Genomic DNA, 115,343 nt, shown 5'->3' on the forward strand with positions numbered 1-115,343 from the left:
CAGGGGTAACTATCAAGCAGTCAATTAGCAATGTACACCCCTTTCACTACCTGGTAAATGCTACTCACAATCATGAAAAACTATCATCTCACTACTCAATACTGAGTACTCATGTCTAATAACAATTCTCTCTTCCAACCCGCGCTGGTGTCGGAGGCCGTAAAGCAGGCTTTCGTGAAGCTCGACCCGCGGGTGATGGTGCGCAACCCGGTGATGTTTACCGTAGAGCTGGGCACCGCCGTGATGCTGCTCGTGACGCTGGGCCTGCTCGTGCAGCCCGACCCGACCCAGGGCAGCTTCGGCTACAATTTCACCGTGTTTCTGGTGCTGCTGCTCACGCTGCTGTTCGCCAACTTCGCCGAGGCCATTGCCGAGGCGCGGGGCAAGGCCCAGGCCGGAAGCCTGCGCAAAACCCGCGAAGAAACCCCCGCCCGCCTCGTGGATGAGCGCGGCGCCGAAAGCGTGGTTTCCTCGTCGCAGCTGCGCAAGGGCCAGTTTTTCCTGGTCGAAGCCGGCGAAATCATCCCCACCGACGGCGAAATCGTGGAGGGCCTGGCCACCATCGACGAGTCGGCCATTACCGGCGAGTCGGCCCCGGTGATTCGGGAGGCCGGCGGCGACAAATCGAGCGTGACGGGCGGCACTAAGGTGCTTTCCGACCGCATTAAGGTGGTGGTGACCACCGAGCCGGGCGAGTCGTTTCTCGACAAGATGATTGCGCTGGTGGAAGGGGCCTCGCGGCAGAAAACGCCCAACGAAATTGCCCTCACCATTCTGCTGGCCGGCTTTACGCTGGTGTTTATCATCGTCTGCCTCACGCTGCAGCCCTTTGCGGCCTACGCCAACACGCCCATTGCCGTGGCCTCGTTCATTGCCCTGTTTGTGTGCCTGATTCCGACCACCATTGGCGGGCTGCTCTCGGCCATCGGTATTGCCGGCATGGACCGCGCGCTGCGGGCCAACGTCATCACCAAGAGCGGAAAAGCTGTAGAAACGGCCGGCGACATTGATGTGCTGCTGCTGGACAAAACCGGCACCATTACCATCGGCAACCGCAAAGCCACCCACTTCTGGCACGCCCCCGGCGTGGCCGCGCAGCACCTGGCGGTGATGTCGACTATTGCTTCGCTGACCGATGAAACACCCGAAGGCAAGAGCATTGTGGAGCTGGCCCAAACCCAGCAAGTTGATGCGCTGAAGCTGCAAAGCCACCTGAAGGGGGCCGAGCTAATTAAATTTACGGCCGAAACGCGCTCCTCCGGCATAACGCTGGCCGACGGTACCCGCATCCGCAAAGGGGCCGCCGACGCTATCCGGCAACTGACCGAGCGGGCTGGCAAGCTGTATCCGGCCGAAGTGGTGGAGCGGGTACAGCTGGTGGCCAGCAACGGCGGCACGCCGCTGGTTGTCAGCCAGAACGATGAAGTGCTGGGCGTGGTCGAGTTGCAGGACATCATCAAGCCCGGCATTCAGGAGCGGTTTGAGCGCCTGCGTCGCATGGGCATCAAAACGGTGATGGTGACCGGCGACAACCCGCTCACGGCCCGGTTCATTGCCTCAGCAGCCGGCGTCGACGACTTCATTGCCGAGGCCAAGCCCGAGGACAAGATGCAGTACATCCGGGCCGAGCAGCAGCAGGGCAAGCTGGTAGCCATGATGGGCGACGGCACCAACGACGCGCCCGCCCTGGCCCAGGCCGACGTGGGCGTGGCCATGAACAGCGGCACCCAAGCCGCCAAGGAAGCCGGCAACATGGTCGACCTCGACAACGACCCCACCAAACTCATCGAAGTGGTCGAAATCGGCAAGCAGCTGCTCATGACCCGCGGCACGCTCACCACTTTCAGCATCGCCAACGACGTGGCCAAGTACTTCGCCATCGTGCCGGCGCTGTTCATGGTAGGCATTCCGGCCCTGGGCGCGCTCAACGTGATGGGGCTGCACTCGCCCCAGTCGGCCATCCTGAGCGCCGTGATTTTCAACGCCCTGCTGATTCCGGCGCTGGTGCCGCTGGCGTTGCGCGGCGTGGCCTACCAACCGGTGGGGGCCTCGGCGCTGCTGCGTCGCAATCTGCTCATCTACGGCCTTGGCGGCGTGGTCGCGCCCTTCGTCGGCATCAAGCTGATTGACCTGGTAGTGGGGCTGTTTGTGTAGCCTTTTTCGAGCTGTTACCTGCCAGCTTGCTACTACGTCAGGCCAACAGCAGCAACCAAGCCGTTCCGACCAACCCAGCAGGTCATTCTGACCCGGTTGCGGCAGCCCAGACCAACCAACCGAACGGCCCGAACACAACTTTTTGGCTGGTTATGAGGATTTTGCTGCCAGCAGTGAGCCTCCACCAGCAAACCGGGCCGGAATTGGCAAATAGTTAACGCATCAGTCATTGAGCCACTCTGTGGCCTTAAGTCACTCCTTATTAGAAACCATGAAAAATAACTTTGCTTCCGCTTTTCGTCTGACGCTGGCCCTGCTGGTGCTGTGCTGCGGCGTGTACCCGGCCCTGGTGTGGGGCGCGGCCCTGCTGGCTCCCGGCCAGGGCCAGGGCGTGCAGGTGTCGCACAAGGGCCGCCTAGTCGGCTTCGAGAACGTGGGCCAGAAATTCGACTGGCCCGAGTACTTCAACTCCCGCCCCTCGGCCGTAGGCTACGCCGCCGACGGCTCGGGCGGCTCGAACAAAGGCCCCAGCAACCCCGAGTATCTGGCCGAGGTAAACACCCACGTGGCCGCCTTCCGGCAGCAAAACCCCAGCGTGAAGCCGGGCCAGGTGCCAGTGGAGATGGTCACGGCCAGCGGCTCGGGCCTCGACCCGCACCTCTCGCCCGCCGGGGCGTATGCCCAGGTGGAGCGCGTGGCCCGGCTGCGGGGCCTGCCCGCCGAACGGGTGAGGGCCTTGGTAGACGCCCGCGTGCAGCAGCCCATCTTCGTATTGCTCGGCCCTTCCAAGGTAAACGTGCTCCAGCTTAATCTGGCGCTGGATTCCCTCTCTGGAAGATAGCCCGTTGTAGAGACGGGCTTAGCTATCCTTCGGTTGTCCCTACCCACCATTTGCACCGGTTTAACCTTTCTGTTCAATGGCGGGCGGGGACAAGCCCCGCCCCTACAACGTGCTATTGTTGCAATTGGCCGCTGAACGCTCAACTTACCTCATCAATGAAAAAACTTCTTACGCTGAGCCTGGCCTTATTGGCCGCCGGCGGGGTTTCGGCCCAGACAACCACGACGACAGCCGCTACTGATGCGGTAGCGGCGCCCAATCCGCTCACCTTATATGGTTTCGTAGACGGCTATTACGGCTACGATTTCAAGCACAACGACACCCAAAGCCGCCCCGGCTTTCTTTACTCGCACAACCGCCAGAACGAGTTTACCATCAACCAGGGCGTAGTAGGCTTGCGCTACGATAACGGGCGGGTGCGCGGGGCCATCGGGCTGCACGCCGGCTCCTACGTATCGGCCAACTACGCGGCCGAGGACCAGGTATTCAAGCACATTTACGAAGGCTACGCCGGCTTCCGGCCGTTCGAAAAAGCCTGGCTCGATGTGGGTATTTTCGGCTCGCACATCGGGTTTGAATCGGCCCTGAGCAAGGACAACTGGACGTTGACCCGCTCGCTGATGGCCGAAAACTCGCCCTACTATGAGGCCGGCGCCCGCTTCACCTACGAGGTGGCCCCGCAGCTCACCCTGACTGCCCTGGCGCTCAACGGCTGGCAAAACCTGCGCGACAACAACCAGGGCAAGGCCCTGGGCACCCAGTTGCAGTGGCGTCCCACCGATAAGCTGCTCATCAATAGCAGTACATTTTATGGCAATGAGCAGCCCCAGGACTCGGTGCGCCGCCGCCGCTACTTCCACAATTTCTACGTGAGTTACGCCGCCACCGACCGCCTGAGCCTGGCAGTCGTGTTCGATGTGGGCAAGCAGGAGAATGAGCAACGCGGCACCAAAGCCGATACCTGGCACACAGGGGCCGCTTTCGTACGCTACAAACTCGCCGAAAAGTGGTCGGCCACGGCCCGCGCCGAGTACTACAGCGCCGACCGCGGCGTCATCATCCGCTCTTTCTCCCCGTTGCCTGCCGACGCCGACTTTCAGGTGAAGGCCGCTTCGCTCAACCTCGATTACGCTCCCACCGCCAACGTGGTGTTCCGGGTGGAGGGCCGGGTGATGGACGCCAAACGGCCCGTTTTCGAGCAGCGCAACAACCGCACCTCCGACAGCTACGGCAACCTGACGAGCAGCATCGCCCTTTCTTTCTGAGCTATTAGCTGATAGCTGTTAGCCGTTAGCTTTCGTTCAGGGAGCAGTTAGCCTACCAGGAAACGCTGATAGGTTATGTATCAGTCATTTGCCAGCATAGTATAGGAGGTTGGCTGAACATTCTATCGTCCCTAAAAAAGCTAACAGCCAATAGCTGTCAGCTAACAGCTTAAACCACATGGATGAGCGCGACGAATCGGCCGAGCGGTTTTTGCGGCTGGTGCAGCAGCGGCGGCGCGGGCGGCTGAAGGTGTACCTGGGGCTGGCCGCCGGGGTGGGCAAAACCTACCGGCTGCTGCAGGAAGCCCATGAGCTGCGCCGCCAGGGCGTGAACGTGGTACTGGGCTACGTGGAAACCCACGGCCGTCCCGAAACCGTGGCCCAGGTGCGCGACCTGCCCGAAGTGCCCCGCAAAACACTGTTCTACAAGGGCCGGGCGCTGGAAGAAATGGACCTCGACGCCATCATCCAGCGCCGGCCGGCCGTGGTGGTAGTCGATGAGCTGGCCCACTCCAACGTGCCCGGCTCCAAGAACGAGAAGCGCTGGCAGGACGTGGAAGACTTGCTGAGAGCGGGTATTTCGGTGCTCACGGCCCTCAACGTGCAGCACCTGGAAAGCCTGCACGACCAGGTCCTTAAGATAACCGGCACCGACGTAACCGAGCGCGTGCCCGACCAGGTGCTGCGCGACGCCGACGAGGTGGTGAACGTGGATTTAACCGTGGGTGAGCTGCGCGGCCGGCTGGAAGAAGGCAAAATCTACGACCCGGCCAAGGTGCCGGTGGCGCTCAACCACTTCTTCCGGGCCGATAACCTGCTGCAGCTGCGGCGGCTGGCGGTGCGCGAAGTGGCCCAGCTACTGGGCCAGCAAGTGGAAACCGAAGCCGGCGGGGCCGCCCCCGTGCCCGCCCCGCGCCGCAACGCCGACCGGCTGCTGGCCTGCATCAACACCAACGAGCCGGCCGCCCGCGAAATCATCCGCAAAGCCTCGCGCCTGGCCCAGCAGCTGGGCATGTCCACCTGGTACGTGCTCTATGTGCAAACCCGCCGCGAAGCCGCCGACCGCATCAACCTGGCCGCTCAGCGCCACTTATTGCGCAATTTGCAGCTGGCCACCGAGCTGGGTGGCCAGATTCTGCGCGTGAAAAGCGACGACGTGGTGACGGCCGTCATCACGGTGGCCCGCGAAAAAGAAGCCACGCTGCTGATGTGCGGTATCACGAGCGAAAAAACCGTCTGGCAGCGTCTGAGCCACCGCGGCATCACCCAGGACCTGATTCGCGCTGTGGCGCAGCTGGAGCAGGACGTGGATATGTTTCTGGTGACCTACTGAGGGTGAGAAGTGAGAAAAAAGAACGGTCATGCTGAGCGAAGCCGGAGGCGAAGTCGAAGCATCTCTACCGCTTCGTTGAGTTGGCAATCATACGACAAGTTTACTATTGCAGTAGAGATGCTTCGACAAGCTCAGCATGACACCGGCTTTATTTGTCCGCTACCCAAAACCAGCCAATACCCAAAGCCCCCAACACCCCGCCAACATGACCTTTAAAACCAAAATAACGCTGGGGTTTTTGGCGCTGCTGACGCTGCTGCTGGCGCTGGGCGGCTACGCTTTCTACACCGTGCGGCAACTCGACCAGAGTGCCAAAAGCATCCTGAAAGACAACTTCTACAGCGTACAGCTGGGCCAGCAGATGCTACGCGCCCTCGACGGGCTGGAGCAGCGCCCCGACGATGCCGCCGAGCTGGCCCGCTTCCGCGAAAGCCTCACCCGCGAGGCCGGCAACATCACGGAGACCGGCGAACAGGAAGTGGTGGACAGCCTAACGGCCAGTCTGGCCCGTTATGAGCGGCTGACCGATGCCGCCGGTGCGGGCGGGCGCGGGGCCGTAGTGCGCCAGTTGCGCGGGCAAACCCACCGCATGGTGCAAATCAACATGACCACCCTGCAGGCCAACAACGACCGGGCCACTGCCACCGCCACCCAGGCCGGCTACTACCTGCTGGGCGTTATCGGGCTGAGCGTGCTGACGGCCCTCACCTTTGTGGTGCGGGTGCCGGCCGCCGCCGTGGCCCCGCTGCAGCGGCTGGCCGTCAGCATTGAGCACGCCACAAATCAGGATTTTTCGGCTACCATTCCGGTAGAAAGTTCGGATGAGTTTGGGCAGGTAGCCCAGGCATTCAACCGGCTGCTGGGGCAGCTCAATGAGTACCGCAGCTCGACTATTGCCCAGCTGGTTACCGAGCGCAACCGGGCCGCCAGCATCGTCAACGGCCTCGATGAGGGCCTGCTGCTGCTCGACCAGCACCGCATTATTCTGCTGGCCAACCCCGTGGCCTGCGAGCTACTGGGTTTGCAGGCCAGCCAGCTGGTGGGCCGGCCCGCCGCCGAAGTGGCCCTGGAAAACGACCTGGTGCGCACTATGCTGCAGCCCCTGGAGCAGGCGGGCGGCAGCGGCGGCGAGCTGCCGCTGCTGCACATCACCCAACAGGGCGAGGAAGCCTACTTCCAGCTCGATGTGCAGGATTTGCTCTCCTTCAATGAGGCGCTGAACCAGAAGGAGTTTGCGGGCCAGATGCTGACGCTGCGCAACGTGTCGGACTTCAAGCGGCTCGATCAGGTGAAGTCGAATTTCCTGGCCACCGTGTCGCACGAGCTGAAAACGCCGCTTTCCAGCATGAACATCAACCTGCGGCTGTTGCAGGATGAGCGGCTGCCGGCCGAGGAGCGCCAGCGCATCACGGCCAGTATCCGGCAGGAAACCCAGCGCCTACAGCGCATGGTGGGCGAGCTGCTCGACGTGTCGCGCCTCGACGCGGGAGCGGGCATCCAACTCGACCTGCGGCCCACCAACCTGGCCGATGTGGTACGCTACGCCACGACTACCGTGCAGGCGCAGCTAACCGACAAGCGCATTGCGCTTGATGTGCAGCTGCCCTCCAACCTGCCCTTCGTTCGCGCCGATGTGGAGAAGACCACCTGGGTGCTCATCAACCTGCTGGCCAACGCCATCCGCTACTCGCCGCCGGGCGAAGCCATGACGGTACGGGCCGAAACGCTGGGCCAGAAGGTGCAGGTAAGCGTGCAGGACCACGGCCCGGGCATTGCCATCGAGCACCACGAGCGCATCTTCCAGCGCTTCGCCCAGCTGCCCGACCCCAGCGGCTACCGGGGCGGCTCGGGCCTGGGCCTGAGCATTGCCCGCGAGTTTATTGCCACCCAGGGAGGGCGGCTGTGGGTGGAAAGCGAGCTGGGCACGGGCAGCACGTTTCGCTTCACGCTGCCAGCCAGTAATTCGAGCCAGTAATTCGAGCCAGTAACTAAGGCTGCGTTAAGGCAGGGAGTAGTAGCGCGAACTTGGTAGTTCGCGCTACTACTCCCTGCGCCCTTCACCATGCTCACCGTGCCGTAAAACAGCGTGAATGGCGCGGGGACGCGAACTACCAAGTTCGCGCTACTACCCTGGCAGTACTTGAACGAAATCACTGCGTAACAGCAGTAGCCAAGGCTGCGTTTAGGCCAGGAAATTCATGTCGTTAGCTCGAATGGTCGGCTACGACTACCCACTTGCCAGCCATGCGGCGCATCACCAGCAGGAAATGCCCCTGCAGGTCGCCGGCTGCGGGGCGGGCCAGGTGCCAGCGGCCGATGACCTGGGCCGCGTCGGGGCTGAGGGGGCGGATTTGCAGGCGGCTGAAATCGAGCTGGCCCATGGCGGTTGGGTTGGGGTAGCTGCGGCGGTAGTTATCGAGCGTGGGCTGCCAGCCGTAGGTGAGGCCGCTTTTACCGATAAACACCAGCGAATCGTTCTGCCAGTAGCCCTGCATAAAGCCCGCTACATCGCCGCGGTTCCAGGCGGCGGTTTGGGTACTGAGCACCGCCAGAATATCGTGGCGGGCAGCGGCCTCAGTGGCCGGTGTAAGCGCCCCAGCCAGTCGGGGCGAGCAGGCCGGAAGTAGGGCCATCGGGGCCAGCAGCAGTGGGAGCAGAAGTCGTTTCATGTAACGAAGGAAAGCATTTGGCTAGAAAGCTGCCGGGCAGAGCGAAGCGGGGCCTCAGTCGGGACATGACAGCGTTGTATGGCCCTCATTCACTCATTCAACCTACTCGACCATCAGTTCCCGCACGTACTCGGTGCCCCGCAATGCGCGCATGCGGCGCAGCACCCGGCGCTGCTTGGAGCGGGCCACGGGCCCCGGGTTGCTGGCCCGGAAACGGAGCGGATTGGGCAGCACCCCGGCCAGCAGGGCGGCCTCGGCGGCACTCAGCCGGGCGGCTGGCTTGCCAAAGTAAGCCTGCGAGGCGGCTTCGGCCCCGAAAATACAGTCGCCCATTTCGGCTACGTTCAAATATATTTCCATGATGCGGCGCTTGTCCCAGAGCAGCTCGATGAGCAGGGTGAAGTAGGCCTCGGCGGCTTTGCGCACGTAGCTGCGCCCCTGCCACAGAAACACGTTTTTGGCTACCTGCTGGGTAATGGTGCTGCCACCGCGCAGCTGCTTGCTGCCACTCAGGTTCGATTTGGCGGCCTTCAACAGCGCGTCGCCATCGAAGCCGTGGTGCAGCAGAAACCGCTGGTCTTCGGCCGCCACCAGGGCCAGCGGCAACTCGGCCGACACCTCGCTGAGGCTTTTGAAGTCGTACTGAATGCGGCGGTCAGTTTCGCGGATACCGTGGTAGCCCAGGCCCACCGGCGCGTGGGCCCGCCGGTCGAGCATCAGCCAGGTGGCGGGCGGGCTTACCCAGCGGTAGAGCAGCACCCAAGCCACCGAGGTCAGAAAGGCCACGGCCAGCACCTGCAGGGCAATCCGGCCCGTCCGACGGGCAATCTGTTTAAAATCTCTCACGCACGCAACAGCTTGAAAAAGGCTTGCACTCCAACTCCGGAGTACGGGCAAAAATAGCGGCCGTTTGCGCCAACCCCATACTCTCTTCCCTCGAACCTATCAAAAAAGCGCCCACCGGGCCGGGAATATTTGGGGGCCCGCGTTGTTATTACGCCCAGAGGCCCGTAGCTTCCTGCCTCTGCCCTGCCTCTTCTCTCCGCTTGCTCTATGCGCCAACTCGCTCTGTTTCCGCTTAATCTGGTCGTGTTTCCCGGCGAAAAGCTCAACCTGCACATCTTCGAGCCGCGCTACCGCCAGCTGGTGCGCGACTGTCTGCTGGAGGGCATTACATTTGGCATCACGCCTTATCTGAACGGAGGCGTAAGCCGTCGCGGCACCGAGGTGCGCCTGCTGGATGTAGAAAAAAACTACCCCTCGGGCGAGCTCGATATCCGGACCAAAGCTATTGGGGTGTTTGAAATGGACGATTTTCAGCGCGAGCTGCCCGGCAAGCTGTATGCCGGCGCGACTGTGCGCAACCTGGCCGACGACCGGGAGGCCGACCCCGCCCTGCACGCCCGAACCCGCGTGCTGATTGAGCAGCTGTACAGCATTCTGGGCCTGCGCCGCCTCTTTCTCGATTTGCCCGACGGCTTCCGTGTGTACGATGTGGCCCACCAGCTGGGCATGAGCACCGAGCAGGAGTACGCGCTGCTGGAAGCCGACACCGAAGCCGAGCGGCAGCTACTGGCCCTGCGCCACCTCGAACGGATTCTGCCCGTGCTTCAGGAAACCGAGCGCCTCAAGGAGCGGGTGCGCCTTAACGGCCACTTCAAAAACCTCACTCCCCCTACTTTTTAAGGCTTGGTACGTAGTTGATAGCAGCAGCCACTGAAAGCGGCCCCGGCTCCCGGATGCGGCTCTGCCTTTCGGGCATAACCTGATGACTATCGACTACTTCTTTTACGCCTTACTTGCACTGGCCGGGTTGCTAGCCCTGTGGCTGGCCCGCCGCTACATGCAGGAGCGGAACTACCGCCGCCGCCCCTACGTGGCCCCCGCCGCCCACAACTGGGCCAGCCGGCCCCAGCCCAGCCGCCCGCCCTACCACCGGGTGGCCCTGCTCGGCGACGTTGGGGCCCTGGCCACCGATGGCTCCGACCCCGTGCTGCAGCTGCTCGAACAATGGCAGCAGGAGGCCGGCCCGAATGGCACGGTAGTGCTGCTCGGCGACAATATTTATCCGGTGGGCCTGCCAGCTCCCTTTGCCTCCGGCCGGGCGGCGGCCGAGGCCCGCTTCAATGCCCTGCTGGCGGCTTTGGGGCGCTTCGAGGGGCGGGTAGTACTGCTCAGCGGCAACCACGACTGGAACAAGGGCCGCTCCGATGGCTGGGAGTACCTGCGCCGCCAGGAAGCCTACGTGCGCGAGCATCTGCCCACGGCCCACTACCTGCCCGTTGATGGGGCTCCTGGCCCGGTGAGCCTGCAGCTGGCCGAGGGCCTGCTCCTAATTGTACTCAACACCCAATGGTGGGTGCAGAATGGCCCCCGGCCGGCGGCCGATGCCTGGCGGCCCTTTCGCCAGCTACGGGCGCTGCTGCAAGCCAACCAGCACCAGCAGGTGGTTGTGGCCGGGCATCATCCGCTGTACTCCAATGCGCTGCACGGGGGCAAATTTACGGCCAAGCAGCACGTATTCCCGCTTACTACGGTAAACAAGCGCGCGTATGTACCACTGCCGCTTATTGGCTCGCTGCTGCCGCTGTACCGCAAAACGGTGGGTGCGGCCGAAGACATGGCCCACCCCCGCTACCGCCGAATGCGCCGCCGGCTGCTGCGGGTGCTCCACGAGTTTCCCGGCGTTATTTATGCCGCCGGCCACGACCATAACCTGCAGTATTTCCAGCGGAGCGGGGGGCACTATCTGGTAAGCGGAGCCGGCAGCAAAACGGCCTTTGTGCAGGCTGGGGGCGAGGCTACGTTTGTGCACGAGCACCAGGGCTTTTTCGGACTGGATTTTTATGGCCCTCGCGAAACCTGGCTTCGCACCTACGAGCCCCCCACGGGTACGCCCGAGGTGTTCCGGCTGCAGCTCAGCCCCGGCTTGGGCACGCCCCCCGAACCAGCGGCCGGCACTACAGACGCGGCGGAGCTACCGCAGCCGTAGCGGGCGGCACCAGCACCCGCAGGCTGCGCGGCTGCAGGCTGATTTCGACCGGACAGGCGAGCATGTACGGCTCGCCATCCAGCTGTACCAGCACTTCGCTGGCCCCGGGCACCGTGATGCGGGCGCGGTGGCAACTGAGGCGGCGGGTATAGTCCGAGCTATCAAAGTCGCTGGTGTAGAGGCGGTACAGCAAACCAGGCAATGCCCTTCCGGGGAAGGGCGCAATCAGGCAGATTTCGAACTGGCCATCGTCCAGCTCCCGGTCGGGATTGATGACCACGTTGCTGCCGAAGGTGTTGGCGTTGGCAATCGTGAGCATGAAGGCCTCACCCTGCCAGTTTTCGTGCTCAGTTTCGATGTGGTAAGTACCGGGCTGGTAACTGCCATACTCCTGGGTGGCAATGCGCACGTAAGCGCCGGGGCCTCGCACGCCACCTTCTGCGAAGCGCTTTACTACGCGGGCATTGAAACCCATATCGGCCAGGTGAACCGTGAACCGCCCCCCTACCCGCAACGTATCCAGCTCCCGGACGTGGTGCTGCCAGGTAAGGGCCAGCGCGTCGGGCAGCGCGAGCGGAATGGCCAGGTCTTTGGCCAAGCCGTTGCCCGAGCCCAGCGGCAGAATTCCCAGCGGTACGGAACTGCCCGCCAGCGCCTCCGCCACCATGCTCACCGTGCCGTCGCCACCGGCCGCAAACACGGCGTCGGGCGGCGTCGGGGCAGCCAGCAGCTGGCGCAGGTACTCCAGGTCCTGCTTACCGGCCGTATCGAAAAACTCGGCCTGGCGGCCCCGCTCGGCGCAGTAGGCGGCAATGGTGTCGCGAAGCTGGCTTTTGTCGATGTCGCCCGATATGGGGTTGAGCACGAACAGCAGCCGTTGCAACGGGCCCGGATAGACAGTTTCCATAGCGTATAGGTAGCAGGGGCCGCTGGTAGAGCCCGGCGGCTGTTGGCTCAACACGACTATAGCCGGCTATACTGCCGGCTATAGTCGTGTACACAAAAAAAGAGCAGAACGCGCGCCGTACTTAGGGTTTAAGACCCGCCGGCAGCCCCTGCGGGAAATCGGCCTCAATATCGCGCTGAATTTCCTGGATGCGGTTGCCGGGGTTGGGGTGCGTGCTCAGGAATTCGGGCGGGTTGGCGCTGCCGTTGCCGCGGTCCAGCACTTCCATTACCTGCAGCATGGCGCGCGGGTCGTAGCCGGCGGCGGGCGTAAAATCTACGGCCAGCCGGTCGGCTTCCAGCTCATCTTCGCGGCCGTAGCGCATCGTCAGCAGCTTGCCCACCATGGCGGCAGCGGCGGCGCTGGCGGCCGTGCCGGGCCGCTCGGGGTCGTAGAGGCCAATGGCGGCGGCCCCGGTCAGGCCGTTGGTCAGCTTCGATTTGGCTACCTGCTCGGCCGAGTGCCGGGCCACTACATGCCCAATTTCGTGGGCCAGCACCCCGGCCACCTGGCCTTCGGTGGTCAGGTTTTTCAGCAGGCCAGCCGTGATAAAAATCTGGCCGCCGGGCAGGGCAAAGGCATTGATGGTCTTCTCGTCGGCCAGCAGATGAAACTTGAATTGATACGGCGTCTGGCTGGCTTTGGTACTTTGCACAAGCTTCTGCCCGATGCGCTCCACTGCGGCGCGGGCCTGTTGGTCGGGGTGCAGGCCGCCGTACTGGGCGGCCATTTCGGGAGCGGCCTGCAGGCCAAGGGCAATTTCCTGCTCGGCCGACATATCTACGTGTTGTACTTCGCCGGTCACCTCGTTTTTCTGGGTGTTGCAGTAGTACGGAATGAAAGCAAACGCGGCCATCAGCAGGGCCAGCAGGTATCGGATATTACCGCGCATAGCAGAAGGGGATGAATGGAAGAAAGGGAGGTTGTTGGCGTTTCGTAACGCGACCCCGCAAATAGGGTTGCACTGCCCGCTTAAACCTTACAGTACCTGGCTCACGTATCAGGCTCCATACCGACCTCTTTCCCGTTCGGCTTTCCCCTCTTTCACCCTTCTTCTCTCCGGTTATGAATCAGAAACGCACTTTTGGCAGCATTCTTACCATTCTGGGCATCGTTGGCATTATCTGGGCGGCACTGGCTTTCCTGCAGATTGGGGGCATGGGCCTGAGCAAGATGAATTCACTGGTGCCCTTTGTTGTAGGTCTTATTTTCTTCTTTGCTGGTATCAACCTAGTACGCACCACCAGCGACCGGGCCTAAGCAGCCGCACTTCTTCTACACCACAACGCCCGCCGCCGGTATGTACTGGCGGCGGGCGTTGTGGTATAGAAGAAGTGCGGCTGCTTTCGAAAGCTAGCCCGGCTGCGAAGCCAGGCGCTGCTGCCCGCGGGCAAAAGCCACCAGGGCGGCATCCAGTTCCAGCAGCGCCGAACGGTAGCTTACCTGCGCCGGCCCATGGATGTAGAGCACGGTCCCATTCTTTATAGTCCGGATAATGGCGGCCGACTCGGGGGCCGGCAGCGCCGGGCAGCCCTGGCTGCGCCCCAGGCGGCCGTGCCGGCTCACAAACGCCTTGCTCACGTAATCGGCTCCGTGCACGACAATGGCCCGGCTGTGGGCATTGGTGTTGTAGCCCGCATCAACGCCCCGCAGCCGCAACGACAGGCCGTGCTTGCCGTGGTAGGTGGGGCCGGTAACGTAGAAACCCAGGCTACTTTTTTCGGAGCCTTCTACGTTCGAGAAATAACGGGCGAATTCCTCCCCCGTGTTCTTGCCGTGGGCTACCAGCGTGTGGTGCAGCAGCCGGCCTGCGGCCACATCCACCACCCACAGCCGCTCGCGGTTGCTCGACTGGCTGAAATCGGCAATGGTGAGGGTGCGGGTACCGGGCTCAATTTGGCCCCGCTGCTGCAGGTTGTAGAAACCCAGCAGCGCCTGCCGGTACACGGGCAGCGGCAGCGCGGCGCCCGTAAGCCCCGCCCGGAGGTAGGTGCGGGCTACATGCTGCTCAAACGCCGCCAGGTAGCTTGTGCGCTCAGTTGGGGTAAGCAGCGCCAGTACCGGCACCCGAAGGCGCGAACCGGCGGGTATTGCTGTGGCTACTGCCTTGGCAGGCGCGGCCCCTGCCCCGACCAGGACTCGACCGGCGGGGGTGAAACTGCTGAATAAGGTCAGGATAACTCCGGCGGTCAGCGTCGGCAACTTCATCATGGGCCTGTAGTAAGCGTAGCGGGAAGCAGATAATTTGGCGGTACCTTGCGGGGGCCCTCAGTATGGGCCAAACCAAAATTAGCATTTTTTCCGCAGAACACCGATAACTGCCTGGCTTTCCTGCCCATGAACATTCCTGCTTTTCGCTTATCCTGGCTGCTGTTTCCGGCAGCGCTGTTCGCTCTTGCGGGCTGCGGCCACGCGCTGCCAAGCCTGCCCGGTTTCGATACGGCCGCTTGGCGGGCCGACCCTTATGGCTGCCGCGGACAGCGTGCTACGCTGGTACCAATTCTCGAAAAGCACCGCTCCGATTTGTTTGAGGCACGTATCAACGATATAACAGAACTTCTGGGCCATCCGGATGAGGAAGAGCTGGGTGAACAGAGCGACAAAATATACATCTATTATGTAGCCCCGGGCACGCAATGTGCCACTGGTAACCCACGGGCTACTGCCAACCGCGTAATGCTACGTAGCGGCGCTACCGGCACTGTTACGGAGGTTATACTGCCGGTGCGCCTGCAATAGCCAAACTGGACTATTCTGCTAAAGCGCCCCTGCCCTGCCGTTGTACCCGACCTTACTGGTCCTGGAGTTCTACCTCAGCACGCAGGCAGGCGGCCTTCAAACGCCACTATCAACCTACCCAAGTAACCCGGCCACTTACGCCCAACGCCATTCCGGCCGCTCCTGAACTGAATCGGGAGCGGCCGGAATGGCGTTGGGTGACGGGGCAGGCTACTGCCGGGCGTGTGCTTAGCCCAGCCCGCCTTCGGTATCTGGCTGCGAAACCGGAGCCGGCTGTGGCCCGCGCATAAGGCTAAGCTGCGTAGGCGTCAGGATGCGGCTGCACTCGGCATCGTAGTGCGACTGCAGCTCCGAAAGAGCCTGTTGCATCCGCAGGGGGTTTTCTTGGTGCTGCCACTCAATCTCGTCGGCCTGGGCTACTTTAATGCTATTTACTTTATACAGACGGGCTATCTGACCTTCGTTCAGATGCAGTTGGGCTGTCATCTGCCGGGTTAGTGCCTCAGCCTGTATAGCCGTCCGGTCGATTCCATCGGGCCGTTCGGCGTGGTGCTCTTGCTTTTGGGCTTGGGCGACTGAGCTCAAGCTACCCAAAAAGAGGAGAGTGAAGAAGAGGACTTTCATATGGTGGTACTGGCTATACTGAAGCAGGCTAATGGGCTCAGCTAACCGTAGAACCAAATAATTCTACGGAAAATTCCATCAACCCCATATCCATGATGCAATAATATAAAAAAAAAGCCACATTAACGACTTTTCATATCATTTGAAGTAAACTATATATTAGAATAATGTATTTTTCATATCCTCCTGAAATAACCCACTTTACTGTTCGACTCAGTGCGCTGAACAGATCAAATACCTTATCAAATTATTGTTAATCAGATAGTTGAATCATTAATACATCACCACGCATAATAGTATGCACCGCCTAAATTACCTGTCTGAGCTGGGCACCGGGCTATTCCATGCCCGTCATGGGCTGGTGGTCGGGGCTCTTGAAATATTGCATAGCAATAAGCGAGACAATCATACCCGACATGGCGCCCTGCAGAATGATGGCGAGGAAAGCAATGGTTACTGACAGATCATAGCCAAACAGATCCTGCGCCTGCAGACCATCCATGATGCCGGGATTGATAACGCCGGCATATAGAATAAAGAAAAAGCCAAAGGCGACCGAAGCAATAAGCGCCGTAATAATACCCGTGCCGAAACCCGCCAGGTAAGCCATGCGGCCGTCGCGGCTGCGCTTGAAGCGCGCAATGGCAAAGCACACCCCCACGGCCAGTATAAGGCCATTCAGGAAGCTGAATTCGATGCGTTCGGTCAGGTTGAAGAAGGAAGCAGCAACAAAGTATATCATCATACCAACCGAGGTATAGAGGCCGTAACGGACGCCGTTGGTTTCGGGAGTAATTGTGGAATTAGCCATCGAAAGAGTGTAAAAGGGGGTGGATGTAACGACTGAAGCAAGAAGGATTTGGTAAACCAGCGCCGGAACCAGTCGGGCCGGGCCGCGTGTTGGTATCCGGCAGCCCGTAAGGCCTTGTTTCACTTTATACAAGCTTGCAGGGCGGCTGGTTGTCGTTTCTGACACTTTTTTGTCCTATCTCCGGTGTCTGGCTTTCTGCCAGTTCAACGGCGAGGGCAATTTCCGTACTTTTGTGGCCGGTTACGCGGCACCTATTGCCCCCGACCGCTTGCTGCTTTCTTTTTCGCCTACTTCTCTCTATGATTAGCACCTCCAACGTAAGCCTGCGCTACGGCAAGCGCGTTTTGTTTGAAGACGTTACCATCAAATTCATGCCGGGCAACGTGTATGGCCTCATTGGGGCCAACGGAGCCGGCAAGTCCACGTTCCTGAAAATCCTGTCGGGTGAAATCGAAGCCAATACGGGCTCGGTGGATATGCCCAAGGGTTCGCGCCTGTCGGTGCTCAAGCAGGATCAGTTTGCAGCCGACGCCTTCCCGGTGCTCCAGACCGTAATTATGGGCCACACTCGTCTCTGGAAGGTGATGGAGGAAAAGGATGCGCTATATGCGAAAGCCGACTTCTCGGACGCCGACGGTGAGCGGGCCGCCGAATTGGAAGGCGAGTTTGCCGACCTCGAAGGCTGGAACGCCGAGTACGAGGCCGCCGAGCTGCTTTCGGGCCTGGGCATTGCCGAAAACAAGCACCAGACCCTGATGGGCGACCTGGGCACCTCCGACAAAGTGCGGGTGCTGCTGGCCCAGGCCCTGTTTGGCAACCCCGACGTGCTGCTGCTCGACGAACCCACCAACGGCCTCGATGCCGAAACGGTCCTCTGGCTCGAAAACTTCCTCGACTCGTTCCAGAACACGGTGATTGTGGTGAGCCACGACCGCCACTTCCTCGACGCGGTGTGTAACTACATGGCCGACCTCGACTTCTCGAAGATTACCATGTACCCGGGCAACTACTCGTTCTGGTACGAGAGCAGCCAGCTGGCTTTGCGCCAGCGCCAGGACGTGAACAAGAAAACCGAAGACAAGCGCAAGGAACTGGAGGAGTTCGTGCGTCGCTTCTCGGCCAACGCCTCTAAAAGCAAGCAGGCTACCTCGCGTCAGAAACTACTCCAGAAGCTTACGCTGGAAGAAATTAAGCCCAGCTCGCGCAAGTACCCCTACATTGCGTTCAAGCCCGAGCGCGAGGCCGGCAACCAACTGCTGACGGTAGAAAACCTGAGCGCCAAAGTAGACGGCCAGACCGTGTTCCGCAACGTGTCGTTTATGCTCGATAAGGGCGACAAAGTGGCCCTGGTGAGCCGCGACGACCGCGCGCCTTCCCTGCTGTTCGATATTCTGTTCGAGCAGGTGAAGCCGGCTACCGGCACCTTTGCATGGGGCACCACTATTACGCCCAGCTACTTCCCCAAGGAGAACACCGAGTTCTTCGACACCGACCTGAACCTGGTGGACTGGCTGCGCCAGTACAGCACCGAGAAGGACGAGTCGTTTATTCGCGGCTTCCTGGGCCGGATGTTGTTTTCGGGCGAGGAGTCGCTCAAGAAAAGCAACGTGCTGAGCGGTGGCGAGAAAGTGCGCTGCATGCTGAGCAAGATGATGATGGAAGGCGGCAACGTGCTCACGCTCGATGACCCGACCAACCACCTCGATCTGGAAAGCATTACGGCCCTCAACAACTCGCTGCAGGAGTTCAACGGCACGCTGCTGTTTGCCTCGCACGATTTGAAGGTGATTGAGACTGTGGCTAACCGCATCATCGAGCTGACGCCCGATGGTATTATTGACCGCCGCATGACGTACGAAGAGTACCTGAACGACGAGAACATCCGCGAGCAGCGCCGGCGTATGTACCAGCTGGTTTCGTAGCGTTGGCAGCAGCTCGCAGATTACATACGGGATAAAGGAAATGGTGCGTTATTGAACAACAGTAGCGCACCATTTTACATTTCCACCCGTTGCTGGTTATCTACTCTCCTATCTATTTCAGACACATGAAACGACTTCTGTTTTCGCTGATGCTGGGCGGAACCGGCCTCGTGCTGGCCCCGGCCGCTGCCCGCGCCCAGACGACAACGCCGACCGACACGGTGCGTACCGTGAAGCCACAGCTGAATACGGCCCCTCCCGGCTCGGCTCCCCCCCGGCCCCGCCAGCAGCCCGCCCCGGTTCCCAACGAGCCGCAGCCAGCGCCCATTACGCCGCCCGTGTACCAGCCCGACCCCAACGTACCGGCCTCCAATGCGCCCTACGACCCCAACCGGCCCTCGGGCATGGATTTGCCCCAGCGGCCGGGCGTAGCGCCGCCCCCACCCCCGCTGCGCAAGTACTTTCTGTACACCAACTTCGGGTTGGGCTACAGCAGCTACGCCGGCGACGGACAGTTCAACGCGAGTATTGCCCCGGCCATTGGCTATCGGGTGACGGAGAAGTTTGCCATCGGACCGGGCATCAGCTACTCCTATATCAACGTCAGCTACTCGCCTTACAACCAGCAGTTCGGCTACCCCAAAAAAATCGAGTACAACAACCTCGGACTGAAGGCATTTGCGCAGTACATGGTGTACAAGCAATTTTTTGTGCACGCCGAGTATGAGGTAACCCGCCTGCGTGGCAAAGCCTTCGATTCGTTCGGTAATGTATACAGCAGCAACACCACGGCTACCACGCCGCTGGGTGGCGCTGGTTACCGCAGCCAGTTTGGCGAGCGGTTTGCCGCCGACATTGTGGTGCTTTATAATTTCAACGACGGCATCGACAATCAGGGCAACCGCAAGTCGCCTTATGGGCAGCCGGAAATCCGCTTCAACTTCCTTTTCGATCTGAAGTAGACCTTTGGCTTACCCAGCCCACAATCACAAAGAAGCCCCGCTCAAGTAATTGAGCGGGGCTTCTTTGGTTTTTCGGAAAACCTATATTTCCGGTTGGCTGAGTGCCGGGCGGTGGTTAGACCGCGCTACCGCCTCGAATGACGCGCAGCAGCACTACGATAATGGCAATTACGAGCAGAACGTGAATGATGCTGCCGGAGAAGAAGCCACCGAAGAAGCTGATAGCCCAGATGATGACCAGAATGACGGCGATGATGTACAACAGATTACCCATGATTGAAAAGGAAGAGAGTGGGGAAAAAGGGGAGAGAGAAAACAGCGTTTCCGGTTCGCAGTGAAAGATTAGCGGGCCGGAATACATTCTGCGGGTTTGTACGCGCACCTTCGCCCAAAAGGTTTTATTAGGCTTCGTCTATTTTTCGCACTTTGGCAAAAAAACCTCTTTTAAAGGCTTATATGGCACATTTAGGCTATGCAAAAAAAGCGCGTTACGCAGCCCGTGCGGGTTTGCCGGATTGGGCGGAGCCGGGTTTCGGTGTAGCTTTGCCAAGGCACGTCCCCACCCCGGATTTGGCGCGCTTTCGTTTCTTCCCACCCTGTTTTCACTTACTTCTATGAACGTTGCCGTTATTGGCTCGGGCACGATGGGCAATGGCATTGCCCACGTATTTGCCCAGCACGGATTCGCTGTTGCCCTTATTGACATCAACCAGCCAGCCCTCGATAAAGGCATGGCCACCATCGGCAAAAACCTCGACCGGCAGGTAAGCAAAGGCAGCCTGGCCGAAGCCGATAAAACGGCCACGCTAGGCCGCATCACCACTTACACCAGCCTTTCGGAGGGAGTTCTGCAGGCTGATCTGGTGGTAGAAGCCGCCACCGAAAACGTGGAGCTTAAGCTCAACATCTTCCGCGAAATCGACCAGTACGCGCCCGAACAGGCCATTCTGGCTACCAACACTTCCTCCATATCCATCACCCGTATTGCGGCCGTAACCAAGCGCCCCACCCAGGTGATTGGCATGCACTTTATGAACCCGGTGCCGGTGATGAAGCTCGTAGAGGTGATTCGCGGCTATGCGACTTCCGACGAAGTAACGGCCCGGGTGATGGATATGTCGCGGCAGCTGGGCAAAACGCCCACCGAAGTCAACGACTACCCCGGCTTCGTGGCCAACCGCATTCTGATGCCCATGATCAATGAGGCCATCATCTCGCTGCACGAGGGCGTGGCGGGTGTAGAGGAAATTGATACGGTAATGAAGTTGGGTATGGCCCACCCCATGGGTCCGCTGCAGCTGGCCGATTTTATTGGGCTGGATGTGTGTTTGGCCATTATGCGGGTACTGCACGACGGCCTGGGCAACCCCAAGTACGCCCCCTGCCCGCTGCTGGTGAACATGGTAACGGCCGGCCGCCTGGGCGTAAAGTCGGGCGAAGGCTTCTACTCCTGGACCCACGGCACCAAAGACCTGGTGCTGGCTGAGCGGTTCCGCAAGTAAATCGCAGATGTTGCAGATGAAAGGGATAACGCAGATTCGTTCTGCGGTGCCTCTATAATGCCTCCCGGGTTTGCGTGGATTGTTCATCCTGCTGTCTTTAAATGGAGGCCGGAGAACAGCTACCGCTCCTTACGTGTTATAAAAACACCGCAGAACGAATCTGCGTTATCCCTTTCATCTGCAACATCTGCGATTCAACATTTGCGATTTTATGGAACAAGCTACATTTGGCGGCGGCTGCTTCTGGTGCACCGAAGCCGTATTTCAGAACCTGAAGGGCGTAGAGAAAGTAGTATCGGGCTACACTGGCGGGCGCATTGCCAACCCGACCTACAAGGAAGTTTGTAGCGGCCTGACGGGCCACAACGAGGTCATTCAGGTCAGCTACGACCCAACTGTTATCAGCTACGAGGACCTGCTGGAGGTGTTTTGGAAAACCCACGACCCCACCACCCTCAACCGCCAGGGCAACGACGCGGGCACCCAGTACCGCTCGGGCGTCTACACCCACTCGGATGAGCAGCAGCGCCTGGCCGAAGCCTACAAGCAGAAGCTGACTGACGCCAACGCTTTCGACGGCCCCATTACGACCGAAATTCTGCCCCTGCCCACATTCTATCCGGCCGAGGCGTACCACCAGAACTACTACAACCAGAACCGCAGCCAGCCCTACTGCCAGTTCGTAGTCAAGAGCAAGGTGGATAAGGTAAAATCGGTATTCGGCGACAAGCTGAAAAGCGAAGCAGCATAGTTTAGAGGTGAGTACAGAGAAGTGAGAGGTGAGACTTTCGTGCTGAAAACCCAGATTGCGGGCATCGGCACGAAAGTCTCACCTCTTACTTCTCTGTACTCACCTCTACCAGGTACTCACTTCTGCTACTACCCCTGCCCAGCCATTTCAATCTGGAATGGCCCCTGGTCGCGGCCGAGCGCGTAGAAGGTGGCCACCTGGTTCATCAGGGTACGGGTATAGAGGTCCAGGTCGCGGGTTTCGATAATCTGGTCGTTGCGCACGATGATGAAGCTCACCAGCTCGCCGGGATAGGCTCCATCTTCGCCTACTTCGGGCAGGGCCTCGAAGGGCGAGTGCGAGCGAACCGGAATAAACTCCTGCTTGGGCAGCGTCATCAGGGTTTTGTCGCCGAAGGGCACGAAGCCTTTAACGGCCGAGTAGTGGTAGTGCGGATTCCAGACCCAGCTGCCGTTGAAGATGTAGTACTCGTCGGTGCCCAGGCGCAGGAACTCGCGCAACGACACGTTCACGGCTACCCGCCAGTTGCTGCGCTCCTGCAGACTCTGCTTGATAATGGCCAGCCGCGTGGGGTCGGGCACATCGGTAAGCGTTTGCGTGAGGCGGGCACGAACGACCAGTTCGCAGCCGGCATACAGGTTAAGCAGCTGCTGGCGCCAGGCATTCTGAGCCCCCAGCTGATAGGCATCGGCACGGGTAAACTCGAAAAAGTTGTGGGTGTAGGGTCCGGCCAGGGCCACGCCGTCGCGGCCGTTGGGCTCGGCCCACTCCACCAGAAAACAGGGCCGGGTACGCCCATCTACCCAGGGCAGCTCGCGGTTGAAAACCACCCGAGTCTGAACGGTTTCCGGTTCGAGGCTCAGCTCCTGGGCTACATAGTCGCGCACTTCCTCGCGGGCCTGCGCGGCCGATACGACATTCTTGATCACGGATTAGCGCGGATTTTAACGGATTTCACGGATTTTGTAGCTGGTTCCTCACCAGCACCAGACGGGTCCATACTTACTCAAGCAGTAGCCATCGGGAGCGAATATACTACTCCTAGCTTGTCCGGCTACTATGCCTGTGCTCCGCAGGCCGGCCGTAAACCTAGCGCAGGACTGCGCAGGGTACTGCGGAGGCGCCAAATAAGGAGCCGGCTACAAAATCCGTGAAATCCGTTAAAATCCGCGCTAATCCGTGATCCTAGATGGCCACGTTGTGCTCGCGCAGGGCGTCGTTGAGGCTGGTTTTGAGGTCGGTGCTGGGCTTGCGCTGGCCGATGATGAGGGCACACGGCACCTGGTACTCACCGGCCGCGAACTGCTTGGCCACCGAACCCGGAATAACCACCGAGCGGGCCGGTACGTGGCCCCGGTACTCCTTGGGCTCGGTGCCCGTCACATCAATAATGCGGGTGCTGCCCGTGATGGTCACCCCGGCCCCGATAACGGCCTCACGGCCCACAAAGCAGCCCTCTACCAAAATACTGCGCGAGCCCACAAAGGCACCGTCCTCGATGATAACCGGGGCAGCCTGTACCGGCTCCAGCACGCCGCCAATGCCCACGCCACCGCTCAGGTGCACCCCGGCCCCGATCTGGGCGCAGGAGCCCACCGTTGCCCAGGTGTCTACCATCGTGCCCTCGCCTACCCAGGCGCCGATGTTTACGTAGCTGGGCATCAGGATAACGCCCGAAGCCAGGTAGGCGCCGTAGCGGGCCACGGCCGGCGGCACCACGCGCACGCCCTGCCCCTGGTAGTCGGTTTTGAGGCGCATTTTGTCGCGAAACTCGAAGGGGCCGACTTCGATGGTTTCCATCTGCCGAATGGGGAAATAAAGAATCACGGCCTTTTTCACCCAGTCGTTCACCAGCCAGCCGCCCTCGGCATCAGGCTGGGCCACGCGCAGGCGGCCTTTGTCGAGCTCTTCGATAACGTACTCAATGGCTTGCAGTGTGGCAGGCTGCTGCAGGAGGCTCCGGTCATTCCAGGCGGCTTCAATCAGGGGTTGCAGGTTGGTCATTTTCGTTTTTCGTTAGGCGTTGTTCGTTATTCGCAGTTGGGTTGCCGACTTGGCGGCCGGCCCAAAGGTAGCAGACGATGGGCGCTGGTAGCCACGCCAAGCTCCGGCCACCGCCGCCCCGCTTTCGTAGCCCCCCCCGAACAACGAAATACCAGAAACGAACCACGCACCCAATGCCCGCCCTCACCATTCTACTGGCCTCCGTACTCAAACCCCTCGACGATACGCGGATGCTGGGCAAGTTCGGGCGCACGCTGGCCCACCGGCCCGGTGCCCAGGTGCACGTGGCGGGCCGCGCTGCGCCCCAGCCGCCCAACTTACCGCCCAACCTGCACGTGCACGAACTGCTGCGCGGCTCCCGCCTGAGTTTGGCGCGGCTGCAGGCGCAGTGGCGCTACTGGCAGCTGCTGCGGCAACTGCAACCAACAATTGTAGTTGTGCACGCCCCCGAGTTGCTGCCAGCCACCGTGCTCTGGCAGTGGCTGGGTCGGGGCCGCCGCTTTGTATATGATGTGCGCGAAAACTACGCCCTCAACATCCGGACGCAGGCCGTGTACCCGCCCTGGGCGCGTGATGTGCTGGCCGGCCTCGTGCGCCGCCTCGAAACGCTGGCCGCCGCCCGCGCCGCTGCCGTGCTGCTGGCCGAACGCAGCTACGCCGCCGAGCTGCCCTTCGCGGCCGGGGCGTTGGAAGCGGCGAAACCATTGGTAGCCTCCCCCCCTGCCCAAAGCCAGCAACTGGCACCCAATAATCAACAACCAGTTCTTATCATCGAAAACAAGTACCAGCCCTATGACAACCTCCCGGCCGACTGGCCGCGGCGGCTGCCCAGCACTTCGGAGCTGCTGCGGCTGGTGTATTCGGGCACCATTTCGGAGCTGAACGGGGTGTGGGAAGCATTGCGGTTTGCGGCCCACCTGCGCACCGTGTGGCCCCTGGCCCACCTGACTATTATGGGAGCCTGCCAGCAGCCGGCGCTGCTGGCGCGGCTGCAAGCGGCCGTGGCGGCAACCAATGGGGCCGTTACACTGGTGGGTGGGGCGGCGCTGGTGCCCCACGCGGCGGTGGTGGCCGAGCTGCGCCGCAGCCACCTGGGGTTGCTGCCCTACCGGCCCCACCCCAGCACGGCCCGCTGCGTGCCCACCAAGCTGTTCGAGTATCTGGCCCTGGCCCTGCCGCTGGTGCTGCCACCCAACCCGCTCTGGCAGCCGCTGACCGAAACGGCCGGGGCCGGACTGATCTTCGACTTTCAGCAGGCCACTTACCCGCCGGCCAGCGAGCTGGCAGCCGGGTTGCAGGCGGACATATATTACCCGCAGGGGCCGCCACCACTGGCCTTTTGGGAGCCGGAAGCCAAAAAAATAATGGGGCTGCTGGATTCTATCGGGTAACTACCGACCTTAGCAGCCCGTTTACGGAACCGGCACCGTTTTTCTCTACCTTCGGCGTCTGCTACATTCTGCACTGCTCCGCAAATCCCTCCCCCGATGAACAACTCTCTCCGCAACTCTGAAATTGCCGGCGTCGGCCACTATGTGCCCGAGCGCGTGGTTACGAATGCCGACCTCACCACCCTGATGGACACCACCGACGAGTGGATACAGGAACGCACCGGCATCAAGGAGCGGCGCTGGTTTACGGAAGGCACCGATACCACTGCCAACATGGGGGCCAAAGCGGCCCGCCGCGCCCTCGAAATGGCCGGCCTGGAGCCCGACGATGTGCAGATGATTGTGTTTGCCACGCTTTCGCCCGACTACTTCTTCCCCGGATCGGGCGTGCTGTTGCAGCGCGAATTGGGCATCAAGGCCCCCGTACCGGCCTTCGATGTGCGCAACCAGTGCTCGGGCTTCGTGTACGCGCTGAGCATGGCCGACCAGTTCATCAAAACCGGCATGTACGACAACGTGCTGGTGGTCGGCTCCGAAATCCACTCGTCGGGGCTTGATATCAGCACCCGCGGACGGGCCGTGTCGGTTATTTTTGGCGACGGGGCCGGGGCCGTCGTGATGCGCCCCTGCACCCGCGAGGGCCACGGCGTACTAAGCACCCACCTGCACGCCCAGGGCGAGCACGCCGAGGAGCTGATTGTGAAGGAGCCCAGCTCGAACCGCCAGAACCGCACCGCCTACCTCCAGAACCTGGAGAACGAGGTCGGCCTCTACCCCATCATGAACGGCCAGAACGTGTTCAAGCACGCCGTGGTGCGCTTCCCGCAGGTTATCAAGGAAGCCCTCGATGCCAACGGCTACCAGCCCCAGGATATCGACATGCTCATTCCGCACCAGGCCAACCTGCGCATTACGCAGTATGTACAGCAGAAAATGGGTCTTCCGGACAACAAAATATTCAGTAACATCCAGCGCTACGGCAACACCACCGCCGCCTCGGTGCCCATTGCCCTGAGCGAAGCCGTGCAGGAAGGCCGCATCAAGCGCGGCGACTTAGTGTGCCTGGCCGCCTTTGGCTCGGGCTTCACCTGGGCTTCGGCGCTCATTAAGTGGTAGGTCGTTAATTCTGAATTAGAAGTTTTGAATTTTGAATTGGCCGTTCAGGATGCGTTTTTCGACTCACTGAAGAGCTAATTCAAAATTCATAATCCAGAATTCATAATTCCAAAGAATGCCTAGCTTCACTGAAGAAAACTATCTGAAAGCCGTTTACAAACTCTCGGAGTTTCAGCCGGGCACGGAGGTGAGCACCAACAGCGTAGCCGAGGAACTGCTGACCCGGCCCGCCTCGGTGACCGATATGCTACGGCGCCTCGGCGAGAAAGGACTCGTTAATTACACCCGCTACCGGGGCGTAACCCTTACCGAGGCCGGGCAGCGGGTGGCGCTGGCCACCATCCGCAAGCACCGGCTCTGGGAGGTGTTTCTGGTCGAGCATTTCGGGTTTCACTGGGATGAGGTACACGATGTGGCCGAGCAGATGGAACATATCGACTCTGAGTTACTGGTGCGCCGCCTCGACGAGTTCCTGGGCTTCCCGCAGCTCGACCCCCACGGCGACCCCATCCCGACAGCCGACGGCGTGCTACACCGCCCCGAGCACCGCCTGCTGGCCGACCTGCGCCCCGGTGACCAGGGCCGCGTAGTGTCCGTCCGCAACACCTCCGCCCCCTTCCTGCAGTACCTCGACAAAGTGGGCGTGGGCCTCGGGACCCACATTGAAGTGCTGGACAAGATTTTGTTCGACAATTCCTTAGAAATCAAAATAAACCAGGAAGTAAAGCAGCTTATTTCGGCCGAGGTAAGCCGCAACCTAATGCTGACGGATTGATGCCCGCAGGGCATTTTAGTGCCGATAATTCTGCGTTGATGAAAGCAGGGTATATAATGTCAATCATCAACTAACTCGGGCCATGCTACTGGCCTTGGTTAAAAGTTTGGTACAAAAGTTAATCGGTGGCCGTGCCAGCGGCTGCCTTTCGGTGGGCGTGAATGACCACTTTGCGGTGGCGTAAGTACTTGTAGAGGGTGACCTTGGAGATGTGCAGGCGCTGGGCGATCTCGTTGACGCCGAGTTGCTGCTCGCGGTAGAGCGTCTCGGCGATGATGGCCGTGCGTTCAGCCTGCTCCGAGAGACCCCGCTGGCGGCCGCCCACCCGGCCCCGGGCACGGGCCGCGGCCAGCCCGGCGTGGGTGCGCTCGCGAATCAGCTCCCGCTCAAACTCCGCGAGCGAAGCGAACAGGTTAAAGACGAGCCGTCCCTGCGCGGACGTGGTGTTGATGGCATCGGTGAGGGACACCAGGCCCACGCCCAGCTGCTGGAAGTCGCCGACCACCTGCAGCAGGTGCTTGAGCGAGCGCCCCAATCGGTCGAGCTTGTAGATGTAGACCGTGTCGCCGGTGCGCAGCTGCGTCAGCAGCCGCTCCAGCTCCGGGCGGCTGGTGCTGGCCCCGGACACCTTTTCCTGGTAGATGGTTTCGCAGCCGGCTTTGGTCAGGGCATCGAGTTGCAGTTCCAGGTTCTGGTCGCGGGTCGAGACGCGGGCGTAGCCGATTTTCATGGGCAAAGTACAGTTTATCCGTGGCGAAGGTACCCTTATTTGTACTTTGATTGCTGAACAAGTTTTCTGTACCAAATAGCCTGGTTTTGGCTTTCCCTTACCCCAGCGGGCGCTGCCTGACGACTTGTACATAAATACGTTCGTTTCACTGTACAAGCTAACGGGCTACTTTTAGGATTTACTTCCCTTCAAATGGCCCGTCACCTTCCCTTACTTGACGCCACTCAGCGTCGCGCCTTCGACCAGCCCCCGGTTTTCAATCCGCCGCAACGGCAACTCTTCTTCGCGTTGCCCGACTGGGCTACCCGGTTTATGGAAACGCTGCTGGCGCCGCACAGCCGGGGCGGCTTCGTGTTGCAGGTCGGCTACTTCAAGGCCACCGGGCGCTTCTTTCCCGTGGACCGGTTCCTGGCGGCCGACCAGGCGTACGTGCAGCAGCGTTACCACTTGGGAGCGGTCGAGTGGGCGCGCTACGACAAGGTCACCCGTTTCTACCACCGGGAGCAGATTCTGCAGCAGTTCGGGGTGCCGCCCTTTGAGCAGGTCGAAGCGGCCGTGCGGCAGCAAGTGACGCATTTTGCCCGCCAGCAGATGAACCCGGTGGCCGTGTTTCACTCCACCGCCGATTACATCCGCACCCATCGCTGGGAAGTGCCGACCTACGCCGCGCTGGCCGGCCTCGTCACCGAGGCTTTCCGCACGGTGGAACAACAGCTCATCACGCAGCTCGCACACCACCTGACGCCGGCCGTGCGCCAGCAATTAGATGCCTTGTTCACCACGCCCGAAGAAGCCCCGGCCCATTCGCACCGGCCCTACCGGCTGACCACACTCAAGCGCAGCCTGGAGCTGATGCGCCCGATGGCTATCCGCGCCAACGTGCAGGACTACGCCGTGCTCCAGACGCTGTTCACCCAGGTGTACCCCGTGGTGCAGGCCCTGGACTTATCGGAGGAAGTGGTGCGCTTCTACGCCCGCTACGTCGAGCGGACGCAGGTTTTTCAGGTGCAGCAGCAAGCCGACAAGAAATACCTGATGGTGCTCTGTTTCGTGGTCTACCAGTACTACCAGGTCGGCGACCTGCTCACCGAAACGCTGCTGCAAGCCGTGCAAACTCACCGCAACGCCGCCCAGCGCGAAACGCAGGAGCGCGTCTACCGCCAGCAGCAGGACTCGGCCGGCCAGCTGCGCCAGGTGCTGGAAGGCGTGGTCTGCCACGGCGCGGCCCTGGCGCAGCTGGAAGAAGTGGCCTTTTCGTTTGCCCGCACCAACGAGGAGAAGGTGACGGCCTTGCTGGCCTGGCTGCAAACCCCGGCCGTGGCCGATTTTGCGCAACTGGGCCACACGGCGCAGCAGTTACGCCAAGGAGGCGGGGGCAGTCGCATCGGCCCGTATTATCAGGTCGTGGAGGAGCGCTCGCGCGCCCTCCAGCGCCGGCTGGGCGAGATTCTGCGCACCGTGGCCTATGAAGGCGCGGCCGACAGCCCGCTGGCCCAAGCCCTTGCCCAGTACCGAGCGCGGGACGGCCAGGTGAGCGCGCAGCCCCCGACTACCTTTTTGAAAGCCGCGGAACGGGCCGCCCTGGCGCAAGCCGAAAGCCCTGTTTCCCTGTACAAGGCCCTGCTGGCGGGCCACGTGGCCGACCACCTGAAAGCCGGCAAGCTGAACCTGGCCAACTCGCTGCGCCACCGCCCCTTCGACTCCTACCTGCTGGAGGCCGCCACCTGGCAGCAGCAGCGGGACGCGTTACTGGCGCAGACGGACCTCGTGCACCTGCGCCAGCCGGGTCCTTGGCTGGCCGGGTTGCAAGCCAAACTGGCCACCGCCTTCGCCCGCACCTGTGAGCGACTGGACGCCGGCACCAACCCCGGCGTGCGGGCGCGCGCCAACGGGCGGCCCCGCTTCCTGACGCCGGCCCGGCCCCTGGACGAGGACGCCCCAATAGCGCGGCCACTGTTTCCCGGGCCGGGCCTGATTTCCTTGCACGAGGTGCTGCACACCGTTAACCAGCAGTGCCACTTCACCAGCTTCCTCACCCACTGGAGTCCACGTAATCGGCCGCCCCGGCCCGCGGAGCGGGTATTCTTCGCGGGCCTCATGGCGTACGGCTGCAACCTGGGGCTGACGCGCATGGCCCATGCCACCAAGCACGTGGCGCTGGCCACCCTGGAGAACGCGGTCAATTGGTACTTCTCGCTCGACAACCTGCGCCGGGCCAACGACGCCGTGGTGGCCCTGACCGGCAAACTGCCCGTTAGCCGCCTCTTCAAACGCCACCCCGAGGCGGTGCACACCTCCTCCGATGGCCAGAAGTACTACGTGGCCGTTGATTCGATTCACGCCACGCATTCGTACAAGTATTTTGGTCAGGAAAAGGGCATCGTCTCCTACGGCTTCCTCGACGACCGCCACCGGCTCTTTTACTCGACCACGTTCAGCTCGTCCGAGCGCGAGGCCGCCTATTTGGTGGATGGCCTGCTACACAACGACGTGGTCGAGTCCACCATCCACAGCACCGACACCCACGGCTTCACGGAAGTCAACTTCGCGCTCACTGCCTTTTTGGGCATCGAATTCGCCCCCCGCATCCAGTCCTTTCAGGACCAGCAGTTCTACGCCTTCGCCGGCATGGACGTGCCCGACCTGACGGCCTACGGCCTGGCGCCGGTTAAGTACATCGACCAGGGCCTTATCGAGGCGCAGTGGGATACGCTGCTGCGGCTGGTGGTGAGCCTCAAGCAAAAGCACGTGACGGCCTCCACCGTGCTGCGCCGACTCAATTCCTACTCGCAGCAGCACCCCGTCTACCTGGCCCTGCGCGAGCTGGGCCGGGTGGTGCGCACCGAGTTCTGCTCCGTTATATGGACGACCAAAGCCTGCGCAAGCGCATCGACGACCAGCTGGACAAGCTCGAAAGCACGCATACCTTCGCCCGGGCCGTGTTCTACGGCCAAAACGGGCAGATTCCCTACGCCGGCAAGGAAGAGCAGCAGGTGGCTGACGCCTGCAAACAGCTCGTACAAAACACGATTGTGTGCTGGAACTGTCTCTACCTCAATCAGTATTTATTCCAGGCCCCGACGGCCGAGCGCCAGGCGGTGGCCGACGCCATTGCCGCCAGCTCGCCCGTGAGTTGGCAGCACATCAACCTGCACGGCGAGTTTGACTTCTCGGATGATGCCCTCAAAGACTCGCTCCGCTTTGACATCGAAGCCCTCTTCGCCTTCAACTGGGAACAGGTTTCGGGCCCGTCCGATTAACTTTTGGACCAAACTTTTAACCAAGGCCGCTACTGACGCTTTTCCTGTCGGAAACTACCCCGATAGCCTTCGCAGGATTAGTCTTCATGGTCCCGCTTGCCTTGGGTCTGTACTATCCTATTTTTTATCTGTCACGGCCTAAAGCATCTGGAAGGTCTAAAATAGTGGCTTCAGTGCTAGCATTTCTGCTGATTGGGCTTAACGGATTATTAGACGATGAATTTGGAGGGGGGCTGGTGAAATTATTCTTTTACCTGCCTCTGGGAGTTGTCATAGTCAATGCGGTGCGGAGTGAAACCGGGCAATAGATATATAGAGGCTAACCCTTTCCTCTTTTAATTCACACTTCTGGTCACAGTACCTTTGCGGTCCTATCACACCCAACTGCCGTGGCCGCCAACCTGCCCCTTTCGCTCTCCGATACCATTGTTGCCCTCTCCACGCCGCCCGGCGCTGGCGCCATTGCCCTGGTGCGCCTCTCGGGCCCCCGCGCCATTGCCATCACCGACGCGGTTTTCCACGGCAAACGCCTGTCCGAGCAGCCCGGCCACACGCTGCACTATGGCACCCTGCGCGACGGTGTGCAGATTCTGGATGAAGTTGTCGTGTCGCTCTACCGCGGCCCCAACTCCTACACCCGCGAAGACGTGGTAGAAATCAGTACCCACGGCTCCGACTATATTGTGCGGCAGGTGCTGGCGCTGCTGCTGCGCCACGGGGCCCGCCTAGCCGAAGCCGGCGAATTCACCAAGCGCGCCTTCCTGCACGGGGCCCTCGACCTAGCCCAGGCCGAAGCCGTAGCCGACCTGATTGCCGCCGACTCGGCCCTGAGCCACCAGGTGGCCCTGCGCCAGATGCGGGGCGGCTTCTCGCGCGAGCTGCGGGAGCTGCGCGGGCAGTTGGTGCATTTTGCGGCCCTGCTGGAGCTGGAGCTGGACTTTGGGGAGGAAGACGTAGAGTTTGCCGACCGTACCGGACTGGTGGTACTGCTGCAGCAGGTGCAGGCACTGGTGCGTCGGCTGCTGCGCTCCTTCGAGCTGGGCAACGTCATCAAAAACGGTGTCACCACCGTTATTGCCGGTCGGCCCAATGCCGGTAAAAGCACCCTGCTCAACGCCCTGCTCAACGAAGACCGAGCCATCGTGTCGGAGGTGGCCGGCACCACCCGCGACCTGATTGAAGACGAGGTGAGCATCGAGGGCATCCGCTTCCGCTTCGTGGATACGGCCGGCCTGCGCGACACCACCGATGTGGTGGAAGCGCTGGGCGTGGAGCGTACCCGTCAGCGGGTACAGCAGGCCGCATTAATCGTGTATCTATTTGATCTTTCTACTACTTCGATTACTGAGCTTCAAGCGGAAATTGAAGCCCTGAACCTGCCCGCCGGCGTGGGCGTGCTGGCCGTGGGCAACAAGCTCGACCTGGCTTCCGAAGCTCAGATTGCCGCCTTCCGGACCCGGCCCGATACGCTGCTGCTGGCCGCCGGCCAGGGCCTCGGTATCGAGGAACTGCGCGCCGCTCTGCTGGCCCGCGTCCGCCTCGATGGCCTCGACCAGACCGGAGCCAGCACCATCGTCACCAACCTGCGCCACGCCCGCAGCCTGGAGCAGGCCGACCGCCACCTCGACGCCGTGCTGGTGGGCCTGAGCACCGGCGGCGGCACCGAGCTGCTGGCCGCCGACCTGCGCCACGCCCTGGGCGCGCTGGGCCAGATAACCGGCGAAATCAGTTCCGACGACCTGCTTACCAGCATCTTCACCCAGTTCTGCATCGGCAAGTAGATGGTGTAGCCCTAGCGGTGCTCCTGGTACAAATTGGCTGGCGCGGCCTGCAGCAACTCTTGGCGGGCATCGGGCGGCAGCGGCGCACTCCGGGCCAGCTGCAGGACCTCGGCTAATTGCGCGGCGGTCCGGATGCCGAGTACGGCCGCCGTTACGCCCGGCGTATCGAGCACGAAGCGGCCGGCCACCTCGGCGGGCAGGCGCTGCAGGCGCTTTGCCACCGAGGCCACGGCAGCTGCCGCCGCCTGCACCGTTTCGGTCGGCTGGCCTAGGTACTCGCGGGCGGGCTTACCGGCCAGCAGGCCCTGGGCCAGCGCCCCGCGGGCCAGCACGCCCACCCCGTGGGCAGCCAGCAGCGGCAGCACGGCCTCCAAAGGGCGCTGATCGAGCAGGCTTAGCTGCAACATAACGCTGCTGAGGCCGGTAGCGGGTACGTTGCGCCGGATGACATTGGGCCGGATGGAGGAAATGCCATAATGCCGGATTTTACCCTGTTCCTGCAGCCGCTCAAAAGCTTCAACTACCTCATCAAGTGGGTCATCAATAGTACCGCCATGCAATTGGTATAGGTCGAGGTAGTCGGTTTGAAGGCGGCGCAGGCTGGCCTCGGCGGCCTGCCGGATGTAGGTGCCCGAGGGGTTCCAGTCCCAGCCCTGGCCATCGGGCCGCCACTGGTTGCCCACCTTGGTGGCCAGCACCACCTGGGTGCGGCAGTGCCGGAAGGTGGTCCCCAGCAGCTCCTCATTGCGGCCATGCTCGTACAGGTCGGCCGTATCGAAAAGCGTAATGCCACCGTCCCGGGCCGCATCAAGCAGGCGGCGGTCGGCCGCCGCATCAGCCCCCAACGACATGCCGCCGAAACCCACGCGGCTCACGTGTAAATCAGTAGTTCCCAGGTAGGCGTAGTGCATAGCGGAAGAAGTAGGCAGATGGTACAGTTTGGGCACCCTGATGCGAAAAAAAGGCCCACCGAGTGGTAAAAAAACGGGCTTTATGGCGCACTTGTGGGCCTTGCGGCGTTTCTTTGCGCCAGGTGAAATGGCAAACAACCACCCGCCCCGGCTTGTACTATAGCCAGTAACTGCCGGCCGGGTTGCCCGCTTGCCGGTTATTATCTTTAAATTCGCCCTGTACCCCCACTTTTCAACCTACGCTTTATGGCAGAATCTGCTGAACTGACGCTCAACGGGCAGTCGTACACACTCCCCGTAATTGAAGGCACTGAGCACGAGAAGGCCTTCGACATCAGCAAGCTCCGCGACCAGACGGGCTACGTAACCATCGACCCCGGCTACAAAAATACCGGAGCCTGCAAAAGCGCCATTACCTTCCTCGACGGCGAAGAAGGCATCCTGCGCTACCGCGGCTATCCAATTGAGCAGCTGGCCGAAAACTCCACTTTCATCGAAGTTGCTTACCTGCTGATTTACGGCAAGCTGCCCACCCAGGCCGAGTTCGATACGTTCAGCGAGAAAATCACGCAGCACACGCTGGTGCACGAAGACGTGCGCAAGATTTTCGACGGCTTCCCATCGGCGGCCCACCCGATGGCCATCCTGAGCTCCCTCATCTGCTCACTGACCGCCTTCTACCCCGAAAGCGTTTCGCCCGACCTGAGCAAGGAGGAAACCGACCTGAACGTGATTCGGTTGATGGCCAAGATTTCGACCATCGCGGCCTGGACCTACAAGAACAACATGGGTCACCCGCTCAACTACCCGCGCAACGACCTCGACTACTGCTCCAACTTCCTCTACATGATGTTCAGCTTCCCTACGGAGAAGTATGAAATCAACCCCGTAGTGGTGAAGGCGCTCAACAAGCTGCTCATCCTGCACGCCGACCACGAGCAGAACTGCTCGACCTCGACGGTGCGGCTCGTGGGCTCGGCCAACGCCTCGCTCTACGGCTCGGTTTCGGCTGGCATCAACGCCCTGTGGGGCCCGCTGCACGGTGGCGCCAACCAGGAAGTAGTGGAGATGCTCGAATCCATTGAGCGCGACGGTGGCGACACCCAGAAGTGGATTGATAAGGCCAAGGACAAGGACGACTCGTTCCGCCTGATGGGCTTCGGCCACCGGGTGTACAAGAACTTCGACCCCCGCGCCACTATTATCAAGAAGGCCGCCGATGATGTGCTCAAGGCCCTGGGCCTCGAAGACAGCCCCCTGCTCAAGATTGCCAAGGAGCTGGAGCAGGCTGCCCTTACTGATGAGTATTTCGTGCAGCGCAAGCTTTACCCGAACGTAGACTTCTACTCGGGTATCATTTATAAGGCCATTGGCATTCCGACCGAGATGTTCACGGTGATGTTCGCCCTGGGCCGCCTGCCCGGCTGGATTGCCCAGTGGAAAGAGATGCGCACCAACAAGGAGCCCATCGGCCGCCCCCGCCAGATTTACGTGGGCGAAACCGAGCGCGACTACGTAGCCATCGACCAGCGTAACGCCTAGACGACAGCTTTGCAGGCCGGCCCAGCCGGTTTGTACTACTTGGAGTTACTGCAACAAAAAAGCCCGCATATGCGGGCTTTTTTGTTATCAATCAATTCGAGCGTTACCTAAGGTAGCACCTGATAATAAACTGTTAATCAGCGAATATTAACAGCCGTGAATTCGGATTTAAGGCCATCATACACGGCGAGCTGCTTGGGTTGCAGTAGGGCTGCTACATCCCACTCGTAACGCTGCAGCAGGTCGGATAGCGCCTTATCGAGGTTTGCGGGATCTGCCTTAAGCTGGTTGCGGAGCGCGGCCATCTCGGAGAGCAGACCTACGTTGAGGCGACGGAGCTTGACGTACTGGCCTTCGCTGAGCTGCGTACGCTCGGCAATACGCCAGGTCATGGCCGTAGCCCGCTCGCCCATCGTTGGGCCTCCGCCATCGGCCTGAGCTGCAGTCGGAGTTCCGGAGGCCAGCAGTAATACCAGGCCCAGTAGAGTAAGCGCGTTTTTCATAGTTGTAGAAGGTTTGGTGGAAAAATCAGCACCCATCCAACTTCACTGTCCAAAATTGTCTTATCAAGGTACTAAACAAATATGACATAAGCAATATTTGTTTTAATCTGTTGTCAGCTTAATCCACGGCCCAACCACAGTGAGTCGAGCCGTGGCAGCTCCAGCTTTCTATTTCGACAGCGTACCCATAGCCGTCATGCTGGCGCGGTGCTGGTCGAACAAAGAGCGTTGGGCAGGCCGTAGCATGTCTAGCAGAGCCATTTCGTAGTAAAGCTGGGCATCGGCCAGGCGCTGGTCGAGCATGGGCTGCTCGGCAGCGAAGCGGGACTTCAACTCCTCCTGCTCGCTCAGCATCCGGATGTTGAGTTGCTTGAGCCGCAGGTACTGGCCTTCATCGAGCCGGATACGGTCGGAAATGGCGCGGGTGAGGGCCGTAGCGCGGGCCGTAATGCTGGTGGGGTTGTCGGCGCGCGAAGCTGCTAGGATTACACCTGGAGTGGCAATAAGCAGGCAGACGAAAAGTGCAACTTTCTTCATGGTAAAAAGGGAGAAAGGGTTAGAAGATGAATGTTTAGGGCTGTTGGCAGAGGCGCGACTCCTATTATGAAGGTGTTGCCCCTGCTTCCACATGTGCCGTTTGCTTTGTGGGAATAATCAAATGTACACCAAATAATTTAACTATAAAATGTTTTTTTATCACTATTCTAATCAATAACTTTTATAACAATAAGCCAAAAGTCTCATTATCAGACTTCTGATTATGCTACAAAAAAGAAAAACTCCAATCAAAAAAAGTGCAATTACTCGCGTAATTGTCCTTTTTTTGATTGGAGTCGGGGGAAAAATCGGCTGACTGCAGCTAGTTGCCCGGGGCGGCTACAGAATACGCAGTTCGATACGGCGGTTCTGCTGGCGGTTTTCTTCGGAGTCGTTGGGAGCCAACGGCCGGGCCTCGCCATAGCCCTTGTAGCGCAAACGGCTGGCCTCTACGCCCTGGCTTAACAGGTAGCGGTACACCGACTTAGCCCGGTTTTGCGACAGCACCAGGTTATCATCATCGGAGCCCACATCATCGGTGTGGCCCGATACTTCCACCTGGATAGTAGGATACTGCTTCATGAAGCTCACCAGCCGTTTGAGCTCGGTGCGCGACTTGGGCTTAAGCTCGTACTGGCTTAGATCAAAAAACAGATTATTGAGCACTACGCTGCGCCCCGCACCCACCGGATCGAGGTACAGGTCGAGGGTAAGCGGGTCGAAGCTGCGGCGGCTGCTGTAGTCGAAGCTCAGGCTACGCAGCAGGTACTTGTCGGCGGCGGCGTACATGGCGTACTGACGGCCCTCGTTGAGCACCACGGTATATTCGCCGGTTTCGGCATCGGAGTTCACATACTGTACCAGCTCGTTGGTATTGAGGTCGTAGAGCTGCACGTCGGCGGCAATGGGCTTTTTGGTGACGGCATCATATACCCGGCCCTGGGCATAGGTGCTGGTTTCAAGGGCCCGGATGCTGGCAGGCGTCTCAAACGAATACAGCTCAACTGGCTGGTCGCGCTGGCGCTTCACGCCCGGCTCGGCCGTGCGCCAGCGCGAGCAGAAGCCCCGGCGGTTGTCGGAACTGATAAACAGCGACGCTTCATTCTCAAACGTATTGAGCGGGTAGCCCAAGTTGCGGGGCACGCTCCATTTACCGTCAGGAGTCAGCTCGCAGCGGTAAATATCGAGCCCGCCCATGCCCACCAGCCCATCGGTTACATAGTAGAGCGTGGTGCCGCTGGCATGGATGAACGGGGCCATGTCTTTGCCGGGCGTGTTCACGGGGGTACCCAGGTTGCGGGCAGGCGTCCAGTTGCCCTGCTCGTCGAGCGTTGTGGTATACACATCCTCCTGGCCCTGCCCGCCGCGCCGGGTGCTGGTAAAATACAGCGTGCGGCCATCGGCCGAAAGTGTGGGCTGCGAGTCCCACTCGGGCGAGTTGACGTTGCGCCCCAGGTTTTCGGGCTTGCTCCAGGCATTGCCGGTGCGCCGCGAAATGTACAGGTCGCAGTTGCCTACCGAGTTGGCCCGGTCGCAGGAAGCAAACACCAGCGTTTTGCCGTCGCCGGAAATAGCCCCGGCCCCCTCGTTGAACGAGGTGTTGATGGCCGGGGAGATAGAGGCCGGCTCGCCCATGGTGCCGTCGGGGTTCTGGCGGCTCACATACAGGTTTTCGTCGCTGGCCGCCGTAGGACGGCCGGTGAAGAGCAGAAAGCGGCTGTCGGCGGTGAGCACCGGGAAGTACTGAAAACGATATGTATTAAGCGGTTCGGGCAGGCGGGTAGGCTCGGGACCGGTGGGAGCGGCTATGGCCTCGGCCGCAAACGTGCAGTTGAGCAGCTGGCGCTTGGCCTGCGGAATGTTACGCTGGCCTTTAGGAGCCGTTTTGAGAAACTTCGGGTACGCATCGGCCGCCGTGGTATAGTCGCCGAAGCTCATGGCCAGTTCGCCCAGCATGAAGTAGTCGTTGCTCCGGGCCGCATCAACGGGCAGCTTGGGCAGGCCGGTCCGGTAGGCGTCAAAAGCCGCCTGGTTTTCGCCCATGGCCTTGAGCAAAGAACCCCGCAGCAGGTAGGGCTGCCCCAGCGACGGAAATTTCTGGGTCAGCTGGTCGAGTGTTTCGAGGGCCTTGGTGAAGTCGCGGCTTTTGGCCTGCGCCTGGGCTTTATCCCACAGACTACGGGCCTTTGTGTTGGACGAGCTGAGCTGCGCCTGAGCAGCTGCCGGCTGCGACGAAAGGCTACCAGCAGTTAGCAGCAATACCAACGGCGCGAAAAGCGAACGACGCATACAGAACAGGCTAAAAGGTGAGGACGCTAAGGAATATCGAGATACTTATGAGTCTGCAAGGACACCTGCCAGCGTGGGTTAGCTTTCACGTACTCCACAATAAGCGGCGTCATGGCGGCGGCCTTGCTCCACTCGGGCTGCAGGTAAAGCCGGCACTCGGGCCCTACCTGCGCGGCATGTTCTTCGGCCCAGGCAAAGTCGCTTTTATTGAACACTACAATTTTCAGCTCGTGCGCTGCGGCCAGCACCGAAGGCAGCGGCGCCTTGAATTTTTTGGGCGATATGCAAATCCAGTTCCAGTTTCCGCTGAGCGGATAGGCCCCGCTGGTTTCGATCCAGGTTTGGCAGCCGGCCTGCTGCAGCGCGGCCGTAAGCGGCCCCAGCTCGTGCATAAGCGGCTCGCCCCCGGTTACCACCACGTTGCGACCGGGGTGCGCCGTTACGGCCGAAACCAAGTCGGCAAGCGCATGGCGCGGGTGGGCATCCAGGGGCCACGATTCCTTCACATCGCACCACACGCAGCCCACGTCGCAGCCGCCGAGGCGGATGAAGTAGGCGGCCCGGCCCGTGTTGTAGCCTTCGCCCTGAATGGTATAAAACTGCTCCATTACGGGCAGCGAGGTGGCGGCCGGTATAGCTGGAGTAAGCGGTAGGTGATGTAGCAAAACGGGTAACCTTCTGAAAAAAAACAAGTCGGGCCGCCGGGAAATCCAACTACGGCAGTAACTGGTGCTTTTCCCGGCAGACCGACTTTAAAAGTACTACAACGGGCCTGATTCTGAAAGCCCGGGCACGACTAATTGGATTTTAGAGTCTTAGATGCCCAATCCTCAACTACTACACTTCTCCTTTGGCGGCCCGCAGCGTGTTCAGCAGCAGCATGGCAATGGTCATCGGGCCAACGCCCCCGGGTACGGGTGTGATATAGGAGGCCAGCGGGGCTACCTGCCCGAAGTTTACGTCGCCCTTCAGCGCCCAGCCGGCTTTCTTGCTGGCGTCCGCCACGCGGGTTGTGCCCACATCAATCACCACTGCGCCGGGCTTCACCATATCGGCCGTTACGAAACCGGGGCGCCCCAGGGCCGCTACCAGAATGTCGGCCGTACGGGTTATTTCGGGCAGGTTCTGGGTGCGCGAGTGGCATAACGTAACGGTACAGTTACCGGGCTCCAGGTTCTTGGCCAGCAGAATGCTAACCGGCGTACCCACAATATTGGAGCGGCCGATAACCACGCAGTGCTTGCCGTCGGTGGGCAGCTCATACCGGCGCAACAGCTCCACAATGCCAGAGGGCGTGGCCGGCAGCAGTGCCGGCAGCCCGGCCACCATGCGCCCGATGTTCATGGGGTGGAAACCGTCCACATCCTTTTCGGGGCGCACAGCCTCAATCACCTTGTTGGTGTCGATGTGGGCAGGCAGCGGCAACTGCACAATGAAGCCGTCGATTTGGGGGTCGTCGTTCAGCTCGGCCACCTTGGCCAGCAGCTCGGCCTCCGTGATGGAGTCTTCGTAGCGAAGCAGCGTGCTCTCGAAACCAACCCGCTCGCAGGCCAGCACCTTGTTGCGCACGTAGGTTTCCGAGCCGCCGTCGTGGCCCACCAGAATGGCGGCCAGATGCGGCGTTTTGTGGCCGGCGGCTTTACGTTCGGCTACTTCGGCCGCAATTTCAACTTTGATATCCTCGGCGGTTTGCTTGCCGTCGATGAGGCGGTAGGTTGTGGCGTCGGGGGCGGTGGTCATGCAGCAGGCAGGGGTTGGTTAGGAGGCAGCAGGCTGATCAGCAGCAGGGGCAGCCGACGACGATTCGTTGGCAACCGAGGCTTCGTAGGTGGCAATGGCTTCGGCTCCGGCTTCCATCAGGGCCTTTTCCATCACGGGCCAATCGTCGCGCCAACGGAATTTGCGCTCTTGGCCCCAGCGGATTTTCTCCAGCTGCTCGTAGCTGCGACAGTTCTTCACTAAATGATGATCAGACATGGTATGAGGGAAAGCAACACACGCCCGGTTAAGAAGTGCATCAGGTGAAAATGATTGTGCGCGTAAAAAAAACGCGCCTGTGGCAGGCGCGTTTCACTTATCAGTCCAGCTTCAAAACGGCCAGGAAAGCCTCTTGTGGTATCTCAACAGAACCAACCTGACGCATCCGCTTTTTGCCTTCCTTCTGCTTTTCGAGCAGCTTGCGCTTGCGGCTGATGTCGCCGCCGTAGCACTTGGCAATTACGTTTTTGCGCAACGCTTTTACGGTTTCGCGGGATATAATTTTCTGGCCGATGCTGGCCTGGATGGCAATTTCGAACTGCTGGCGGGGTAGCAGCTCGCGCAGCTTTTCGCACAGCCGGCGGCCCCACTCGTAGCTCTTGCTCCGGTGCACAATGGCCGATAGCGCATCGACCTTCTCACCGTTGAGCATGATATCAAGCTTCACCATGTCCGACTCGCGGAAACCAATCAGCTCGTAGTCGAGCGAGGCATAGCCGCGGCTGATGGTTTTGAGCTTATCGAAGAAGTCGAACACGATTTCCGACAGCGGCAACTCAAAGGTCATCTCCACCCGCTCGGAGGTCAGGTACGACTGCCCTTTGATGATGCCGCGCTTGTCCATGCACAGCGTGATGATGGGCCCCACATAATCGGCAGCCGTAATAATCTGGGCCTTGATGTAGGGTTCCTCAATGTACTTGATCAGGTTCGGCTCGGGCATTTCGCTCGGCGCGTTGATGGTCAGCAGCTGGTCTTTGGTGCCGGTGGCGTGGAACTGCACGCTGGGCACGGTGGTAATCACCGTCATGCCAAACTCGCGCTCCAGCCGCTCCTGCACGATTTCCATGTGCAGCATCCCCAGGAAACCGCAGCGGAAGCCGAAGCCCAGGGCCACCGACGTTTCGGGCTCCCACACCAGGGAGGCGTCGTTGAGTTGCAGCTTCTCCATGCACGAGCGCAGCTCCTCGTACTCGGTGGTATCGACGGGGTAGATGCCGGCGAAAACCATGGGCTTCACATCAGCGAAACCTTTGATGGGCTCCTTGGTGGGGTTGGCCACGTGGGTGATGGTGTCGCCCACTTTCACTTCGCGGGCTTCCTTGATGCCGGAGATGAGGTAGCCCACGTTGCCAGCCCGCATTTCCTGGCGGGGCTCCTGGTTGAGGCCCAGAATACCGATTTCGTCGGCGCCGTACTCCTTACCGGTGGCCATAAAACGGAGCTTGTCGCCCTTTTTCATGGTGCCGTTCTTGATGCGGAACAGCACCTCGATGCCGCGGTAAGAGTTGAAGACCGAATCAAAAATCAGGGCCTGCAACGGGGCCTCGGGGTCGCCCTTGGGGGCCGGCACCCGCTCGATGATGGCGTTGAGAATGCCCTCGATGCCGAGGCCGGTTTTGCCGGACGCGTGCAGGATGTCTTCGTACTCGCAGCCGATGAGGTCCACGATTTCGTCGCTCACCTCCTCGGGCATAGCGTGGGGCAGGTCGATTTTATTAAGGACGGGAATGATTTCCAGGTCGGCCCCGATGGCGAGGTAGAGGTTGGAAATCGTCTGGGCCTCGATGCCCTGCGAGGCGTCCACAATCAGCAAAGCGCCTTCGCAGGCGGCAATGCTGCGGCTCACTTCGTAGCTGAAATCGACGTGGCCGGGGGTGTCAATCAGGTTGAGCGTGTAGGTTTCCCCTTTGTAGGGAAACTGCATCTGGATAGCGTGGCTCTTGATGGTGATGCCCCGCTCCCGCTCCAGGTCCATGTTATCGAGCAGCTGGGCCTGCATGTCGCGCTTGGCCACGGTACTCGTGAATTCGAGCAGGCGGTCGGCGAGCGTGCTTTTGCCGTGGTCGATGTGGGCAATGATGCAGAAATTGCGGATGTTCTTCACAGAAAGCGGTTTTTTCTAGCTTCAAAGGTACGCAACGGGGCGCGGATATGCTACGGCCGTAGCGCGGGACCAGGGCCTGACCCGCAGAATTGGGCGGGCAAACCCGGCAATTGCGGCCGCTTCTTCGTTAGACCAGCAACGGCGGCCGTGTTCGTCCTGCACCGTTTCCCGCTGTTCTGTTCTCCGCTATGCCCCACCCTACTCCCCTCGAAAATTACGGCCTGATTGGCAACCTGCACACCGTGGCGCTGGTTTCGAAAGCCGGCTCGCTGGATTACCTGCCTTTTACCCGTTTCGATTCGCCCACCATTTTTGCGGCCCTGCTCGATGCGGAAAAAGGCGGCGCCTGGTCGATTGAGCCCGCCGGCGCCGAAGGCGAAGTGCGGACCAAGCAGCTGTATTTGCCCAACACGGGGGTACTGCTCACTAGGTTTCTGCTGGAGGGCGGCATTGCGGAGCTTACCGATTTCATGCCCGTGAAGCGCCACGAGCAGAACTGCGCCGTAGTGCGCAGCCTGCGCGTCATCAAGGGCAGCCTCACCTTTCAGCTGCGGTGCGCCCCGCGCTTCGAATACGCCCGCGCCCCCCACCACGTAGTAGCCCAGCACGACGGCAGTTTGCTGTTCAAGGAGTTGGAGTCCACCGACGCGGCTCTGCAGTTTCGGCTCCTGAGCAGCCACCCGCTCGAAGCTACTTCTGACGGCGACGCGGTGGGCAGCTGGACCCTGCACGCCGGCGAAACGGCCAGCTTTGTGATTGAGGCTACCCCCGTCGACGACCCCGGCTTCATTGCCCGCGACCTGGAACACTACACCGAGGCCGCTTTTGCCGACACGCTGAGTTTTTGGCGCGAGTGGGTGGAAAGCAGCACCTACACCGGGCGCTGGCGCGAAATGGTGATGCGCTCGGCCATTACGCTCAAGCTGCTTACGTCGCTGGAGTTTGGCTCGACGGTAGCAGCGGCCACGTTTGGGCTGCCCGAAGCCGTGGGCGGCACCCGCAACTGGGACTACCGCTTTACCTGGGTACGCGACGCCGCCTTTACCATGTACGCCTTTCTACGGCTGGGCTTCACGACCGAATCGAAAGCATTTTTGCGCTGGATTATGGACCGGTGCGAGCAGTTGGCCGATGCCGCCGACCTGCAGCTCATGTACCGCATCGATGGCTCGCCCGAGTTGCCCGAGCAGGAGCTGAAGCACCTGAGCGGCTACCGCGACTCGCGCCCTGTGCGCATTGGCAACGGCGCAGCCAAGCAGTTTCAACTCGACATCTACGGGGAGCTGCTCGACACCGTCTACCTCTATAATAAGTACGGCGGGGCCATTACCTACGCGCTCTGGCAGCAGATATGCCGGATTACCGATTTCGTGGCCGCCAACTGGCACCGGCCCGACCACGGCATCTGGGAAGTGCGCGATGAGGAGCGCCATTTTCTGTCGGCCAAGATGATGTGCTGGGTCGCCCTCGACCGTGCCATCCGCATTGCCGAAGACCGCTCCTTCCCGGCCCCGCTGGCCGATTGGCACCGGGTGCGCAATGAGATTTACGAGGAAGTATACCACAACTTCTGGAGCGAGGAGAAGCAGGCCTTCGTGCAGTACAAAGGCGGTGAGGTGCTCGATGCTATTGCCCTGCTCCTGCCCCTGATCCGGATGTTCAGTCCGGCCGAGCCGCGCTGGCAGGCCACCATGCGAGCCATCGAGCATGAACTGGTGGTCGACTCGCTCGTCTTCCGCTACCACGCCGAGGGCGGCGCTACCGACGGGCTTACGGGCCAGGAAGGCACCTTTACCATGTGCTCGTTCTGGTACATTGAAAACCTGTCGCGGGCCGGCGAGCTGGACAAGGCCCGGCTGCTGTTTGAGAAGGTGTTGGGTTTTGCCAGTCCGCTGGGCCTGTACTCGGAGCAGATTAGCCCCCAGGGTGCCCAGATCGGCAACTACCCGCAGGCCTTCACACACCTGGCCCTCATCAGCGCCGCTTTCCAGCTCGACCGCGACCTGGACGCCCGCCACGGCAAGGGCCCCAACCGAGGCCATGCGTTCGTGTAGCCGCCGCAACGGCTCCGCAGACCCGACCGGCCCCGCGGCTGGCCCGGTCTGCCGCGGCGGGGCATTTCGCTTGCGTCAAACAAATCGTATCTAACCTATTTCCGCCTTCCGACTTATACCTGCGTACAACCTCATTCACCAAACCCGTTCTCATGAGCTCTATCAACCTCCAACAAGCCCAGCAGATTATTGAAGCTGCCCGCCAGAAGTCGCAGGAAATGGGCGTAAAAATGAACATTGCCGTGGTGGATGCCGGGGCCAACCTCGTGGCCTTTGCCCGCATGGACGGTGCCTGGCTCGGCTCGCTCGACATTTCCATCAAGAAGGCTAAAACGGCCCGCTTCTTCGATATGCCCACCGGGAACATCGGCGGCCTCTCGCAGCCCGGCGGTTCCCTGTTCGGCATCGAGCATTCCAACGGCGGCCTCATCACCTTCCCCGGCGGCCTCCCAATCAGGCAGGGCGACGAAATTGTGGGGGCAATCGGCGTGTCGGGCGACTCGGTAGAGAACGACCACACGGTGGCCGAAGCCGGCATGAAGGCGCTGCAGTAGCCGGTTGCGGCCGGCCCGCTTCGGTGCCGCCGCAAACCTTATGGCGCCAACCAGCCTTGTATTGAAACCCCAAACGGCAGTCTTCCTTGATATGGTGAAGGCTGCCGTTTGGCGTTTAGGATCATATCTACCACTCCCAAAACCCACTCGTATGGCTAACAACAGAGGCGTAGTGTACCTGGAACCCGGCAAAGTAGCCGTTCAGGATATCGATTTTCCGGAACTGAAAAACCCGAAAGGCAAGAAAATCACGCACGGCGTGATTCTCAAGGTCGTATCAACCAACATCTGCGGCTCAGACCAGCACATGGTTCGGGGGCGCACCACGGCACCGGCCGGCCTGATACTGGGCCACGAAATAACCGGCGAGGTGATTGAGGCAGGCACTGATGTGGAGTTCCTCAAGAAGGGCGACCTGGTATCGGTGCCGTTTAATGTGGCCTGTGGCCGCTGCCGCACCTGCAAAGAAATGAAAACCGGCATCTGCCTGAGCGTAAACGAGGGCCGCGCCGGTGGTGCCTATGGCTACGTGGACATGGGCGGCTGGATTGGTGGGCAGGCCGAATATGTAATGGTGCCTTACGCCGATTTCAACCTGCTCCGGTTTCCGAACAAAGAACAGGCAATGGAGAAAATCCGCGACCTGACCATGCTGAGCGACATTTTCCCGACCGGTTTCCATGGGGCGGTGAAGGCCGGCGTGGGCCCCGGCACCACCGTATACATTGCCGGCGCCGGGCCGGTGGGGCTGGCCGCCGCGGCTTCGGCCCAGCTGCTGGGCGCGGCCGTGGTAATTGTGGGCGACATGAACAAGGCCCGCCTGGCGCACGCCAGCTCGTTCGGCTGCGAAACCGTGGACCTGACGCTCGACGCTACCCTGACCGAACAGATTACCCAGATTCTGGGCGTGCCGGAAATTGACTGCGCCGTTGACTGCGTGGGCTTCGAGGCCAGCGGACACGGCACCGACTCGAAGAAGGAAGTGCCAGCGGCCGTGCTAAACTCGCTTATGGAAATCACCCGCGCCGGCGGCTCCATCGGCATTCCCGGCCTCTACGTAACCGAAGACCCGGGCGCCGAGGACAAGGCGGCGCAGAAAGGCAGCCTCTCCATCCGGTTCGGGCTGGGTTGGGCCAAAAGCCACTCGTTCCATACCGGCCAGACGCCCGTGATGAGCTACAACCGCCAGCTCATGCAGGCTATTCTCTACGACAAGGTGCAGATTGCCAAGGCCGTGAACGTGGAAGTCATCAGCCTCGACGATGCGCCCCGCGGCTACGAGGAATTCGACAGCGGCGTGGCCAAGAAGTTCGTCATCAACCCGCACAACCTGATTCCGGATGTGAAGCCCAAGGCTAAAAAGAAGGAGCCAGTTGAGGCGTAAAGTCAGTTCAGTTTATAATAGGAATGCCCCGGCAGATTCGTCGGGGCATTTTTCATGTCGTAAGAACTCCCAAAAAGGAGCCCCTATTCTGTAGCGTGAAGCTCCAGACTAGCGTATCGTTGCTGACAATGGAACACTTGTAAGCGTGCTGCGAGACGCGAAATCGGAGCTTCGCGCAACATTTCAAGTGCGCAAGTGCTGACTCTCATTACACCTCAGCAGCATCCTCAGCGGCCAGGGCAGCTGTAACCCTTGTTATCGTTTATTTATTGCCCGCATGTAGCCCGCCCGCAGAACGAGCAGCAGATACACGAATAGCAGCGCAACGGGAATCGTCAGGTGGTCGCCGTCCAGTACAGAAAAAACGGCATACAGGCTGGCGAACATCAGCGGTAGAAATACCACTGCCTCCACCAGCACTGTCAGCCGGGCATAGTGCCTGGGCTGCTCGAACAACAGGGCCGGTAATTGCGCGGGCCACAGGGCCAGTAGAAACAAGGCGTTGCTGACGAGCCAGCCCATAAGCAACGCCGCCTGCCCATACATTAACGGAATGCCGATAGAATCGGCGAAGGGAGGAAAGTCGCCGCGGAAGCCCCGATAATAGTAGTACCAATAAAGGGCGACAAACAACAGGGCCCACCCGACATTCAGCCAAACGAAAAAGCGAGTTTTACTCACAGTTTTCGTTCGCCGTAACTCCTTCCAGGACTGCACTCGGTTGGCCCGCAGAAACAGCAAAACTGTGAGGCTGCTGATGGCTACGCCGGAGCCGGTGTCGAGCCAGTCGTTACGATTGGTACGCCAGGCCTTTTCCGCAGCGTAATAAGTTTTGCGGTAGTCGATAGCGCCGTCTGACTGGGTATTCTTGACTTCATCGGCCGGATCAGCTGTGTACATAATTTCGTACAGGTTGTTGATGCTCTTTCCTTCGATAAAGGCGGGCATGAAAAACCCGTGCAGCCACGCCGCCGCACCCAGCAGCAACAGGCTCATCAATGCACGCGGCAGGTTTTTCAGCATCCTGATTCAGCTTTGCGTAAAGTTAGTGAAACCCGATAGCGGTGCTGCCACTTAGCAGATACCTGCATGGTATTCTGGGGTAGCAAACGCGCCCTCGCCGCCTGTTTCGTACCTTAGCCCTACCAAAACCCACCCAACCGCCCTTCGATATGCAAGCTCCCGTAGCGCCTTATAAACCTAAAAACCACGTCCGCATTGTAACGGCGGCCGCCCTGTTCGATGGGCACGATGCCGCCATCAACATCATGCGCCGCATCATTCAGAGCAGCGGCGCCGAAGTCATTCACCTGGGCCACAACCGCTCGGTGCAGGAAATCGTGGATTGCGCCATTCAGGAGGATGCCCAGGCCATTGCCATTACCTCCTACCAGGGCGGCCACAACGAGTACTTCAAGTACATGCACGATTTGCTGGCAGAGCGCGGCGCGGGCCACATCAAGCTCTTCGGCGGCGGCGGCGGCGTGATTCTGCCCTCCGAAATCGAGGACCTGATGAACCACGGCGTCACCCGCATCTACTCGCCCGACGACGGCCGCGCCATGGGCCTGCAGGGCATGATTAATGACCTGCTCGAACAGTCCGACTTCCCGACCGGCCAGAACCTCAACGGCGAGGCCGCTCACCTCAAAGACAAAAACGCCCGCGACATCGGCCGCCTCATCTCCGCCGCCGAAAACTTCCCCGAAGAATTTGAGCGCGTACGCGGTCAGTTGTTAGTTGATAGTTGTCAGTTGTCAGTTGGCGGAGAAAAACCCCAACAGAACGACCTGACAACTGACAACGAACAACTGACAACCAAACAAACAACCGACAACCAACAACCAACAACTACCCAAACGCCCATCCTCGGCATCACCGGCACGGGCGGGGCGGGCAAGTCGAGCCTCGTGGATGAGCTGGTGCGGCGGTTTCTGCTGGACTTTCCGGACAAGACCATTGCCATTATTTCCGTCGACCCCAGCAAGCGCAAGACGGGCGGGGCGCTGCTCGGCGACCGAATCCGGATGAATGCCATCAACAGCCCCCGAGTGTACATGCGCAGCCTGGCCACGCGCCAGAGCAACCTGGCCCTGAGCAAGTACGTGCAGGACGCCGTGGACGTGGTGCGGGCCGCCGAGTTCGACCTCATCATCCTCGAAACCTCCGGCATCGGCCAGTCCGACACCGAAATCATCGAGCACTCCGACGCCAGCCTCTACGTGATGACGCCCGAGTACGGCGCGGCCACCCAGCTGGAGAAAATCGACATGCTCGATTTCGCCGACGTTATTGCCCTCAACAAGTTCGACAAGCGCGGCGCGCTGGATGCCCTGCGCGACGTGCGCAAGCAGTACCAGCGCAACCACGGCCTCTGGGACAAGCAGACCGACACGATGCCGGTGTTCGGCACCATTGCCTCGCAGTTCAACGACCCGGGCATGAACCGGCTCTACCGCGCCGTGCTGGCTACCATGGAGGAGCGCACCGGCCATGCCTTCGCCTCCAAGCTCGAAACCTCGGTGCAGGATTCCGAGAAGATTTACATTATTCCGCCGCACCGCACGCGGTATCTTTCCGAAATAGCCGAAACCAACCGCCAGTATGACCAGTGGGTTCAAAAACAGTCTGCCACAGCGCAGCAGCTCTATGGAATCCGACAAGCCGTCGGAGCCGTTGAAAGCCTCGGCAACGACCGAATTGGAAACAGTGCCGGAGGAGCTGGTAACAGCGGCGGCCCAGCAGGTGCCGGAGTCGAGCCCGGAGCACTCGTGGCCGGCCTGGAGAGCACCTTCGAGGAGGTCAAGCTTCGGCTGGACGGGCAGAACTGGAAACTCCTGGAGACCTGGCCGCAAACGGTAGCCGCCTACCAGGCCCCCGAGTTCGTGTTCAAGGTGCGCGACAAGGAAATCCGCATCCAGACGCACACTAAAAGCCTATCGGGCACCCAGGTGCCCAAGGTTTCCCTGCCGCGCTACACCGCCTGGGGCGATTTGCTCCGCTGGCAGCTCCAGGAGAACGTGCCCGGCGAGTTCCCCTATACGGCCGGCGTGTTCCCCTTCAAGCGCGAGGGCGAAGACCCCACCCGCATGTTTGCCGGCGAAGGCGGCCCCGAGCGCACCAACCGTCGCTTCCACTACGTGAGCATGGGCCTGCCCGCCAAGCGCCTGAGCACGGCCTTCGACTCGGTGACGCTTTACGGCGAAGACCCCGACCACCGGCCCGACATCTACGGCAAAATCGGCAACGCCGGCGTGAGCATTGCCTGCCTGGATGATGCCAAGAAGCTCTACTCGGGCTTCAACCTGGCCAACCCGAGCACCTCGGTGTCCATGACCATCAACGGGCCGGCCGCTACCATCGCCGCCTTCTTCATGAACGCCGCCGTTGACCAGCAGTGCGAGCTCTATATTAAGGAGCAGGGGCTGGAAGACGAGGTAAGCCAGAAAATCGACGCCATCTATGCAGCGTATGGCCAGCCCCGCCCCCACTACCAGGGCCCGCTGCCCGAGGGCAACGACGGCCTGGGCCTCATGCTGCTCGGCGTAACCGGCGACCAGGTGCTGCCCGCCGACGTGTACGCCGGCATCAAAGCCCGCACCCTCACGCAGGTGCGCGGCACGGTGCAGGCCGATATTCTCAAGGAAGACCAGGCCCAGAACACCTGCATTTTCTCGACTGAATTTGCCCTGCGCCTGATGGGCGACGTGCAGCAGTACTTCATCAACGAGAAGGTTCGCAACTTCTACTCGGTGTCGATTTCGGGCTACCACATTGCCGAGGCCGGCGCCAACCCCATCACCCAGCTGGCCCTCACGCTCTCCAACGGCTTCACGTTCGTGGAATATTATGTGAGCCGGGGCATGGATGTGAACGACTTCGCCCCCAACCTCTCGTTCTTCTTCTCCAACGGCATCGACCCCGAGTACGCCGTGATTGGGCGCGTGGCGCGCCGCATCTGGGCCAAGGCCATGAAGCTCAAGTACGGCGCCAACGCCCGCTCGCAGATGCTCAAGTACCACATCCAGACCAGCGGCCGGAGCCTGCACGCCCAGGAAATCGACTTCAACGACATCCGAACCACCCTGCAGGCCCTGTACGCCATCTACGACAACTGCAACTCCCTGCACACCAACGCCTACGACGAAGCCATTACCACGCCCACCGAGGAGTCGGTGCGCCGGGCCATGGCCATCCAGCTCATCATCAACCGCGAGCTGGGCCTGGCCAAGAACGAGAACCCGCTGCAAGGCTCGTTCATCATCGAGGAGCTGACCGACTTGGTGGAAGAGGCCGTGCTGCTCGAATTCGACCGCATCACGGAGCGCGGCGGCGTGCTCGGGGCCATGGAAACCATGTACCAGCGCGGCAAGATTCAGGAGGAGAGCATGCACTACGAGATGCTCAAGCACACGGGCGAGTACCCCATCATCGGCGTCAACACCTTCCTCTCCTCCAAAGGCTCGCCCACGGTGGTGCCCGCCGAGGTTATCCGCGCCACCGAGGAGGAAAAGCAGTACCAGATTACAATGCTCCAGGCCCTGCAGACCCGCCACGCCGCCGAAGCCCCTGCGCGCCTGAAGCAGCTGCAACAGGCCGCAGTAGCCAACGAGAACCTGTTCGCTGAGTTGATGGATACGGTGAAGTTCTGCTCGCTGGGTCAGATTACGAATGCACTGTTCGAGGTCGGCGGGCAGTATCGCCGGAATATGTAGGCTGAAGCTAATTTGGCAGAATAGAAATGGGTGCTACCTTGCTTAGGTAGCACCCATTTCTATTCTGCCGTTTTTTATATATGATACGAACATACATTTCTTATACATTAACACTACTTTCAGGATTGTTAATCTATTTCATGTTTGCTGCTATGTCATCAGTGGCAGCCGGTATTACATGGATCCCAACTATCAGTTTCGTAGGAAGCATGTTGCATATCGGGCTAAGTAGCTGGTTATTTCTGGTTCTTCCTAAACCTGGAAAAATTACTTCTTTTATTACCACTGCATTAATGTGTTCTTGGCCAATTACTGCGGGCATTGAAAGCATAAAGATTTTTGACTTTGAGGCTCTGATAATTTATACACTACCTCTTACTATTAGTGGTTTCGTGATATGGAATCATCTTAGATCTTTTCACGAAAAAGAGAATCAATCAACTAAAACGCAAATAGTTTTATCGGCTTTGCCGTTAGTTTTTCTAGTGTATATAGTTTATTTCTATTATATTCTGTTTACTCAAACATAGAGTTGAATTGTTAAGGATCAGCCTACAATCCTATATCTTAGTTTTCCAAGCTTTGGAGGGCAAGATATTATGAGTATGCTCTCCGCCTCTACCTATAATCAGCCCGCTATTCATAAGCTTCAACATGCTTCGTTCGGGACCGGGGCGCGGGGCGGTGGGTCGTTGAGGGCCCCTAAGCTGCGGCCTTAGCTCCCTGATGAATCACCCGTGCATTGCGGGGCAAAGGCGAGGCTGCCACCACCAGTTCGTAAGGCCGGTTAAATGCTTCCTGTGAGACCTGGAAGTAGCTGGCGAGGCGACGGATAACCTCTTTCGAGAGGCCCCGCCGCCGGTTAAGGATATCTGAAACCGCGCCTTTGCTCAGGCCCAGCACGGTCACCATATCCTTGGCCAGCAGGTGGCGGCTTGCCATCAGGGAGCGTAGCAGCTCGATGGGGTCGGCTTCGGGCAGCGTGGCGTGGGCCTGGTCCCAGGTTTCGATGAGCAACGTGAGCAGGTCGATTTCCTCCTGCGTGGCCGTAGAGGCAGTTCCTTCGGTTACTAACGCTTCCAACTGGCGGCAATAGTCTTGGTACTGCGGCTCGGTTTTAATGACGGTGTATTTGAGCGTTTTCATAGGTTGGGCTAGTAGAGGTTAACGGTGTATTGCTGGTTTTTAGCGCAGATTTTATCGTATTCAGCATGCGTACCCAGCCAGCAAACGAACAGGTGCACCTGCCGCTGGCCAAAGACGTAGCGGCCAATCAGCCGGTAGTTGTTACCCCCGATGTCGAACACCACGCGGTTGCTGCCATTGCCCAATAAGTCAGCCGCACCGAAGGTCTGCTGCATATCAGCGGGCGTGTTCCAATCAGCGTACTTCACGGCCGTTAACTACAGCGCAAAAGCGGCGCGACTCCGGGCGTGGCGGGCCGCAAAGTCTTCCACGGTTTGCCGCTTGATGAGATGAACTTTCATAGGAGGACGTTGGAGTTACGCTACAAGTTCGCAATATGCGAACTTGTAGCGTAACTTTTTATGTAGCGCTACACTTCCGAATAGGTATGACTCTGGGCGGCGCACCTGTTTCCACCGTTACTACCCCCGGCCCGCCGCGGCCGTTACGGGCCGCTTCGGATGGGGCCGGGGCGTGCGGTGGGGCGGCTGGGGGGCTATGCCTCGGCCAACAGCGCCAGTACCTCCTGTTTCAGTTGCGGCAGGTGGCGCACTACGATGCTCCACGTCATCTCATCGGAAACCGTGTCGTAGCCGTGGATGATGCGGTTGCGGGTGGCTATAATCTGGCGGGCGTTGGAGAGTTGAAAAGTCGGGGCCAGCTTCAGGATGCGGCCCACTGCTTCGCCCATTATTTCGAGGTTGCGCTCAGTGGTGCGGCGGGTGCGTACGTCGCGCTGGTAAAACATGAAGTCCAGCGGCTGCCCGGCAAAGAAGCTTTCCGTTTCCTCTATGGCTTGCAGCACATCGTGCAGGCAGGCGCGAATCTCAGGCTGCATACAGGAGTTGCCGGGTGGCTTCCAGCTGCTGGCGGAAGTAGGGGTTGCGCACGGCCTGGGCTTCCAGCAAGTCTACCGGCCGGCCAAATAACTCCTCCAGCGCAAACTTGAAGCGGAAATAATTGTCGGCGTACTGCTCCAGCGGCATCGGCTCAAACTCCGCCACCAAATCCACGTCGCTGTCGGGGCCAAAGGCCGGAGTCAGGGCCGAACCAAACCCAAACAGCTGTCGTACCCGGTGCTGCCGGCATAGCTGTTCGAGGGCATTCTGGTTCAGCTTGAATAGTTGCATAGTGCGGGTTAGATAAGACTTTGGGGCCAATTCCACCTTTTTGGCGGCGTTTTGTCATCTACGGAGCTGTGCTAACTACTCTGATTTTGGTCTCCCTCCATCGCACCACTCCGACAGCTCCAAGCGGCACACCTGTTTTCGCCCCTCCTCCCCGGCCCGCCGCGGCCGTTACGGGCCGCTTCGGACGCGTTGCAGGGCTTTGTGCAGTTGATTAAGAGAACATTACGGTTGAGGGCATGGTAACAATTTTGTTCATTTACTTTGAATTACAAAGTTCTTTTACATCCTTTGCAACGCAGTCGATTACCCGGCCTGCTCAACCCTTAACTTAGTATTACCATGCCACTTACCCAACGCCTTCTTCGCCCGGCCCTGATTACCGCGGGCCTTCTGCTGATACCTTTCGTAGCCATGCGCTTCACCCGGGAAGTGCAGTGGGATTTGTTTGACTTTGCTTTTGCCGGCGTCCTGCTGTTTGGCACCGGGCTGGCCTTTGAGCTGGTGGCCGGCCGGGGTGGCAGCACCGCGTACCGCGTGGGCGTAGGCATGGCGCTGGCGGCCGCGCTGCTGCTGGTATGGGTGAACGGGGCCGTGGGCATTATCGGCAGCGAAAACAACCCGGCCAACCTGTTGTATGGCGGGGTGCTGCTGGTAGCCTTGGTGGGGGCCGCCGTGAGCCGTTTGCGGGCGCGTGGGCTGGCCCGCACGATGCTGGCCGCCGCCCTGGCCCAGTTTCTGGTGCCGCTGCTGGCCCTGCTCATCTGGCGGCCCGCGTTGGACTGGGGTGTTTTGGGCGTACTGGGGGCAAATGCCATATTTGTGCTACTGTGGGTGGGCGCAGCCTTGCTTTTCCAACGCGCCAGCGCCACTGGCCCCACGCCAGCCCGTCGGCTGGCTTAGTCGGCTGGCTTAGTCGGCTGGCCCACCGGCACGGGGCCAGGCAGCATCCCGCTGGAGGTTGTGTTACAACGCCGGCTCCGGCGGCGGCTGGGCCGGCAAATAAACCGGTTCATCGAAAGTGCCAGGCAGTACATCGGGCAATTGGCTAGCTTTGGCACATGGGCAAGGTTTTGTACAAGTCGAAGATGGGGTTGCTCCTGCTGCTGCTGCTGATTGGGCAGGCGGCCTGCTCCTCCCCTTCGGCCGAGGTGGCCGCGCAGGAGGTGCAGGAGCCCAGCGAAACCTTTACCCAGCGCCGCGTGATAGTGGGGGCCGACTCGCTCGTTCGTGGCCGGCTGCTCGACCGCAACGACTCGGTACTGGTGGCTACCGGCACGCTGCACCTGCTGAAACTGCCGCGCAAGCCCCCGCTCGATACCACCGCGCTGGCCAAGCTGCTGGGCTGGGGGCCAACTACGATCAGGCAGCGCATCGCCAACGCCCTCCCCTACGACAACGCCCCCGCCGGCTACCCCGTGAACCTGCGCCTGACGGCGGCCGAAGCCGCGCGGGTGCGCAAAGCCCGCAAGCAGTGGCCCACGCTGGTGCTTACCACCCAGGTGGGCCGTCGCTACACGGCCAATGCCGGCGCGGCCGTGCTGGGCTACCCGGCCACCGAGGCCCAGGCGTTTTTCAGGCAGGCCCAACGCACCAAGCGCGGCCGCTTCTATAAGCTGCGCAACGGCGGCGTCGAGGGCTACTACAATGGCCTGCTGACGGGCCGCGTGGGTTACCTGCACCCGCTCATCGACTCGGTGGGCAACGTCCGCGGCAGCTGGGCCACCGATACCACCTTCCGTCAGGGCCAGGATTTGCACCTGACTATTGATACGAAGCTGCAGGCCTACGCTGAGCAGCTCATGGGCAACCGCAAGGGCTACCTGGTGGCCCTCGACCCGAAAACCGGCGAAATCCTGGCCTACGTATCAGGCCCGGTGTACGACCCGGCCACGCTCACGGCCCCCGACCAAGCCAAGGTGCGCTCGGAGATGCTCTATGATGAGAACAAGCCGTTGCTGAACCGCCCGGCCATGTTGGCCAACCCGCCCGGCTCGGTGTTCAAGCTGGTGAATGCGGCCGTAGCGTTGCAGCTGGGCGCTATTACGCCCACTACCGGCTTCAAGTGCGACCAGACGCTGATTAAGTGCGTGCACCACCACCCGGTGCCCGGCAGCCTCACGGTGGGCCTCAAGTACAGCTGCAACCCCTACTTCTACCAGGTGATGCGCAACCTCATGCAGCGCGTGCCCGACAGCCTGGTGGCCGATACCGTAGCCGCCCGCCATGCCAACCTGGCCGAGTGGCGGCGCTACGTGCGCTCGTTCGGCCTCGACTCGGTGCTGGGCGTCGATATCCCCCGCGAAGCTCCCGGCTTCCTGCCCACCCCCGCCTACTACGATAAAGCCCGGAAGACCCGCAACTGGACCTACCGCTCCATCTACTCGCTGAGCGTGGGCCAGGGCGAAATCAACATGACGGGCCTGCAGATGGCCAACATGACGGCTATCATTGCCAACCGCGGCTGGTACTACCCACCTCACCTCGTGCGCGGCATCGGCGACAACGGGCCCCTGCCCCGCTTCACCCAAAAGCGCTATACCCTCATCGACAGCGCCCATTTCGCGGCCCTGCTGCCCGGCATGCTCGGCGCAATGCAACGCGGCGGCACAGCCGAAACCTCCAGCCTCGCCGATGTGGGCATTGCAGTAGCCGGCAAAACCGGCACTGTCGAAAACGGGGGCGACGACGACAACGACCACGCCGCCTTCGTTGGTTTCGCTCCTGCCGACAACCCCAAAATAGTAGTGGCGGTGTACCTCGAAAACGCCGGTTTCGGGGCCACTGCCGCCGCGCCCTGCGCCGTTATGGTGATGGAGAAGCATTTGCGCGGCTATATTGCTCCCAAGCGCAAACGCTGGGAAGCCCGCGTGAAGCACCGCGCCCGCAACGGGTATTAGCGCGTGTGGACGGTGTTTTTGCCGCATTCTGCCCAAATGCCTAATGGCTCCGACATACCACCCGCCCCTAACGTTTTTTCCGCAGGTGTTCCCGGGCAAGTGCTTTAAGGCTATTAATTAAACTATGAAGCTGTTTAGGAAGTCGTCAGGCGGTCATGCTGAGCTTGTCGAAGCATCTCTCCCGCTTCATTGAACGAACCTGACGAAGCGGTAGAGATGCTTCGACAAGCTCAGCATGACGTCCAATCTTGAATTCTCAGACTTCCTAAACAGCTTCTATATCTATATAGATTGCCGGGAATTTATATCCCATTTCGTTCAGCTGGCCATGCGTATCAGTCGTTCCGTTGCGCTCTGCGTGTTTCCGTTTGCCGCCCTGCTACTGGCGGCGGGTTCTTCTCCGGCCCCCACACCGGCCCTGCCCCCCAACTTCACCCAGGGCATCATCACCACCCGGGTATCGCTGCCGGGCAACCCCTACGATAAGCTGCTCAGCCAGATCGACCCCGCCAAGGGCAATGTGCAGGGCCAGATGCAGCAGCTTGCCCTCCGCATGACGCCGGCTGAGCAGCAGCAGTTTCAGGCCGAGGCGGCCCGGCTGAGCCCGGCCCTGGCTATGGGCGCCATGATGCTGCCGCGCAAAGGCACCATTTACTGCCGGGGCCAGGAAGCCCGGGTAAGCACCGACGGGCTGTCGTACCACCTGGAAAACTACTTCGACAGCGCCAAAAACGCCGGTATCCTGCTGCTGGCCTCCCAGACCAGCCCCGAGCGGGTGGCGTACACCTATAATGCCGCCACCATGAAAACGCGCTGGCAAAGCATTGTGGTAGCCGAAAAGGATTACACCCTGAAAACAAGCCCCGAAACCACCCTGGTGGCCGGCTATCCGAGCCAGAAAACCACCTATACCTTGAAGCCGGGCGCGGGCACCCCGGTGCCCGACGAGGCGGGCAGCATGAGCCAGAAGCCGGTAGCGCTAGAAGTCTGGACCTCTGCCCAGATTCCGCAGATGCTGAATTTTGCGCACCCGGTATACGTCCAGCAGCAACATGGCATCACTAGGCTGCTCGTTTATTTTGACAAGGAGCGCCGGCAGAAGCTGCTCTACGAGTTTACCGGGGTGCAGCTAAAGCCCGTTTCTGCCCAAGACCTGAAAATTAACACCAGCACACCTCTGCTGGATTATGCCAAAGACGAGCTGCAAATCGGCATGAAGTCGTTGGCCATCATGCTGGGTGGCGGCCCCGGCTCGCCGGCCAAACCTAGCACCGACGACTAGCTTCGCGCATCCTTCGGTCCTTCTGCCACGGCCCGCGCCTGCTCAGGCGCGGGCCGTGGCGCATCCAGGGCGCCCCTACCCCATTAACCCGGCTTTCCTCATAGCTTGACGGGGTTCAAGGCTTCTAAACGCAACCTTTTAGCGGCGTACTATCGTCTTAGCGGCAACTGTTTTGCTGGCTGAATGATGAATTGCAAACTGCTTCTGTTGCTGCTACTGCTGCTCACCACCGCGCCCGCTGCCCGGGCCCAGTCGCTCACGGGCAGCTGGCAGGGCGTGGAAATTGACCCTGGCGAGCGGGGCGAATACTGGCCCGCCGAATTACGGCTGCAACAGAGCAAATCGGGCAGCGTGCTGGGTATACTCTACCAGCAGGTTGGGTCCGGCGACGAGGTGAGTGTGACGTTTCAGGTACGGGGCCAGCGCACGGCCGGCGGGCTGCGGCTGGAGCACGGCCACAAGCTGCAGGAAACCGGCCAGTCGCTGTTCAGCTACTGGTGTTTCGGCAGCGTAGTGCTCACCTATGATGCCGCCGAGGAGAAGCTCACCGGCCGCGCCGCCTACCAGCCCGTCGGCGACTGCGACATCGGCAACTTCACCTTCTACCGCGTTAAGCTGAAATCGGCCGAAACAGTGCCTGCCGACACCGAAACCACCCTGCGCGTATCGGGCCGTAACGTACTCTGGTACGCCGATGCCGACGCCCGACAGCCGCTGGCCAGCGGCAACAGCTTCCGCACCCGCCTGCGCCAGACCACGACCTTCTACCTGGCCCAGGGCTACTACCCTACCACCCAGAGCACCCGCGTACCCATCACCATCCGCGTTAGCGGCAGCGCTTCACCCGTAGCAACCCGCCCCGCGCCTCCCGAGTTATTGGCGCCGCTGCCCGTGCCGCTCCGCCAACCATCACTGGCCAGCCAGCTGCCCGACTCCGTGCGGCCGCAGCCGGGCAGTCCGACGCTGGCGGTTACGCCTACCGTGCTGCCTACCGTGCTATTCCAGTTGGGTACGGCCCGGCTGCTGCCCGAGGCCTTCCCGGCGCTCAACCAGCTGGCCGCCACGCTGCGCACCAACCCCGAGTTGCGCATTGAAGTGGCCGGCCACACCGACCGCATTGGCGAGCCGGGCAAAAACCAGCAGCTCTCGGAGCAGCGGGCCGCCGCCGTCCAGAAGCACCTGATTCGGGCCGGCGTTGCAGCCGGCCGCATCAGCGCCATCGGCTATGGCGACACCCGCCCCCTGTACCCTGCTCCCGACGAGCGCAACCGCCGGGTAGAGGTGCGGGCCGTGGAGTAAGGAGCGGAACGGCAACCAGGCGCACCCGCCAACGAAACGCCCGCTCCTGGCTGGCAGAAGCGGGCATGTGTAAAACCGTAGGGCGGCAGTGCGCGGGCTACTTGCGGGCCCGGGGCTTGGGCTTAGCCACCGGCGCCGGGGCCGTGCGGCGGGCCTCTTCGCGCTGGTAGAAAGCTACCTCGTGATGATAGGCCGAGTAATCCCAGGAGGGCCGGGCCACGGCGGCCTCGCGGGCGGCCGTGCGAATGGCGTCCAGCTGCGCGGCGGGCAGAAACGACTGCGCCGAATCAGTCAGCAGGGCCTGGTGGGTTTGCTCCAGCACCGCTTCGAGGGCCATAATTTCGGCGGAGCCCTTACCGGAGAGCGTGCCCGGCGCGGTGCGCTGGCGCGCCACCTGCTGGCCCTGATAGGTGAAGGCGCTGTTAGAAGCCGGCGTCGGGATGACTACCGGAGCCGAGGACGGGGTTTCCTCGGCGGCGGCTTTGGTTTTTACTTTGGCTTTAGCCTTGCCGTTGCGGGCAGCCATAGTGACTACCTGCGTTGCAAGCCGCGCACCGCCAAGCAAGCCGGCCTGCGCCTGCGCCAGGTGCACACCGGCGAGGAAGAGAACAGTAAACAGGTACTTCATCCGGGAAATGTTATAATTAAAAGGATGCGTGAAAGTAGACAACTCCAACGAAATATATACTATAGCGGCACTATATATGCCTATAAGAAATAACTACTCTTTTAACTTGCCAGCCATTTTTTCTTCGGATAATACACAAACGTTTTCTGGTTGTCACTTAAAACATCCTTTGCAAAGGCGGGCTTCTTTCACAAATTTGTTCGGCTTGCATAACACTTTGCCGGATTCTGCGTTGTATCTTTGCATTTAATTAGCTGACTGCTACACCATTTACCCCGAGTACCATGAAAAAGAGCACCGCCACCTTTTCGTCGCTGCTGCTGCTGGGCAGCTTCGGCTCCTACCGTTTCCTGGCCGCGCAACTGCGCGACCTGAGCCTCCATTTCGACCTGCGCGACGAGGAAGAGCTGCACTTCTGCTAAGCCTCCGCCGTCTATTCTATTGCCGCGAGCCCCGCCCTTCCGGCGGGGCTCGCGCGTTTAGGGGCCTCAGAAACCGGGCTTCATAGTCAGCCTCTTAGCGGCAGTACCCGAAAAAACAACATCCATCTGCGGCGGTTTTCGGTACTTCACAGTAGCGCCGGCCCGTGCGGGGCTGCGCACCTTGTTTCTCACCAGTTGGTTTTCAACCCCGACTGCCGGCCAAAACCGGCCGCAGCAGCAGCGCGAAATCAGCCTTAATCAGTGTTATTATGGAATTGAATGGCTTGAAAGAGCAAATCAGCTACATCATCGGCCGAGACATGGCCAACAACTTCGCCCAGCAGGGTCTCGACCTGGACATTGATATTTTTGCCCAGTCGATGAAGGAGGCGCTTACCAACGAGCCCAGCCGCCTCACGCCCGAGCAGATGCAGAACGCCATGCAACAGCTGCAGGAGCAGCTCGGCGGTGGCATGGAAGACGACAACGACGACGACAACCAAAACGCGAGCAATATGGGTAACAACAAAGCCGAAGGCGAAGCCTTCCTGCAGGAAAACGCCAACAAAGCCGGGGTAACCACCCTGCCCAGCGGCCTGCAATACGAGGTAATTACGGAGGGCAGCGGCCCCAAGCCCGGTCCCGGCTCGTCGGTTACTACCCACTACCACGGCACGCTGCTCAACGGCACCGTGTTCGACAGCTCGTACCAGCGCGGCCAGCCTGCCACGTTTGGCGTAAACCAGGTAATTGCCGGCTGGACAGAAGCCCTGCAGCTGATGCCCGAGGGCTCGAAGTGGCGCCTGTACATCCCCTCCGACCTTGCTTACGGCAAGCGCGGTGCCGGCCGCGACATCGGCCCTGATACTACGCTCATCTTCGATGTGGAGCTGGTAAAGGTGAACAAGTAGCCAGGAAACGAAGCGAAGTGGCGCCGGTAAGCGGAATGTCCTCACCTTTACCGCCTCATTCGGTTGCTTCGTTACTTAAACCTACCCACACCATGCAAGCCCCGCTGCCCCCCCTACGCCACGTTCCGCCCTATTGGGTACGAACCAGCACGGGTAGCAGCGGGGCTTTTGTTGGTGGTACCCCTCGGCCGGAGCCGGCCGCTACGCCGCTCCCCACTCCGCCCCCAGCGGAGCCAGTGGCAGCAGCGCTACCCCAGCCCTCGCCACCGGAGCCCTCGCCGGAGCAGCCCATCGAAACGTTCGAGCCGCTGCTGCCTCCGCCACCAACGCCCGAGCTCTTTACTACCCTGCGAAGCGAAGATGGCCGGTTGGTGCTGACCAATGACGGACTGGAGTTGAACAAGGAACAGTTTAGCTGGCGCGAACTGGAGGGAGTGGATGTGCAGCCGGTTCGCTGGCTGCTGGGCGTGTTGCTGGGTGCGTTTACTTTCCTGGGCTTCTTGGCAGCCTACCTGCAGTTTTGGCTGAAAACAGTGCCGGCGGCGCTGGGTATCGGGCTGGGTCTGGCGCTCCTGGCCTGGGGCCTGCGCGGCACCAACCGCTGGCGGGTGCATCGGCCGGGCCGGCAGACCCGCTACTTTGCCCTAACCGGCCCGGCCCACAGCTGGCAGACGCTGGCGACAGAGGCCAACCGCCGCATCGGGCAGCGCCACCACGAAACGGCCACTGCGGCCGGCTACTGGCTGCAGCAAACCGCCCTCGTGGCGCCCGTAGCCAGCCCCACCGAAGGGGCCGGGCCCGACACGCACGCCCCGGTCTGAGCCGCCGGCCACCGCACTTACGGGTTCGGTTTGGCTACGCACTGCACTTACGCACTGCAGCCCGTGCGCCACCGATTACGGGCCGTCTGTTACCTTCGGCCCCGCTTACCGCTTTTTCGCCTCTTTCCAGCCGTTTCCATATGGATGCCAAACACCAGCACTCCGCCGTTTCGACGGCCGGTTTGCTTATTGCCCTGGGTATTATCTACGGCGACATCGGGACTTCGCCGCTCTACGTGATGAAGGCCATCGTATCGGGTCAGATTGACCCACTGCTCGTGTACGGCGGCATCTCCTGCGTTATCTGGACGCTCACGCTGCAGACCACCGTTAAGTACGTGCTGCTCACCCTCAATGCCGATAACAACGGCGAGGGCGGTATTTTCTCGCTTTATGCCCTGGTGCGGCGGCGCGGGGCCTGGCTATCGGCCGTCGCCATTATCGGCGGTGCGGCTCTGCTGGCCGATGGTATCATTACGCCACCTATTTCGGTGTCGTCGGCCATCGAAGGGCTGGAAACGCTCTATCCGGGCATCCCAACGGTGCCCATCGTTATCGGCATCATTGCGGCGCTGTTTCTGCTCCAGAGCTTCGGTACCCAGATTGTGGGCAAGGCCTTTGGGCCCATTATGTTCGTGTGGTTTGCCATGCTGGGCATTTTGGGCGTGAGCGGGATACTGCACCACCCCGAAATCATGAAGGCCTTCAACCCCTACTATGCCTACAACCTGCTGATCAACTACCCCGGTGGCTTCTGGCTGCTGGGTGCCGTGTTTCTGTGCACTACCGGGGCCGAGGCGCTCTACTCCGACCTGGGCCACTGCGGCAAGGGCAACATTCGCATCAGCTGGATATTCGTTAAGTCGTGTCTGGTGCTCAACTACCTGGGCCAGGGAGGCTGGCTGATGTCGCAGCAGGGCCAGCAGCTGAACGGCCGCAACCCGTTTTATGAGCTGATGCCCGAGTGGTTTCTGCTCATCGGAATCTGTATTGCCACGCTGGCCGCCGTTATTGCCTCGCAGGCCCTCATTACGGGCTCGTTTACGCTCGTAGCCGAAGCCATCCGCCTCAATATGTGGCCCAAGGTAAAGCTCAACTACCCCACCAACGTGAAGGGCCAGCTGTTTGTACCCAGCATGAACCGGCTGCTGCTGCTGGGCTGCATTGGGGTGGTGCTGTATTTCCGCCGCTCCGAGCACATGGAGGCCGCCTACGGGCTGGCCATCACGCTCACCATGCTCATGACCACCGTTCTGCTAAGCGTCTGGCTGCACTCCAAAAAGGTGCCGCTGGCCGTTATTGGGCTGTTTGTGGTGGTGTACGGCACCATTGAGGGCTCTTTTCTGGTGGCCAACCTCATCAAGTTTCCGCACGGTGGCTGGGTGTCGTTGCTGATTGGCGGGCTGCTAGTGAGCGTGATGTACGTGTGGCTGCGGGCCTACTACATCAAGCGCCGCCTCACCGAGTTCGTTAAGATTGACCCTTACCTTGAGGCCCTCAAGGAGCTGAGCGCCGACGAGTCGGTGTCGAAGTATGCCACGCACCTCGTATTTCTCACCTCGGCCGAGCGGGCCTCGGAAATCGAGGCCAAAATCATCTATTCCATCTTCCAGAAGCGCCCCAAACGAGCCGACATCTACTGGTTCGTGCACGTGGACACTACCGACCAGCCGTATACCATGGAGTACAAGGTAACCGAGCTGGCCCCCGACGACGCATTCCGCATTACGTTCCGGCTGGGCTTCCGCGTCGAGCAGAAAATCAACCTCTACTTCCGTAAGGTAATCGAGGAGCTGGTCCGCAACAAGGAGGTCGACATCACCTCGCGCTACGAGTCGCTCAGCAAGCAGCACGTAACCGGCGACTTCCGCTTCGTAGTGATGGAGAAGTACTTGTCGGTTGAAAACGACTTCCCGACTACCGAAAAGCTGGTAATGCAGTCGTACTTCTACATCAAGCAGTTCATTGCCTCCGAAGCCAAGTACTTCGGCCTCGATACCAGCTCGGTGAAAGTGGAAAAGGTGCCGCTGGTGATTGCGCCCGTGCGCGAGATGGAGTTGCAGCGGATTTTCTAAATCAGGTCGAATGCCCGGGCGTATTGGCTTAGCTCAAACGTTGTATCGGCATGCAGCTTGTGGCGTATGTTGCGCCGGTGGGTAGAGGCCGTATGCTCCGAAATACAGAGTTCCTCCGCTATTTCGGGGGCGCTTTTACCCAATACCAACAGCCGCAGCACACACCGCTCGCGCTTGGAAAGCGCAGCAAACAAGGCCGTATGCTGGCGCAGGAACTGATTCTCCTCCAGCAGACGATGGACTTTGGCAGCAAAGTGGTTGTCGGGGTGCAGCGGAATGGCTAGCCCCATGACCAGGAGCGGATTGCCCTGGCCGTCTGCCAGCAGGCGGCGCATAGACGTCAGGTAGTAGCTCCAGCCGGGGCGCTCAGTCGTGCGTACTTCCTGGTAAAAGGTATGGACCTCGGGCTTTTCGGTTTCATACATCAGCTCGAATACCCGGGTCATGTATTCATCCGATTCGACTGCATTGAAATAGGTAGGCGAGAACCTAGGCCCCAGCGCCGTAAGCTCCTCCAGCGTGGCCCCCAGTAGTTGCAGGCCCCATTCCGACAGATAGCGGACCGTTTGCGTAGGCACATGGTGGATGATTACAACGGCAGGGTATTGGTCGGCGGTAGCAGCTATTTCAGCTATTTTATCTGCAATGAGGGCTTCTTCATCGGTGGGCATGCGCATTGGCGTGAGTGGAGAGTGAGCAGAACGGCAGAAAACAGCTGCTGCAATATATAACTCTCCAGATCAAATCAATCTGCCTTTTGTACTACGGATATCCGCCTTTTTTCGAAGCTGTTTACCAAGTCAGCAATGACGTCTTTGTAGTCATTGCTGACTTGGTAAACAGCTTCTTCTTTCGATGAATTGCCAGGTGTTTCCTCTCCCGCGCGTCTTTCCATGAAGCGTTCATGCCAATGCTAACTGCGCCAGTGAGAAGACGATAGTGGCCCGGATGGCCGGATTCAGCGTAGTGCTGAGGAACTGAAGGAGGTGAGCCTGGCAGGTAAGCCGCAGCCTGCGTTTGGGCCACCTACCATCCAACCCTACTCAATCTTCGTGGGCGTAGAAGGCGGCGCAGGCTCGGGTGTTGGTGTGGGCTCGGGCGTGGGCGTAGGTTCGGGTGTGGGCGTGGGCTCGGGCGTAGGCGTCGGTTCGGGTGTCGGCTCGGGTGTGGGTGTGGGCGTCGGTTCGGGTGTGGGCGTCGGTTCGGGTGTGGGCGTCGGTTCGGGGGTTGATACAGGCTCGGGCGTAGGCGTCGGCTCGGACATTGGCACGGCAACGGGCGGCGCCGTTTTCTTGGCCTTCGCCGCTTTATTTTTGCGCTTTGAGTGGGCCCAGGCCAGTAGCGAAAGCTCGGCGTATACACTGCCCCCATAGGGCTCACCGGCTTCAAACAGGGCACCGATGTTGTTCGAGCCTACCACCAGCGGGCCCAGGCGCACCATGGCTCCGTAAGTCAGCGTCTGATAGTTGTTGCTCAACGAGATGGGCGTGGCCAGTTCCAGCCAGCGGGTTTCCATGCGAGGCGTGAGGGCCGCGTAGGAAAAGTGCCGCATGCCGGGGGCAAAGCGGGTACGCAACCCGTGGCTGACGGCCATGTTTGCGTAGAATACGCCCTTCAATTTATAGTCAACATCTACGTTTAGCGCCGTGGGTAACCCCGCCCGGAACCGGTCCTCGCGGGTAAGGGTCTTCGTGCGCAGAATCTCGTTGATTTTAGTATCTATGTTGTCTGCATCGAGGCCGCTCAGGTCCGACTCGCTCACGCCTACGTTGCGCAGGTTGATGTTGGGGAAGGACACGGCCTGCTCGCGGTACAGAATCGAGCCGATATCGGTTAGGGCAACCGAAACCCGGTACTTGTACTTATTGCGCCCCCGGTCCCCGCTGCCTGGCATGCCCAGGCCACCCGCCGGCCCGCCATCGGGGCGGTATTCGTACACCACGCCCAGGTCGGCACCCCAGCCCGAACCCGGAGAGCCGCCCGAGGTGAGCCACTTGGCAGCTGTTTGCACATCGATGCCAGTGAAAGCATTGGGGTTGGAATACGCAAATGAACCCGTGTAAGAATTAAGCCGGACGATGGTATCACCGACCTGGGCCGCTTCGGGTACTACCTCAATGTCGGCGTTTTTGGCCTGCAGGTGGGCAGAGGCAATGCCGCGCAGCAGCTTAACCGTGGCGCCTGCCTTCAAAAAGTGGTTGCCCTCCTCAAGCAGCACCCGACCATACGTAGCATCCCACTCGGCAAATCCGTTCAGGTTCAGGTTGAAGGAGTTGTCTTTGAGTCGGTTGGGCAGCTCGAATTCATCCACGGCCGCCTGCAGGAAATCACCGCCGATGTTGTTGCCCTGCAGCGCCGTTCTCACCCGGGTACTCAGGGCAATACCCTGCTTTGGCCCCAGGCTGAGCAGCAGGCCCGGTCCGCGCACGGCTATACCCACGCTAAATAGCTTCGGCTGGCCGCTGTTTGCGTTGGCCTGCAGGTTGGCACTCGTCAGGTCGATGGAACCAGGTGACAGCACACTGCCGGGCCCGGAGTAGCGGTAGGCATTGTTGGTGCCATGCACATCGAGGGCCACGAGCTGCACCTGAAACCGGTAGCGGTTGTCGGCCACAGTAGCCGGGTTCCAGGCCGTTCCGGTAAGGCCGGAAAAATTGCCCCGGCCAGGATTGTACAACTGCTGGGCCATTGCCTGACCCGCCGTAGCCGTAAGTAGTAAGCTGCACAGGTAGCGTGCTTTCATGCAAAAAGAGGTAAAAGTGAGAGAGGTGCTGGTACTCCGGCTTCAGGCCGGCAGAAGGCCGGCAGCCGTTAGCAGGCGCAGGGGTGTCGGCCAGCCGGCTGGTGTCAGCGTCTGGTATACGTCAGGATGTATTGCTTACCCGCACGGCTGTAGCGGAAAGAAAGGTTGGTCTCGGTGAGCTCCGTTATCTGGTGCTTGCCCCGCAGGTCGTTATCAATGTCGAGGATCAGCAGCCGGTCCTTTTGTTGCAGCCGCCAGGTTCCTTCCAAAACTTGGGACACAGCCGGCTTGCAGCGCGAAAGGCCTTCATCATACAACAGCCGGTCGGCCTCCTCAAAACGCAGAAAATCGTCCTGCTCACAGGAGCTCAGCTTCGCCTCCTGCTGCGTGGTGCCGTTACGGGGTATCGTGCCACCGCTACGCAGCCAGTCCTTGCCTATCAGCAGGCTGTGGTCATCTTCCTGCGGGGCGTCCTCCTTCGTGCAGGCCCCAAGCAAGGCAACAGCCGCCAGGCAGAGTAGTAGCATGGGGTTCATACGCAAGAGAGAAGTGGCGGTAGAGTCAGTTGCGGCGGGCGTGTTAGTAGCGTTGGCGTAGCTGCATCCAAGCGGTAGCAGACCGATTCAGGGGCTGTATCGGGGGTGGCAGGTGGGCCGTTTTTGTTTCAGCACGGAAAGCGTTGTTGCAAGGAATAGAACTGGGAAAATACTGCTGCTACCGTGGCTTGAATGCGGAGCATCCGAAATCAGCATGCTGAATAAGTCCCATTATTTGCTCCAAATTTTATCTTTTGTGCACAACCCTGCAATACCTGGAAACAGGTATTTTCAACTACTGGCAACGTATTATTTCCACTTCGGTGTAGCCCTCCAGCAGGTTCTAAGCAGCCGCTTCTAAACCAGCGCAACACCGGCATATCGGCTGATGTAACGGACGCCTTAACGCGTCTGTCGCCAGCTCCCTGGCAGTCCACACGCCCTAAGGGGGCTAGGCGCAATGCGCCTGGTAGCTGCGGCCCAGCCGCCTGCCTTTTGCGGGCCGCGAAGTTGTTAGCGGCCCGATTTCCGGCCGCGGCTGCAACCCAGTTCACGAGCTTTAAACAGGCTTATTATCTACCTTTAGCTCATGGAATTACTTATTATTCTACTACTGGTATTGCTCAACGGCGTGTTTTCCATGTCGGAAATTGCGCTTATTTCCTCGCGTAAGGCCAAGCTGGAAGCACAGGCCAAGCAGGGCAGCCGCCCGGCCCAGGCGGCCCTGGCACTGTCTCAGCAGCCCACCCGCTTTCTCTCTACCGTCCAGATCGGCATTACGCTTATCAGCATCCTGACGGGCGTGTTCAGCGGCGCGGGGCTTACCACCCAGCTTGAGGCAGTTATTGCCCGCGTGCCCGTGCTGGCCCCCTTTGCCCACAATATGGCGGTGGTCCTGATGGTTATCTTCATCACCTACCTCTCGGTGGTGATTGGGGAGCTGCTACCCAAGCGGATCGGCCTGACCAACCCCGAGGCCATCATCAAGTTTATGGCCGCGCCCATGGCGCTGCTTTCCCGGCTTACTTCCCCCTTTATCTGGCTGCTAACCGTTTCCAGCGACTTTCTCATCCGGGTTCTGGGCATCAACACTCAGGAAAGCCCGGTAACGGAGGAGGAAATCAAGGCCATGATCCGGGAAGGAGCGACGGGAGGAACGATTCAGGAAATTGAGCACGACATTGTGAAGAACGTCTTCAGCCTGGGCGACCGGCGCCTGGGCTCGCTCATGACCAGCCGCCAGGACATAGAGTGGCTGGACCTGGAAGCCGACCTCGACACAACCCGCCAGACGGTGCTTGCCCGCAAACGCTCGGCCTACCCACTTTGCCAGGGCAGCCTGGACGAAGTACGGGGCATGGTGTACCTGAAAGACCTGGTAAGCGAAATACCGCTGGATACGCAGCTGCTACGCCTGCACGAGCTGCAGCGCGAGCCGCTGTTTATGCCCGCTTCGAGCAAAGCCTACCATGCCCTGGAAATGTTCCGGCTGCGGCGCGTGCACCAGGCCATTGTGGTAGATGAGTTTGGCGGCGTGGTGGGCATGGTAACGATTGATGATATCCTCGACGCACTGGTAGGCGACGTTTCGCCCGATGCGGAAGGCAACCCCGCCATTGTGGAGCGCACCGACGGCTCGTTTCTCATTGATGCACAGCTGCCTTTCGCCGAGTTTGTCGAGCGTTTCCATATTCCGGTGGCGGCGCGGCGCGGCCTGACGGGCTTTCATAGTGTCGGCGGCTTTGCGCTGCATATTCTCAACTCGCTGCCGCGTGCCGGCGAGCATTTTACCTGGGAGGGTCACTACTTCGAAATCGTGGATGTAGACCGCAGCCACATCGACAAAATCCTGTTCAAGCCGAAACCCGATTAGCGGCCGCCGCACCAATCTGCGCCGCCGGGCCAGCAGCCAAGCCGGGCGTCAGCTACTCAGAACTTCATGCGCTGAATCCGCACCGCGTTCAGAATGGCCAGCAGGGCCACGCCCACATCGGCAAACACCGCTTCCCACATCGTGGCCAGGCCGCCCGCGCCCAGCGCCAATACCACGCCTTTCACCACAAAGGCCAGCCAAATGTTCTGCCAGACGACGGTGTGGGTGGCGCGCGCAATGCGGCGGGCGGTGGCAATCTTGCTGGGGTGGTCGGTCTGGATAACTACATCGGCCGTTTCAATGGTAGCGTCGGAGCCCAGGCCGCCCATGGCAATGCCCACGTCGGCCAGGGCCACCACGGGGGCATCGTTCACGCCGTCGCCCACGAAGGCCAGCTTGCGGCCCGCATCCAGGTACTGCTGCACGTAGCGGGCCTTGTCTTCGGGCAGCAGGCCGCCGTGGGCTTCGGTAATGCCCAGCTCGGTGGCCACGCGCTGCACAATGCTGTCCTTGTCGCCCGAAAGCATGACGAGCTTGGTAATGCCGTCGGCGCGCAGCTCCTGCACGGCGCGGGCGGCGTCGGGCTTGGGCGCGTCGGCCACGGTGAGGTAGCCGGCATACTGCCCGTCGAGGGCTACCACCACGATGCTATCAACTACGGCATCTACCTCGGCCGGGTAGCTTACACCAAACTTGCGCAGCAGCTTGGTGTTGCCGGCCAGCACGGTGCGGCCGGCCACCTGCCCGCGCAGGCCGTGGCCGGCAATTTCCTCTACGCTTTCCACCGCCGCCGTGTCGGCGGCCGTGGGGGCCGCGTGCTGCACCACGGCCTTGGCAATGGGGTGGGTTGATTTGGTTTCGAGCGCGCCGGCCAGCCGCAGCAGCTCGGCCGCCTCGGTGCCGGGGGCCGTTACCACTTCGCGCACCGCAAACACGCCTTCGGTGAGCGTGCCGGTTTTGTCCATTACCACGGTGTCAATCTCGCGCAGCACATCCAGGAAGTTGGAGCCCTTGAACAGGATGCCGTTTCGGGAAGCTGCCCCGATGCCGCCGAAGTAGCCCAGCGGAATGCTGATAACCAGCGCGCAGGGGCAGGAAATAACCAGAAACACCAGCGCCCGGTACAGCCAGTCGCGGAACACATAGTCATCGACCACCACCATTGGCACCAGCACCAGCAACACGGCCAGCAGCACCACAATGGGCGTGTAGATTTTGGCGAAACGGGTGATAAACTGCTGGGTTTTGGCCTTGCGCCCTACCGCGTCCTGCACCATGGCCAGTATGCGGCTGAGCTTGGTATCGGCAAAGGCAGCCGTCACGCGCACGCGGGCCAGCGTATCGAGGTTTATCATGCCGGCCAGCACGGTTTCGCCGGGCTGCTTGGTCTGGGGGGCCGATTCGCCGGTGAGGGCAGCCGTGTTGAAGGAGGCCAATACGCCTTCCAGCGTGCCATCGAGAGCCACTTTTTCGCCGGGTCGCACTTCCATCAGGTCCTCCAGCTGCACCTCCTTCGGGTCGATAACCAGGCTCTGCCCGTCGCGGAGCACGGTTACTTCCGTGGCCTGAATTTCGAGCAGGGCCCGGATGCTGCGCTTGGCCCGGTTCACGGCCGCATCCTGAAACAGCTCGCCCACGGTGTAAAACAGCATTACGGCCACGCCCTCGGGGTATTCGCCAATGGCAAATGCGCCGAGCGTAGCCAGGCTCATCAGCAGAAATTCGTTGAACACATTACCCGTGGGCAGGCTGACGGCCGCCGCCCGCAACACCTTCCAGCCCACCAGTAAAAACGCTACTCCGTACCACAGCGGCCGCACCAGCCCCACAAAAAACGGCACATCGAAGTAGTCCAGCGCCAGGCCGCCCAGCAGCAGCGCCAGGCTAATGGCTGGCCACAGGTAGGGCCACTCGCTGGCCGGACCATGGTCGTGTCCGTGCCCATTGTCGAGGCCATCGTGCGAGTGGCCGGCGTTCTCATCGACCGATTCGTTGTGGTGGTCGGCGTTATCGGTGGGCGGGTGGTCCTGGCCTTGGGGGGCGGTGGCGGCTTCGGGCGTGAGTTGCTCGCGGTTGAGAGCCCCAACGTTGGCCAGGTCTACCTGCTTGGCGGTGTTGAGCTCTTCATCGGTGTTATCGGAATACGGGTCGGGCATCGGAAACGGGGCTAAAGGGAAACCGGCAAATCACCGGGCAGCAGGTATCAGAACGAACAGGTGCCCCCAGGGTTATCCTGCCATGCAGGGCAACCCCGGGGGCACCTATAACGGTAGCCCGGCTGGGCCGGGCTTCGCGGCCCTACGCGGGGCGGGCCTCGAAACCGGCCTCCTGCACCAGGGCTACCACCTGCTCGGCAGACAGGTCGCCGTTGACGGTGAGCACTTTGTTGGGGGTATCGGTATCAACCTGCCAGCTGCTGATGGCCGGCTCGCCGTTGAGCGTGGGCGTGATGGCGCGCACGCAATTGGCGCAGTTAATGGTGGTATTGAAACGAAGCGTGGACATAATTGAAACAGGTAAAAGTGAAGTTGGCCAAACCAACCGATGGTATCTACTACAAGAATACGGCCCTAAACAACGAGCAGTGGTACAGGATTCCCCGGAAAACCAGCAAAACCCGGGGCTGGGCCGCACCCGACACCCGCCGCGCCACTGCCCCGGCCGCCGAATATTGTAGGCCTGGAAAGGGAATCGTGTACATCTTTCGGGCATCCTTCGGGCCGGTTTCGGGGTTTAATAGGAAAGCCCCTGCTGCGGGCTTTCCTTGTCTTATCTGCCTTATCCAAACTGCCTTGTCTACTCCTGCTGCCACTTCCGCTGCCCCGGCCAGCACCTCGCCCGGCGCGCCTCCCCGCACCGAAACCCTCCACATCGAGGGCATGACCTGCGCCTCGTGCTCCAACTTTGTGGAGCGGGCCCTGAGCCGCACGCCCGGCGTGCTACGGGCCACCGTAAACCTGGCCGCCGAGAAAGCCACCGTCGAGTACACCCCTGGCCAGATAGACCACGCCGGGCTGAAGGCGGCCGTGGAGCAGGCCGGCTACCAGGTATTCGAGCCCCAGGCCCCGGCCGCCCCCAACGTGTTGGCGGCCGATGAGGAACTGGCTGAGCGCAAAGCCCGCACCTACCTCGACCTCAAGCGCCGCTTTCAGGTGGCGGTAGTGCTGGCCGTTATCATCATGCCGCTGAGTATGCTGATGCTCTGGCCCGCGCTGATGGCCCGTATTTCGATGCCGGTGCTCAACTACGGACTGCTGCTGCTCACGCTGCCCGTGCTGCTGTACAGCGGCCGCGAGTTCTACGTATCGGCCTGGAACGGGCTGCGCCACCGCACGGCCAGCATGGATACGCTGATTGCCGTGGGCACCGGCGCGGCTTTCCTGTACAGCTTGGCCGCCACCGTGGCACCCGGTTTTTTCCAGCGCCAGGGCCTCGCACCCGATGTGTACTACGACACCACGGCCACCATCATTGCCCTGATTCTGCTGGGCAAAGTGCTCGAAAGCCGGGCCAAAGCCAAAACCTCGGCCGCCATCAAGGCCCTTATCGGCCTGCAGGCCAAAACGGCCCGGGTGCTGCGCGGCGGGCAGGAAGTGGATGTGCCGCTGGAGCAGGTGCGCCACGGCGACGAGGTGCTGGTGCGCCCCGGCGAGAAAGTGGCCACCGACGGCCTCATCCTGGAAGGCCGCTCGGCCCTCGACGAATCGATGCTTACGGGCGAGAGCCTGCCGGTGGAGAAATCGGTGGGCGACCAAGTGTTTGGGGCCACCATCAACAAAACCGGCTCCTTCCGCTTCCGCGTGAGCCAGGTGGGCACCAACACGGTACTGGCCCAGATTGTGAAGCTGGTGGAAGATGCCCAGGGCAGTCGCGCCCCCATTCAGCGACTGGCCGATAAAATCAGTGCCGTATTCGTGCCGATAGTGATTATGCTGGCCATTGCCACGTTTGTCGTGTGGTTTGCGCTGGCCCCGGCCGGGCAGCGGCTGCCGCTGGCGCTGGTCAATTTTGTGGCCGTGCTCATCATTGCCTGCCCCTGCGCGCTGGGTTTGGCCACGCCCACGGCCATTATGGTGGGTACCGGCCTGGGCGCCCGCCACGGGGTGCTCATCCGCAACGCCGAAGCTCTCGAAAAGGCGTACCAGGTGGATACCGTGCTGCTCGATAAAACCGGTACCATTACCAAAGGCGAGCCGGCCGTCACCGAGTTCATCACCGCGCCGGGCACCGCGCCGGCCGCCCTGCTGCCGCTGCTGGCGGCGGTAGAGCGCCGCAGCGAGCACCCGCTGGCCGCCGCCGTGGTGCGCTATGCCGACCTGCAGCAGCAGCAGGTCCGGACAGCCCCGGTCGAGGCCACCGATTTTGTGGCCCACGAGGGCCGGGGGGCCGGGGCCACGGTGGCCGAGCAAACCGTGCTCATCGGCAACCGCCGCCTGCTCGATGAGCACAACATTATGCTCGGCTCCGAGCTGGAGCTGGCCGCCGATGGGCTGTTGGCCCAGGCCCGCACCGTGCTGTATGCCGCCGTGGCCGGCCGGGCTGTAGCGTTGGTGGGCGTGGCCGATACCGTGCGCGACACTTCAGAAACTGCCATTCGCCAACTACAAAGCCAGGGCCTGGAAGTGGTGATGATGACCGGCGACAACCACCAGACGGCCGAAAAAGTGGCCGCCCAAGTAGGCATCAGTCGCTTTTACGCCGAAGTGCTGCCCGCCGACAAGGCCGGCAAAGTGCAGCAGCTGCAGGCCGAGGGCCGCACCGTAGCCATGGTGGGCGACGGTATAAACGACGCGCCCGCCCTGGCCCGCGCCGACCTGGGCCTGGCCATGGGCGCCGGCACCGACGTGGCCATGGAAGCGGCGGGCATCACGCTTATGCGCTCCGACTTGCAGGGTGTGGCCACCGCCATTGCCCTCTCGCGCCAAACGGTGCGCACCATCCGCCAGAACCTGTTTTTTGCCTTCATCTACAACGCGCTGGGCATCCCCATTGCGGCGGGCCTGCTCTACCCCTTCACGGGCTGGCTGCTCTCGCCCATGCTGGCCGCCGCCGCCATGGCCTTAAGCTCGGTGTCGGTGCTCACCAATTCGCTGCGGCTGCGGGGTTTTTCAATTGAAAAATAAAAGTAAAAATGGATGCTTCTCAAATCATTGTTACGCTGCTCGGTACGGGCCTGATTGGCTTTGTGGGGTGGTTTTTCTTTGCGGCCCCGCACCGGGTGGCTACGGCCGTAGCGGATGGCGGCGGGGTGCAGCAGGTGGCTATTCAGGTGCAGGGCGGCTACTCGCCCGATGTGATTGAGGTGGCCCTGGGTCAGCCGGTGCAGCTCCACTTCTACCGCAACGAAACGGCCGGCTGCTCGGAGGAGCTGTTGCTGCCCGACTTTGGCATCCGGCGCGAACTACCGGCTTTCCAGACCACCACCGTGGAGTTGCGGCCCGATAAGCCGGGCACCTACCCATTTACCTGCGGCATGGGGATGCTGCGCGGCAGCCTGCTAGTGCGGTAGCGCGGCGGCCCGTTGCCGGGTATCTGCCGCTTGCCACACCCTCGCTCCACACTAAACCCACCCCTCCGATGACGTATAAAACCCTGCTTTACCAAGTGCCGATATTGATACTTAGCCTGCTTTCCCTCGCCGGCCGGCCGCCCGCAGCACTGGGGGCGCCCACTCAGCAGCCCCCTCTGCCGGCCGGCCCGAGCCGGCCCGATATACCGCCAACGACAGGCGTTTTGCGGCTGGTAACGGCCGACGGTCGGCCGGTTGATTTAAACAGGTTCCGGGGCAAGGCCGTGTTCGTGAACCTGTGGGCTACCTGGTGCGCGCCCTGCCGGGTGGAGATGCCCGGTATCGAGGCCCTGGCTGCGCGCACGGATACCAGCAAAGTGGCGTTTGTGCTGATTTCACTGGACAAAAATCCGGATAAAGCCCTCAAATTCATGCAGCGCCAGGGGTTCCGGCTGCCCGTGTACTTCCCGGCCGCGCCCCTACCCCCGCCCTTCAACTCGACAACAATTCCCAATACCGTTATTCTGAGCCCCAGCGGGCAGGTGGCGGCCCGTTACGAAGGCTTGGTCGAATACAACACGCCCGAATTCAGGGAGGCCCTGGAAAAGCTGGCGGCGCAGCCATAAGCTGCGGCAAAGTGGTTTACAGCGCTTTTGGGGTGTAATTGGAGTGCTAGAGCAGCCTGCTGCATCCGGTTGTGGGTGAAGGGCTTACTCTGGCTCATTTTTTGGCTTTAGCGGCAGGACAGCTCCTAATTAGGATAATACTGGCAGGAAACTTACCTTTCCTCATGCTCCGTTCTCTGCTATGGACTTTTCTGCTGACAGGCCTGCTGTTGCGGCCGGTAGCCGGACAGGCGCAGAGCCCGCAGACGCTGCCGTTGCAGCAGGCCCTGGCCCGCGCCTCTACCGACACGGCCCGCGTGCTGCTGCTGGCCGATTTGGCCGCTACGTTCCGCTACTCGCGCTTCGACTCGGTGAGCTTTTATGCCCGGCAGGGCCTGCGCCTGGCCCGCCGGCTGGGCTATACCAAGGGTGAGGGACGTTGCCTGTCGCGGCTGGCCATTCTGCCCGGCGAGCGGGGCAACCTGCCGGAGGCGCTGCGCCTGAACCTGGCCGCCCTGCACCTCAACCAGGAAAGCCACGACCTGGAAGGGACTGCCCGCACGCTCAACCAAACCGGGCTGCTGTATTTCGCCCTCGACGACTACCGGCCCTCGTTGCGGTACTCGCTGCGGGCGCTGGACAGCTACCGGCAGGCCGGCACCACCGATACGTCGCAGCTCATCAGCGTAATTGCCAACCTGGGCGCCAGCTACGAAGGCCTGCGCCGCTACGATTCGGCCGCCTTTTACCTCAACAAGGCCTGGCAGCTGACGGCCCGCCACCGCCCCCGGGCCTGGAGCTGCTGGGGCAACCCCGCCCCGTATGTACTGCGCGAGCTGGGCCTGCTGCAACTGGCCCAGGGACACCCGCAGGCCGCCCGCGCCTACTACCGGCGCAGTGCCCAGGCGGCCGCACCCGAAAACGACCTGCGCAGCGTCAGCCGGGCTTTTCAATACCTGGCCGAGCTGCATAAGCAGCAGAACCGGCCCGATTCCAGCATCTGGTATGCCCGGCGGGCGCTGGCGCTGGCCGCCAACCTGCCCTACGTGGTAGGCGTGATGCGCAACAGCGCCCTGCTGATGGAGGCCTACGAAGCCCGCCAGCAGCCCGATAGCGCCCTGTACTACACCCACGTACTGCTGGCCGCCCAGGACAGCCTCTTCAACCCGCGGCGCATCAAGCAGCTCGATGCCATTGCCTTCAACGAGCACACCCGCTTGCTGGAGCTGGAGGCCGAACGTGGCCAGCTGCTGGCCCGCATCCGCACGGGCGCGCTGCTGGCCGGGGCCGGGCTGCTGCTCGTGGCGCTGCTGCTGCTGTGGCACCGCCACCGCCAGCAACAGGATGCCACCCGCCGCCTCGAAGTGTTGCACCGGCAGCTCAGCCAGCAGGCCAACGAGCTAACTACCCAGCGCGACAACCTGGTGAAGACGCTGAAAGAGCTGAAGATAACGCAGGGCCAGTTGGTGTTACGCGAGAAAATGGCGTCGTTGGGCGAACTAATGGCCGGTATAGCCCACGAAATCCAGCGCCCCGTAAGCCTGCTACGGCGCTACGCCGCCGCCAGCACCGAGCTCTGCGACGAGATACGCCAGTATATAACGCAGCTGTGGCTGCCGCCCGGCCAGCAGGCGCTGGCCGATAAGCTGCTCGACTCGCTACACCAGAACCAGGCCCATATTATGCAGTACAGCCAGCGGGCCGAGTCGGTGGTGCGCGGGATGCTGGAATACTCGCAGGGCGGCGGCGGAGCCCGTCAGCACACCGACCTCAATGCCCTGGCCGAAGAGTACCTGCGGCTGGTGTACCACGATATGCGAGCCAAAAACCGCCATTTCAGCGCCGCCCTGCTCCTCCACCCCGACCCAACCCTGGAGCGCGTGATGGTAGTGCGCCAGGATCTGGGCCGGGCGCTGGTGGGCGTGTACAGCGCCGCCCTGCAGGCCGTGGCCCAGCGCCAGTACCAGCCCGACGAAGACTATGTCCCTCAGATTGAGCTGACGACCCGCCGCACCGCGGCCAGCGTGGAAATACGGGTGCGCGACAACGGGGAAGGGCTGTCGCCCGAAACGCTGGTTACCTTGTTCCAGCGCTTTCCGGCCGGGGCCGAAACCGGCCTGAGCCTGGCCCTGAGCCACGACCTGATTACCCGCGGCCATGGCGGCACGCTCAGCGTGAGCAGCCAGCCCGGTCGCGGCACCGAGTATCTCATCGTGCTGCCGTTGCCCGTAGGATAAAGCCCTTTTCGGGATTTGTAGTCAAGCTTATCGACATCATGTAGCCTTTGTCCTGTTTCGCTATCGAACCAGTGTTGTATATGAAGCTGTTTTGAAAGTCAAAAGGACGTCATGCTAAGCGCAGCCGAAGCATCTCTACCGCTTCGTTGTGGTCGTTTAACGAAGCGGTAGAGATGCTTCGGCTGCGCTCAGCATGACGGTGTGATTGATTCCAGGTACTTCCTAAACAGCTTCTATCTTTGAACACGCACCCGTACAGGTTGAATTCTATTCAAAGCCCTAAGTAAAAGGCCGATTAATCAGGTAACAGAATACCATACTTTATCGGCCGCATATTAGCCGGAGCGCAGCCTTTTTTATGGCGGATGCCCGCATGTTACTTTTCTGGTTCTAGGGAGGACAAGGGCCGGTCGAGGCCGTTCAATAAAAACTCGCGCAGGCGGTTAACGTGATTTTTGAGTTCGGCAATTCGTTCGAACTGGGAGTTGCTGGTGCCGGCGCTGGTACCGGGCTGGGCGGCCAGGGTACGGAGTAGGTTTTTGCGCTCCTCCATCATGCGCAGGGCCACCCAGAGCGTTTCTTCCAGCCCCTGACGCGAATCGTCGAGCAGCGTGCCCAGGGTGAAAGCGTGGCCCGTATGGCAGCGGAAGCGCACCACATTGCCCTCATTGAGCTGCCAGAGGCTGCCGCCGCAGCCAGGGCAGGTGAAGGGCACGGGCCTGCCGAGCTGGGCCACCTCCTCGGTGTTGCCCACCACGCGCTCGGCAATGGCGGCCTCCAGCCTGATATCCTCGGGAACACTCCCTGCGGCCGGCGGGGGCGTTTCGTGTACCAGGCGGGTTAGCAGGGCACCCATTTCGGCCAGGGGAGCCACGTAGTCGACGGCAACGTTGTTGAGGGCGCTTTCGGGCATACTGGAGAATTCGGCTTCGAGGGGGTCCTGCACCACGGCCCGGCCCCCGGCCCGCTTGATTTGGTCGAGGCCGGCCGTGCCGTCGTGCAGCAGCCCCGTCAGGACCACGCCCACCACGGCGGCCCCGTGGTAGGCGGCGGCCGAGCGGAACAGCGCATCCACGGCGGGCCGGAAGTTGTTTTCGCGCGGGCCCTTGGTTACCAGCATCTGCCCGCTCTGCACCAGCAGATGGCGGTCGGGCGGGGCCAGGTAGAGGTGGCCGGCTTCAAGCGCCTGTCCGTCGGTGGCCAGCGCGCAAACGAGGCGGGTGGCTTTTTGCAGCCGCCCGACCAAGTGGGGGCCCGAGGAGGTGGGGGCCAGGTGCTGCACGATTAGCACGGCCGCCGGCAAGCTGGCCGGCAGTTGGCTTACCAACCGTGTGAGCGCACCCATCCCACCCGCTGAAGCACCAATAACAATCAGATAAACCGGACTTTGTAGAATCATAAAAACGACTAAGCAGGCGCGAAGAAGCCCCCGTGGCTTCTTCGCGCCTGCTTTGGTATACGTAGCCCCCCACCTGCCTTGTTATCGTTGAGCTCACCAAGCCCGGGCTTGCCCCCGCCCCGGCCTTAGCTACGGGCTCCTGGCCGCGAAATGCGAAACTCCTGCGGGCGCTGCTTAATTTCGGGCTTGGCCGGCCGGCTTACTGTTCCCGGCCCACGCCCGCTGCCATGGCCGACACCGCTCAAACCTACCCCGAAGAGCCCGAAAACCAGGAACCCGCCGCCCCGATTGGCATAGCTGCCCCGCCGGTTGAAAGCCAGGTAAGCTCCCGCCAGTTGCGCCTGGCTCAGAGCCAGGAAAACACCACCGATAAGTTTCCGATTGTGGGGCTGGGCGGCTCGGCGGGCTCCTTGCAGGCCTTCGAAGCCATTTTTCGGGCCCTGCCGCCCTCCCCGGGCATGGCCTTCGTGGTGGTGATGCACCTGGCCCCCGACCAGCCCAGCGAGCTGCCGGCCGTGCTGCAGCGCTTTACACACATGCCCGTGCATGAGGCCGCCGACGGCCTGAAAGTGCGGCCCAACCACGTGTATGTAATTCCGCCCGACGCCGACATGAGCATGCTGCACGGTACGCTGCTGCTGTTTCAGCCCACCCAGGCCCGGGGCCGCCGCCTGCCCATCGATTTTTTCTTCCAGAGCCTGGCCAAGGATGCGCGCGAGCGGGCCATCTGCATCATCTGCTCGGGCATGGGCTCCGATGGCACCGTGGGCCTGAAAATGGTGATGGAGAACTTTGGAATGGTGATGGTGCAGAGCCCCGAAACGGCCGAGTACGACTCCATGCCCCGCTCGGCCATTGCCACCGAGTTTGTAGACTACGTGCTGCCCGCCGGCCAGTTGCCGGCCAAGCTGCTCGAATACATGCACAAGCCGCTGTTTGCCCGGCCCCGCCGCGAGCAGGCCGAATCGGACTCGCAGCCGGCCCACGCGCTGCAGAAAATCTTTATCCTGATCCGGGCCCAGACCGGCCACGATTTCAGCTTCTACAAGCGCAACACCGTGTTTCGGCGCATCGAGCGGCGCATGAACGCCCACCAGATTCACGAGTTTCCGCAGTACGTGCGCTACCTGCAGGAAAACCCCGCCGAGGTAGAAGCCCTGTTCCGGGAGCTGCTGATTGGCGTAACCAAGTTCTTCCGCGACCCCGAGGCCTACCAAGCCCTGCAGCGGCAGCTGCCGCCGCTGCTGCGCTCCAAGCCCACCGACAGTACCGTGCGGGTGTGGGCGCCCGGCTGCTCGACCGGCGAGGAGGCCTACTCGCTGGCCATGCTGCTGCTCGAAAGCCTCGACGCCATCGACCCGGCCCGCTACCTCAAAATCCAGATTTTCGCCACTGATATCAACCCGGCGGCCATCGATTTTTCGCGCGCCGGCCTCTACCCGACCAACATTACGGCCGATGTAAGCCCAGAGCGGCTGCAACGCTTTTTTGTGCGCCAGCCCGATGGCAGCTACCAGATAACCAAGGAAGTGCGCGACGTGGTGATTTTCGCGGTGCACAACCTAACCAAAGACGCGCCCTTCACCAAGCTCGACCTGCTGTGCTGCCGCAACCTGCTGATTTACCTGTCGGCCGAGCTGCAGAAAAACCTGCTGCCCGTTTTTCATTACGCCCTCAACCCCAGTTCGCTGCTGTTTCTGGGACCCAGCGAAAACCTGACCGGCTACCAGGAGCTGTTTATTCCGCTTGATATGAAGTGGAAGATTTCGCGGCGCAACGACGCCTCGCCTTCCATTACCCGGCTCGTCAATTTTCCCTTCGCCCTGTCCCAGCATTCGGCTACGGCGGCGGGCAACGTCACTGCTATGAGTACTTCCTTGCCCCGCAAAAGCGGCCCTTTCGCGGCCCTGGTCCAGAAAACGCTGCTGCAGCAGTACACGCCCCCGGCCGTCATCATTAATGTCCGGGGCGAAATTCTGTACGTGAATGGCCGCACCGGCCGCTACCTCGAACCGGCGCCTGGCCTGGGCGGGCTCAACCTGTTTGAGATGGCCCGCGAGGAGCTCAATTACGAGCTGAGCGCCGCCGTGCATAAGGCCAGCACCACCCGCCAAACGGTGGTGGCCGAACGGGTGCGGGTACAAACCGAATCGGGTTTGCAGCTGCTGCGCCTCACGGTGCATTTCCTCGAACAGCCCGAGCAGCTGGCCGGCTTGCTGCTGGTGGCTTTCGAAGATCAGCCCACACCCCGCAAAATGCGCACGGCCAACATTAGTACCTCCCCTGAAAGCCGCGACGCCGCGGTAAGCACCCTCGAAAAGGAACTGCAGTATACCAAGCACCGCCTGCAAACCACCATTGAGGAGATGGAAAGCAGCCTCGAAGAGCTGAAGAGCACCAACGAGGAGCTGCAGAGCGCCAACGAGGAGCTGCAGAGCACCAACGAGGAGGCCATGACCAACAAGGAGGAAATGCAGAGCCTCAACGAGGAGCTGATGACCCTGAACATGCAGTACCTGAGCAAAACCGAGGAGCTGAGCCAGGCCGCCAACGACATGAAGAACCTGCTCGATGCCACGGAAATTGCCACCATTTTCCTCGACAACGACATGGTTATCAAAGGCTTTACGCCTTCCATGACCCGCATCATGCACCTGCAGCCCGCCGACGTGGGCCGGCCCATTACGCACTTTGCCAGCAACCTGCGCTACGCCACCCTGGAGCAGGACGTGCGGCAGGTAATCGACCGGCTCACCACGGTGGAAGCCACCATTGAAACCACCGGCAACGAGTGGTTCTCGATGCGCATTCTGCCCTACCGCACCCTCGACAACTACATCAGTGGGGCCGTGCTCACCTTCACCGAGGTATCGGACATGAAGCACCTGGAGGCCCGGCTGCGCGAAAGCACCCGTCTGGCCGAAAGCATCATTGAAACCATGAATGAGGCCCTGCTGGTGCTCGATTCTGAGCTCCGCATCCAGACCGTGAGCCAGACGCTGGCCCAGCAGTTCCAACTCGATGCGTCCCGGCTGCGCGGCCAGCCCCTGGCGGCCCTCGGCCCCGCCGGCTGGAATCTCACCCCCCTGCACGAGCAGCTACGCGCCCTGCTCAACGGCTCGGGCGAGGCCTTCGACAACCTGCACCTGCCCGGCCCGAAAGGCGGCCGGCCGGTACGCGCCTTCGCCCGCCTGCTGCTGAGCGCCGGCCAGCCCACCGGCCACGTGCTGCTGGGGCTGGAGGAAGTTGCCGGGTAGCGAGCTGCTCATGGTGGTATCTTTATCTTGAAGCTGTTTAACCCACGTTGGGGAGGGCGTTGTAGGGGCGGGGCTTAGCTGCGTCCGCCGTTGAACGATTACCGTTAGGGCGGTGCGCACGGCGGGCGGGGACAACCGCAGGACAGCGCAGCTAAGCCCCGCCCCTACCGCGCCCTTCCCGACAAACTGCGCCTGCCCATGTCTGCCGACTTTCCGCCTTCCCCCCTGGATTCCAACCCCGACTACGACGCGCTGCGGCCGGCCTCCTCGGCGGCGGGCAATGCGCTGCGCCAGCTGCGGGCCCGCGCCGAGCGGCGCCGGCTGGTTACGCAGAGCCCGCCAGCCGAAACGCCGGCCGAGATGCAGCGGCTGGTGCAGGAGCTGCAGGTGCATCAGATTGAGCTGGAAATGCAGTACGAGGAGCTGCTGCTTGCCCAGGCCGAAGCCGAGGCCAGCCGCGCGCAGTACCTCGACCTGTACGAATTTGCGCCCGTTGGCTACTGCACACTCGATGCGGCCGGCACACTGCGCCAGCTAAACCTACGCACCGCCCAGCTGCTGGGGCTGGTGCGCCAGCAGCTGCAGGGCCGCCGGCTGGCCTTGTTCGTCGAGCCCCGGCAACGCGGCCAGTTCACCGAATTTCTCGGGCGGGTGCTGGCCGCCGATGCCGCCGATACCGCCCGCCACAGTATCCTGCTGACTTTCCAGCGCCCCGATGGCCAGCCCCTGGAGCTGCGCCTCGAAGCTACCCTGGCCCATGGCCCCCACGAGCAGCCGCTGGTGCGCCTGGCCCAGCTCGACGTGACGGAGCAGCAGCGCGCTACCCGGGCGCTGGCCGAAAGCGAGCAACGCCTGCGCCAGGCCCTCGACGCGGCAGCCATGGGAGTAGTAAGCTGGGATTTCGCCACCAACACCTGGCAGGCCGATGCCCGTGCCCAGGCCATCTGGGGGTTGCCCTATGCCGCTGCCGCCCGCCCCATCGACACCGTAGCGGCCCACCTGCATCCCGCCGACCGCACCCGGTTCCGGCAGCTGGCCGAAACGGCGGCCGGCACCGACGGCCTCGAAGTGGAGCTGCGCGTAGGGGATGCCCAGCAGCCCGACCACTACGTGAGCCTGACGGGCCACGTGCAGCCCCCTACTCCGGCCAATCCGGGCGGGCACCTGCTGGGGCTGGTGCGCGACCGGACGCCGCGCCGGCGCGCCGAGCAGGAGCTCAGCTACAAAACCCAGCTGCTGGAGCGCATTCTGAGCCATTTGCCGGTGCTGCTGGGCCGCTTCGATACGCAGGGCCGCTACCGCGAGCTGGTGGGCGCGGGCCTGCGCCGCCTGCACCTGGCCGATAACGAGCTGGTGGGCCAGTCGGTTTTCGAGTGTTTCCCGACCATCAGTGAGCACAACCGCCGGCTGCTGACCGGCGAGTCGGTTGATTTTGTGGGCACGACCGAGCTCGACGGCGAGCAGGTGTATTATCAATGCTACGGCTTTTTCGACACCGAGCGCAAAGAGGCCGTGGTATTTGCCCTCGATATAACCGAGCCCGAGCAGCAGCGGGCCGAAACCACCCGGCTGCAGCTGCGCCAGCAGCAGCTGGTACTTTCGGCCATCCTCACCACCCAGGAAGAAGAGCGTCGCCGCATTGCCGAGGCCCTGCACAACGGTGTGGGCCAGCTGCTCTACGCCACCCGCCTGCACCTCACCCAGCTACCCGATTCGGAGGCCCTGCGTGCCAGCCAGCAACTGCTGCAGGAAGCCATCCGGGCCACCCGCACCATCTCCTTCGAGCTCACCCCGCACATTCTGGAAGACTTCGGCCTGCCCGCCGCCCTGCGCGAGCTGGCCGACCGCGTGCCCGTGAGCCTGCTGCGCCTTGACCTCGTGCTGGAGGGCCTCGACGACCTGACCCAGCCCCTGCCCCCGCCGGTGCAGATGGCGGTTTACCGCATGGTGCAGGAGCTGCTCAGCAATGTAATGAAGCACGCCCAGGCCCGCGAGGTAACGCTGCGCGTGGCCCGCCAGGCCGGGCAGTTGGGCATCCGCATCTGCGACGACGGCGTGGGCTTCGTGCCTGCACCGGTGCCCACCAGCGGCGGCATCGGACTGGCTGGCATCCGCAACCGAGTGGAGCTGCTGGGCGGCCGGCTGATTATCGAATCGGCGCCGAATAAGGGAACGACTATCAGTATTGAGCTACCACTAGCGGGCCCGCTGTAGGGGCGGGGCTTGCCCCCGCCCGCCGTTAAACGATTACCGATGAAACGATGCGAATGAACAGCGTAGGGGCAAGCCCCGCCCCTACGCTGTTCATTCGCCCCGCGCCAGCAGCACCACGCCGCCTACTATAGCCAGCAACCCCAGCGCCTGGGGCCAGGCCAGGGTTTCGCGAGCCACCAGGATGCCCAGCAGGGCGGTAAGCAGCACCGAGCCGCCCACAATGATGGGGGTACCAACCGAGGCCGGCACGCCCCGTTCGAACACCACAAAAGTCAGGATTTCGGCCAGCCCTACCCCCAGGCCTGCCAGCGCGGCCAGCCCCAGGCCCTTGCTGGTTACACCCAGCGGAGCGCCTTTCAGGTGCAGGCTCAGCAGCCAGATGCCGCCCAGCGCGGCGGCAACCAGCTGCAGCACTACGGCGCCCGCCGCGGCCGCAATGTGGCCCGCCGCCAGCTTGATAAAGAAGTTGTAACCAGCCAGGCATAGCGCCGCCAGCAGCGCCAGCCCCAGCCAGCCGCCCACGCCCGCCACCTTAGGCGCCGGGCTTATCGAGGCGCTTGAGCAGCTGCCGCTGCTGGCCCTCCCAGTTCTCAAACTCGTCGCTGTCTTCCCAAAACTCGCGCAGCTCCGACTCGGGCCCAAGAATAGTGCGCACGGCCTCCTGAGCGGGCTTGCGCAGGGGTTCTACATGGCTCAGGTTCAGCCCCGGAATAACGCCCAGCAGGTCGTTGGGAAAGGTACGGGCGGGCTTTCCCAGAATGGCGGCCACGATTTCGGCCGCCGCCAGCGCCTCGTTGGCTACGTCGGCGTCGAGGTACTCGCCATCGGCCTGCTGCACGGCGGCCAGGGCCTGTTCGAGCACGCCGGACGAGGGTTCGGCCCTGAAATCTTCGGCAAAGTCGGCGGCCGTGTCGTTGTCGAAATTATAGTAGCCCCAGGCTCCCATGTGCGGTACTGTTTTGAGGATTGATTGGAAAGGTTGAAATCAGTGCAAAGAAGGCAATAACGGCGACATTGTTTGCACTCGGACTATTTGCGGTGCTATACCTGCGTACCAGCTGCTGCGGCCGGATGATTGATGACGCCCACCGATACTACCGCGGCTTCCGGCGCCGCGCCGCCATGCTACTTCAGCTTTTCCTTAAGTAGCTCAATCTCCGCGGCCGGGTCAGCTTTGTCATAAAGAATATTGTAGGCTGCCGTAGTGATGGGCATGGATACCTGGAGCTTGCGGTTGATTTCGTAGATGCTCTTCACGGCGTAGTAGCCCTCGGCAATCATGTTCATCTCCAGCTGAGCCGATTTCACCGAGTAGCCCCGGCCCACCATGTGGCCAAAGGTGCGGTTGCGCGAGAACTGCGAGTAAGCCGTCACCAGCAAATCGCCCAGGTAGGCCGAGCCCGACAAATCGCGCGGCTGGGGGTTGAGGGCGTGGGCGAAGCGGCGCATTTCCTGCACGGCATTGCTCACCAGCACGGCCAGGAAGTTGTCGCCGTAGCCCAGGCCGTGGGCAATGCCGCCGGTCAGGGCAATGATGTTTTTCATCACGGCGCAGTACTCAATACCGTCGAGGTCGGTGGCGGGGTTAGCCTTCACGTAGCGGTTGCGCAGCAGCCGGCAGAAGTCCTCGGCCAGCTCGGCGTCGGGCGAGCCGATGGTCAGGTAGCTCTGTTTTTCGAGGGCTACTTCCTCGGCGTGGCAGGGCCCGGCCACTACGCCCAGGCGGGTGTGGGGCAGCCGGAACCGCTCGGCCACGTAGTCGGTCACGAGCACGTTTTTGCCCGGAATCATGCCCTTGATGGCCGAAATAATACGCTTACCCTTCAGTGCGTCACGGTCGAGCTTGTCGAGGGCGCTTTGCACGAAGGCGGCGGGCACGGCCAGTACCAGCCAGTCGGCGGCCGCTACGGCCTCCTTCAGGTCGGTGGTGGGCAGCACGCGGTCCAGGTCGAGGGCCACCGACGAGAGGTAGCGCGGGTTGTGACGCGTGCGCAGCAGGTGCTGCACGTCGTCTTTGCTGCGCATCCACCAGTGCACGCGGCTGCCGTTTTCCGACAGGATTTTGGTAAGCGCGGTGGCCCAGGAGCCGCCGCCGAGCATGGCTATTTTTTCCAAGGTGGGATAGAATCAGAGGTAAAGCAGGGTAGAATGCGCGAAAAGGCCGGTAAGTTGGCAAATAAAAAACTGTCATCCTGACGAAGGAAGGACCTTACCGCGCCAAAACGAGCCGCTGTTGCAGCCGTTCTCACATGGTAAGGTCCTTCCTTCGTCAGGATGACGGCCGGTTTAGGCTAACCGCTGCCCTACTGGGCCGCTACGTCTTCTTTCAAGGCTTCCTTGTTGAGGCTTTTGGCATCCTTAATAACCACCAAATCGCCGTCTTTCAGGGTTTTAGAAACGGCCCGGAACGGTCCGCTCGCCACCTGGTCGCCGGCCTGAACGCCGCTCAGGATTTCAATATTCTGGAAGTCGCTGATGCCGGTTTTTACGGGCGTCATCACGGCCTTACCGTTCCGGATCAGGAACACCACTTCCTGGGGGGCCGCCTGCAGCCCGGCGGCGGCAGTTGGCTTGGTTGTGGCCTTGGCACCGTCTTTAGCAGCTCCCGGGGCCATCTGGGTGCTATCGGTGCGGGTGGTTACGGCGGCCAGCGGCACGCTCAGCACGTTGCTTTTACGGTTGGTGATGATGTCGACCGAGGCCGTCATGCCGGGGCGGAAGGGCACTACCCGACGGCCGGGCTTGGCCTGCAGCAGGTTTTCATAGGAGGAAGGCAGCAGTCGGATTTTCACCTCAAACTCGGTTACGGCCTCGGCCGTCAGCGCGTCTTTGGCCGTGTTGGCAATGCTGGTCACCACGCCCCGGAACCGCTGGTCCTGACTGGCGTAGCTGTCCACCTCCACGTCGGCCGAGTCGCCGAGCGTCACGTTGATGATGTCGTTTTCGTTCACGCTCACCCGCACCTCCATTTCGCGCAGGTTGGCGATGCGCATGATTTCGGTACCCGCCATCTGGCTGGTGCCCACTACCCGCTCGCCCTTCTTCACATTCAGCTTGCTGACGGTGCCGTTTACGGGCGAATAGATGGTGGTTTTGTCGAGGTTGCGGCGGGCTTCCTCCAGGCCGGCCTGGGCCGAGCGCACGCTGCTCTGGGCCCCGCGAATGCTCTGGCGGGCCGAGTTTATTTCCTCCTGCGAGGCGTCGTAGGCCGCCTTGCTGGCTTCATAGTCGGCCTGCGAAATCACCTTTTGCTTGTAGAGCGAGGCATTGCGGCGGTACGTCAGTTCGGTTTGGCGGGCGCTGGCAATCAGCTGCTGCAGGCGGGCGCGGGTCTGGGCCACGTTGGCCTGCTGGGTACCCACCACGGCGTTCTGCTGGCTCACTACGGCCTGGTAGTTATCGGGCCGGATACGCAGCAGCAGCTGGCCTTTCTTCACCGAGTCGCCTTCTTCCACGTACAGCTCGGTTATTTCGCCCGATACGTCGGGCGAAATCTTGACTTCCGTTTCGGGCTGCACTTTGCCCGAGGCACTTACCTTCTCCACAATAGTAGTGGGCGCAGCCGAAGCCGCCAGCACCTCGGTGCCCGCCGGCTGGCCAATCCAGCCCTGCTTTTTGGCCACGAAGAAGCCGACAAGCGCCACCACCAGCAAGGCCAGCAGGATGTACAGGGTACGATTGTTTTTCATATCTGGGGGTATTGGAAACTTAGGACTTGGGGTACTGGGATAAAGCGCAAGCAAACACGCGGCCACCCAGGGCCTTATAGTGAAATGGGGCGACCCTGGTAGAAGTCGAGGACTTTGCGGCGGAACACAAAGCTATACTTCGCCTGAATCATGCTCGACTCGGCGGCCGTGAGGTTGTTTTTGGCAATGTTGAACTCGGTGCCGTTGAGCAGGCCGTTGTTGAAGCGGATTTCGGCGTTGCGGTAGGCCAGCGTGAGGGCTTCTACCTGCCGGCTGGAAGCCAGGAACTGGCGCTGGGCGGCCAGCGCATCGGCGAAAGCCTGCTCAATTGTTTGGCGCAGCACCAGCCGGGCCTGCTCGGCGCGCACCTCGGCCAGCTGCTGGTTTATTTTGGCCCGCTGCACGCTGGTACGGGCCTGCAGGCCGTTCAGAATCGGAATCTGCAGGTTGAACTGCAGCGACTTGCCCAGGTTGTTATCGAGCTGGGTGAAGTACGACACGTTTTCGGAGCTGCGCCGAAACACTGGCTGGAAGGGCGTTACGGCCACAAACGGGGCCGCCGTCGTCGTCGGCCGGCCGGTGTTGGGGTCGAGCTGAAAGATGGGAAAAAACGCCTGGGCCGAATCGACGCTGGTGGTGGGCAGCGTGTAGAGCGAGGAGTAGCCGGTGAAGATGCTGGCGCCAAAAGTCAGGCGCGGGTAGTAGGCCCCGCGGGCCAGATCGAGGCTGCGCATGCTGCTTTGCACGCGCAGGTCGGCGGCCTTTATTTCGGGCTGGCGGGCCTGGGCAGTGCCGAACACCTCGGCCGGGGCCACATCGGCCAGCGCGCCTTCGGTGGGGTCGGCCAGCTCGGGCGTCTCAATGGTAAGCGCCTGGCTGGCGGCCTCATCCAGATTAAGCAGCTGGGCCAGCTGAATTTTGGCAATGGCCAGCTGGTTTTGGGCCGTGATGACGTTAAGCTGGTCGGTAGAAAGCTGGGCGCGGCTGTCGAGCACGTTGCTCTCGGCCACCGCGCCGGCCTTCAGCAGCTTCTGGCTCTGCTCGACCTGCAGCTGGGTACTAGCGGCCCGCACCTCGTTGGTGCGCACCAGCTCCTGAGCCAGCAGCATCTGCAGGTAGGCCGAAGCTACATTGAGCGACAAGTCGTTGCGGGCCTGCTCCACGTCGCTGAGGGCGGCCTGGTAATCGAGGGTGTTGCGGCGGACGGTGTTGCGCAGCTGGAAGCCCGAAAAAAGGGTTATCTGCGATACGGCCGAGAAATTGTTGTTGCGCGTGGTCTGGCTCTGGAAAACGTTGGTCAGCGGGTTGATGGTAGTACCGTAGTTCCAGGCCTGGCTGCCATTGAGGTTGGCCGAGGGCAACATAGCGGCGCGGCTCTGCAGCAGGGCTACATCAATATTCTGGGCCTGCAGCTGGCTCTGGCGCACGTTCAGGTTGTGGGTCAGGGCATAGTCGACGGCCCCCTGCAAGCTCCAGGGGCCGGTGGGCGCGGCGGCTGGCAGCGTACCGGCCGGGGGCTGCACCGGCGTAGTCTGGGCCTGGGCCGCCAGCGGGGCCACGGCAACGGCACTCAGCAGCAACCAGTAGTAACGCTTCATAAACACAAACTAAATAGAAAGGAAGAGGGCAAATGGCGTGGCCGAAGCCGTTGGGTCAAAGATATTGATTGCCCGCTATATCGCCCAAGTCAATCAACCAACAGCCCATTCTTCGCCGTGAGCTTTAAGCTGCAAGCTGCAAGCTTTAGAACGGGCTTGAAGCTTGCAGCTTGTGGCTTGCAGCTTAACCAAAGCTAATCGAGGGCCTGAATATCAATCACGCGGTGCACCCAGCGCAGCTGGCGCAGGTAGTCGAGGGTGCTGGGGCGCAGGTCGGAGTCCATTTCGATGAACTGGCGGGCCGTTTCGTGCTTGCCCCGCCGCGAAACCGACATGGTGGCAATGTTGCAGTCGTCGCGCGAGATGACCGAGGCAATGAAGGCAATGGAGCCTACTTCGTCGTCGGCATCAATAATGAGCGTGTGCAACGAGCCCGAGAAGTCAGCCGGGAAGCCATCGACCTCCACAATCCGGATGACGCCGCCGCCCCGGCTCTGGCCCACTACCTCCACGGCCCCGCCGGTGCGCTCGTCGCGCAGCTGCAGCCTGATGGTATTGGGGTGCATGGTAGACGCGTTGCCTACGCCCTGAAACGTGTAGCTCAGCCCGGCCTGCTGGGCGTGGTCGAAGGCCTCGCGGATGCGCACATCGTCGGTGTTCATGCCCAGCAGCCCGGCCACAATGGCGCGGTCGGAGCCGTGGCCCTCGTAGGTGCGGGCAAACGAGTTGTAGAACGTGATGACGGCGTGCGTGGGCGTGCTGCCCAGAATGCGAATGGCGGCCCGCGCAATGCGCACCACGCCGGCCGTATGCGAAGAGCTGGGCCCGATCATCACCGGCCCAATCATATCAAAAATGCTCGATTTCTCTGCCATGCGGTAAAGGTAGTTTTTTGGGCGAAGTGAGGGGGATAAAGGGGTAAAAGAACTGTCATGCCTGCCTCAAATTCCTACCTTTGCGCTTGCCTATGGAAAACCCCGCCCCCACTCCCACCGACTTTTCGCCCGCCGTGCTGGAGCAGCTGCAGCGCCTGAAGCAACGCTTCGATGCCGACGACCAGGATCTGGCTGCCTATCTCGAAGGCTACTACCACACCCGCTACCTCGGCTACTGGGACTACATCCAGCTTGAAACCCTGCTGAGCCTGCAGCGCCCGCGCACCGAAATTCCCGATGAGCGGATTTTCATCATGTACCACCAGATTACGGAGCTGTATTTCAAGCTCTGCCTCTGCGAGTACGAGCAGCTCGGCGACCTGCAAGCGCCCACGGTAAAGGAAGTGGTGCTGCGCGTGGGCCGCATCAACCGCTACTTCGAAAACCTGATCGACTCGTTCGACGTGATGGTGGACGGCATGGACAAGCTGCAATTTCTGGAGTTCCGGCTGGCGCTTATGCCGGCCTCGGGTTTCCAGAGCGCGCAGTACCGCATGATTGAGCTGGCCAGCACGGCCCTGAGCAACCTGGTGCCCGAGGAGCAGCGCCGCCTGCTGGGCGAGGCCGCCGCCCACGACGAGCTGCTGGGCTGTATCTACTGGAAATCGGGTGCTACGGTGGTTGAAACCGGTGCCAAGGCCCTTACCCTTACCGAGTTTGAGAAGAAGTACACCGCGCAGCTCAACGACTTCGCCCGGCAGTACACCCAGCGCAACCTCTGGGCCGTGGTGCAGCGCCTACCCACCGGCCCCGAGGGCCAGCAGCACCCGCGCCTGCTGCACCAGCTGCGCCAGCTCGACGTGAACGTGAACGTGAACTGGCCGCTGATGCACTACAAATCGGCCGTGCGCTACCTGGAGCGCAACCCCGACTCCATTGCAGCCACCGGCGGCACCAACTGGCAGCAGTACCTGCCTCCCAAGTTCCAGCGCCGCATTTTCTACCCCCAGCTCTGGACCGAAACCGAGCTGGCCGACTGGGGCAAGGGCTGGGTGGAAAGCGTGCTGGGCGGCGAGTAATAATTACGGCTGTTCAACGAAGTACCCGGAAGTAAAAAAGACCGTCATGCGGAGCTTGTCGAAGCATGACGGTCTTTGTAACTGCCTAAATAGCGCTAGTTGCAGCTGCTCTGACTGCTACTCTACTTTAAACGTAGCCTTCGTGTTGTCCCAGCCCAAGGTCACTTCGCCTGATTTATCGGCCGTGATGGTGAACTGTTCGAGGCGGCGGTTCGGGGCCGAAACCGGGGCGGGCACGCGCAGCGTGTCGCGGGTGGCATCGTACTCGTAGGCCCCCCACTGGTTGGGCTGGCTGTTGAAAATGATGGTCCACTCCTTTTCCTGCGGGATAGTGAACAGAGCATATTTGCCGGCTGGCAGCGGGCGGCCCTGCACCCGCACGGGCTTATCGACGGTAAAAGTAGTAGCCTCGTTGGCGCCCGTGCGCCATACCTGGCCGTAGGGTACCAGCCCGCCCATTACCTTACGCTCGTGGGCCGAGGGGCGGCTGTAGCGGATACTGAATGTGGCCCCGCTGGCCACGGTGGCCGACACGGTGGCGGCGGGGCTGGGCCGAGCGGTTTTCTCGGCCGTGGCCGGCGAGTCCGACTCTGAGCAGGAGGCAAGACCGAAAGCGAGTCCCAGCAGCGGGAGCAGCAAAGGAGCCAGAAAAATCTGCCCGGAAGGCGTACAGATGGCAGGCATAAGAGAGCGGTGGGGTGAAGCACGAAATGGCCGGCGTCAGCGGCCAGAGGTATTCTTTGCAGCAATAAGTATACCCCAAGTTTATTGATTGGTTGCTTGGGCGCAATTGGCGGCCAGAAACAGCCAGCAGATTTCCGACTACCTTCGCCCCGTTCTTGGTCTGTTTTTCAGGTCAGATGAGTGGCTGGTGGCCGCGCTTTCGGGCGGGGCCTTAAAAGGGAACCGGGTGCAACTCCCGGACAGACGCGCTACTGTGAGGGCCGGCCGCTTCGGCGCCGCCGCTGCCTCCCCCATGTTGCCCATTGCTTGCTTCGGCGGGTGAGAAGGGCGGGGAGGCAGGCCCGAGTCAGGAGACCTGCCCGCCGCTTATAGATGATAAGGCCACCCCGCGACCTGGGGGCCTTGTTGCATGCTGCGGCGGGCTGGTGGCCCGTGCTATAACCGGCTGCCGGGCAGCCGGGTCCGGCGTGGCCGGGCGTGCAGCATTCGGCAGGGAAACCAGGCAGCAGGCCAGCCTCGAAAAACGGGCCGGGAAGGTTTTTCTACCCTCCTTTCTTCTCCTTGCTGCTTATGCTCACGCTTGCCGAAAAAATCAGCCGCGCCGAAACCCGCATCTTCAAAGCGGTTTTTCCCAACACCACCAACCACTACGACACCCTGTTCGGCGGCACCACGCTGCACCTCATGGACGAGGTAGCCTTCATCACGGCCACCCGGTTTTCGCGTCTGAAAATGGTGACGGTTTCCTCCGACAAAGTCGATTTCACCCACCCCATTCCCGGCGGCACGCTGGTCGAGCTGATTGGCCGCGTCGAGCACGTGGGCCGCACCAGCCTCAAGGTGCGGGTAGAGTTGTTTGTGGAGCAGATGTACTCCGAAGACCGCCACCGGGCCGTGTCGGGCCTGTTCACCTTCGTGGCCATTGATGAGGACAAGCGCCCGGTGGCCATTTTGCCCGCCGAAATGCAGCCGGCGCCGGTAGCGTAGGCCAGCTGCGGGGGCGTATCTTTGCAGGCGTAAAAGGATAACTCCCTTTCCCCTGCCTTATGCCCTCTCCCCTTGCTTCCGGCGCTCAGGAAATTGAGCTGCTGCTCCCCCCCGAACAGGCCTACGACGAGCTGGCCCGCTACGAAGCCCTGCTGGCCGCCGCCGGCCTGCGCCCCGGCCAGGCCGATTTCGTGCACCTGCGCAAGCGCTCGGTCGATGCCCGGGGCCGCCAGCCGCTGGTGCGCCTGCGGGCCGACATCTACCGCCAGCGCCCGCCGGCCGATTTGTTCGGGCCCTGGTTCTCGTTTCCCGACGTCAGCCAGGCCCGGCGCACGGTGCTGATTGTGGGCGCCGGGCCGGCGGGGCTGTTTGCGGCGCTGCGGGCCATTGAGCTGGGCATCCGGCCCATTGTGGTGGAGCGCGGCAAGGACGTGCGCACCCGCCGCCGCGACCTGGCCGCCATCAACAAAGAGCACCGCGTCGACCCCGACTCCAACTACTGCTTCGGCGAGGGCGGGGCCGGCACGTACTCCGATGGCAAACTCTACACCCGCGCCACCAAGCGTGGCGACGTGCAGCGCATTCTGCGGCTGCTGGTGCAGCACGGCGCCACGTCCGATATTCTGGTGGATGCCCACCCGCACATCGGCACCAACAAGCTGCCCGCCGTGGTGGCCGCCCTGCGCGACTCGGTGCGGCAGGCCGGCGGGCAGGTGCTGTTTGAAACGCGGGTCGATGACCTGCTCATCAGCGAAAACCGCCTGCACGGCGTGGTCACGGCCGCCGGCCAGGAGCTGACGGCCGACGCCGTAATTCTGGCCACCGGCCACTCGGCCCGCGACATTTACGAGCTGCTGCACCGCCGCGGCGTGCTCATCGAGGCCAAGCCCTTCGCGCTGGGCGTGCGCGTCGAGCACCCCCAGCAGCTCATCGACCAGGCCCAGTACCGCCGCCCCGACCGGGGCCCACTGCCGGCCGCCTCCTACGCGCTGGTACACCAGACGCAGGTGGGCAACGAGCAGCGGGGCGTGTTTTCGTTCTGCATGTGCCCGGGCGGCTTCATCGTGCCGGCCGCCACGGCCCCCGGCGAGGTGGTAGTAAACGGCATGAGCCCCAGCCGCCGCGACTCGCGCTTTGCCAACTCGGGCATCGTGGCCGCCGTGGAGCTGCGCGATATGGATCTGCGCCAGCACGGCCCGCTGGCCGGCCTGCACCTGCAGCAGCAAATTGAGCAGCGCGCCTGCCAGCTGGCCGGCAACTCCCAAAAGGCCCCGGCCCAGCTGCTGGGCGACTTTCTGAAGCAGAAAACCTCCGCCCAGCTGCTGGAAACCAGCTACCAGCCGGGCCTCGTGTCGGTGCCCATGGATGAGGTGCTGGGCGCGGCGCTGGCCGAGCGGCTGCGCCAGGGCTTTGCCAATTTCGGCCGCAAAATCCCCAGCTACGCTACCAACGTGGCCCAGATTGTAGGCGTGGAAAGCCGCACTTCCTCGCCCGTGCGCATCCCCCGCGACCGGGACACGCTGGAGCACCCCACCCTGCGCGGCCTGTTTCCGTGCGGCGAAGGCGCGGGCTACGCCGGCGGCATCGTGTCGGCCGCCATGGATGGCGAGCGGTGCGCCGAGGCGGTATTAGCGGTTTTCTAGGGACTTGGATGGGGTTTGCTGCGGACAGGCAACCTTATTATATCCACTATATAGGATTTAAAAGCAAGTGGGAGGCACTAATTTGCCTATTATCGTCTGATTTAAAGTCCTTAACGTAATGCTAGTTATACCCCCGACCTCGGAATAGTGGCGGTTTTAGCTTCCTTGCGTGGCCTGCTGCCAGCGTGGTACTTTATGAAGGAGTTAAATCAGAAACACAAGCTGTATGGAGTAAAGAAGCCAACTCAAAAATATTGCTCAGCTTCCCAGTAGTATTACGCAATACGCTACTAGTTTTGGGCTACTTATCCTGCCCGGCCATTGCCACCTTGCCTCATTACTTATTGCACGAAAGCATCCTTTCTGTTTACTTAAAAGGGAATATGTTCAATAGTTTCCATTACACGCAATGATTCGTTTCCTCTTAGTTAGCTGTCTGCTAGTGACTACTCTTTCCTCGTGGGCCCAAACAGACCCACCACTTAATTTCCCCCGGTGGTATGCGGGCCTGCAGTATGGTCGGCAAGATTACCAATTAGCTTTCTCAGTAGCCTCAGGTTCAGCCAACCTAGGGCCTGGGCGCACAAATGCTCGTCGTCCGCAACTGACGCTAGGCTATCAGATTAACCCTAGGTTAGCCGTACAGGCAGGAATTGCCCCTGCAAAAGAGACATTCTCCTACGGAGGAAGTGGCACCAATAGTGCGGGTAATAGTTTGACTGAGTGGGGAGTATCCACTAACAGCAGCTTAGCCTTACCCATTTTGGCACGATACACCCTTGCATCCAAGCTCTGGGGAAACCTGCAACTCGATGCGTTGGGTGGTACTGTATTGTTCTGGTCTCAGGGCAAGAGTGACTTTACCCGCACTGAAGACGGTGTAATTACCCTTCGTTCGATATCTACAACAAAGGTGCGTAATGCAATTCTCGCTGTAGGACCAAGTGCGCGCTATGAATTTGGCCGCCACCTAGCGGGGTTTGCTGACTGGATGTTTTATAAGAATTTGCAGTCCAGCAGCTTAGTTTACCCAGGGAGTAATTCGACAAACAAAAATGGGATTACTAACTCTGTGAACCTCGGAATCCGATATCGTTTTGGCTACCGATAAGGCATATTTTGTAACTGGTTGCAGAGTTCATAACCCTTTCTAAACGGTCGTTTATAACGTTATGATGGCCGCCAGCCCAGGCCTGCCAGGCTTCGTGCGAGCAGATGGACACGTTTTTTAGGGGCCTCAGCAAGCGGTGAGCGTTTCGGCTCCGTACTACTTTGCAGCCGGGCCTGCGTATAGCACTGCTCGTTTGCGGGGTTCGGCCGTCGCGTCACGCGGCCCGCCTGCCCCGCCTTAAATCACCCGATAGCATCCGTTCTTATGAAAAAGACCCTCGTTTTAGGTGCCACCGACAACCCCGCCCGCTACGCCTACCGGGCCGTGCACCAACTCAAGCAGCACGGCCACGAAGTAGTGCCGGTGGGCATCCGCAAGGGCGCGGTGGCCGGCCTCGAAATCCGCAACGACCGGCCCGCCGCCGAAGGCGTAGACACGGTGACGCTCTACGTCGGCCCCCAGAACCAGCCCGGCTGGTACGACTACATTCTGGACCTCAACCCCAGGCGCATCATTTTCAACCCGGGCACCGAAAACCCGGTGCTGGAAGAACTGGCGCAGCAGCGCGGCATTCAAACCGAAGAAGCCTGCACGCTGGTGATGCTGAGCATCGGGCAGTATTAGCTGGGAAGTACTGTTGTACAGTAGCCCCAGCGGGGCAGCATGTGGGTAGTAATATTAACAGACTACAAGACAACAAAGCCCCAGCGGGGCGACACAAACGGCTGAACGGCTTGTGTCGCCCCGCTGGGGCTTTGCTGTAGTAGTTTCTACCGATATGCCGCCCCTCCGGGGCTACTGCACAGGGCCCATTTACAGGCCGCTGAAACTTTCTTTTGCCCCCAGGCAACCCTTACCGCTTACCTTGCATCTGACGCCCCAAACGAACTGCTTCTGACCTGAACTTTACGCTGCTGCTGCCGCCGTTATGACGGAAACCGAGTTAATAGCCGCCTGCCGCCAGGGCAGTAGCCGGGCCCAGAAACAGCTCTACGAGCAGTTTTCGGGCCTGATGCTGTCGGTTTGCCTGCGCTACCTACGCCGGCGCGAGGATGCCGAGGAAGCCCTAATTGTGGGGTTCACCAAGGTGTTCCGGGCCCTCGACCAGTATCGGCACGAAGGCTCGTTTGAGGGGTGGATCCGGCGCATTGTGGTCAACGAGGCCCTCGGGATGCTGCGCCGCAAGGAGCCGCTGCACATGGCTATCGACGACCTGACTTACGATGTGCCGGCCGTGGCCGCCACGGCCGAAAGCCAGCTCAGCGCCGACGATATGCTAGCGCTGCTGGCGGGTTTGCCGGCTGGTTACCGCACCGTTTTCAACCTGTACGCCCTAGAGGGCTACTCCCACCCCGAAATCGGCGAGCTGCTCGGTATTTCGGAGGGCACCAGCAAATCGCAGCTCAGCAAGGCCCGGGGCATGCTCCAGCGCCGCCTCGCGGTGGCCAATAGCGAGGCCCGCCCCGCCGCTCCTACCACCTCCTCACCGAAAGAACTGTATGCAACCGGAAGATATTGATAAGCTGTTTCGTGAGCGGCTGGCGGACCACGCCCCCACGCCGCCCGCCTTTGTGTGGGCCGAAATCGAGGCCGAAATACAGCCTGCCAAGCGCCGCCGCCCCGCCATGTGGCTGGCGGCGGCTTCGGTGGCGCTGCTCGTGCTGCTGGGCGCGGCCGGTTGGCTGCTGCTGGGTGGCGCGGGCCCCGCAACTCGGCCCGAGCTGGCCGCCACCACGCCCGCCCGCGTGCCGGCCGCTGGCGCAACTGCGCCGGAGGCCGTTGGCACGGAAAATAATTCAGCTGAGAAACAGGCGCTTCTGGCCGCCGCAGAAATAAATGAGGCAACCCGGGCAACGGCTGAAGCCACGGCCCCATCTGGCCCCTCAGAAGCAACCGCCACCGTTATGGCCTCCGGGCCGGCCGCCTTAGTGGCCACTACGGTTCGCGCTGCGGCAAGCCGGCCCGGGGGTGTACAACCCGGCCTGGCCGCCGACCGCCGGCCCCCAACCAGCTCGGCGGCGGTTGCTTCTGAAAGGCTGCCGGCAAACGAGCCGGCCCCGTTAACGGCCCTGGCCGCCACCGCGCCCGATCTGCCCAAACCTACGCTGGCCCCGGCGCTGAAACGGCCCGCCGCCCTAGCCACTGCCACGGTAGCCCTCACCGGCCCGATTGAAGTGGAAGTCCGGCCCGCTTATGAAGCCCCGGAGCCAGAGCCGGCCCGCCGCCGTGGCGTGCTGGCCGTGCTCCGGCAGGTGCGCAACGTGGTGCAAGGCGAGCCGGTGAGCCTGACCGCCGCCGGCCTGCCCGAAACGGTAACCGTGCAGGCCCGCCTGGGCAGCCGCACGCTCACCAAAACCATTCAACTGTAGGGCTTAGGGATTTAGGTTTTAGGGATTAGAGAAGAATTCAACGCCTCCTTTCTTTCTCTCGCTCTTAATCCGGCAACACTCACTAAGCCTTAAAACCTAAGTCCTAAGCCCCTAAGTCCTAAATCTCATGAAACGCTTCCTCCTGCTTCCGCTTCTGACGATGCTGCTGGCCCTGGTTTCGACCACCGGTACGGCCCGCACCCTGCCTGCCCTGAACGACGACACCATTGTGGTGCGCCTGCCCAACCAGGCCACGATGACGCTGTATGTAAAAGACCGCGCCCAGCTGCGCGAGCTGCGCAACTACAAGCTCGATTCACTCATGCTGCTGCTCGATACTTACATTGCCCAGGCCGAGAAAGCCAGCAAGAACTCCACCTCCGAGCAGGTAACGATGGAGTTCTACCCCGCCAAGGACCAGCCCGGCAAGCGGGTACCCGAGCAAATCCGCATCACGATGCACAACGACCAGGCCCCCGGCCAGCCGGCTAAAAAGGGCGAGCGGGTAGACGTGAGCGTGGGCCGGGTATTCGGCGTAACGGTGGAGGAAAGCGGCACCGATGGCGACGACCGGGTATCGGTGCGGGTGGGTTCGTCGGCCAAATCCGACTCGATCCGGACGGCTGAGCGCAAGGCTAAGGCCGAGGAGCGGGCCAACCGGGCCGTGAGTTCCAGCTTCACTATCGACCTGGGCCTGAACGCGCTGGTAAACAAGCAGCAGGATATGGGCGGCACCTCCCTGGACCTGCGCCCCTGGGGCTCGCGCTACATCAGCTTCAACTGGCTCTACGACATTCGGGTGGGCGCCAAAGGCTCGCCGCTGTACCTGCGCACCGGTCCCGAGCTGGCTTTCAACAACTACATGCTCGATAACAACCGGCGTTTCGTGAACCAGAACGACGTAACGACCCTGGAGTTGCCCACCGAAGCCGGCCGCAACTATGAGAAGAGCAAGCTGGCCGTTTCCACCATCAACCTGCCGCTGATGCTGGCCCTCAGCTTCCGCGACGACAAGGGCCGCTCTTCGTTCCGCGCCGGGGCCGGCGGGTTTGTCGGCTACCGCCTCGGCTCGCACACCAAGCTCAAGTACGAGGAAGACGGCAACACCAAGAAGGATAAGGACCGCGGCAGCTACAACCTCGAAGACTTCCAGTATGGCCTGCAGGGCACCATTGGCATCCGCGGCATCGACCTGTTTGCCAAGTACAACCTCAACAACCTCTTCCAGAGCAACCGCGGCCCCCAGGCTCAGACCCTCAGCTTCGGTATCACGCTGCTGAATTAGAAAACGAAAAGCGGCAGTAAAAAGGCTCGTTAAACGTCCTCCTTTGAGAGTCGTTTAACGAGCCTTTTTACTGCCGCTCTTTTGCACTTTGATTCAGCCAATCAAAGATTCCGATAAAAGTTATCCAGCAGAATAGCCGCCGATACGGCCACGTTGAGGCTCTCGGCCTGGCCGCGGCCGGGAATGTGCAGGCGTTGGGTGAGGCAGTCTTCGACAGGCGGCGTGAGGCCGTGGCTTTCGGAGCCCATAATAAGCACGCCGCTGGGTTGCAGCGTGAGGCGGTGCACGTTGTCGCCATGCAGGTCGGCGCCGTACACGGGCAGGCCGGCGGGCAGCGTGGCCAGCCAGGCGGGCAGGTCGCGCTGCCAGATGGGTACACGGGCAAACGAGCCCATAGTGGCCACCACTGTTTTTGGGGCCCAGGGGTCGGCGCAGGTTTCGGAGCACACCACCCCGGCCAGTCCGTACCAGTCGGCCAGCCGGATGAGCGTGCCCACGTTGCCGGGGTCGCGCACATCGTCGAGGGCCAGCAGCAGCTGGTTGGGGGCCGGCTGCAGGGGTGTTTCGGCGGGCAGGCGGGCCACGGCCAGGGCCGTGTTGTTGGTGCTCAGGGAACTGAGGCGGGTCAGCTCGTCGGCCGAAACCAGGTCGAGCGGAACCCCGGCGGGCAACTCGGCGGCAATTTTATCCGCAAATTCGGGCGTCGCTATCAGCCGTTCGGTGAGAATGCCGGAACTTAGCAGCTCGCGCACGCTCTTGCCGCCTTCTACCAGGAAGGCACCGTGGCGGGTGCGGTACTTCTTCAGGTGCAGCGCGTGCACGTATTTCGCTACTGCTTTTGAAACCATTGGCACCTTCTGAGGCCCTGTTGGGGCGAAATTTTAAACAAGTTGAACTGCCCCGGCTGCGGCGGCTGGCCCTGGCGGGCCTGCTGCTGGCTGGCGGCGGGCTGGTGGGCTGTTCGCCGCTGAGGCTGCTGCAGCCCGGCCAGCGGCTGCTGAGCGAGGTTAACGTCCGGGGAACCGATCAGGCCGACCCCGAGCGGCTGGCGGCCCTGGTGCAGCAGCAGCCCAACAGCACCTTTCCGCTGCCAAAGGTAACCATCTACCAGTTTGGCCGCTCGTTTTATAACCCCGAGCGCATTGCCCGGAAGCTGGCCGACACCCAGGCCGACTACGCCCGCCAGATTGCCGAGGCCGGCACCGACTCGGCCCAGGTGGGCAAGCTGCTGCGCCGGCGCGAGCAAAAGGAGCGCCGCTACCAGCTGGCGCTCGATAAGGGCAACGCCATTATGCGCCTGGGCGAGCCGCCGGTGGTCTACGATTCGTCGCTCACGGCGGCTTCGGTGCAGCAGCTAAGTATCTACCTGAAATCGAAAGGGTTTTTCCGCAGCTCGGTTACGGTTTCCGACACCGTGCCCACGCGCCGGTTTACGCCGCTGCGGCTGCTGGCGCTGCAGGCACCCTACTCCACCGACTCGCAGCGTGTAACGGTTACCTACACCATTAACGAAGGGCCCGTTTTTCATTATTCGCGGCTCGATGATGAAGTAGCCGACTCGGCCGTGGCCCAGCGGGTGCGGGCGGCCCGGCCCCAAAGCCTGCTGCGCGAGGGCGACCAATACGACGAGGAGGTGATTGGGGCCGAGCGCGCCCGGCTGGAAACGCTGCTCAAGAACCAGGGCTACTACGATTTCCGGCAGCAGTACATCACCTTCGAGGCCGACACCAGCTTCCGGCCTACCACCGTGCGCCTGCGCACGCTCGTCGATGCCCCGCCCCGGGGGCAGCATCGGCGCTACACGCTGCGCCACGTCGATTTCATCAGCGACGCGGGTATCGTGCGCTTTGGCCAGAACCGCGACACGGTTGTGCGCGACTCGGTAAATTACCTGGCCTACCGCCACCGCATCAGCCCGCGGGCCCTCGACCGCAAGTTGGCGTTGCGGCCCAACGAGCCGTACAGCCTCAGCAAAACCCAGCGTACCCAGCGCCAGCTTGGCAGCCTGGATATGTTCCGCTTCACGACCATTACCTACCGGCGGGTGCGGGGCGCGGAGGCGTCGGCCGACTCGACCCAGGGCCTGCTCGATGCCACCGTTAGTGCAGCACCAGCCAAGCGGTTTCAGGAAACCGTGGAGTTTGGCGGCACTTACGTGGCCCAGGAAGTAGGGCCGTTCGGTAATGTGCGCCTGAAAATCCGCAACGTATTCGGTGGGGCCGAAATCCTGGAATTTGGGGTACGGGCCGGCTTTGAAGGGCAGTACGATATAACGGGCACCCAAAGCAGCGACACGCAGGAAAAGCTGCGCTCCGAGCTGACGACCCAGCTCGGAGGCAACGTGAACCTGGTGCTGCCGCGGTTTCTGGTGCCCTGGCGGGTGGGGCCGCGGCTGGGCGAGTACAACCCGCGCACCCGCATCAACGCTTCCTATACCTACGTTGACCGGCCCGACTACACGCGTACCAATGCCGAAGCCACCTTCGACTACATCTGGCAGCGCTCGGCCTTTCACCAGTATGTGCTCACGCCCATTGATCTGAGCATTATCCGCACGGCCAGTATCAGCGACACGTTCCAGACGACTCTGCAGAATCTGCTTATCCGGCAGGGCTCCCCGCTGTTTCGCAGCTTCGATAACCTGCTCATCCCCAGCCTCAACGTCACGTCCCTCTACAACTCCAACGATTTCAACCAGACCCGCGACGCACGCTACCTGCGCCTGTTTGCCGAGGTAGGCGGCCTCGGCCGGGGGTTATTTCAGCAGCAGCCGCTGGTCACCGATACGCGCGATCTGCGCCAGAGCGACCTCAAAATCTACGACTTCACCAAGCTTACGGCCGACTACCGCCGCTACTACAAGCTCACCTCCGACTCGTACCTGGTATACCGGCTGGCCGGCGGCGCCGTGGCGGCCCTGAGCAAGACCCAGCTGACCACTATTGGCCGCGACGGCAGCCAGAGCACCAGCACCTCTTTTCTGATACCCTACGACAAGTACCTGTTTGCGGGCGGCAGCTCCAGTGTGCGGGCCTGGAAGCCGCGCCGGCTGGGGGCAGGCTCATTCACGCAGTATAAGTTCGACCCCGATAACCCAACTCAACCCCTGATTGTGGATGGCCAGCGGGTGCGCGACTTCAACCTCGAGCAGCCCGGCGAGCTGCTGCTCGAAGGCAACATCGAGTACCGTTTTCCGCTCTACAACTTCATAAAAGGCGCCGTATTCACTGATTTCGGCAACGTGTGGACACTCCGCCCCGACCCGCGGCCGGGGGCCCAGTTCCGCTTCAACAAGTTCTATCAGCAGTTCGCGGTGGGCTCGGGCTTCGGCTTCCGCTTCGATCTGAGCTTTCTGATTATGCGCCTCGACATTGCTACCAAGGTGTACGACCCCAGTGCCCCCGGCAGCAAGTGGGCCATCCGCAACTTCAGCTTCCGCGAAGACCAGACGGCCTTCAACCTAGGCATCGGATATCCATTCTGATTCACTGATTTCGAAATAAATTACTATACATAAGAAAGGCCCCGCTAAGCGGGGCCTTTCTTATGTATATGTAAAACCGAATAATAATTAAGTACAATTAAATTCGGGCAGTACGCAATTTTCGTCACTTATCGATTTGATTACCAGCGGGCCCGTTTCAAATTTCAACCGCTTACTACTAGGTTTTATCGACGAAGTCAGTACATTTGGCTGGTCTTTTTCAACATTCATCGAGTTTGACTGCGCGGGTTTAGTACTATTCCTGCTTAGTCTGTAACCTACTCGTTGCCCCGGCTTCGGCCCGTCGTTCCAGGGCTGCCCATAGAGGCAGCATCCCGGAATAGTCTCTTTCCTCCTTCCTTTTCCTGCTGATGAAACAACCACTACTCCATTTGGCGGCAGCCCTGTTGCTGTGCCTGCCGGCTAGCCTGGCACGAGCCGAGGGCTCGAAGCAGCTCACGCCCAACACCAACCCAACGGTAGCCCTGACCAATGCGGCCAATACCCGGGCCGGCTACCTGACCCACGATTTCAACAATATCGTGTCCGGCCAGTACCAGTCGCAGGGTTTTTTGAAGCCCGCCACCTGGAGCGGGGGCACCGGCCGCCCCTTCAGCACCGACTACCGGCTGCGGGTACGCCTGAAACCCGGTGAAACCTTGTTTTACGGGGTGCACCGAATTGCGAGCGAGAATGGCAGTGGCAACCAGAACAACCTGATTCTGACCCTCAAATACGACAACAACGGCACCGAAACCCAGGCGGCCACCAACACCCTGCCTTTTAGCACGGCCGCTGGCAACACCCGCCGCTCGTTGCTGGCCGCCGGGCCGGGCGTAATTGACAACGCGGCCCAAGCCCAGGCCGGTCCGGCCGTAGCGGGCACGGCATCGGCCAGCACGGGCTACAACCCCCTCACTTACACCAACAACACGAATGCAGAGCGGGATTTTTGGGTGGAGCTCACGCAGACCGGCGAGGCGGCCATGAGCCAGACCCAGAAAATTTCGCAGTACGACTTCTGGGATTTCACAGTGCGCTCCAGCGCCGACGCTTCGGGCCAGGAAATACCGGGCCGGCTGCACAGCAAGTTCTGGTCCTTTACCACTGCGGGCTTTACCAACCGCCTGTCGGCCACCTTTAGCCTGTACCCGCTGGTGCCCAGCGTGCGCCAGCCGGGCCGCTACTACGTGAAGGAAGTGGAGTTGGCCGGTATGAACCCCTACGCCTTCTACTTCGTGAGCAATGCCAAGGGCACGGACCGCAACTCGACCGATTTTCTGACTTCGCGCCGGAGCCAGACCAGCGAGCAGACATATCCCGAGTATTTTAACTTCGTCAACGACCCTGACCCAAGCATCTGGCCAAGCGCGCCGCTACCCGTTTTCAGCCGTACCGTGCAGCCCTTCTGCAACCCTATCACGGGCCGCGGGGCCGCGGCCTTCACCACCACCAGCGAAGAAGCCGGCTCGACTTCTGTGCTTATCGACATCAACAACAACGGCGTACAAGATGGCAACGACGTAGTGATTGAGCAGAACGTGGCCGCCAGTGTGCCCACTACCACCTTCTGGAATGGGCTCGACAATGCCAGCCAGCCAGTGCCCGCCGGCACGGCCCTGCGCCTGACTTTCATTAGCAACGGTGCGCCGGTGAACTTCCCGCTCTTCGACGTGGAGGGCAACACTGATGGCCTGCGGGTGCAGAACGTGCGCCCCTCGCAAGGTGATAACCGCTTCTTCGACCGCCTGTACTGGGACGACCGCAACCTGCCGACTACTACTGCCCGCTTCCCGGCTACCCGGCCCGCGCCCGACTTAAGCAACTACCGCCCCGATGGGGTGATATCGGAGGAAGGCGTGCACCGCTGGACAGGTACTGCCGGCAGCCAGGGCGGCGACAACTACACGGTGAACACCTGGACCTACGGCTTTATCTCGGCCGCCGCCGAGCAGCGCTACACCTTTGATTTCAAGTGCGACTTCGACGGCGACGGCGTTGCCGACAAGGACGACATCGACGATGACAACGACGGCATTCCAGATGTGGTAGAAATGTTTGCGCTTAACCCCCAGACGGCTACGTCCAACGGCGTAGCCACTACCACCGGTAACGGCGTACTCGTGTACCTCGATGCGGCCTATGTGCACCCCGTGCTTGGCGCCTACCGCGACCTGAACCGCGACGGTATCAACGATATATTTGATGCCGACGGCGACGGACTGCCCAACCACCTCGACCTGGATTCGGACGGCGACGGACTGCCCGATGCCTTTGAGGCCAGCGGCAATATCAACCCCACCTGGACGCTCGGCAGCGGGGCCACGCAAAGCCGCTACAACGCCACCCAGGCCCGCTTTACGGGTGCCGTGGGCGCGAACGGGCTGCCCGATGCGGCCGAAGCCCGTACTGCCGGCGGCCCGGAAGTTAATGTTACCCGCCACTCGCTGCCCGACCGGGATGCAGACTCGCGCACGGCCAGCGGCATTACGGCCAGCAACTACAACTTCCTCGACTTCGACTCGGACAACGACGGCATCAGCGACGAGATTGAGGCCCAATCGACCAGCGCCTACATAGCCCGCAGAAGCCAGGCCAACTTCACTACCGACACGAACGGCAATGGCCTGCGCGACGCCTACGAAGGGGCCGGCGCGATTAGCAGCGTGATGAACCTGGACGGCGACGCGCAGGCAGATATGTTCGACTTCGACTCGGATAACGATAATGCCGGCAAAGGCAGCCTGCCCATTGCCGAGCAAACGGCCGACTGGACCGAGGGCTTCGACGACAACCAAGACGGGTTTGCTGGCAACGAGGTAGTAGCTAAAGCTCGCGCCTTTGCGCTGGCCAACCCTAGCAAGGCTTCCTATTACGTGGTAACCACCAATTCTCAAGGTGAGCGGGCCATTTTGTTTTCCACCTTCCTCAAAGACGACGACAGCAATGGCATCCCCAATTTCCTGCAAATCGGCCACCCCACCTACCACGACGACAACTTCAACGGCCTCGTAGACCTATTCGACCCGGCTTACGGCGGCACGCCTTCCACGCTACCGCTGGTGGGCGGGGCCGGCACCGAGGCCATCTTCCGCTCCGGCGCCATTGCTGTGCCCCTCCCTGTTACACTGGTCGATTTCCGGGCGCAGGCCGTGGGCCGCGACGCGCTGGTGAGCTGGACGACGGTCCAGGAGGTAAACAGCGCCAGCTTCGTGGTGGAGCGCTCGAATGACGGCAGCAGTTTCGTGCCGGTGGCCACCCTACCGGCCCGCGGCACCAGCAACCAGCGCCTCAACTACCGCATCACCGATAAGAATGCCGGAGCCCAAGCCGGCCTGCGCTACTACCGCCTGCTCCAGCTCGACCTCGACGGTACGGTAGCCCGCTCGGATGTGAAAACAGTGCGCTTCGACGGCCGGAGCAGCGACACGGCAGTGCGTTTGTTCCCCAACCCCACCAGCGCCAACGTTACCCTCGACTTAGCGCAACTACCTACCGGTGCTTACCGCGTGGAGGTGCTGGGCGCCGAGGGCCGCAAAGTAGCCGAATGGTCGGCCAGCGGGGGCCAGGAGCAAGTACTGCCTACTCAGAACTTAGCTAAGGGCGTATACCTGCTCCGTATTAGCGGCCATAACACCACGCAGGTAATTAAGCTGGTGAAGAACTAGGTTTAGTGCCTGGCTATTAATTGCTTCGTGTTTAGAAAAAAGGCCCGTCATCCTGCTGCAGGATGACGGGCCTTTTCGTTGGCTGATGATGCCAAAAGCTTATTGACGCCGGTGGGATTTGGGAGCCGGTTCCTTTCTGGCTTAATACCCCAACAGCTCGGCCAGGGAGGTAGCCACTTTGTCGGGGTTGGGCAGCATCTGCTTTTCCAGCTCTACGTTGAGGGCAATGGCAGGCAGGTTAGCGGCCCCGAGCGTGAACACGGGCGCATCGAGTTGGCGGAAGCAGTGGCGCTGGATGCGGCCGGCCAGGCTCTCGGCGAACGAGTTCATCAGCGGCTCCTCGGTGAGCACCAGGGCCTTACCGTGGCGACGCACCGTCGCCTGCACGGCGTCCCAGTCGAGGGGGTTGAGGGTGCGCAAATCCAGGATTTCGACTTGGCCGGGGAACTGCCGGCTGGCCGTGCGGGCCCAGTGCACGCCCATGCCGTAGGTGATGACCACGCAGGTTTCGCCGTTGGCGAGCTTTTGGGCGTCGGCGGCCTGGAAGATGTTGGCCTTGCCCAGCGGAATGACGTAGCCGGCGGCAGGCTCGGTGGTTTTGGCCTCCTCGGTGCCGGGCACCTTGCTCCAGTACAGGCCTTTGTGTTCCAGCAGCACCACCGGGTTGGGGTCGAGGAAGGCGGCGCGCAGCAGGCCCTTCATATCGGCCGCGTTGCTGGGGTACACCACCTTAATCCCCCGGATGGTGAGCAGCGTGCTTTCGATGGAGCCCGAGTGGTAGGGCCCGCCCCCGCCGTAGGCCCCAATGGGCACCCGAATCAGGCTTTGCACCGGAAACTGCCCGTTGCTCAGGTAGCACGACTTGCTGAGCTCCTCGACCAGCTGGTTGAGGCCGGGCCAGATGTAGTCGGCAAACTGAATTTCGACGATGGGCTTGGCTCCCACGGCGCTCATGCCGGCCGTGCTGCCCACAATGTAGGCCTCCTGAATAGGCGTGTTGAACACCCGGGCGTCGCCGTACTTTTTGGCCAGCAGCGCCGCCTCGCGAAACACGCCGCCCAGTTCGCCGCCCACATCCTGGCCGTAGAACAGGGCCTCAGGAAACTCCTGCAGAATATCGTCCACGGCGTGCAGGGCAGCATCCACCATCAGCGCCTTTTCGGCCCCGGCGGGGCTTCGCTCGCCGGCTTCCTCGGTTACGGCCGGCGGGGCAAACTCGTGGTCGGCGAAGGTGGCCGGGTCGGGGTTGGGGGCGGCCAGGGCGCGCTCGTAGTCGGCCTGCACGGTGGCGCGGGCCTCATCGGCCAGCTGCTGCAGCTCGGTTTCGGCAAAGCCCAGGGCCAGCATTTGCGCATGAAAACGGGGCAGCGGGTCGTTCAGGGTGTGTTGGGCCAGGTCGTCGCCGCGGTACCACTCGCGGCGCACGCCGCTGGTATGGTGGCCCAGCAACGGGCATTTGGCGTGCACCAGCACCGGCCCGCGGCGCTGCCGCACGTAGTCGGCGGCCTGCTGCATGGTGGCGTAGCTGGCCAGGAAATCGGCCCCATCGGTTTGCAAACGGTGCAGGCCTTTGAAGCCGGCGGCAAACTCGTAGGCGGTCATCGTGCGCATCTCGCGGCCAGTGGCCGAAATGCCCCAGTCGTTGTCCTGCACCAGAAAGATGATGGGCAGCTGGTGCAGCACAGCCATTTGCAGCGCCTCACTCACCTCGCCCTCGGTCATGGCCCCGTCGCCAATCGAACAGATGACCAGCGGATTACCGCTGTGCTCGCCGGCCGGCACCGAGCTGTACAGGCCGGGCACCGGCTGGCCGCTTTCCAGAAAATTGCGCGGGCCAGCGGGCAGCATTCCGGCATCCTGGTTTTCCAGGTATTTGATGCCCTGAGCCACGCCGGTAGCCGGAATGGCCTGCATGCCGGTGGCCGAACTCTGGTGCGGAATGGTGGGGAAACCGGCCCGGCGCAGCGAGGGGTGCGAGTAGTAGGTACGGCCGCCCGAAAACGGGTCGTCGCGCTTGGCCATGAGCTGGAGCATGAGCTCATAGGGCTGCAAACCGATACCGAGCAGCAGGGAGTCGTCGCGGTAGTAGGGCGCGGCGTAGTCGTGGGGGCCTAGGCAGGCGGCGGCGGCCAGCTGGATGGCCTCGTGGCCGCGGGCCGTGGCGTGCACGTATTTGGCCGTCACGGCCTTGTTTTCCTCGTAGAGGCGGGCCAGCTCGTCGCCGGTGCGCATGAGGCGGTAGGCACGGCGCAGCAGTTCAGGCGAAGCCTGGGAGGCAGTCAGATCGATTTCCGGGACGGGAACGGTTTCGAAGGTCATGGGTGGGGGTTGGGTGCTGGGGCGAAGTTACGAAAGGGGAAATGGGTTAGTAATGGTCAGTAAAGGAACGTGTCATTCTGAGCAGCGCGAAGAATCTCGCGGGCAGTGCTAACCCTGTCGCCAGGCATTACTTTGGCACGCGAGATTCTTCGCGCTGCTCAGAACTGGCAGTGCTTTTTGCGTCCGGTTCGCGTACCATTTCTCACCAACCTCACTCTCACACCCTCTCATCACTTACCGCTCATGCTCCGCTTCTCCCCCGCCACTGCCACCGACCTGCCGGCCCTTAACCGCCTCGTAAACCGCGCCTACCGCGGCGAAGCTTCGGCGCAGGGCTGGACCACCGAAGCCGCCCTGCTCGCCGGCCAGCGCACCGACGAAGCCGACCTGCGCGACCAACTCGAAAAGCCCAACGCGCAGTTTCTGCTGGCTCGCCGCGTTGCCAACGATGAGTTGGTGGGCAGCGTGTTTCTGCAGCAACAGGGTCCCGAGCTATACCTGGGCATGCTCTCCGTCGAGCCCACGCTGCAGGCCGGCGGCATTGGCCGGCAACTGGTGCAGGCCGCCGAAAGCCACGCCCGCGCCCTAGGCTGCCAAGCCGTACGCATGACCGTTATTTCCGTCCGCCACGAGCTGCTGGCCTGGTACGAGCGCCTGGGCTACCAGCGCACCCCCGAAACCGTAGCCTTTCCTACGGACACGCGCTTCGGCGTACCGCTGCAAGCCGAGCCGCTGGTGCTGCAGGTGTTGCGGAAGGCGCTGAATGAGTGAGGACGAAAACACGGTGTAGGGGCGGGGCTTTCCCCGCCCGCCGTTGAACGATTCGGAAAGAACCGTTGAACAAGTACCGTTGAAGTGGTGCGAACGGCGGGCGGGGACAAGCCCCTACATCGTGCTGTAATTTCATAGAAGCAGTTACTCATTCATCGCCTCCCACCAGCGCGCCTGGGGCAGCGGGCGGCCATCGAACGTAACGGGCTGGCCCAGCTGGGGCGTGGCGATAGGCTGGCCGAGGCGGGCGGCTTCGGCCGTGGCGCGCTTTATCGGCTCGTCCCAGGGGTGGTTGGCCTCAGTGAAAGCGCCCCAGTGCACGGGCAGCAGCACGGCGGCGCGCACATCGCGGGCGGCCTGCACGCTTTGCTCGGGCAGCATGTGGATGTCGGCCCAGTGCGGGTCGTATTGCCCGCACTCCATCAAGCCCACATCAAAAGGGCCATGTCGGCGGCCCACGGCGGCGAAGTGCGGGCCGTAGCCCCCGTCGCCGCTGTAAAAGGCGCGGCGGCTGGCCGATTTCACCACCCAGCTGCTCCAAGACGTAGAGTTGCGGTTGGTGAGCCCGCGGCCCGAAAAGTGCCGCGCCGGCGTGCTTACAATGGTCAGGCCGGCCACCTGCACCGAGTCGTTCCAATCCAGCTCCCGAATGCGGGCCGTATCGACGCCCCAGGCGCGCAGGTGGGCGGCAATGCCCAGCGGCACCACAAACAACCGGGTTTTGTGCCGCAACTGCCGGATGGTTTCGTAGTCGAGGTGGTCGTAGTGGTCGTGGGAGATGAGCACGGCCGTAATGGGCGGCAGCTGCGCGGCAAAAATGGGCACCCGGGGGTTGTAGCGCTTGGGCGTCACCCAGCTCAGCGGCCCCATATCCTGGCCCAGCATGGGGTCGAACAGGATGTTCTGCCCCCCTATTTCAAGCAGGCTGGCCGAATGCCCAAACCACGTAACGCGCAGCAGCTCGGGGGTTTTGCGGGCTATGCTCAGCGAATCGAGCAGCTGCATGGGCAGCGGGCCGGGCGGGTTTTTGCCGGGTGTTTTCTTGAACATGAATTCCCACAGCACCTCGGCCATGCTGCTGCCGGTCATCAGCTCCGTCGGAATCTGGTTCTGAAACTCGCCCTTTACGTAGTGGCCGCTACGGGCGTAGCGGGCTTTTTCGGCCTGGGTGGGCGTACCGCCAAACTGCGGGCTCAGGCCGGCAAAGGCGGCTCCGGCCAGCAGCAACAGCCCTATGCAACCGATTGTCAGCCAGCCAAGGCGTTTCGTCTTATTGCGCATGCGGGGCTTATGGCAGATGTATGAATAGAGCTGACCGGCCGAACCGAGGCGTTGCGCCGCCTGTGCGCGTGCGCTGCTGGCGTTGTCGGGTCGGGTCGGGCGCGGCAAATGATGTACGGGCTACGGGGCGCGGCGCACGTTACTGTAGTTCTATCTTGTCAATTTCCAGCCGGAACGTCTCTGCTTTCCCGTTGCCTATTAAAAAACGGACCTCCTGAATTTGGCGGGCGCTGAAATTAGGCAGATCCAGTTTATTACCGCGGTAGGTAGGCTCCATTTGGCTGAGGGGAATCTCGATAACCTGCCATTCTCCGCTGGTTTGGAAGGTATGTATGTAGGATGCCTTTTCCGTCAGGCTGGCTTTTACCCTGAACTGGTAGCCTTTCCCGTCTCCTTTCAGGCGGATGCATGCCTTGCTGTAGCCGCTTATATCCCGGGGAGCAAAATGATATTGCACAGAAGCGAATCCGCCATCATTCTCCAGGGAAACAGCGCCGGTAAACACCGCATTACCCGCCTCGCTTCGTGCGAGTTGGCTGGACGACCTGCCTCCCATTACCACATCATTCTCTACCTCCCACACCGACCAGTCTGCCGCGGAGCTGAAATCAAAAATAAGCAAGCTACTCATCATCAATGCGGTTAAATATGAACTGTTCATTGCTGTACTCTTTACGTGGAACGAGCGTGCCCGTATCATTCTTCAGACAAGTTTTGGGGCTTCAAATAGTTTCCGGTTGTCCGATTTACTGCCTGGTGTTTTCAGGTCTTTCAGGGTGAGCCGTTTGGTGTGGGCCGGGTCTGGCAGCTGCATTTGATGGAGGGGTGTGCGAGCTAGAGCCGCTGCTCTGCTGCCTGCAACCACGCTCCTGTGGTACTAGCCGCCGGCTTTGGCCTCATCGGCTAAGCTCAACATTAAGCGGCCCCTACCTGTTAGAAAACGCAACGGATACGACGCGCCAATTCCGGCTTGCCTGAAACCGACGGCTTGATACCCCTACATGCTCCATATAGCCCACGACAAAACCAACACCGACTCGTTCGAAATGACCGGCAAATGCCCCTTCGGCGGCGACAGTATCGGCGGGGCAGCAGGCACGCCGCCCGCACTGTCCGACTGGTACCCCAACCGGCTGAAGGTGGAGCAGCTGCACCAGAACGGCCCGCAGGCCAATCCGCTGGGTGAGGATTTCAACTACGCCGAAGCCTTCAATACCATTGACTTGGAGGCGCTGAAGCAGGAAATCAAGTCGTTTCTGACTACGTCGGTGGCTTGGTGGCCCTCGGACTACAATAACTACGGTCCGCAGATGATTCGCATGGCCTGGCACTCGGCCGGCACCTACCGCATTGCCGATGGCCGCGGTGGCGCCGGCGAGGCCTTGCAGCGCTTTGCACCCGTCGACAGCTGGTGGGACAACGGCAACACCGACAAGTCGCGCCGGCTTATCTGGCCCATCAAGCAGAAATACGGTAGCGCCCTCTCCTGGGCCGACCTGATTGTGCTGACCGGCAACTGCGCGCTCGAAATCATGGGCTTCCCGACCTACGGTTTCGCCGGCGGCCGCCACGATGCCTGGGAGGTGGACAGCAGCACGTACTGGGGACCCGAGGTAGAGAGAGACCTCAAAAACGCCGACTCGCCCGATAGCATGGTAAGCCGCGACAAGCGCTGGCGCGGCCAGAACGGCGACGCGGACTACGACCTCGAAAACCCGCTGGCGGCTTCGCACCAGGCCCTAATCTACGTGAACCCCGAAGGACCCTATGCCAACGGCGACCCGCTGGGCTCGGCCCGCGACATCCGCGTGACGTTTACGCGCATGGCCATGAACAACGAGGAAACCGTGGCTCTGATTGCCGGCGGCCACGCCTTCGGCAAGAGCCACGGCATGGTGCCGGCGTCGGAAATCGGGATGCCGCCCGAAATTGCGCCCATGGAAGCCATGGGCTTTGGCTGGCACAACCCCAAGGGTTCCGGCAACGCCGAGAACACCATGACCAACGGCATCGAGGGCAGCTGGACGCCCAACCCCACCCAGTGGGACAACGACTACCTCGTCAACCTGTTCAAGTTCGACTGGGAGCAGACCAAGAGCCCAGCCGGTGCCCTGCAATGGACCCCAGTAGACAAGAACGCGCCCAAAACGCCCGACGCCCACATCCCCGGCAAGATGAATGCGCTGATGATGATGACCAGCGACATTGCCCTGAAGGAAGACCCCGAATACCGCAAAGTCTGCGAGAAATTCCTGGGCGACTTCGACGCCTTCACCCAGGCATTTTCCAAGGCCTGGTACAAGCTCACCCACCGCGACATGGGCCCGCGCGAGCGGTACCTCGGCCCCGAAAAGCGCAACGAAAACGACCTGCTCTGGCAGGACCCCATTCCGCTGGCCGACTACCAGCTGATTGACCCATTGGATATTACGGCGCTTAAGGAGTCGATTCTAAAGTCGGGTATTTCGGGGTCTGATTTGGTCTTCACGGCCTTTTCGGCGGCTGTCACGCACCGCAGCAGCGACAAGCGCGGCGGCGCCAACGGTGGCCGGCTCGCACTGGCTCCGCAGAAGGATTGGGCTATCAACCAGCGCACGGTACCGGTAGTAGCGGCTCTGCGCTCGGTGATGGAGGAATTCAACGGCCAACAGTCGGGTGGCAAACAAGTATCGTTAGCCGATTTGCTGGTGCTGGGCGGTTGCGCCGCGCTGGAGAAAGCGGCCGCCGATGCAGGCTTTACCACGGCCGTACCCTTCACGCCGGGCCGCCGCGACACCACGCAGAAGCTCACCGATATTGAGATGTTTACGTGGCTAAAACCAGTAGCCGATGGCTTCCGCAACTACCTCGCCCCCAAGTTTGAAGCCATTGCACAGGATGTGGCCCCGGAAGTATTCTTCCTCGACAAGGCCCAGCTGCTCTCGCTTACGGCCCCGGAGTGGGTGGCGCTGACGGGCGGCCTAAGGGCTATGAATGCCAACCACGACAACTCGGCCCACGGCATCTTCACCGACCGCGTGGGCGTGCTCACCAACGACTTCTTCACGATGCTCACGAGCATGGATTTCGAGTGGAAGAAAACGGATGCGCAGGGCATGACCTTCGCACTCAAGGACCGCACAACGGGCGAGCAGCGCTTCACGGCCACCCGCTCCGACCTCGTGTTCGGCGCCAACAGCCAGCTGCGCGCCGTGGCAGAAGTGTACGCCGGCCGCGACGGCCATAAGCGCTTCGTGAAAGCCTTTGTAAAAGCCTGGGATAAGGTGATGATGCTCGACCGCTACGACGTGAAGGTTTCAGCTTAACACCTTATATGTAGCTTCTTTAAAACCGCTCCGGGTAACGGGGTAAGGCTTTTGGAACATGCTGTAACCAAGAAGAGCGCGCCAGTTGGCGCGCTCTTCTTGGTTACAGCATGTTCTTAACCCAAGTTGTGAAGTTGTTTAGCGACACGTTGTAGGGGCGGGGCTTGTCCCCGCCCGCCACCGGGTTCGTACAACGGCCCGTTGCCGCATCGTTCAACGGCGGGCGGGGACAAGCCCCGCCCCTACCTCAACGGCCATGCCACTCGGGCCACCACGGCATATAATGGGTCGGAGCGGCCGGGGGCGGGGCTGCGGTCGAGTAATTCAATAGGCTGCCAGCCGCCCGCTTCTTCCAGGAAACGCTGCACCAGCGCCAGGTGCCCGTGGTCGTCGAGGGCGTGCCAGGCGGCAATGGCTTTGCTGGGAAAGCAGCGGTTGGAAAACGTGATGACCAAGGGTGCGCCGGGCCGCAGCACGCGGGCCAGCTCGCGCAGCACCGCCACTGGCTGGGTGAGGTAGTCGATGGACACGCAGATGGCCGCGCCGTCGAATTCCTGGTTCTGAAAGGGCAGGCGGGGCTGCGCGTTCAGGTCCTGCACTACATGGGCGTTGAGGCGCGGGTTGGCGCGCAGCTCGGCCGCGTTCATGCCCAGCCCTACCACGCGGGAGTAGGCCACGTCGGCGGGCAGGTGGCTTATCCAGCTGCTCATCAGGTCGAGCAGGGCGCTGTTGGGCCGAAAATATTCGCGGTAGAGTTGCGTAACGGCGGCAATGGCGGCCTCGTCGATGTGCGCCACGAAGCGCGGATGCTGGTAGAATTCTGCGTCGGGCGTTTCGTCCTGACGGCGGAACAGGTCGGCGGATAATGGCAGAGCGGGGTTCATGGGGAGGTCTTACAGGATTAGGAAACTAGCAATGGGTGGCGGGCAAATTGGCGAGTCGGGCGCTTGGGCCAGTTCGATATGCCGGGGTGCGGCACCTTTGGTCAACTTCCCAACAACCAATAACAACGCCTATGGGTTGGGTTTTGGGCAGCGTCCGAGGTAACACCCGGCCCGGCGGCCGGCGGTTTTATTTACCTTTGCCCCAATGCCCGATTCGCCCGCCCTCGCCCCCTTCCCCGCCCCGCCCACCGGCCTGCCCCGCTTCCGCGACACCGTAGAAGCCTGGATGCGCCTGTTTCAAGACTGGCTTTGCCAGCAGCTCGAAGCCACCGACGGCTCCGGCCGCTTCCACGAAGATGCCTGGCA

93 protein-coding genes, 2 pseudogenes and 1 riboswitch (1 of these 96 only partly in view) are annotated in these 115,343 nt (G+C 61.5%); of the genes and pseudogenes, 52 read left to right on the forward strand and 43 right to left on the reverse strand.

Translation table 11 applies throughout. The features are described 5' to 3' along the window. Window positions 1-111: 111 nt before the first annotated feature. From kdpB to J7E24_RS14835, 5 genes are all read left to right on the forward strand, one after another. Window positions 112-2,154 (forward strand): potassium-transporting ATPase subunit KdpB, encoded by a 2,043-nt coding sequence (gene kdpB / locus J7E24_RS14815; protein ID WP_215138903.1) that lies wholly within the window; start codon window positions 112-114, stop codon window positions 2,152-2,154. Window positions 2,155-2,425: 271 nt separating this feature from the next. Then, window positions 2,426-2,995, forward strand: coding sequence for a potassium-transporting ATPase subunit KdpC (gene kdpC, locus J7E24_RS14820; protein ID WP_215138904.1), 570 nt, complete (start codon window positions 2,426-2,428; stop codon window positions 2,993-2,995). A 155-nt stretch (window positions 2,996-3,150) separates the two neighbouring features. Continuing rightward, a complete protein-coding gene (locus J7E24_RS14825) occupies window positions 3,151-4,260 on the forward strand; it encodes a porin (protein WP_215138905.1) in 1,110 nt (369 codons plus the stop codon). A gap of 178 nt (window positions 4,261-4,438) precedes the next feature. Next, window positions 4,439-5,593, forward strand: a complete 1,155-nt coding sequence (locus J7E24_RS14830; protein WP_215138906.1) for a sensor protein KdpD — start codon at window positions 4,439-4,441, stop codon at window positions 5,591-5,593. Between the two features lie 205 nt (window positions 5,594-5,798). Then, the gene (locus J7E24_RS14835) at window positions 5,799-7,568 is read left to right on the forward strand and encodes an ATP-binding protein (protein ID WP_215138907.1); all 1,770 of its coding nucleotides are present in this window, start codon (window positions 5,799-5,801) and stop codon (window positions 7,566-7,568) included. Between the two features lie 229 nt (window positions 7,569-7,797). Here J7E24_RS14835 and J7E24_RS14840 read toward each other — a convergent pair whose 3' ends face one another. Further along, entirely contained in the window at window positions 7,798-8,262 is a 465-nt protein-coding gene (locus J7E24_RS14840) for a YybH family protein (RefSeq protein WP_215138908.1), read from the reverse strand. A gap of 102 nt (window positions 8,263-8,364) precedes the next feature. Next, window positions 8,365-9,108 (reverse strand): monofunctional biosynthetic peptidoglycan transglycosylase, encoded by a 744-nt coding sequence (gene mtgA / locus J7E24_RS14845; protein ID WP_215138909.1) that lies wholly within the window; start codon window positions 9,106-9,108, stop codon window positions 8,365-8,367. Window positions 9,109-9,315: 207 nt separating this feature from the next. Here mtgA and J7E24_RS14850 point away from each other — a divergent pair, with 207 nt between their 5' ends. Then, window positions 9,316-9,948 carry an LON peptidase substrate-binding domain-containing protein gene (locus tag J7E24_RS14850; protein WP_215138910.1) on the forward strand — a complete coding sequence of 211 codons (633 nt, stop codon included), beginning with the start codon at window positions 9,316-9,318 and terminating at the stop codon, window positions 9,946-9,948. Window positions 9,949-10,030: 82 nt separating this feature from the next. Further along, window positions 10,031-11,254, forward strand: a complete 1,224-nt coding sequence (locus J7E24_RS14855) for a metallophosphoesterase (protein WP_215138911.1) — start codon at window positions 10,031-10,033, stop codon at window positions 11,252-11,254. Here J7E24_RS14855 and J7E24_RS14860 read toward each other — a convergent pair. Beyond that, complete coding sequence (locus J7E24_RS14860) at window positions 11,223-12,161, reverse strand: diacylglycerol/lipid kinase family protein (RefSeq protein ID WP_251047213.1); 939 nt, start codon at window positions 12,159-12,161, stop codon at window positions 11,223-11,225. The genes J7E24_RS14855 and J7E24_RS14860 overlap by 32 nt on opposite strands. A gap of 121 nt (window positions 12,162-12,282) precedes the next feature. After that, window positions 12,283-13,092 (reverse strand): M48 family metallopeptidase, encoded by an 810-nt coding sequence (locus tag J7E24_RS14865; protein WP_215138912.1) that lies wholly within the window; start codon window positions 13,090-13,092, stop codon window positions 12,283-12,285. A gap of 173 nt (window positions 13,093-13,265) precedes the next feature. Here J7E24_RS14865 and J7E24_RS14870 point away from each other — a divergent pair, with 173 nt between their 5' ends. Continuing rightward, window positions 13,266-13,460 (forward strand): hypothetical protein, encoded by a 195-nt coding sequence (locus J7E24_RS14870; RefSeq protein ID WP_215138913.1) that lies wholly within the window; start codon window positions 13,266-13,268, stop codon window positions 13,458-13,460. A gap of 93 nt (window positions 13,461-13,553) precedes the next feature. Here J7E24_RS14870 and J7E24_RS14875 read toward each other — a convergent pair whose 3' ends face one another. After that, a complete protein-coding gene (locus J7E24_RS14875; protein WP_215138914.1) occupies window positions 13,554-14,411 on the reverse strand; it encodes a murein L,D-transpeptidase catalytic domain family protein in 858 nt (285 codons plus the stop codon). Window positions 14,412-14,537: 126 nt separating this feature from the next. Between J7E24_RS14875 and J7E24_RS14880 the strand changes: the two genes are divergently transcribed. Continuing rightward, window positions 14,538-14,939 (forward strand): hypothetical protein, encoded by a 402-nt coding sequence (locus J7E24_RS14880; RefSeq protein ID WP_215138915.1) that lies wholly within the window; start codon window positions 14,538-14,540, stop codon window positions 14,937-14,939. Window positions 14,940-15,167: 228 nt separating this feature from the next. Here J7E24_RS14880 and J7E24_RS14885 read toward each other — a convergent pair whose 3' ends face one another. Next, window positions 15,168-15,524 carry a hypothetical protein gene (locus tag J7E24_RS14885; protein ID WP_215138916.1) on the reverse strand — a complete coding sequence of 119 codons (357 nt, stop codon included), beginning with the start codon at window positions 15,522-15,524 and terminating at the stop codon, window positions 15,168-15,170. Between the two features lie 376 nt (window positions 15,525-15,900). Next, the gene (locus tag J7E24_RS14890) at window positions 15,901-16,374 is read right to left on the reverse strand and encodes a DUF4199 domain-containing protein (RefSeq protein WP_215138917.1); all 474 of its coding nucleotides are present in this window, start codon (window positions 16,372-16,374) and stop codon (window positions 15,901-15,903) included. Window positions 16,375-16,673: 299 nt separating this feature from the next. Here J7E24_RS14890 and J7E24_RS14895 point away from each other — a divergent pair, with 299 nt between their 5' ends. Together J7E24_RS14895 and J7E24_RS14900 are read left to right on the forward strand one after the other, a co-directional pair. Further along, the gene (locus J7E24_RS14895; RefSeq protein ID WP_215138918.1) at window positions 16,674-18,296 is read left to right on the forward strand and encodes an ABC-F family ATP-binding cassette domain-containing protein; all 1,623 of its coding nucleotides are present in this window, start codon (window positions 16,674-16,676) and stop codon (window positions 18,294-18,296) included. Window positions 18,297-18,421: 125 nt separating this feature from the next. Further along, the gene (locus J7E24_RS14900; protein WP_215138919.1) at window positions 18,422-19,258 is read left to right on the forward strand and encodes a hypothetical protein; all 837 of its coding nucleotides are present in this window, start codon (window positions 18,422-18,424) and stop codon (window positions 19,256-19,258) included. A gap of 115 nt (window positions 19,259-19,373) precedes the next feature. Here the strand turns inward: J7E24_RS14900 and J7E24_RS14905 are convergent, their stop codons facing one another. Next, on the reverse strand, window positions 19,374-19,532 hold the full coding sequence (locus J7E24_RS14905; RefSeq protein ID WP_116941567.1) for a lmo0937 family membrane protein: 159 nt from the start codon (window positions 19,530-19,532) through the stop codon (window positions 19,374-19,376). 340 nt (window positions 19,533-19,872) lie between these two features. On the opposite strand from J7E24_RS14905, the gene J7E24_RS14910 reads away from it, so the two are divergent. Both J7E24_RS14910 and msrA read left to right on the forward strand, forming a co-directional pair. Then, entirely contained in the window at window positions 19,873-20,760 is an 888-nt protein-coding gene (locus J7E24_RS14910) for a 3-hydroxyacyl-CoA dehydrogenase family protein (RefSeq protein ID WP_215138920.1), read from the forward strand. A 211-nt stretch (window positions 20,761-20,971) separates the two neighbouring features. Next, on the forward strand, window positions 20,972-21,511 hold the full coding sequence (gene msrA / locus J7E24_RS14915; protein WP_215138921.1) for a peptide-methionine (S)-S-oxide reductase MsrA: 540 nt from the start codon (window positions 20,972-20,974) through the stop codon (window positions 21,509-21,511). Window positions 21,512-21,639: 128 nt separating this feature from the next. Here msrA and J7E24_RS14920 read toward each other — a convergent pair whose 3' ends face one another. Together J7E24_RS14920 and J7E24_RS14925 are read right to left on the reverse strand one after the other, a co-directional pair. Further along, a complete protein-coding gene (locus tag J7E24_RS14920) occupies window positions 21,640-22,440 on the reverse strand; it encodes a hypothetical protein (RefSeq protein WP_215138922.1) in 801 nt (266 codons plus the stop codon). Window positions 22,441-22,696: 256 nt separating this feature from the next. Continuing rightward, entirely contained in the window at window positions 22,697-23,515 is an 819-nt protein-coding gene (locus J7E24_RS14925; RefSeq protein WP_215138923.1) for a 2,3,4,5-tetrahydropyridine-2,6-dicarboxylate N-succinyltransferase, read from the reverse strand. Between the two features lie 173 nt (window positions 23,516-23,688). Between J7E24_RS14925 and J7E24_RS14930 the strand changes: the two genes are divergently transcribed. The 3 genes from J7E24_RS14930 (at window position 23,689) to J7E24_RS14940 (ending at window position 26,797) form a co-directional block, all read left to right on the forward strand. Further along, window positions 23,689-24,906: a hypothetical protein gene (locus J7E24_RS14930; protein WP_215138924.1), complete on the forward strand. Its 1,218-nt coding sequence runs from the start codon at window positions 23,689-23,691 to the stop codon at window positions 24,904-24,906. Window positions 24,907-25,002: 96 nt separating this feature from the next. Continuing rightward, a complete protein-coding gene (locus tag J7E24_RS14935; protein ID WP_215138925.1) occupies window positions 25,003-26,022 on the forward strand; it encodes a 3-oxoacyl-ACP synthase III family protein in 1,020 nt (339 codons plus the stop codon). Between the two features lie 115 nt (window positions 26,023-26,137). Then, window positions 26,138-26,797, forward strand: a complete 660-nt coding sequence (locus tag J7E24_RS14940) for a metal-dependent transcriptional regulator (RefSeq protein WP_215138926.1) — start codon at window positions 26,138-26,140, stop codon at window positions 26,795-26,797. A 139-nt stretch (window positions 26,798-26,936) separates the two neighbouring features. Here the strand turns inward: J7E24_RS14940 and J7E24_RS14945 are convergent. Further along, window positions 26,937-27,527: pseudogene (locus J7E24_RS14945) on the reverse strand (recombinase family protein); the annotation flags it as partial. 192 nt (window positions 27,528-27,719) lie between these two features. Between J7E24_RS14945 and J7E24_RS14950 the strand changes: the two are divergent. Together J7E24_RS14950 and mnmE are read left to right on the forward strand one after the other, a co-directional pair. Continuing rightward, window positions 27,720-30,787, forward strand: a pseudogene (locus J7E24_RS14950) (Tn3 family transposase). Window positions 30,788-31,176: 389 nt separating this feature from the next. Then, a complete protein-coding gene (gene mnmE, locus J7E24_RS14960; protein ID WP_215138929.1) occupies window positions 31,177-32,568 on the forward strand; it encodes a tRNA uridine-5-carboxymethylaminomethyl(34) synthesis GTPase MnmE in 1,392 nt (463 codons plus the stop codon). 11 nt (window positions 32,569-32,579) lie between these two features. Here the strand turns inward: mnmE and J7E24_RS14965 are convergent, their stop codons facing one another. Continuing rightward, on the reverse strand, window positions 32,580-33,479 hold the full coding sequence (locus J7E24_RS14965; protein WP_215138930.1) for an aldo/keto reductase: 900 nt from the start codon (window positions 33,477-33,479) through the stop codon (window positions 32,580-32,582). 246 nt (window positions 33,480-33,725) lie between these two features. On the opposite strand from J7E24_RS14965, the gene J7E24_RS14970 reads away from it, so the two are divergent. Then, window positions 33,726-35,021: a citrate synthase gene (locus tag J7E24_RS14970; RefSeq protein ID WP_215138931.1), complete on the forward strand. Its 1,296-nt coding sequence runs from the start codon at window positions 33,726-33,728 to the stop codon at window positions 35,019-35,021. 137 nt (window positions 35,022-35,158) lie between these two features. Here the strand turns inward: J7E24_RS14970 and J7E24_RS14975 are convergent, their stop codons facing one another. From J7E24_RS14975 to lepA, 7 genes are all read right to left on the reverse strand, one after another. Next, window positions 35,159-35,524 carry a hypothetical protein gene (locus J7E24_RS14975; protein WP_215138932.1) on the reverse strand — a complete coding sequence of 122 codons (366 nt, stop codon included), beginning with the start codon at window positions 35,522-35,524 and terminating at the stop codon, window positions 35,159-35,161. 168 nt (window positions 35,525-35,692) lie between these two features. After that, entirely contained in the window at window positions 35,693-36,061 is a 369-nt protein-coding gene (locus J7E24_RS14980; RefSeq protein ID WP_215138933.1) for a hypothetical protein, read from the reverse strand. 339 nt (window positions 36,062-36,400) lie between these two features. After that, on the reverse strand, window positions 36,401-38,350 hold the full coding sequence (locus tag J7E24_RS14985; protein WP_215138934.1) for an OmpA family protein: 1,950 nt from the start codon (window positions 38,348-38,350) through the stop codon (window positions 36,401-36,403). A 26-nt stretch (window positions 38,351-38,376) separates the two neighbouring features. After that, window positions 38,377-38,958, reverse strand: coding sequence for a 7-carboxy-7-deazaguanine synthase QueE (locus J7E24_RS14990; protein WP_251047218.1), 582 nt, complete (start codon window positions 38,956-38,958; stop codon window positions 38,377-38,379). A 229-nt stretch (window positions 38,959-39,187) separates the two neighbouring features. Next, complete coding sequence (locus J7E24_RS14995) at window positions 39,188-40,090, reverse strand: bifunctional 5,10-methylenetetrahydrofolate dehydrogenase/5,10-methenyltetrahydrofolate cyclohydrolase (RefSeq protein WP_215138936.1); 903 nt, start codon at window positions 40,088-40,090, stop codon at window positions 39,188-39,190. A gap of 18 nt (window positions 40,091-40,108) precedes the next feature. After that, on the reverse strand, window positions 40,109-40,327 hold the full coding sequence (locus tag J7E24_RS15000) for a hypothetical protein (protein WP_215138937.1): 219 nt from the start codon (window positions 40,325-40,327) through the stop codon (window positions 40,109-40,111). A 100-nt stretch (window positions 40,328-40,427) separates the two neighbouring features. Further along, on the reverse strand, window positions 40,428-42,215 hold the full coding sequence (gene lepA, locus J7E24_RS15005; protein WP_215138938.1) for a translation elongation factor 4: 1,788 nt from the start codon (window positions 42,213-42,215) through the stop codon (window positions 40,428-40,430). Between the two features lie 188 nt (window positions 42,216-42,403). On the opposite strand from lepA, the gene J7E24_RS15010 reads away from it, so the two are divergent. From J7E24_RS15010 to fdhA, 3 genes are all read left to right on the forward strand, one after another. After that, window positions 42,404-44,269 carry a glycoside hydrolase family 15 protein gene (locus J7E24_RS15010; protein ID WP_215138939.1) on the forward strand — a complete coding sequence of 622 codons (1,866 nt, stop codon included), beginning with the start codon at window positions 42,404-42,406 and terminating at the stop codon, window positions 44,267-44,269. A 152-nt stretch (window positions 44,270-44,421) separates the two neighbouring features. After that, a complete protein-coding gene (locus J7E24_RS15015) occupies window positions 44,422-44,823 on the forward strand; it encodes a GlcG/HbpS family heme-binding protein (protein ID WP_215138940.1) in 402 nt (133 codons plus the stop codon). Between the two features lie 151 nt (window positions 44,824-44,974). Next, a complete protein-coding gene (gene fdhA, locus J7E24_RS15020; RefSeq protein WP_215138941.1) occupies window positions 44,975-46,207 on the forward strand; it encodes a formaldehyde dehydrogenase, glutathione-independent in 1,233 nt (410 codons plus the stop codon). A gap of 255 nt (window positions 46,208-46,462) precedes the next feature. Here the strand turns inward: fdhA and J7E24_RS15025 are convergent, their stop codons facing one another. After that, window positions 46,463-47,230, reverse strand: a complete 768-nt coding sequence (locus J7E24_RS15025; protein ID WP_215138942.1) for a hypothetical protein — start codon at window positions 47,228-47,230, stop codon at window positions 46,463-46,465. Between the two features lie 149 nt (window positions 47,231-47,379). Between J7E24_RS15025 and J7E24_RS15030 the strand changes: the two genes are divergently transcribed. Further along, window positions 47,380-50,922: a methylmalonyl-CoA mutase family protein gene (locus J7E24_RS15030; RefSeq protein WP_215138943.1), complete on the forward strand. Its 3,543-nt coding sequence runs from the start codon at window positions 47,380-47,382 to the stop codon at window positions 50,920-50,922. A gap of 140 nt (window positions 50,923-51,062) precedes the next feature. After that, window positions 51,063-51,452 carry a hypothetical protein gene (locus J7E24_RS15035; protein ID WP_215138944.1) on the forward strand — a complete coding sequence of 130 codons (390 nt, stop codon included), beginning with the start codon at window positions 51,063-51,065 and terminating at the stop codon, window positions 51,450-51,452. 172 nt (window positions 51,453-51,624) lie between these two features. On the opposite strand, the gene J7E24_RS15040 is transcribed toward J7E24_RS15035, so the two are convergent. From J7E24_RS15040 to J7E24_RS15055, 4 genes are all read right to left on the reverse strand, one after another. Beyond that, a complete protein-coding gene (locus tag J7E24_RS15040; protein ID WP_215138945.1) occupies window positions 51,625-52,068 on the reverse strand; it encodes a type II toxin-antitoxin system HigA family antitoxin in 444 nt (147 codons plus the stop codon). A gap of 8 nt (window positions 52,069-52,076) precedes the next feature. Next, the gene (locus J7E24_RS17665) at window positions 52,077-52,316 is read right to left on the reverse strand and encodes a type II toxin-antitoxin system HigB family toxin (protein WP_317195664.1); all 240 of its coding nucleotides are present in this window, start codon (window positions 52,314-52,316) and stop codon (window positions 52,077-52,079) included. Window positions 52,317-52,603: 287 nt separating this feature from the next. Beyond that, window positions 52,604-52,945: a DUF86 domain-containing protein gene (locus tag J7E24_RS15050; RefSeq protein ID WP_215138946.1), complete on the reverse strand. Its 342-nt coding sequence runs from the start codon at window positions 52,943-52,945 to the stop codon at window positions 52,604-52,606. Continuing rightward, complete coding sequence (locus J7E24_RS15055; RefSeq protein ID WP_215138947.1) at window positions 52,935-53,237, reverse strand: nucleotidyltransferase family protein; 303 nt, start codon at window positions 53,235-53,237, stop codon at window positions 52,935-52,937. Before J7E24_RS15055 ends, J7E24_RS15050 begins: the two co-directional genes overlap by 11 nt. Before the next feature lie 339 nt (window positions 53,238-53,576). On the opposite strand from J7E24_RS15055, the gene J7E24_RS15060 reads away from it, so the two are divergent. The 4 genes from J7E24_RS15060 to J7E24_RS15075 all read left to right on the forward strand — a co-directional run bounded on the left by J7E24_RS15060 (window position 53,577) and on the right by J7E24_RS15075 (window position 58,715). After that, window positions 53,577-54,137, forward strand: a complete 561-nt coding sequence (locus J7E24_RS15060; protein ID WP_215138948.1) for a hypothetical protein — start codon at window positions 53,577-53,579, stop codon at window positions 54,135-54,137. 158 nt (window positions 54,138-54,295) lie between these two features. Further along, a complete protein-coding gene (locus J7E24_RS15065; protein WP_215138949.1) occupies window positions 54,296-56,134 on the forward strand; it encodes a peptidoglycan D,D-transpeptidase FtsI family protein in 1,839 nt (612 codons plus the stop codon). 328 nt (window positions 56,135-56,462) lie between these two features. Further along, a complete protein-coding gene (locus J7E24_RS15070; protein WP_215138950.1) occupies window positions 56,463-57,416 on the forward strand; it encodes a hypothetical protein in 954 nt (317 codons plus the stop codon). A gap of 183 nt (window positions 57,417-57,599) precedes the next feature. After that, window positions 57,600-58,715 (forward strand): OmpA family protein, encoded by a 1,116-nt coding sequence (locus tag J7E24_RS15075; RefSeq protein WP_215138951.1) that lies wholly within the window; start codon window positions 57,600-57,602, stop codon window positions 58,713-58,715. 97 nt (window positions 58,716-58,812) lie between these two features. Here the strand turns inward: J7E24_RS15075 and J7E24_RS15080 are convergent, their stop codons facing one another. Then, entirely contained in the window at window positions 58,813-59,343 is a 531-nt protein-coding gene (locus J7E24_RS15080; protein ID WP_215138952.1) for a hypothetical protein, read from the reverse strand. A 284-nt stretch (window positions 59,344-59,627) separates the two neighbouring features. Between J7E24_RS15080 and J7E24_RS15085 the strand changes: the two genes are divergently transcribed. The 4 genes from J7E24_RS15085 to J7E24_RS15100 all read left to right on the forward strand — a co-directional run bounded on the left by J7E24_RS15085 (window position 59,628) and on the right by J7E24_RS15100 (window position 63,572). Then, complete coding sequence (locus J7E24_RS15085) at window positions 59,628-59,765, forward strand: hypothetical protein (RefSeq protein WP_176898550.1); 138 nt, start codon at window positions 59,628-59,630, stop codon at window positions 59,763-59,765. Window positions 59,766-60,034: 269 nt separating this feature from the next. After that, entirely contained in the window at window positions 60,035-60,676 is a 642-nt protein-coding gene (locus J7E24_RS15090; RefSeq protein ID WP_215138953.1) for an FKBP-type peptidyl-prolyl cis-trans isomerase, read from the forward strand. A gap of 92 nt (window positions 60,677-60,768) precedes the next feature. Further along, on the forward strand, window positions 60,769-61,497 hold the full coding sequence (locus J7E24_RS15095; RefSeq protein ID WP_215138954.1) for a hypothetical protein: 729 nt from the start codon (window positions 60,769-60,771) through the stop codon (window positions 61,495-61,497). A gap of 140 nt (window positions 61,498-61,637) precedes the next feature. Next, window positions 61,638-63,572 (forward strand): KUP/HAK/KT family potassium transporter, encoded by a 1,935-nt coding sequence (locus J7E24_RS15100; protein WP_215138955.1) that lies wholly within the window; start codon window positions 61,638-61,640, stop codon window positions 63,570-63,572. Here the strand turns inward: J7E24_RS15100 and J7E24_RS15105 are convergent. From J7E24_RS15105 to J7E24_RS15115, 3 genes are all read right to left on the reverse strand, one after another. Further along, complete coding sequence (locus tag J7E24_RS15105) at window positions 63,569-64,249, reverse strand: response regulator transcription factor (protein WP_215138956.1); 681 nt, start codon at window positions 64,247-64,249, stop codon at window positions 63,569-63,571. The genes J7E24_RS15100 and J7E24_RS15105 overlap by 4 nt on opposite strands. A 362-nt stretch (window positions 64,250-64,611) precedes the next feature. Next, entirely contained in the window at window positions 64,612-66,315 is a 1,704-nt protein-coding gene (locus J7E24_RS15110; protein ID WP_215138957.1) for a DUF5723 family protein, read from the reverse strand. A gap of 104 nt (window positions 66,316-66,419) precedes the next feature. Continuing rightward, a complete protein-coding gene (locus J7E24_RS15115; RefSeq protein WP_215138958.1) occupies window positions 66,420-66,851 on the reverse strand; it encodes a hypothetical protein in 432 nt (143 codons plus the stop codon). 589 nt (window positions 66,852-67,440) lie between these two features. Between J7E24_RS15115 and J7E24_RS15120 the strand changes: the two genes are divergently transcribed. Beyond that, window positions 67,441-68,724 (forward strand): hemolysin family protein, encoded by a 1,284-nt coding sequence (locus J7E24_RS15120; RefSeq protein WP_215138959.1) that lies wholly within the window; start codon window positions 67,441-67,443, stop codon window positions 68,722-68,724. A gap of 56 nt (window positions 68,725-68,780) precedes the next feature. Here J7E24_RS15120 and J7E24_RS15125 read toward each other — a convergent pair whose 3' ends face one another. After that, window positions 68,781-70,880: a heavy metal translocating P-type ATPase gene (locus J7E24_RS15125; RefSeq protein WP_215138960.1), complete on the reverse strand. Its 2,100-nt coding sequence runs from the start codon at window positions 70,878-70,880 to the stop codon at window positions 68,781-68,783. 142 nt (window positions 70,881-71,022) lie between these two features. Next, entirely contained in the window at window positions 71,023-71,229 is a 207-nt protein-coding gene (locus J7E24_RS15130) for a heavy-metal-associated domain-containing protein (protein ID WP_215138961.1), read from the reverse strand. A 287-nt stretch (window positions 71,230-71,516) separates the two neighbouring features. Between J7E24_RS15130 and J7E24_RS15135 the strand changes: the two genes are divergently transcribed. From J7E24_RS15135 to J7E24_RS15150, 4 genes are all read left to right on the forward strand, one after another. Beyond that, window positions 71,517-73,847, forward strand: a complete 2,331-nt coding sequence (locus J7E24_RS15135; RefSeq protein ID WP_215138962.1) for a heavy metal translocating P-type ATPase — start codon at window positions 71,517-71,519, stop codon at window positions 73,845-73,847. Window positions 73,848-73,855: 8 nt separating this feature from the next. Beyond that, window positions 73,856-74,233 carry a cupredoxin domain-containing protein gene (locus J7E24_RS15140; RefSeq protein ID WP_215138963.1) on the forward strand — a complete coding sequence of 126 codons (378 nt, stop codon included), beginning with the start codon at window positions 73,856-73,858 and terminating at the stop codon, window positions 74,231-74,233. A gap of 68 nt (window positions 74,234-74,301) precedes the next feature. Next, window positions 74,302-74,859: a TlpA family protein disulfide reductase gene (locus J7E24_RS15145; RefSeq protein WP_215138964.1), complete on the forward strand. Its 558-nt coding sequence runs from the start codon at window positions 74,302-74,304 to the stop codon at window positions 74,857-74,859. A gap of 164 nt (window positions 74,860-75,023) precedes the next feature. Then, window positions 75,024-77,075, forward strand: a complete 2,052-nt coding sequence (locus tag J7E24_RS15150) for an ATP-binding protein (protein ID WP_215138965.1) — start codon at window positions 75,024-75,026, stop codon at window positions 77,073-77,075. A gap of 376 nt (window positions 77,076-77,451) precedes the next feature. Here J7E24_RS15150 and J7E24_RS15155 read toward each other — a convergent pair whose 3' ends face one another. Next, complete coding sequence (locus tag J7E24_RS15155; protein WP_262898878.1) at window positions 77,452-78,474, reverse strand: chemotaxis protein CheB; 1,023 nt, start codon at window positions 78,472-78,474, stop codon at window positions 77,452-77,454. Between the two features lie 227 nt (window positions 78,475-78,701). Between J7E24_RS15155 and J7E24_RS15160 the strand changes: the two genes are divergently transcribed. Both J7E24_RS15160 and J7E24_RS15165 read left to right on the forward strand, forming a co-directional pair. Beyond that, the gene (locus J7E24_RS15160) at window positions 78,702-81,731 is read left to right on the forward strand and encodes a chemotaxis protein CheB (protein WP_215138967.1); all 3,030 of its coding nucleotides are present in this window, start codon (window positions 78,702-78,704) and stop codon (window positions 81,729-81,731) included. 198 nt (window positions 81,732-81,929) lie between these two features. Next, complete coding sequence (locus tag J7E24_RS15165; protein ID WP_215138968.1) at window positions 81,930-83,945, forward strand: ATP-binding protein; 2,016 nt, start codon at window positions 81,930-81,932, stop codon at window positions 83,943-83,945. A gap of 90 nt (window positions 83,946-84,035) precedes the next feature. Here J7E24_RS15165 and J7E24_RS15170 read toward each other — a convergent pair whose 3' ends face one another. The 6 genes from J7E24_RS15170 to sdaAB form a co-directional block, all read right to left on the reverse strand. Continuing rightward, window positions 84,036-84,476 carry a hypothetical protein gene (locus J7E24_RS15170; protein WP_215138969.1) on the reverse strand — a complete coding sequence of 147 codons (441 nt, stop codon included), beginning with the start codon at window positions 84,474-84,476 and terminating at the stop codon, window positions 84,036-84,038. A 1-nt stretch (window position 84,477) separates the two neighbouring features. Then, window positions 84,478-84,891 carry a DUF4259 domain-containing protein gene (locus J7E24_RS15175; RefSeq protein WP_215138970.1) on the reverse strand — a complete coding sequence of 138 codons (414 nt, stop codon included), beginning with the start codon at window positions 84,889-84,891 and terminating at the stop codon, window positions 84,478-84,480. Between the two features lie 179 nt (window positions 84,892-85,070). After that, window positions 85,071-86,060, reverse strand: coding sequence for an NAD(P)H-dependent glycerol-3-phosphate dehydrogenase (locus tag J7E24_RS15180; RefSeq protein WP_251047214.1), 990 nt, complete (start codon window positions 86,058-86,060; stop codon window positions 85,071-85,073). 188 nt (window positions 86,061-86,248) lie between these two features. Further along, the gene (locus tag J7E24_RS15185; RefSeq protein WP_215138971.1) at window positions 86,249-87,634 is read right to left on the reverse strand and encodes an efflux RND transporter periplasmic adaptor subunit; all 1,386 of its coding nucleotides are present in this window, start codon (window positions 87,632-87,634) and stop codon (window positions 86,249-86,251) included. A 74-nt stretch (window positions 87,635-87,708) separates the two neighbouring features. After that, entirely contained in the window at window positions 87,709-89,232 is a 1,524-nt protein-coding gene (locus J7E24_RS15190; RefSeq protein ID WP_215138972.1) for a TolC family protein, read from the reverse strand. A gap of 194 nt (window positions 89,233-89,426) precedes the next feature. Continuing rightward, window positions 89,427-90,107 carry an L-serine ammonia-lyase, iron-sulfur-dependent subunit beta gene (gene sdaAB, locus J7E24_RS15195; protein ID WP_215138973.1) on the reverse strand — a complete coding sequence of 227 codons (681 nt, stop codon included), beginning with the start codon at window positions 90,105-90,107 and terminating at the stop codon, window positions 89,427-89,429. A 92-nt stretch (window positions 90,108-90,199) separates the two neighbouring features. Between sdaAB and J7E24_RS15200 the strand changes: the two genes are divergently transcribed. Continuing rightward, window positions 90,200-91,186 (forward strand): tryptophan 2,3-dioxygenase family protein, encoded by a 987-nt coding sequence (locus tag J7E24_RS15200; RefSeq protein WP_215138974.1) that lies wholly within the window; start codon window positions 90,200-90,202, stop codon window positions 91,184-91,186. A gap of 117 nt (window positions 91,187-91,303) precedes the next feature. On the opposite strand, the gene J7E24_RS15205 is transcribed toward J7E24_RS15200, so the two are convergent. Beyond that, window positions 91,304-91,870, reverse strand: coding sequence for a DUF2911 domain-containing protein (locus tag J7E24_RS15205; protein ID WP_215138975.1), 567 nt, complete (start codon window positions 91,868-91,870; stop codon window positions 91,304-91,306). Between the two features lie 168 nt (window positions 91,871-92,038). Further along, window positions 92,039-92,248: riboswitch (cobalamin riboswitch) on the forward strand. Window positions 92,249-92,440: 192 nt separating this feature from the next. On the opposite strand from J7E24_RS15205, the gene J7E24_RS15210 reads away from it, so the two are divergent. The 7 genes from J7E24_RS15210 (at window position 92,441) to J7E24_RS15240 (ending at window position 99,265) form a co-directional block, all read left to right on the forward strand. Next, window positions 92,441-92,857: an acyl-CoA thioesterase gene (locus J7E24_RS15210; RefSeq protein WP_215138976.1), complete on the forward strand. Its 417-nt coding sequence runs from the start codon at window positions 92,441-92,443 to the stop codon at window positions 92,855-92,857. 59 nt (window positions 92,858-92,916) lie between these two features. Further along, window positions 92,917-94,500, forward strand: coding sequence for an NAD(P)/FAD-dependent oxidoreductase (locus tag J7E24_RS15215; RefSeq protein ID WP_215138977.1), 1,584 nt, complete (start codon window positions 92,917-92,919; stop codon window positions 94,498-94,500). A gap of 763 nt (window positions 94,501-95,263) precedes the next feature. Next, on the forward strand, window positions 95,264-95,611 hold the full coding sequence (locus tag J7E24_RS17925) for a hypothetical protein (RefSeq protein ID WP_317195665.1): 348 nt from the start codon (window positions 95,264-95,266) through the stop codon (window positions 95,609-95,611). A gap of 264 nt (window positions 95,612-95,875) precedes the next feature. Beyond that, complete coding sequence (locus tag J7E24_RS15225; protein ID WP_215138979.1) at window positions 95,876-96,235, forward strand: CoA-binding protein; 360 nt, start codon at window positions 95,876-95,878, stop codon at window positions 96,233-96,235. A gap of 304 nt (window positions 96,236-96,539) precedes the next feature. Continuing rightward, window positions 96,540-97,130 (forward strand): RNA polymerase sigma factor, encoded by a 591-nt coding sequence (locus J7E24_RS15230; RefSeq protein ID WP_215138980.1) that lies wholly within the window; start codon window positions 96,540-96,542, stop codon window positions 97,128-97,130. Then, window positions 97,111-97,980, forward strand: a complete 870-nt coding sequence (locus tag J7E24_RS15235; RefSeq protein ID WP_215138981.1) for a hypothetical protein — start codon at window positions 97,111-97,113, stop codon at window positions 97,978-97,980. Before J7E24_RS15230 ends, J7E24_RS15235 begins: the two co-directional genes overlap by 20 nt. 127 nt (window positions 97,981-98,107) lie before the next feature. Further along, window positions 98,108-99,265 carry an outer membrane beta-barrel protein gene (locus tag J7E24_RS15240; RefSeq protein ID WP_215138982.1) on the forward strand — a complete coding sequence of 386 codons (1,158 nt, stop codon included), beginning with the start codon at window positions 98,108-98,110 and terminating at the stop codon, window positions 99,263-99,265. 101 nt (window positions 99,266-99,366) lie between these two features. Here J7E24_RS15240 and J7E24_RS15245 read toward each other — a convergent pair whose 3' ends face one another. Beyond that, a complete protein-coding gene (locus J7E24_RS15245; protein ID WP_215138983.1) occupies window positions 99,367-100,113 on the reverse strand; it encodes a TrmH family RNA methyltransferase in 747 nt (248 codons plus the stop codon). On the opposite strand from J7E24_RS15245, the gene J7E24_RS15250 reads away from it, so the two are divergent. Both J7E24_RS15250 and J7E24_RS15255 read left to right on the forward strand, forming a co-directional pair. Further along, window positions 100,113-102,749 carry a BamA/TamA family outer membrane protein gene (locus J7E24_RS15250; protein WP_215138984.1) on the forward strand — a complete coding sequence of 879 codons (2,637 nt, stop codon included), beginning with the start codon at window positions 100,113-100,115 and terminating at the stop codon, window positions 102,747-102,749. The genes J7E24_RS15245 and J7E24_RS15250 overlap by 1 nt on opposite strands. Window positions 102,750-103,120: 371 nt before the next feature. Continuing rightward, complete coding sequence (locus tag J7E24_RS15255) at window positions 103,121-106,417, forward strand: T9SS type A sorting domain-containing protein (RefSeq protein WP_215138985.1); 3,297 nt, start codon at window positions 103,121-103,123, stop codon at window positions 106,415-106,417. 141 nt (window positions 106,418-106,558) lie between these two features. Here J7E24_RS15255 and J7E24_RS15260 read toward each other — a convergent pair whose 3' ends face one another. Continuing rightward, the gene (locus tag J7E24_RS15260; protein ID WP_215138986.1) at window positions 106,559-108,736 is read right to left on the reverse strand and encodes a thiamine pyrophosphate-dependent enzyme; all 2,178 of its coding nucleotides are present in this window, start codon (window positions 108,734-108,736) and stop codon (window positions 106,559-106,561) included. Window positions 108,737-108,979: 243 nt separating this feature from the next. Here J7E24_RS15260 and J7E24_RS15265 point away from each other — a divergent pair, with 243 nt between their 5' ends. Beyond that, window positions 108,980-109,507, forward strand: coding sequence for a GNAT family N-acetyltransferase (locus J7E24_RS15265; RefSeq protein WP_215138987.1), 528 nt, complete (start codon window positions 108,980-108,982; stop codon window positions 109,505-109,507). Between the two features lie 144 nt (window positions 109,508-109,651). Here the strand turns inward: J7E24_RS15265 and J7E24_RS15270 are convergent, their stop codons facing one another. Both J7E24_RS15270 and J7E24_RS15275 read right to left on the reverse strand, forming a co-directional pair. Further along, window positions 109,652-110,788, reverse strand: coding sequence for an MBL fold metallo-hydrolase (locus tag J7E24_RS15270; RefSeq protein WP_215138988.1), 1,137 nt, complete (start codon window positions 110,786-110,788; stop codon window positions 109,652-109,654). Between the two features lie 139 nt (window positions 110,789-110,927). Next, window positions 110,928-111,419, reverse strand: coding sequence for a CIA30 family protein (locus J7E24_RS15275; protein WP_251047215.1), 492 nt, complete (start codon window positions 111,417-111,419; stop codon window positions 110,928-110,930). 370 nt (window positions 111,420-111,789) lie between these two features. Between J7E24_RS15275 and katG the strand changes: the two genes are divergently transcribed. Further along, entirely contained in the window at window positions 111,790-114,093 is a 2,304-nt protein-coding gene (katG, locus tag J7E24_RS15280) for a catalase/peroxidase HPI (RefSeq protein ID WP_215138990.1), read from the forward strand. Window positions 114,094-114,335: 242 nt separating this feature from the next. On the opposite strand, the gene J7E24_RS15285 is transcribed toward katG, so the two are convergent. After that, a complete protein-coding gene (locus J7E24_RS15285; protein WP_215138991.1) occupies window positions 114,336-114,977 on the reverse strand; it encodes a class I SAM-dependent methyltransferase in 642 nt (213 codons plus the stop codon). Between the two features lie 205 nt (window positions 114,978-115,182). On the opposite strand from J7E24_RS15285, the gene hemF reads away from it, so the two are divergent. After that, window positions 115,183-115,343 carry the beginning of an oxygen-dependent coproporphyrinogen oxidase gene (hemF, locus tag J7E24_RS15290; protein ID WP_215138992.1) on the forward strand. It continues 847 nt past the right edge of the window, so the window shows 161 of its 1,008 coding nt (coding positions 1-161); it begins with the start codon at window positions 115,183-115,185; its stop codon lies beyond the right edge, outside the window.

It is taken from the genome of Hymenobacter sp. ISL-91 (assembly GCF_018613725.1).
Taxonomy (GTDB): Bacteria; Bacteroidota; Bacteroidia; order Cytophagales; family Hymenobacteraceae; genus Hymenobacter.

Excerpts from the sequence above, each read along its gene's own strand:
- kdpB (WP_215138903.1), top strand. The coding sequence starts at position 112 with ATGTCTAATAACAATTCTCTCTTCCAACCCGCGCTGGTGTCGGAGGCC.
- kdpC (WP_215138904.1), top strand. The coding sequence starts at position 2,426 with ATGAAAAATAACTTTGCTTCCGCTTTTCGTCTGACGCTGGCCCTGCTG.
- J7E24_RS14825 (WP_215138905.1), top strand. The coding sequence starts at position 3,151 with ATGAAAAAACTTCTTACGCTGAGCCTGGCCTTATTGGCCGCCGGCGGG.
- J7E24_RS14830 (WP_215138906.1), top strand. The coding sequence starts at position 4,439 with ATGGATGAGCGCGACGAATCGGCCGAGCGGTTTTTGCGGCTGGTGCAG.
- J7E24_RS14835 (WP_215138907.1), top strand. The coding sequence starts at position 5,799 with ATGACCTTTAAAACCAAAATAACGCTGGGGTTTTTGGCGCTGCTGACG.
- J7E24_RS14840 (WP_215138908.1), bottom strand. The coding sequence starts at position 8,262 with ATGAAACGACTTCTGCTCCCACTGCTGCTGGCCCCGATGGCCCTACTT.
- J7E24_RS14850 (WP_215138910.1), top strand. The coding sequence starts at position 9,316 with ATGCGCCAACTCGCTCTGTTTCCGCTTAATCTGGTCGTGTTTCCCGGC.
- J7E24_RS14855 (WP_215138911.1), top strand. The coding sequence starts at position 10,031 with ATGACTATCGACTACTTCTTTTACGCCTTACTTGCACTGGCCGGGTTG.
- J7E24_RS14860 (WP_251047213.1), bottom strand. The coding sequence starts at position 12,161 with ATGGAAACTGTCTATCCGGGCCCGTTGCAACGGCTGCTGTTCGTGCTC.
- J7E24_RS14865 (WP_215138912.1), bottom strand. The coding sequence starts at position 13,092 with ATGCGCGGTAATATCCGATACCTGCTGGCCCTGCTGATGGCCGCGTTT.
- J7E24_RS14870 (WP_215138913.1), top strand. The coding sequence starts at position 13,266 with ATGAATCAGAAACGCACTTTTGGCAGCATTCTTACCATTCTGGGCATC.
- J7E24_RS14875 (WP_215138914.1), bottom strand. The coding sequence starts at position 14,411 with ATGATGAAGTTGCCGACGCTGACCGCCGGAGTTATCCTGACCTTATTC.
- J7E24_RS14880 (WP_215138915.1), top strand. The coding sequence starts at position 14,538 with ATGAACATTCCTGCTTTTCGCTTATCCTGGCTGCTGTTTCCGGCAGCG.
- J7E24_RS14890 (WP_215138917.1), bottom strand. The coding sequence starts at position 16,374 with ATGGCTAATTCCACAATTACTCCCGAAACCAACGGCGTCCGTTACGGC.
- J7E24_RS14895 (WP_215138918.1), top strand. The coding sequence starts at position 16,674 with ATGATTAGCACCTCCAACGTAAGCCTGCGCTACGGCAAGCGCGTTTTG.
- J7E24_RS14900 (WP_215138919.1), top strand. The coding sequence starts at position 18,422 with ATGAAACGACTTCTGTTTTCGCTGATGCTGGGCGGAACCGGCCTCGTG.
- J7E24_RS14905 (WP_116941567.1), bottom strand. The coding sequence starts at position 19,532 with ATGGGTAATCTGTTGTACATCATCGCCGTCATTCTGGTCATCATCTGG.
- J7E24_RS14910 (WP_215138920.1), top strand. The coding sequence starts at position 19,873 with ATGAACGTTGCCGTTATTGGCTCGGGCACGATGGGCAATGGCATTGCC.
- msrA (WP_215138921.1), top strand. The coding sequence starts at position 20,972 with ATGGAACAAGCTACATTTGGCGGCGGCTGCTTCTGGTGCACCGAAGCC.
- J7E24_RS14925 (WP_215138923.1), bottom strand. The coding sequence starts at position 23,515 with ATGACCAACCTGCAACCCCTGATTGAAGCCGCCTGGAATGACCGGAGC.
- J7E24_RS14930 (WP_215138924.1), top strand. The coding sequence starts at position 23,689 with ATGCCCGCCCTCACCATTCTACTGGCCTCCGTACTCAAACCCCTCGAC.
- J7E24_RS14935 (WP_215138925.1), top strand. The coding sequence starts at position 25,003 with ATGAACAACTCTCTCCGCAACTCTGAAATTGCCGGCGTCGGCCACTAT.
- J7E24_RS14940 (WP_215138926.1), top strand. The coding sequence starts at position 26,138 with ATGCCTAGCTTCACTGAAGAAAACTATCTGAAAGCCGTTTACAAACTC.
- J7E24_RS14965 (WP_215138930.1), bottom strand. The coding sequence starts at position 33,479 with ATGCACTACGCCTACCTGGGAACTACTGATTTACACGTGAGCCGCGTG.
- J7E24_RS14970 (WP_215138931.1), top strand. The coding sequence starts at position 33,726 with ATGGCAGAATCTGCTGAACTGACGCTCAACGGGCAGTCGTACACACTC.
- J7E24_RS14975 (WP_215138932.1), bottom strand. The coding sequence starts at position 35,524 with ATGAAAAACGCGCTTACTCTACTGGGCCTGGTATTACTGCTGGCCTCC.
- J7E24_RS14980 (WP_215138933.1), bottom strand. The coding sequence starts at position 36,061 with ATGAAGAAAGTTGCACTTTTCGTCTGCCTGCTTATTGCCACTCCAGGT.
- J7E24_RS14985 (WP_215138934.1), bottom strand. The coding sequence starts at position 38,350 with ATGCGTCGTTCGCTTTTCGCGCCGTTGGTATTGCTGCTAACTGCTGGT.
- J7E24_RS14990 (WP_251047218.1), bottom strand. The coding sequence starts at position 38,958 with ATGGAGCAGTTTTATACCATTCAGGGCGAAGGCTACAACACGGGCCGG.
- J7E24_RS14995 (WP_215138936.1), bottom strand. The coding sequence starts at position 40,090 with ATGACCACCGCCCCCGACGCCACAACCTACCGCCTCATCGACGGCAAG.
- J7E24_RS15000 (WP_215138937.1), bottom strand. The coding sequence starts at position 40,327 with ATGTCTGATCATCATTTAGTGAAGAACTGTCGCAGCTACGAGCAGCTG.
- J7E24_RS15010 (WP_215138939.1), top strand. The coding sequence starts at position 42,404 with ATGCCCCACCCTACTCCCCTCGAAAATTACGGCCTGATTGGCAACCTG.
- J7E24_RS15015 (WP_215138940.1), top strand. The coding sequence starts at position 44,422 with ATGAGCTCTATCAACCTCCAACAAGCCCAGCAGATTATTGAAGCTGCC.
- fdhA (WP_215138941.1), top strand. The coding sequence starts at position 44,975 with ATGGCTAACAACAGAGGCGTAGTGTACCTGGAACCCGGCAAAGTAGCC.
- J7E24_RS15025 (WP_215138942.1), bottom strand. The coding sequence starts at position 47,230 with ATGCTGAAAAACCTGCCGCGTGCATTGATGAGCCTGTTGCTGCTGGGT.
- J7E24_RS15030 (WP_215138943.1), top strand. The coding sequence starts at position 47,380 with ATGCAAGCTCCCGTAGCGCCTTATAAACCTAAAAACCACGTCCGCATT.
- J7E24_RS15035 (WP_215138944.1), top strand. The coding sequence starts at position 51,063 with ATGTTTGCTGCTATGTCATCAGTGGCAGCCGGTATTACATGGATCCCA.
- J7E24_RS15040 (WP_215138945.1), bottom strand. The coding sequence starts at position 52,068 with ATGAAAACGCTCAAATACACCGTCATTAAAACCGAGCCGCAGTACCAA.
- J7E24_RS15050 (WP_215138946.1), bottom strand. The coding sequence starts at position 52,945 with ATGCAGCCTGAGATTCGCGCCTGCCTGCACGATGTGCTGCAAGCCATA.
- J7E24_RS15055 (WP_215138947.1), bottom strand. The coding sequence starts at position 53,237 with ATGCAACTATTCAAGCTGAACCAGAATGCCCTCGAACAGCTATGCCGG.
- J7E24_RS15060 (WP_215138948.1), top strand. The coding sequence starts at position 53,577 with ATGCCACTTACCCAACGCCTTCTTCGCCCGGCCCTGATTACCGCGGGC.
- J7E24_RS15065 (WP_215138949.1), top strand. The coding sequence starts at position 54,296 with ATGGGCAAGGTTTTGTACAAGTCGAAGATGGGGTTGCTCCTGCTGCTG.
- J7E24_RS15070 (WP_215138950.1), top strand. The coding sequence starts at position 56,463 with ATGCGTATCAGTCGTTCCGTTGCGCTCTGCGTGTTTCCGTTTGCCGCC.
- J7E24_RS15075 (WP_215138951.1), top strand. The coding sequence starts at position 57,600 with ATGATGAATTGCAAACTGCTTCTGTTGCTGCTACTGCTGCTCACCACC.
- J7E24_RS15080 (WP_215138952.1), bottom strand. The coding sequence starts at position 59,343 with ATGAAGTACCTGTTTACTGTTCTCTTCCTCGCCGGTGTGCACCTGGCG.
- J7E24_RS15085 (WP_176898550.1), top strand. The coding sequence starts at position 59,628 with ATGAAAAAGAGCACCGCCACCTTTTCGTCGCTGCTGCTGCTGGGCAGC.
- J7E24_RS15090 (WP_215138953.1), top strand. The coding sequence starts at position 60,035 with ATGGAATTGAATGGCTTGAAAGAGCAAATCAGCTACATCATCGGCCGA.
- J7E24_RS15095 (WP_215138954.1), top strand. The coding sequence starts at position 60,769 with ATGCAAGCCCCGCTGCCCCCCCTACGCCACGTTCCGCCCTATTGGGTA.
- J7E24_RS15100 (WP_215138955.1), top strand. The coding sequence starts at position 61,638 with ATGGATGCCAAACACCAGCACTCCGCCGTTTCGACGGCCGGTTTGCTT.
- J7E24_RS15105 (WP_215138956.1), bottom strand. The coding sequence starts at position 64,249 with ATGCGCATGCCCACCGATGAAGAAGCCCTCATTGCAGATAAAATAGCT.
- J7E24_RS15110 (WP_215138957.1), bottom strand. The coding sequence starts at position 66,315 with ATGAAAGCACGCTACCTGTGCAGCTTACTACTTACGGCTACGGCGGGT.
- J7E24_RS15115 (WP_215138958.1), bottom strand. The coding sequence starts at position 66,851 with ATGAACCCCATGCTACTACTCTGCCTGGCGGCTGTTGCCTTGCTTGGG.
- J7E24_RS15120 (WP_215138959.1), top strand. The coding sequence starts at position 67,441 with ATGGAATTACTTATTATTCTACTACTGGTATTGCTCAACGGCGTGTTT.
- J7E24_RS15125 (WP_215138960.1), bottom strand. The coding sequence starts at position 70,880 with ATGCCCGACCCGTATTCCGATAACACCGATGAAGAGCTCAACACCGCC.
- J7E24_RS15130 (WP_215138961.1), bottom strand. The coding sequence starts at position 71,229 with ATGTCCACGCTTCGTTTCAATACCACCATTAACTGCGCCAATTGCGTG.
- J7E24_RS15140 (WP_215138963.1), top strand. The coding sequence starts at position 73,856 with ATGGATGCTTCTCAAATCATTGTTACGCTGCTCGGTACGGGCCTGATT.
- J7E24_RS15145 (WP_215138964.1), top strand. The coding sequence starts at position 74,302 with ATGACGTATAAAACCCTGCTTTACCAAGTGCCGATATTGATACTTAGC.
- J7E24_RS15150 (WP_215138965.1), top strand. The coding sequence starts at position 75,024 with ATGCTCCGTTCTCTGCTATGGACTTTTCTGCTGACAGGCCTGCTGTTG.
- J7E24_RS15155 (WP_262898878.1), bottom strand. The coding sequence starts at position 78,474 with ATGATTCTACAAAGTCCGGTTTATCTGATTGTTATTGGTGCTTCAGCG.
- J7E24_RS15160 (WP_215138967.1), top strand. The coding sequence starts at position 78,702 with ATGGCCGACACCGCTCAAACCTACCCCGAAGAGCCCGAAAACCAGGAA.
- J7E24_RS15165 (WP_215138968.1), top strand. The coding sequence starts at position 81,930 with ATGTCTGCCGACTTTCCGCCTTCCCCCCTGGATTCCAACCCCGACTAC.
- J7E24_RS15175 (WP_215138970.1), bottom strand. The coding sequence starts at position 84,891 with ATGGGAGCCTGGGGCTACTATAATTTCGACAACGACACGGCCGCCGAC.
- J7E24_RS15185 (WP_215138971.1), bottom strand. The coding sequence starts at position 87,634 with ATGAAAAACAATCGTACCCTGTACATCCTGCTGGCCTTGCTGGTGGTG.
- J7E24_RS15190 (WP_215138972.1), bottom strand. The coding sequence starts at position 89,232 with ATGAAGCGTTACTACTGGTTGCTGCTGAGTGCCGTTGCCGTGGCCCCG.
- sdaAB (WP_215138973.1), bottom strand. The coding sequence starts at position 90,107 with ATGGCAGAGAAATCGAGCATTTTTGATATGATTGGGCCGGTGATGATC.
- J7E24_RS15200 (WP_215138974.1), top strand. The coding sequence starts at position 90,200 with ATGGAAAACCCCGCCCCCACTCCCACCGACTTTTCGCCCGCCGTGCTG.
- J7E24_RS15205 (WP_215138975.1), bottom strand. The coding sequence starts at position 91,870 with ATGCCTGCCATCTGTACGCCTTCCGGGCAGATTTTTCTGGCTCCTTTG.
- J7E24_RS15210 (WP_215138976.1), top strand. The coding sequence starts at position 92,441 with ATGCTCACGCTTGCCGAAAAAATCAGCCGCGCCGAAACCCGCATCTTC.
- J7E24_RS15215 (WP_215138977.1), top strand. The coding sequence starts at position 92,917 with ATGCCCTCTCCCCTTGCTTCCGGCGCTCAGGAAATTGAGCTGCTGCTC.
- J7E24_RS15225 (WP_215138979.1), top strand. The coding sequence starts at position 95,876 with ATGAAAAAGACCCTCGTTTTAGGTGCCACCGACAACCCCGCCCGCTAC.
- J7E24_RS15230 (WP_215138980.1), top strand. The coding sequence starts at position 96,540 with ATGACGGAAACCGAGTTAATAGCCGCCTGCCGCCAGGGCAGTAGCCGG.
- J7E24_RS15235 (WP_215138981.1), top strand. The coding sequence starts at position 97,111 with ATGCAACCGGAAGATATTGATAAGCTGTTTCGTGAGCGGCTGGCGGAC.
- J7E24_RS15240 (WP_215138982.1), top strand. The coding sequence starts at position 98,108 with ATGAAACGCTTCCTCCTGCTTCCGCTTCTGACGATGCTGCTGGCCCTG.
- J7E24_RS15245 (WP_215138983.1), bottom strand. The coding sequence starts at position 100,113 with ATGGTTTCAAAAGCAGTAGCGAAATACGTGCACGCGCTGCACCTGAAG.
- J7E24_RS15255 (WP_215138985.1), top strand. The coding sequence starts at position 103,121 with ATGAAACAACCACTACTCCATTTGGCGGCAGCCCTGTTGCTGTGCCTG.
- J7E24_RS15260 (WP_215138986.1), bottom strand. The coding sequence starts at position 108,736 with ATGACCTTCGAAACCGTTCCCGTCCCGGAAATCGATCTGACTGCCTCC.
- J7E24_RS15265 (WP_215138987.1), top strand. The coding sequence starts at position 108,980 with ATGCTCCGCTTCTCCCCCGCCACTGCCACCGACCTGCCGGCCCTTAAC.
- J7E24_RS15270 (WP_215138988.1), bottom strand. The coding sequence starts at position 110,788 with ATGCGCAATAAGACGAAACGCCTTGGCTGGCTGACAATCGGTTGCATA.
- J7E24_RS15275 (WP_251047215.1), bottom strand. The coding sequence starts at position 111,419 with ATGAGTAGCTTGCTTATTTTTGATTTCAGCTCCGCGGCAGACTGGTCG.
- katG (WP_215138990.1), top strand. The coding sequence starts at position 111,790 with ATGCTCCATATAGCCCACGACAAAACCAACACCGACTCGTTCGAAATG.
- J7E24_RS15285 (WP_215138991.1), bottom strand. The coding sequence starts at position 114,977 with ATGAACCCCGCTCTGCCATTATCCGCCGACCTGTTCCGCCGTCAGGAC.